We start from the raw sequence: 115,343 nt of genomic DNA, 5'->3' as shown, positions 1-115,343 counted from the left end.
TGTTATACCTGTACTTTTTTTCTCATAAAAAATAATAGGTACTTCAATATTTTCATTAAGATTCTTTACTTTGTAAGTAATAGGTTTAATACTAACTGCTACAGTTCCAATTAATCCATCAATTCCTTGACTTTCTTCGTGTGGTTTTGCTAAACGGTACGTAGTGTTTTTTTCAGAGGCTACAGTTTTTAGTATTGCTTCTTGAAACTTTAATCCTGTAAATGTTTTAACGATAACAAGCTCTTTTACCCATTCTGCAACCATTTCTTCGTCTATCTGAAAGATAACCTCTTTAAGGTTATTTACCATAGCTAATACTTTTTCGGTTGCATTTTCAAGTGCATTTGGGTGTTTTTTTAAATACCATTCTTCCCACTCTTCAAGCTTGTTTGCAGGACATTCTTGGATTAGATCACTCATTTGTCCTACTACTTTTGGTCTTGTGCCTTGAGCATTGGAGTTCGCAAGATTCATTATTTGTGTTGTATATTTTGGGAAATTATATTCTTTACCTGATAAAATTTCTTGTATTTCTGCGTTGCTTATTTTTAATTTAGCCATATTTTCTATAAAAATTACTATATGTTACGTTGTGTGATTATTGTTGTTGAAAAACAAACTTATGCTTACACAATGTACATAATTTAAATGTGTTTTTTATTGCTTTTATAAGTAAAAAACAAATTATTATATTAGCTTTTTAGCGTATAATTTTTTTTGTTTTTATATCTTTTTTGTGCAAGTGAATCTAATTAGGGAAGTTTTAGTCATTGAATTTCCTTGATTTCAAAGACGAGTAGAATAAAAAGGTTGTATGATATTAAAAATTTAAGGAGTAATATAAGGACTGTAATTTCTTTAATTGCCTTTCTTAATCTCAAAAGATCATAAATGCTTGCTCTACTTCGCAATTTAAAATCAGGAATTATTATCTAAGTTAATTTACCAATTATACTTATGTAGTTATTTCAAAGTAAGTTCAGTATTCTACCAAATAAAAAATATCCAAAGTAGCCCTTTTAATTCGCTGACAAATGGCCCAATAAATACAGTACTCACAAAACTGTGATCCTGTGCCCATTGATACCAAAAATACAAAGTCATTACCTGACTTATTATGAGGTATAAATACAAAAGAATTCCCCCAAAACCAACACGATTACGACTACTCATCTGCTTATGTTTATTTGTTAGACTATTTTACACACGCATTTAACACTAAGATAGTGTTGTTTTGCGGTAAAAGAAAAGAGATTTTAGTGAATGGCTTGCATTTTTGAGTAACACCTCCTGAAGCACTACCCCCTAAAACGAACGTTTTTTAATTTGCTTAATACAACGTAGCTTTGCTATAGTAATTTATCCCATCATTTATGAAGATTGAAGCCATACTAAAGAAAACCTTAAAAAGAGATATTGCCAAGGCAACAGTGATGCCTGTAAGGGAGTTAGAAGAAGAGGAAAAAGGTCACTTTATAGCCTTTGTGGATGATGCAGAACACAGCTATGATGTTAGTATTGTGGTACAAGAGGAGGAGGTGAAAGAAATGCAGTGCGACTGTGCTGAAACTACCGCTGTTTGTTTACACAAAATAGCAGTGTTGCTGGCGATGAATACGACCACTACTGGCGAAACAAAATCTACTAAAGCAAAGGGGGGAGGAAGAAAGAAAAAACTGACCGAAAGTGAGGAGTTAATGCTAACTATGGACAAAGAGGTTTTAATGAGCTGGTTGAGTGGGGTGTTTAAAAAGAATAAACCTTTAGAGCAACAGTTTACCTTGACGTTTAGTACTAAAGAAGTGGTTTATACCAAAGAGCAGGTGAAGGAAATTGCAGAACAAGCTATTTTTTCTGTGGCTGGAAAGCGCAAGACTTTAGAGGCGGCTAAGATTAAGAAAGTGCTCGACTTGCTGACTATCGCTTTAGAGCCAATTGATCAATTTGTGGTAATGAATATTAGTAAACCGGTGGCTTTTGATATATTCACAGGCTTTTTAGATACGATATATGCTTTTGATAAACGCATTACACATTACAGTAAACGCATTGGTACGTATGTAGATCAGTATATTGAAAAGTTTGCTCTGTCTATCAACAATATTCAAGATGAAAAAGTGTGGGAGCAGTTGGTTAAAGCGTATTTTGATACCCTGTTTAAAGGGGTAAAGAAGGGAAATAAGCGCTATAATTATATTTTAGCACAACAGCTCTACCTAACAGGTACAAAGCCTCAAAAACTCTTTTATGGGGATTTGCTAAACGGGATGCTTTCTGTTACGAAGTTTAATCGCTACGATTTTGAACCTGAGTTTACAGAATTCTTGTTGAAAGTAGCGTTAGAGGAGGACTTCTTTGAAGAGGTGCGCCCATTCTTTAAGCGATTTACTTTTGAGGGATATTAAAAATAAATAAGGAAATATAAAAAGGCTAACACGATACTTCGTTGTTAGCCTTTTATTTTTGGAAACTGTAAGGTGTTACCAATCTTTTAAAGCAAATACTTGTGGTCTTGAATTAACATTTAGCTTCAAGTAAATATTGCTGATGTGATATTTTGTTGTACTTAAGGATATGTTGAGCTCGCTGGCAATTTCTTTGTTGCTCATACCATCCCAAATGTGATAGAGTACGTGTAGTTCTCTTTCTGTAAGCTTGTAATTAGCTTTTAAGTATTCACATAGGTTTTCTTGATGGTCTTTTAAAGAAACTGTTTCTGCTTCTTTTATAGCTTTGGCTTTCTTTTCTTCAATCAGTAGTTCGTGGTAGTTCTTTAGCAAAGCCACGTACTGAGAAATAACAACCTGATTTTCGATATTCCTGTTTTGAAACTTTTTGATAAGCACATAATTATTGATAATGCTAAACAAGATGATTAGGATAGCTACTACTTTTAAGGCACTGATAGAGTTTGTAAACTCTTCTATACTTTCAAATAATTTTGTTTGCGTGAAACAGATGGTATAAAACTTAATCAGTAAAATGATTAAGATAGGGTATAGAAGGTATTTTCCAGTCTTGCTTAGCTTGTAGATACAATATTGCGTTAGTGCAAATATGATTACAATAGACACCGTTAGTAGGGGAGACATAGCAGGGTTAGCCAAGAAATTTGAAAAATAAAAGGCTATACCAATAAGGGAAATAGCGGTAAATATTTTAAGCTCGTATTTAAAGAATAGCTTTTTAGTCTTGAAAGGGAAGTAAGTAGATAGCAAAAGGGAGGTAAGCATTAAAATAGCAATAATAATTCCCGTTTGTATGTAATTGTCAAACAACTCCGGCTTTAGGGTTGTGTATGATTGAACATCGCCAATTATAAAATAACAAGTGATTAAAATTTGTATTATAAAGTAAAGGCGCCACTTGCGCTCTTTGAAGATTTTATAAATCACTAAAGTTGACATTAGACACAAGACAACCATTCCATAGAATAATCCTGATATAAAGTAATTCATTGCAACCATTGGTACTGCGACGAAGGGATTTAATTCTATAGATAAAAGTGTTGGTAACATAGCGTGGGATAAATAAATCTCCTTGATAGAGAGTATTGAGTTTAATCCCGTGAATACAAATGTTTTGATACTACACGTATTACCACATAATTCGTGGGTAATTGTAGTTATGAAATTGGTAGAAAACGAAAAGGCTTTACTACAGATTTGAAAGAGTGGGATAGCAGCAATTACTGCTATTATTGAGCATACCACTATAAGGGAATGGTATAATTTATTTTTCGACCCCATTAAACTTAAATTTTTAACTAAAACAATTCTTTATCAAGTAAACATAAAATTACAATTATACCTCTTAGCCTTTGGTATTACTGGTTTTATGCTACATTGAAGTTACGACAATTTGTGAGATAATGAAAGTAATCAAAGAAAGCAATTTAAACTACACGTGGTGATTGTAATAATTGTGAAACTACTCGCTATTTATATCTACTTATCTAATTGTCTTTTTTACAGGTTGCTGTCTAAAATACTTAATTATCATAGTTTTCTTTTACCTAAGTATCGAATTTATCTATGAAAAAAGCTTGACAGCCGGAGAGTGTTATTGTTTCCGTGTTGTTAAAACGGGAAGATTGTTTTGTTTAATGTGTTTGTTTTCAGTGTTTTGTGTGTTTTGTATCATGGTTTTTGATCATATATTTTGGTGACGCAATATATACCTTTTTCTACTAATAATGATTATTTTTTATGTAAATTTTTCCCCAATGTTTTGTTGATAAATTAGTTACTTATTTATTATTGGTTATAGTGAGGTTGTAATTCTGTAATTATTGTGTTTATTCATTAGAATTTAACATAAAAAATAAGGGTGATTAGCTTATATATAATAATGTGCTTTTTATAAATAGAGATTCTTTATTTCTACTTTATTAAGGAAGATGCTTTTCGATTTACGGGTGTGAATGCTTCCTTTTTTTACTGCAAATTTCTTACTAACGAACAATAATTTTAAAAGCCATAAGTCATTTATGGTAAGTGTAAATTATAATAATGACATTTTTAGTCGCCGGGTATATTGAGTAGGTAAGTTGTAATTTTTATCACAAAGCTTTGTTTCTGTTTCCTTTTTGTGAAGGTTTTTTACAGGGATGAGAATTGTGAAAAATGTTTCTGACCAAAAGACGGCCTTTTTATGATTTATTGAATTGCTGTGTTCCTCGCTTTATGAAGAGCAACAGTTTTAAAACTATTTATTATTCACCTAAAAGTTGGTATGGAGAAACTGAACAGAATTAAAACAGAAACTTAGACAGGGTAGTGTAGGCTTTGCTAAGAAAATGACAAATCTACACAGGACTCTTTTGATCAGACGAGTAGTAAGCCTGTTAATGGATAGCATAACAGGGATACTTTGGCCTAATAGACCACCACAATTCACAATTTCTATAGGCAAAACACCAGGCCAGGTAGTATTAAAATACTAATAGTGTACTGTGTTTTTTTAAGAGCGAAAGAGAGAGAATCTGTTTTTGCATTGTTATCACAAGCAATTGCAATTACAACACAACAAAAAACAAAACTCAAACACATTAACAAACAACAAATGAAAAACAAAACTACTTTTCTTCTTTGGAAGAGGTTAATAATATTTTTAGTACTGCTCGTACCACTGACGTATGGGTATGGACAGGAAAAGGTTTATGCTAAGAGTGCTATTTTTGGAACAAATAACAAAATAACTGTTTTGGGGATAGGTTCATATAAACCAACTACTGATAAAAATATAGCTAATGTTATAGATGTAGATAAGGCTGTTGATAAGAATCTAGATTCATTCGCAAGTCTATTCGCAACTAATATAGCAGTTGTCGTTGGAGCGAATGGTGAAGCATGGATTCAAACTAATTTCGAAACCGCAGTTCCTGCAAACACAGTAGCTTATGTAAAAGTATCAGCACCAATCAACAAGGGAGCAAATTTAGATTTAGGGAAGTTAGTAGGCGGATTATTAGGGGTGTTAGGTTCTAATTTAATTGTAGAAGCTTATGAGAATGATACTACTGCACTTAATAGTAAAGATGTAATTGTTGATTTCTCTGAAACAGCTAATGGAGATTTATATTTAGCTATTTCTGCGAGTAAGCCCTTTAAAGGGGTGAGAGTAAGTTTAAGAGCAGAGGGAAGTATTTTAAACTTATTAGGTGGAAATAAATTAGAAATGAACGTGTATGAAGCGTTCTATTATAAAGGGGATAATTCATGTGGTAAGCCCGTATCTACAGCCATAGAAGCTAAAGGGTTAAAGATTGATTTGCTTGGAGGGCTTTTTGAATTAATCGGAACTAAAGAGTTTTCTAAATCTATTGATAACGATGTAAATTCTTATTCAATTCTAAAATCAGGTAATTTCTTAAATGTTGGTGTAGGTGGTCATTTGTCACAATATTTTAATTTCCCAACTACTTCAGCAGCAGATGCTACATTCAATATAAAGATTGGAGCAAATGAAAGTTTCTTAGATTTGAATGTGATTAATGCCTTAGAAGTAAGAGCTTATAACAAGAATCAGTTGGTGTATAATCGCTCTTTGAGTGGTGGTTTATTAAATGGTACTGACTTACTAACATTGCTTAGCGGAAAAGAGTCTTCTATATTGACGTTTGCGCCAGGAAAAGCATTTGACAAAGTTGAGTTACGCATTAATACAGCTATTGGCGTGGGATTAGCTAATGGTGGTTTGTGTATTTATGACGTTGAAAGATATGATGGTAAAACATGTGTTAATCCGCAAGTAGTTGTACCTGCACCAACTGCTGTACCTTTTGAAACGGCAAGTTGTGCTACGTCAATTATAGATTTTGAAAATGTTGATTTTGCAACAAATGCCATAGATGGTAATAATGAAACGTATGCTTCACTAATTGCAAGTGCGGGCTCTTTACTTTCGTCTTTACCTGCACATGGTATGATTCAAATGGGGTATGATACTACTGTGCCTGCTTATACAACTTCTTATATCCGCATTGATTCGCAAGATGAGGTGTTAGGGAAATTGTTAGGTGGTACTTTAGGTAAGGCATTAGATGCTGTAGTAGGTACTTTAATTGGTAATTCTTATTTTGAAGTGGAGGCATATAACGGTAGTACATCAGTTGCTAAAACGACAAGTCAGAATGGTTTTGCTGGAACTACGGGAGGTAAAATGACGGTAGTACAAGATAAAATTGGTAGATACTACTTAGCTGTTACTCCTAGTTCATCTTATAATAGTATAAAGGTTACAAATAAAGTGTCGAGTATTCCAAATGGAGAAACGCGTACTTTAAAAGTATATAATATGTGTCGTGAGATAGGTACTGATGCGTGTTTTGCACCACAGTTTACTTCTTATGACCAAAAGGGGGTGACTCTAAGTTTAGGTAAGTTAGGTGAGGCTGGAGCAAAAAATCCATATAAAGCAATTAGCGATAACTCATCTGAGTATTCTGAGATTAGTACAGGGCTTATAACGCTTGGTGGTTCTGTAGGACAGATGGTTTATTTTAATACGCCTTCTCAAATTGGTGATGAACTTCAAGTGCGCTTACAATTAGATCCTACGTCTTTGGCAAGTATTAACTTAATTGGAAGTTATAAGGTTAAAACGTATTTAGGAGATAAAGAGCAAGAAACATTTGGACTGCAACAAGGATTAGTAAACAACCTTGATTTATTGAGTTTGTTTAAGTCAGGGGGAATTCAAACACTAAAATTTGACACAAGAAAAACATTTGATAGGGTAGAGATAAATGCCTTTGCTGGGGTTAATGTGTCTGTTACTCCTGCTATTAGATTATATGGGGTGAAAAGAGTGAATGATGCTTGTCCGGTTACTACGGGGGTATCGCCTTTTATTTCGCCAGTTTGTGCTACTACTTTAATAGGAGCTGAAAATGCAAATGACATCAATAACTTGTTTGATGGGAATTTTGATTCGTACACTACACTTCAATCTGGGGCTGGTATTTTATTGGGATTAGGAAAAATGGAAGGGTATGTAGAATTGGGATATGAAAATTCGGTAAAGGCTAATGTTACTTCGTATGTAAGAATTGATTTTGAAAGTGATAAGTTAAAAGCTTTACTGGGCGGTAGTTTAGGTAATGTTGTAGCAGGTTTATTGAATAATGTTTTATTAGGAGATCACTATTTTAAAGTAGAGGTAAAGGATTCTAAAGGAAGAACGGTTTTAGAAGAAGGAAGTCAGGCTGTAACATCTTCATTTAAAAATGGAAAAATTAGAGTTATAGTTGATGCTTTAGGGCGTACGTATTTAGCAATTACACCTTCTAAAGAATATAAGTCAATTAAAATTACGGATGTTTCTAAAGCATTGGTTGGTGCTACTGCTGCTCCAAATTCAATGAATGTGTACGGAATGTGTTATGAAACAGGAAGTGATACTTGTGCGCCTGCTTTTGCAACTTCTTATGAATATGATGGTCTTGGTTTATCAGTGAATGATTTAGGAAAGGCTGGTGTTACAAATCCGGAATGGGCTATTAATGAAAATACAACTAATTTCTCTCAAATCAGTTTGGGTACATTGGGTGTTGGTGCTTCAGTAAAACAGTTTATTTATTTCAATACACTTTCTGTGCCTAATGACGTAACTAAAATACGCTTAAAAGTAGGTCAGGGTGGGGTAACTGTTCCTTTGTTAGAAAGCTTAGAAATTATTGCTTACAACGGGGATGCGAAAGTAGCAACCTTGGATTGGAAAAATGGATTAGTAGAAGGAGTTGATGTGTTAAGCTTAATTAACGCTGGAAACGTTCTTGATATTCCATTTAAAGTAGCTGGTCGTTATGATCGTATTTCGGTTGGAATTAAAAACGTGTTAAACGTTGGTGTTTTCCCTCCTGTTGAATTGTACGGTGTAACGCGTAGCTGTTCTGTGTATGCATCTTCTGATGTAGTAAGCTGGAAGTCTTATAAAGTTGATGGTATTTCAAAAACGACTACTGTAAAAGGTGGAGAAATGGTTGAATATACAATCCACGTAAAAAATAATGGTACAGCTTCATTGCTTGGGTTTACGGTTAGTGATGAACTTCCAAAAGGACTGACTTTCATAAGTGGAGGAGATTTTTACAATGGAAAGGTTCACTTTACAAGTGATGTGGAACTGAAAGTAGGAAGTACGACTGCATTTACATTTAAAGCTAAAGTAAATGACAATTTAGAAGGAATTGATGTTATTAAAAATATTGCTGTGGTTAGAGTTAACCAGACAGGTGATGAGATTCCTTCATTTCCGCCAACAGATAATAATAAACCAACTACACCTGATACAACAAAGAAACCAGGTACTGAGATTGGGGTAACACCAAATTACGATGTTGCTATTACTAAGACAGGAAGTAGTAATGGAGTAAATAGCAACCAGGCTTTGGTTGGAGATGAATTGACATATTTAATTACGGTAAAAAATACAGGTAATAAAGACTTAAAGTCGTTTGTGATTCAAGATGTAATTAGCGAGGCTGTACCTGCTGTAATTGAGATTATTGACAATGGTGGTGGTATAGTAGATGGCAATAAAATTACATACAAAATAGGGGTACTTAAAGTAGGTGAGTCGATTGACTTTACGTTAAAGACGAAAGTTAACAATGCTCCTTCAGCGAATGAAGTAGTGAATAAGGCAGTAGTTACTTATAAGAATACTCAAGGAGTAGAAGAATCAAAAGAAGTTGAGTATAAGTTGTCTACGAATTGTAAGCCAATTGATAATAAATATATAGTAATAGAAGGAGGGGGTACTGGAAAAAATGCTGTATGCTACGGTACTGTAGTAGAGTTAAAAGCTAAGTTATATGGACTTGGGAAACCAAAATTAGATAACCCAATTTTCAAATGGTATAAGACGAAAGACAGAACAGATGTACCACAAATAGGATCATCTATTACTGTTACTGCTTTAGTTAATACAACTTACTATGTAACCGTAGAGGACTTTGGATATTGTTTCCAAGGGGATGCTGCTGAAGTGAAAGTAGAATTACTTCCAATGCCAGCAAAACCAACTGTAAACGGAAAAAGTGAGGTGATTTGTTCAGGCGACGAGAGAATTCTAACGGTAAATGAGAAAGCTGAATTTTATCAATGGTATTTGAATGGCGTTGCAATTGAGGGTAATGTAGATAAAAATGCAACTACAGAAGAACAAGAAAAAGAAGCAAAAAGAGGAAAAGAAAAGACTTTTATAGCTGATCAGCCTGGGGTTTATACAGTGCGTATTAAGAATAAAGAGGCTTGTTTTTCTGAACCATCTGATCCAATTGTGATAGAATATAATCCAGTGCCAGAATTAGAAATAGAAGGAGGAAATAGGAGAGGATTAAAGTTTGATCCTGGAAGCAATACATCAGTTTCTATCAAATTACCAGCAGTATATACAAATGGTTCAAATGTAGTGTGGCATGACCATACTGGTAAAAAGTTAAAAACAGGTGATATAGTTGAATTTACAGCTCCTGGTATTTACACCTTAACAGTATCAAGTGAGTCAAGTAATGGTTGTGCAACTTTTGAAAGTTTGGTTGTAAACGTATGGGATAGTTCAGTTTGTCCTCCATTAACAGAGCGTGTATATGCTACGGGTGTTGGGAACTGGAAAACAACGTGGTTTACTACTTTAGGTGGTTTTGTGGCAGGTAAAGAAAATGCAACAGACACAGATCCAACCACACACTCTACTATTTCTACGACTGTAGCTTTACTTGGATTAGGGACTACTTGGCAGAATATTTATTTTGATGGAGATCAACCTGTTCCAGCAGGTACGCCAGTTACCATTAAGTTAGGTAAGGAGTATAGCGGATTGGTATTGGCAGGAGGAATGTCGGTTGTAGGGCTTGATGCAAATGGTAAGAGAATTGGAGCTATTAAACCAGTTGCAGGAGGAGTACTTGATTTATTAGCTTCTGACAACGTATTTGAATACACATTTGTTCCTTCTGATAAGAATGGAGCTCAAGCGTATCACGGGGTTCAAATTTCCTTAGGTGCTTTAGTTGGGGTAGCTCAATTGGCAAAAGTATATGGAGTGTACTACGAGAAGCGAGTAGATGCTTTTAGCCCTGGATATTGTGCTCCTGTTACAACAGGTGTTCACGAATCTGTGTTAGACGTGCTTCACGGAGTACAAGATATCGGTTTAGGAGTAGCAAGTGCTACGGCTTCTGTTTCTCATGCGTGGAATGCTGTTGATGATGATTTAGAAACGTATGCAATGATTTCAAGAGGGGTAGCTGTAGCCAATATGGCAAGTTTAACCGTAGTGTTTAAACAACAAGCTGTACCTGGTGATAAGCTACATATCATTACAGAAGTACCAGGTAACCCTGTATTGAGTTTAGAGTTGATTAAAGGATATAAAATCCAACGTTACCTCGGAGATCAAAAGGTAGGTGAAGAAATTGATGGTACGGGAGGAGTAAAAGTAATTGACTTAAAACTATTAGGGATTGGTTACAAGAACAAATTTAAAATGATCATTGATGAGGTTGATGAGCCGTTTGATAGGGTTAAGATCTCATATGGTAGTATCGTTGGGGTTTTAGGAAACTTCACAAAAGTGTATGAGGTGAGTATCGCTCCAAAGATTGACTTGGGAAGTAATTTTGACATTGAAAAAGATACAAAGGACATCTGTAATAGTGGTGTGTTAGAAATTTTGCCAAGTGACGCTTGTAGTACTTACAAGATTTTTACCCAAGAAAAAGGCGGGGATGAGCTTACGGATTTAGGTAATAATAAATTTAAAATGCCAGGTAAGATTACGCCTATTGAAGAGGTAGATGATGATGGAAAACCTACTGGAGTATTGTATGAGGTAATATTTGTACAGACGTATAGAAATGGTTGCTTAGTAGGTAGAAGAATACCTATTAAGGTAAAAACAAAAAACTGTTCAGTTAAATCAAACTTGAACGTAACACACAAAATTAAAATATAAACAACAATAGTAATAACACAAACACTTTATTAGACATGAAAAAAATTACGTTAATCGCAGCATTGTTAGGATCAGTTTATTTCGCTAACGCACAGGTAGGTATCGGGACACCTGATCCTGCTGTTTCAGCTGAACTTGAGATTTTCTCTACCACTAAAGGTTTATTGATTCCGAGAGTTGAATTGACAGACATAAAAATTTATAAACCAATAGAAGGTAGTCAAGTAGAAAGTCTTTTGGTTTACAATATAAATGAAGTAAATGAAGTAAAAGATGCAACAGATAATAACATAATAACATTACCTAAAGGTTTCTACTACTGGGATGGTGCTAAATGGAATAGAATAGTTAGTAAATCAGAGTTAGATAAAGCAATTGAAAATTTAGGTGATAACATCACTAAAATTGGAGCTGACGTAACTAACCTTAAAAACTTGATTAACTATATCGTTCCTACTAACCCAGGAAATGTAGATAGCGATGGTAAACCAGTAGCTGGAGAAAGTCATACTACAATTGTATATGATCCTAAGACTGGAGAAATGTCTTATGTAACTTATGATGTAACAAGTAAAACATATAAGACTGAGAAAATCAATTTAACGAATATGATTCGCGGAATTGAGACAAATACTTTCTTTATTGAGCTTAAAGATAATAATGGTAAAGTAACAGGCTATGTATATTTTAATGAAGCTGCAATTACAAAAGCAATTGAAGAGGCATTAAAAATAGATCCTAAGGCTACTGAAGCTGATATTATCAAGGGATTAAATGCAAAAACACCAGGCGCTATTACAATTGACGTAAAAGAAGTTGTTGTAAATAACATCAAAGAGATTTTAGAGTCTAACCCTAATATTACTATACAAGTTGATGGTAAGGATAAAACGTTTACTACAGTAGAAGAGTATTTACAATACATCACTCAGTTCTCTGAAGGAAATGTTATCTATACACAAATTGAAGATCCTAATGATGCAAATAAGAAAATTTGGGCATTCCAATATTATGATGCAACTACAAAAGCGTATAAAACAATTAACTTAAATGAGTTAGTAGCAGCTGCTGAGACTAAAACTTCAATTGTTACTTACAACAATAAGCAGTATTATTTGTCTGAGTCTTACATTAATGGAGGAGGAGAAGTAGATGTAACTAAGTGGACTGCAGTGCCAGCTGGTGCAATTCATATTGATGTTGTAGGGGGAGTAATCAATAATATTGAAGAAATCTTAACTACTCCAGGAAATATTACTATACAAGTTGATGGTAAGGATAAAACGTTTACTACAGTAGAGGAGTATTTACAATACATCACTCAGTTCTCTGAAGGGAATGTTATCTATAAAGAAATTGAGGTTGATAAAGATCCAAGTGACCCAAATCAAGGAAAAGAAAAAGTTTGGGTATTCCAATATTATGATGCAGCTACAAATGAGTATAAAACGATTAACTTAAATGATTTAGTAAAAGGAGCTGAGACTAAAACAGCAATTACAAGAACTGAAGCTGAGGTTGATGGTAAGTTAAAAGATTATGCTAAAGTAAATGCGCCAGTAGATGTAAACGTTAAAAAAGGAGAGATCTTTTATAAATACGACAATGAAGCAGGGCAGCCTGATTATATCAATATGACAGGAGATATTCTATCGTCTATTGAGAATAATGAGGATATCAAAAATGCAATCACAAATGTATTAAACGCTGGTGGTAACGTGTATTATGGTGACCACGATGGTGATGATAAAAATTCAGCTGTAACTGATAAATCGCCACACGTTTTCTATCAAGTTGTTTATAATGATACAACTAAAAAATATGAAAATAAGGAGATTGACTTACCTCTTTCTATGTTAACTAAGGTGATTAACAAGTATAAAGATGTTGTTAAAAAAGCTTTAGGAGATAATATTACAAATGTAGGAGATATTGTTTTAACAGGAAATGTGTATAACGGTCGTTATGTGTATTTAGCTAAAGGAACAACTAAAGCAGGTAAAGAAGTTGCTGGTACTTGGGTTAATTCTGCAAGAACAACAGGGGTTGATTTACCTAAAGCAACTGATGATTTGGCTATTAAAGGAATACTTTCAATTAAATTAATGAAAGGAGATATTGTTGTTGCTAATAGCGCTACTGATATTAAATTATTAGGTACTAAAGTTGAATTTAACATCGGTATGGGATCACAATTCATAGTTGTTCCTACAGGAGACTATGACGTAGTAGTTGAATACACAGGTGATTTGGTAAAATAGCCTTAGTGACAACTTCAAACTCAAAACAACAAGATAATTAAAAAAAGGAAGTACAACTCACCACTTGTACTTCCTTACACTTAAACTCAAAATGACATTATGAAAAAAATATATTTAGGATTTGCATTTACTTTACTAACGACTTTAGGATTTGCACAAACTAAAATTGGAGTGGCGGGAGCTAATAATACTCCAGATGTTAATGCAAATGCAGTTTTAGAGTTAGATGCTACAAATAAAGGTCTTTTATTACCTCGTTTAGCATTAGAAAAAACAACAGACGCTACACCTTTAAACGAACACGTAGCAGGTATGACTGTTTATAATACCAGTAAAGTTAATGATGTAGTGCCTGGGTTTTATTATAACGATGGTACGAAGTGGCAACAAATGGTAACAACAGATAATAAGGCTGTGAAATTTTTCTATATGCCTTCTATTGTTTTTGATACGTCAACAGTAACGGCTGATAAACTAGAAGAGAAAGACTTATATGCTGAGTACACAAAGCAGTTTGGTTTAAAAGGGAATGCTGTAGGAAGTACAGGTGCTCCTATGGCAGATAAAGGTGGTATTCCTCATTTCCCAAACGCAACGGATTTGTACTATTATGTAACTGATTACGATAAGACAACATTTGATGAAATCGTAATTGATGAGAAGGGTTTAATGAAGTATAAAGTTATTGGTACGGGGAGTGCTTATTCAATTATGAACATCGTGTTTGTAGTAAAATAGTGAACTATAAAAGAGCGACATGATGAAAATTAATTATAACACACTCTTAGTAGTTCTATCTCTTACTCCGTTAGGTACGATGGCGCAAACAGTGAATAAAGGGCAGCTATATGTAAAGGCTGGCTCACTGCTTTCTACGCATTATGATTTTGAAAATAAGGCTAAAGCGGATTTTAAAAATAACGGAACTTTTATGGTGCATAAACACCTGACTAATGAAGGGAGTTTTGATTATAAGGGGATTACACCAGAAGGGAAAACTATTCTGATGGGTAAGACTACACAGGTAATAGTGGGTGATAGCCTGACTAAGTTTAACGATTTAGTGCTAGACAATGCTACAGAGAAGATGGCTTTTGATATTCAAAACAATATGATTGTGGCGGGTAAGGCTGATTTTTTAAATGGTATTGGAAAGGTTGATAAAAACAAAGGAGCCGTTACTTTTTTAGATAAAGCAGAAGCTGCTAATCCATCGGATAAGAGTCACCTGGAAGGAGCTGTTGAAAAGGAGGGTAAAAGCGATTTTACTTTTCCTATTGGCGACCAAGGAATGTATCGCCCAGCGGGAACGTCAATGGTTAAGTCAAATAAAGATATATTCTCTGCAGAGTATATTTACAAGGATAAGCCATTTTTTGATGAACGTACAAAAAAGGCAGGGGTTATTCAATTAGTGGATAATATGGAGTACTGGATTATAAAAAAGAGGGACAATAAGCAAGAGAATGCGATTGTTACTTTGAGTTATGACAAGCGTACTACACCGGCTGAATTGTTGTTAGAAGCAGATAAAAACCTACGCATTGTTCGCTGGAACGAAAAGGATAAGATGTGGGTAGATGAAGGAGGAATTGTGGATGAGGCTAATCAAACAGTTACAACACCTATTGCAGTAGAAGATGTGGGGTACTTTACCTTAGCTACTGTTAAGACGGATTGGATGTTGGATGGCGAGGTTGTGATATACAACTTTGTATCTGTAAATGGTACAGGACACAATGAGTTTTTCCGCATTGATAACTTGAACAAATATCCAGATAACCGCGTGGAAATATATAATCGTTGGGGAGTTAAAGTTTACGAAACAACGAATTATAACAGTAATGGAAATGTCTTTAAAGGCTATTCTGAGGGTAGGGTAACAATGAATAAAAATGAGAAGTTGCCATCGGGTACTTATTACTTTGTGGTAACGTATGAGTATCCGGATAAATCTACAGGGGCTTCTCGTAGAATTAAAAAAACAGGATACCTACACTTAGAATCTAATTAATGAAAAGACAGATGAATTACAATTCAATACTAAAAAAAGTGGGCTTGTGCTTGGTATGTTTAGCTACAGCCCAACAAACTTTTGGTCAACAAGATCCTCAATATACTCAGTATATGTACAATCCCTCTAACGTAAACCCTGCTTATGCGGGGTCTACAGGGGCGCTTTCTCTTTTTGGACATTATCGCGCACAATGGGTAGGACTGGATGGGGCTCCTAAAACAGCTCATCTATCTGCTCATAGTCCGATAGGCGATTCTAAATTGGGAATTGGAGGTACGTTTACCAATGATAAATTAGGGGTGATGACAGAGAATAATATCTCGTTAGACATGTCATACACTATAGACGTAAACCGCGATTTTAAATTGGCATTTGGTGTGAAAGCTACTGCTAATTTACTTGATGTGGAGTACGATAAACTACACGCTTATGATCCTTCTGCTGCGGAGTTGGCAAACAATATCAAGAATAAATTTAACCCGAATGTTGGGGCTGGTTTGTACTTGTATTCTGACAAAGCGTATGTGGGATTGTCTGTGCCTAATTTCTTGACAACTGATCGCTATGACGATAATGAGATTACCGTGATGAGTCAGAAAGCACACTTCTATGTAATGGGAGGGTATGTGTTTGAGTTAAATCCAAGCTTGAAGTTTAAGCCTGCTTTTTTAGCAAAGGCTGTATCGGGAGCGCCATTGCAAGTGGACTTAACAGCTAATTTCTTGTTTATAGACAAGTTTACTGTGGGAGCTGCTTACCGATGGGATGCTTCAGTGAGTGGTTTGGTCGGGTTTCAAGTTAATCCAAACTTAATGATTGGTTATTCTTACGATGCTGATACTACTAAGTTGGCTAATTACAATTCTGGTTCACACGAGTTTTTCTTGAAGTTTGATATTTTTAATCACAAGACAAAATTGAATACACCGAGATTCTTCTAATACTAAACGATGTGATATGAAAAAGAATGTGATTAGGTTTTTTTCAATTGCCTCTGTGTTTTTGGTTACCATGGGTGGTTTTGCTCAAGGTGTTAAAGAGAAGAAAGCAGATAAGAGTTTTGACCACTATGAATATGTCAATGCGATTGAAATCTACGAGAAAATTGTGGATAAGGGATATAAGAGTATCAATACCTTATCTAAGTTGGCAGAGGCCTATTACTTTAAGGGAGATTTAAAAACAGCTCATAAGTGGTATGAGGAGTTGTTTACCCTGGCAAAGCAAGAGGATGCTAAACTGCCTTCCGAATCGTATTATCGCTACGCTCAGACGTTGAGAGGAGTTGAGAATTACGAAAAGGCAGATGAGTATTTAGGCTTGTTTGCAAAGCTTGAAAAAAGCGATAGTAGAGGTATTTTGTTTGAAGAAAAGAAAGATACCTATCTGGATGAAATCAACGCTATGATTCAGCGTTACGACTTGGAGTCTTTGCCTATTAATAGTGAGTATTCAGATTATGGGGCTGCTATTTTAGGGGATAAATTGGTATTTACGTCTGCCCGTGAAACAGAACATGGTGGAAAGATTCACAAATGGACTAACGAGGCAGTTACAAGTTTGTATATGTCCACTATTGCTTCAGATGGTAGTTTTAGTGAACCCGAGTTGTTTGATAAGTCGGCAAAAACAAAGGTAAATGAGGCTTCTGCTATTTTTACAAAAGATGGCAAAACGATGTACTTCACGCGTAACAATTTTAAAAAGAATAAAAAGGTTTACAACAGTGATTACGCCATTTTATTGAAGTTGTACAAGGCTACTTTGAATGAAAGCGGACAGTGGAATGAAGCGGTTGAATTGCCTTTTAATTCAGATGATTTTAATACAGCTCACCCAGCTTTGTCTCCTGATGAAAAGTGGTTATACTTTGCTTCTGATCGAACAGGAACAATAGGGGAGTCTGATATTTATAGGGTAGCAATCTATGAAGATGCTTCTTTTGGAACACCAGAAAATGTGGGTAATCGCATTAACACGGAAGGCCGAGAGACGTTTCCTTTTATTTCTAAAGACAACTATTTGTATTTCTCATCAGATGGTCGCCCTGGTTTAGGTGGTTTAGATGTCTATATGGCAAAAATCAATGTGGATGGTACATTTGGAAAAGTAGTGAGCGTAGGTGCACCTATCAATAGTTCTTCAGATGATTTTGCCTTTTTTATCAATGATAAGAACCGCAAGGGATTTGTTAGTTCTAACCGAGAAGGGGGTGTAGGTAATGATGATATTTACTTTTTTCAAGTAGTTGATTGCATACAAAAGATAGAAGGAGTTGTTTTTGACAACAGTACTAAGTTGCCAATTGTTAACGCGACAGTTGTATTATTTGATGCAAATTACAAAGAATTGGGAGTAATTACTACGGATGAAGAAGGACATTTTGCGACAGAAGCAGTGGAGTGTAATCGCAAATTTAGATTAAAAGCAAGTGCTGATGACTTCCTTACCGCTGAGGTTTCGACTTTGTTAGGGAAAGAGTTTAATGTGTCTAAAGAAGTTAATATTGGATTAGACCCTGTGGAAGAGAAAATAGGGATGGATGACGACTTGTTTGCTAAGTTAAAATTAGATCCTATTTATTTTGATTTTGACAAGCATTCTATTAGACCAGATGCAGCTGTTGAGTTGGCAAAAGTAGTTGAGGTATTGAAGTTATATCCACAGATTACGATAGATGTTAGAGCGCATACAGACAGCAGAGGAAACGATGCTTACAACATGAAGTTGTCTGAACGCAGAGCACAATCTACAAGGGCTTGGATGATAAGTCAAGGTATTGAAGAAACAAGAATAAGTGCAAAGGGATATGGAGAAACGCAGTTGGTAAACCAATGTGCAAACAACGTTCCTTGTACGAAAGAAGAACACCAAGCGAATAGGCGAAGTGAGTTTATAATTGTTAAAATGGATCAGTCTTCTTTTTAACATATTGAGTGAAGCCGGTTTACTGATGTAAGCCGGCTTTTTTTGTATAAAAAAAATAGAATTGAGGCAAATATATGTAATGCGTAAAAAAATATCAGTTATTTTTTTTAAATAAAAATAAAGCATTAAGTGTTTGTTTTTGTGTTGTTTATACGTGCTTTTGAGGTTTTTGTATTACAATATTAGAGAATTTTAATATTGAGCATCATGTTTTGTCACGGTTTTTGTAAATAGGTAATAGAACATAAAAAATGTTTGATAAGTTTAATTTTTTTAAAAAAAGGTTAAAAATAGATTCGCAAAAAGTGAATTAATTTAAAGTAATAAATTATCTTTATTAAATGGGTTAAAAAACAATGTTGTTTTGTTTAAAAACAGATAAAATTATATTGTTAATGATATACAAGGCAAAGGTTATGAGAATAGGTAGATTTTTTTTAGTAACGTGTTTAGCTTTAATAGCTACCACTGGATATAGTCAAATAGGGGTTAATAAAAGGGGAGTTAGTGCAAATGCTACAGCTGAGTTTGATGTAAAAGATAAAGGGGTTTTATTACCGCGTGTGGATATAAAGAACAGGTATGAAAATAATCCAATTGTTGGTGAACAAAAGGATATGCCAGATGGACTTGTAGTTATTGATGTACATGATAAAGAAGAAAGTACGTTGTCTTTTTGGAATAATAAACTAAATGGAGAAAAAGGAGCTTGGGAGCAACTGGCAAACTTTGATAGATTGCCTAAAACAGCGATTATAGGGTTTGAATTAGTAGATAAAACAGCAAGCTCATTTGAAATACCTGTAACAGAAAATGGACAAATGTATCTACTGAATCAAAATGATTTTTTATTTAAAATATTGAATGATGGGCATATTAGTAGTTTATCTGTTTTAGATGCTGGGAAGTCTAATGAGATTCAATTAGGATTTTCTTCAGGAGTCTATTTGATTGAGTTTTTCGCTGTTTTTATAGCGCCAAAAGAAGCTAATAGGACTTATTATAATATGGCATATTTCACAAATTTTAATGAGAATTATGTTACTTCTCTTAATCAGAGAATAGCAGCAACTTATAGAGTAGAACGCTCTACTTTTTCTCCTGAAGGAGAAGAACATTTAGTAGTTTTTTCGAATATAATGGACTTAAAAAAAGATAAGGGAAAAGAGGTGTTACATAATTTTAGTTTAGGAGTAGGAAAAGCATCAAACAGTACTTATTATACAGCTAAGTATCGATTAGTAGCAAAAAATTCATACTTGAAAATAACAAAATTAAAATAGGAGGAATGAAAACAAATATTTTAAAATATAGTATAGCATCAGTGTTAATGTTGATTAGTATAAATACATTAATTGCTCAAACAGCCACTAATCATCATGGAGTAGTTTCGCCTGCTGTTATTTTGGATATGTCTACAATTGACGAAAGTATTGTGCAAGGTGATAAAGCAAAAGGATTTGTATTACCTGTAGTGGAAATAGAAGACGTATTAAACAAAGAAGAACCAATTAAGAATCCAGCAGAAGGAATGTTAGTTTACAATAATAGTAAAGTTATAATTCCTGGAGTTTATATGTTTAAAAATGGTATGTGGAGTGCTATTGTAAATAGAGGAAGTTCTATTGAAAATGCGGTAATTAAAGTACAGAATAGTACGTGGCAAAGACCAGAAGAAGAACCACGGTACGAAATAGAAATTCCTTTAAAAGAATTTGATTTTGATAATACTTATGGTGATGTACTTCTTTATGATAGAGCAGATGGTTTAAAAGATTTGATGTTGCGACCTGGAAATTATTTGATTGCTTTTTACTTAAGAGGAAAAATTGAAGATGAAGGTAATATGCTTAATATAGAGAATACGCTTGGAGATACAAACCAGTCTTATAGAGCGCATTTAATAAATTTTAGAAGTGAAGTTAGAGTTGACACAGCTGTTGTTTTAAATAATGCATTTGCAGATGCTTTAGTGCCTTTTGCAGTGAAGGAAAATGGGAGCTTCAGACCATTGTCAAGAGAGTTTTCTGCTTCTTTTTATTTTGGATTAACTATACCTGAAAAAGAAGGGGGAAATCAAATTAGTAATGTGAAATTAATTTTACAGGCAGTGGAAGGGACAACTTTTAAAAAAGGAAATATCATTATACTTGATACATATGTAAACATTGAAAAATCAATATTATGATGAAAAATATAGTAAGAGTAGGACTATTGATTAGTTGCTTTTCAGCTTGGAGTCAGGTTGGTATAGGGACACATAAGCCTCATAAATCAGCAGTGTTGGAGGTTAGTTCTGATACAAAAGGAATTTTATTGCCAAAGCATGTTTTTGAAGTGTTTGATGATAACCAAAACCCTATCGTTGATCCTCAAGTCGGTACTTTAGTGTACAACGTTATGGGAGGAAATCACGAGGATAATATTGCAAGGAAAGGTATTTATGTTTGGGATGGTAAAAAGTGGAATCAACTTTTAAATAATGAAGGGGTTGATAGAATGACTACCATTAGAATGATGGGGGGAACAGCTGAGGCAACACAAGAAGTACTTATTCCTTATACGAATTTAAGTGCCACTAATTACATAAGGTTTAAAAAAGAAAAAACGGATTATTCAACGACAGATATAGAGCGCGGAGTTACTTTACATTATGAGTATGATAATTATGGAGAGGTGTTTACAATGCCTAAAGGGTATTATAAAGTAGAGGTGTCCATTGATGGTTGGAATGATAGAGGAAATATGAGTGAAGATTCAAATCCGGATTTTCATAACCCTTTTATAAAAGACCCTAATGGTAATCGCCATGGTTATTTAGGATTATACTCTAAAAAATGTGGGATAACGGATGTGAATGGATCAGAATTGGTGCCTCCTCAAAGTGCTACGATTATATCAAAACATACACGTGGAGGAAGTATTCAAGGATATACCTATATGTTTTTTATAAGAATTACAGATCTGGAAAAAAAGGTAAAGTTTCGATTTACTGTGAGTAATGACTCAAGTTTTAAAGAAGGATTTAGGGTAAATCAAAATGGGGTTTCTATCAAATTTAGACGCTACTTTGATTAAAAAAATATAAAGATAATAGTTAGAAAATAATCGCCATGAAAAAAAGATTAATATATATAGGATTAGCTTTTACATTGACTACAGCAGGATATTCACAAGTGGGTATTGGTACGGCTTTGCCTAAAACTGCTGCTATGTTAGATGTAGATGCTACAAATAAAGGAATGTTAGTCCCTCGTGTTAGTTTAAAATCTCTTACAGATGACGAGACTATTGATGGAGATATGATCGAGTCATTATTGGTGTTTAACACTAATGAGAAGGCTCAGGATTTACAAAAAGGATTTTATTATTGGTATGAAGATAAATGGTATCATTTAGTAAGTGATAAAAATTTTGAAGACTTAAATACTCGTAACAGCCATTTTACTGTAGAAAATGATTCACTTTATTTACATGATACTGATAAGAAATCGGTAAGTATTTCTTTGAAAGAGTTGAAACAATTTGAAACTGTAACGAAGATTGATTATAAAGAAGGAGATACAAGTTTCATTTATTATAATGAGGATGCTATTGATGCTGCAGGAAACCCAATTTTAGAAAAAGGGGTTAAAGTTGATTTATTAGCTGGTCCAAAAGGAGATAAAGGAGATTCGTTCTTATATGAAGACTTTACTCAAGAACAATTAGATGGTTTAAAAGGACCAAAAGGAGATTCAGGGTATAATTCAGAATCACAACCAGGTCAGTCAGGAAAACCAGGGAAACCAGGTACTCCAGGAGGACCAGGTGCAGGCGTAACTATCGTTCACAATAACGATGGTGTTTGGATCTATGATGAAACGACTAATACTTGGACAAATATCAATGGTCCAAAAGGAGAGAAGGGAGACAAAGGAGATACTGGTTTCAAATCAGAATCACAAGCAGGTAAAGACGGAGAACCAGGAACACCAGGAACACCAGGAGGACCAGGAGAAGGAGTGACTATTGTTCACAATAATGATGGTGTTTGGATCTATGATGAAACGACCAATACTTGGACAAAAATCAATGGTCCAAAAGGAGATAAGGGAGACAAAGGAGATTCAGGGTATAATTCAGAATCACAACCAGGTCAGTCAGGAAAACCAGGAAAACCAGGTACTCCAGGAGGACCGGGTGCAGGCGTAACTATTGTTCATAACGATAGTGGTGTTTGGATCTATGATGAAACGACTAATACTTGGACAAATATCAATGGTCCAAAAGGAGACAAAGGAGATGATGGGTATTCATTTGTTTATGAGGACTTTACAGAAGAACAGTTAGACGGTTTAAAAGGACCAAAAGGAGACAAAGGAGATACTGGTTTCAAATCAGAATCACAACCAGGTAAAGACGGAGAACCAGGAAAACCAGGAACACCAGGAGGACCAGGTGCAGGAGTAACAGTTGTTCACAATAATGAAGGTGTTTGGATCTATGATGAAACGACCAATACTTGGACGAATATCAATGGAGACAATGGAGAAGCTGGTGCAAAAGGAGATAAAGGAGATAAAGGAGACAAAGGAGATACTGGCTTTAAAGGTCAGAATATGGAAGGAAAACCAGGTGAACCAGGAGCCGAAGGTATGCCAGGAAAACCAGGTACTCCAGGAGGACCAGGAGAAGGTGTAACTATTGTAACCAATAATGACGGAGTTTGGGTTGTTCAACCAGATGGTACATGGGTAAAAATCAATGGAGAAGATGGTGAAAAAGGAGAAGATGGTGAAAAAGGAGATAAAGGAGATACTGGCTTTAAAGGTCAGAATATGGAAGGAAAACCAGGTGAACCAGGAGCCGAAGGTATGCCAGGAAAACCAGGTACTCCAGGAGGACCAGGAGAAGGTGTAACTATTGTAACCAATAATGACGGAGTTTGGGTTGTTCAACCAGATGGTACATGGGTAAAAATCAATGGAGAAGATGGTGAAAAAGGAGATAAAGGAGATAAAGGAGACAAAGGAGATACTGGCTTTAAAGGTCAGAATATGGAAGGAAAACCAGGTGAACCAGGAGCCGAAGGTATGCCAGGAAAACCAGGTACTCCAGGAGGACCAGGAGAAGGTGTAACTATTGTAACCAATAATGACGGAGTTTGGGTTGTTCAACCAGATGGTACATGGGTAAAAATCAATGGAGAAGATGGTGAAAAAGGAGATAAAGGAGACAAAGGAGATACTGGTTTCAAATCAGAATCACAAGCAGGTAAAGATGGAGAACCAGGGGAACCTGGAACACCAGGAGGACCAGGTGCAGGAGTAACAGTTGTTCACAATGATAGTGGTGTTTGGATCTATGATGAGACGACTAATAGTTGGACAAAAATCAATGGAGACAATGGAGAAGCTGGTGCAAAAGGAGATCAAGGAATCCAAGGACCAGTTGGACCACAAGGACCAAAAGGAGAAACAGGAGACCAAGGAATCCAAGGAGATAAGGGATTATCTGTTACAGCTAAACCAGGCGAAGACGGAAGTGTAATCATTATTGATGGAGAAGGAACTGAACATATTGTTTCAAAAGGAGATCAAGGAATCCAAGGACCAGTTGGACCACAAGGACCAAAAGGAGAAACAGGAGACCAAGGAATCCAAGGAGATAAGGGATTATCTGTTACAGCTAAACCAGGCGAAGACGGAAGTGTAATCATTATTGATGGAGAAGGAACTGAACATATTGTTTCAAAAGGAGATCAAGGAATCCAAGGACCAGTTGGACCACAAGGAGCAAAAGGAGATACCGGAGCAACAGGACCTGCAGGAGCAAATGGAAAAGATGGTGAAAAAGGAGATACTGGAGCAAAAGGAGATACTGGAGTAACAGGAGCTCAAGGACCAGCAGGAGTAGGTGGAGTTACTACTGTTGTATTGCCATTGAAAATTAATGGTAAAAATGGTACTATGAATGATGTGGGAACAGCATCGAATCCTTATGTAATCTCTATTAATACTGCAGTTTTTGAAGCTCCGGGTGTGGTTAAGCCTGTAGATACAGATTTTAAATTGTTGACAGATGGTACTCTAAGTATTAAACCTGGGTTTAAAAATGGAGCTTGGAATAAACAAAAAGCACCAAATGATCGCCCAGAAACAACAGAAGATGATATCTATCAATATGGAAATGTAGCAATTGGAGCAGATAATGTACCTGCAAAATTAGGAAATATTGCTACAAACGCCAAGTTATACGTAGAAGGTGATACTTTCGTAAACGGAACTATCTACTCTCAAACATCAACTTATGCGGATTACGTATTCGAGAAATATTTCTTAGGAGAGTCGGCTATTAAATACGACTATGACTTCAAAGATTTAGAGTATGTGAAAAACTTTGTAAAAGAAAATCACCATTTACCTGGTGTTACGCCAATCGGTGACTTGAACAAAGCAGCAAACGGATACATTGTAGATTACTCTAAATTGGTTATTGAACAATTAGAGAAAATTGAGGAGTTGTACTTACACATTATCGAACAAGATGAAGTGAACAAAAAACAACAAGAGCATATCAATAATTTAGAATTGAGAATGCAGAAAATGGAAGAGTTACTTAATAATTTATAGTAATTGTTTTTTTGAAAATCAGTCCCTGAGGGTAACCTCAGGGATTTTTTTTGTCGTTAAAATCACGGAAAAAGACAATCTACCTTTCTAATTTATCTATATTGCAGCAATCAAAACTATAAATAATGAGAAAAATACTTATATCTGCATTTGTGCTTTGTGGTAGTTTACTGCAAGTAGTAGCACAAAATCCGGAAACATTTAAAAATGGAGTGATTGTATCTGCTCATCCTGAAGCCAGTAAAGTAGGAGTTGACATCTTGAAAAAAGGTGGGAATGCTGTTGACGCTGCGGTGGCAGTAGAGTTGGCTTTAGCTGTTGTTTATCCTAATGCTGGTAACATCGGTGGTGGTGGTTTTATCGTTTACAGAGGTAATGACGGAACAATTGACGCTTTAGATTACCGTGAGAAAGCTCCAATGCACGCCAGAGAAAATATGTATTGGTCTGGTGATGGAGAGGCAATTACTGATTTAAGTCAAAATGGTACGTTAGCAACAGGAATTCCAGGTACAGTGGATGGAATGGTTAAGGCTCACCAAAAATATGGTACACTATCTTGGGCAGAATTAGTTCAGCCTGCTATTGATTTAGCAGAGAAAGGGTTTGCTATTACTGCCAAACAAGCAAAGGAGTTGACGGACCATTATGCGATTTTTGAAAAATATAATACACAAAAGAATGCTTTAACAGCTAAAGAACATTGGAAAGCAGGTGATTTGTTGGTTCAATCGGATTTAGCAGAAACATTAAAGAGAGTTCAAAAAGACGGTAGAAAAGGATTTTATGAAGGTAAAACAGCTGAGTTAATTGTAGCTGAAATGAACCGTGGTAATGGAATGATTACGTTAGAGGATTTGAAGAGATATGAAGCTGTTTGGCGTACTCCTATTGTTGGAGAATACAAAGGGTTAAAGGTTATTTCAATGCCTCCTCCAAGTAGTGGTGGTATTGCGCTTATCGCTCTATTTCAGTCGATAGACCAATTTCCAATGAAGCAATGGGGATTCCAATCTGAAAAAGCCGTGCAGGTAATGACAGAAGCATCGCGCAGGGTATATGCTGATCGTGCAGAACATTTAGGAGATCCAGCTTTTCACAAAGTGCCTACAGAGAAGTTAGTTGATAAGGCATACAATGTAGAACGTCTGAAAACAATGTCTTTTGACAAGGCAACGAAGAGTTCGGATGTAAGTGCGGGTGAGTTAAGTGGTTATGAAAGTGATGAAACAACGCATTATTGTGTAGTTGATAAATGGGGGAACGCTGTATCGGCTACAACTACATTAAACGATTCGTATGGTTCTAAAGTTGTGGTAGGTGGAGCTGGTTTCTTATTAAACAATGAAATGGACGACTTCTCTATCAAACCAGGAGTTCCAAATATGTATGGGTTAGTTGGTGGTAAGGCAAATGCTATCGAACCTGAAAAGCGTATGTTGAGCTCAATGTCGCCTACAATTCTTGAAAAAGACGACAAACTTTATATGGTTGTGGGTACGCCAGGAGGATCTACTATTATTACTTCAGTTTTTCAGACTATCTTAAATGTAGTTGATTTTGGAATGAATATGCAAGAGGCAGTTGCTGCACCGCGTTTTCATCACCAGTGGTTGCCAGACCAAATTGATTATGAACCAAAGGCTTTGTCTACAGGAGTTCGCAAAGCTTTACAGAGCAAAGGATATATGCTGAAAGAACGCAAGCCTTATGGTCGTGTAGAGGGAATTTTAGTTAATGCAGATGGTACGTATCAAGCAGGGGCAGACCCAAGAGGAGATGATGTTGCTAAAGGATATTAGTAACTATTCTGATTTGTATAGAATGTAAAGAATAAAAACTTGGTTGAACAAAGAGGTTTGATTGAGTGAATTTAATAAAAGGTCATCATTTTTTGTGATGACCTTTTATTTTTATACCGAATTTTAAAAAATTAGTTATAGCGTTGTTTAAGCAAGTATGAGGCAAGGTGTTTTTGGAAGATATCTTTATGCTTCTTTTGATGGTTGGGTTATTGTGAAATAAGCGTATAATACTAAACCGGATTAGCAACTATAACTGTACAGCTATAGTAGGACAAGACAGGTTTTAATGCATTCATATTTTGGGTGGTACCATAGTGCTCCCATAGTGGTGTCATAGTGTTTCCATAAGAATAATGGGAAATTATGGGAGCATTATGTTTGCATTATGCTTGTATTATGTGAGCAAGCCGTGTATAAACAAGATAAGTTTCCTTCTTTTAATATGTAATTATTTGTTTACGAGTCAAATAATTCTGTTTGTTGTTTGTTTTTTATAAAAAAAATGATTTATATTTAAGATTACTAATCATTTCCTTATGAATACTACTCCTATCACCACAGTTATAGATTTCTCGCCTTTTTTAGGGAGTAATAATCTATATGGATATCGCGATCAAAACAACGTAGTTTTGATAGAACCTCAATATTTGGAAGCTGATAAATTTGTTGCTACTGGTTTTGCTGTCGTAAAAAGCAAGAACGGATTGTATGGGATTATTAGTCACACCAATAAAGTAGTTGCTCCCTTTCACTACTCAAGAATATTGCTAACAGTAGTTAATCATTTTACAATTGCACAAGTTGTTATTACATATCAAGTAAGAACAGAGTTTTGGAATTGGAAACTTGTTCCTAATCTTAAGTTGGGAATAGTCAAAGAAAAATGTAAGGCTTTTGTGATTGAAAACCGACAATTGATTACAACAAAAGTTTATACGGTTGATCCTGATATTAAAAGAGAACCTTTTTTACCGATTGAAACAATTGGTGAACGATTTGTGTGTATAGATCAGGATTTATATAAGGCCAAGAGAGCAAGATTAAAGCGTATTGTCAAGAATTACGTTGGTATGTTTGACAATGAGTCTAAGATTGTGAGGAAAGTAAATAATGAAAAAGTAAGAGTGTGTAATTCGCGTGGAAGAAAAGTACAGTCTTTTGAAACGATTCACAATGAGGTGTTTCCGATTACATATAAAGGAAAAGAGCATTTAGTTTACCTAAATAAAAAGGATTCTATGTTGAAAAAGGCTCCTGTAATTTATAGAGATACGAAGAGGAGTGGACGTTATTACGTGAATCACGAATTTGATATGCCTATTCCAGTTCATTTAAAAGTAATTGATTTAAAGCGCGAAAGACCCTTAGTAGATATATGGAAAAACGTCATAAGTGTTTGTCCTGTGCCTCATAAACATTTCTTTATTATTGAAGTTAGACCTATGGAGGAGGGACAGATAGAGAATGACTTTTATTTTATGAATAGATTAGGTACTTTACAGGATTACTTGGAAGATGAAACCGACTTTATCTTGGCAAATTACCTAAAATAGGAGATAGTTAAGGTTGTTATAATAAAAAATCCCACTGTGTTTGCAGTGGGATTTTTTATTATATACGTTCTTGTCGGCGCATTTTTTTAAGTAATTGCAACCTTGTGTTTCTTATACCATCTCTGGTTTGTTTTCTTAAATATTCGTGGTGAATAAACCATCCACCAATTCCTCCAATGATACTTCCAATAACGATGTCTAAAAAGCGGGCTGTAATTAAGGCATTTGGCGTACTGATTAGTGGGTTAGCTGCATCGGCTAAAAGTACGGTTAGAGCGGTAATAAATATCACAGCTACAGCGTAGTTTCGCGTAACAAACATTTCAATGATGAACTGTAATACCATGATGCATATACAGATGTATAAAGGCGAGTCTGAAATAGAAATCAAAAGCCAACACAGTCCCAACCCTATAAATGTCCCCGTAATACGTTGTAGTGCTCTTTGCCATACGTGATAAAGCGATATTCCTTGCATAATAGCAGCACAGGAAGCGGGTATCCAATATGGGTTGTTTAGTTTCAGTAAATGTCCTGTAAGTAGTGAAATAAACATAAAGGCTCCAACTATCAAAGAGTGAATTAAGTAATCGACTTGTTTCTTGATTGGTACTGGAACAATCAATGGGGCCGTAGTTTTACTGTTGTATTTTTTACCTACAATTAAACTGTAGATCATAGCCAATGTACAAGCAAACATAGTTCCCATAACAACATAGCCAAGTCGGGTTGGGATAGAAGCTAAGTTAAACGGCATATTACTTGACATAGAAGCCACCATAATAAAAAAGTAACTTCCGGGTGGTCGGGTATTAAAATACAGGTTTACCCATTGCACAGCGGTTACAAATATACCAAAGGCAATAGAGGAAATAACAAAGTTGAAACTAAAGGTAATACCAACAGCAAAGGATAACATGAACCCGAATGAACAAACAAGCATTGTAAGCATTCGCTGTGGTGTTGGAATATTAGAAGGAAGGTATAAAATTACTAATCCAGCCAAACAAGCTAATAATCCTGCTTGTAGGTTGTTAAAGTACCATCCGGTTAACAAAGGGATTCCAGTGGCTAACATTGCCATTAACGGAATGTGCCATAATCGTTCACTGTGTTTTAGTTTAAATAAGGTTTTACTTTCTTGTACAAATAAGTTTACAAAGAAATTGTCTTTCATTTTATATTGTTTATTATAACTATTAATAGGGTGTGATAGGAGTGACTTCCTATAACATTGTAGTTGTAATTATGCTGTTTTTAGTGTTTTGTATAAAGACATAAGAAAGGATACTTGTCTTTATGGTATCTAAGGACTTAGAGGATGCAAAGGTAAGCAAAAGATTAGGTTTATAAAAAAAGGGGAAGGGGATTGGATTAAGTTTAACGCTATATTCAGTGCTTATTTCTGAAAGGAGTGTATTGTATAAATTATTTGTGAATGTGCAGTTTATAGAAAAAATAGTATTGCATACTATTCTTTTTTATGTATTTTTAGTGAAAAGTAAAGTGAGTAAAGATGCAAGAAAATGAATACATTATAAATGGACTTAAAAAGGAAGATTCAAAACGAGTAAAAGAACATTTTACAAAACATATTTCCTTTTATAGGTTAAAGAATTGTTACCGTGGGGTAGATGGTTATTTTGCCACAGGGTATAGCCAACTTTATCTAAGTTATCTACGTGCTGGTAAGGCTGTTGAGTATAGGGTTATTCCTTTTAGATATATTATTTCTTATGCTGTAACAAGTATTGATAGTCAGACTGTAAAATTGAAAGTATGGCTTGTTTCAGGAGATGTTGTCGAATGTGTTTTTTCTGAAAACAACATAAAAGATATAGTGAAAATATTACCAAGTATGTAAATTAATAAATAATGACAAACCCTTTTATTCGAATTAAAGCTTCTGATGGCAGGCAATATCTAATTAATATTCATCATATTGTTTATGTAGAACGCGTAGAGGAGCAAAAGTATGCTATACACTTAGTAAATGATACTGTTTTTACAAATACAAATGTAGAAGAGTTGTTAGATAGCCTGTTAAGCTAAAAAAAGCCTAAAATGAATGACTCATTTTAGGCTTTTTTAGTTTTAAATAGTGTTTTTATTTAAGATAGATTGCTTTTGAAATTAGCAATTACTTCATCTACTTGTTGTTTTAATGTTTCATTTACAATTTCTCCGTCTTTGAAGTTGTCGTAAAAGCTTGGAAAGCTAAATGTGTTTTTAATATTAGCTCCAAAGTAAGGGAATACGCCTTTTGCACTTTCCATTACTGTTTGTCCTCCTCTTGCTCCTGGTGATGTAGATAACAATAACATTGGTTTTTCTTGGAAAAACTTCATTTCTGCTCTTGATCCCCAATCAAATATGTTTTTAAATGCTGTACTGAAACTTCCGTTGTGTTCAGCTAAACTAATAATTAAGGCATCACTTTCTTGAATGTGTTTGTTGAAGTCTAAAGCTAATTGAGGAATGCCAGCCTCATTTCTGTCTTGCGAATAAATTGGCATTTCAAAATCGTTTAGGTTTAAGATTTCTACTTCGTGTTCTCCAAATTGTTTAGAAACTGCTTTAATCAATTCTAAGTTGATTGATTTTGAACTATTACTTGCTGCGAATGCTACTATTTTCATTTTTATTTTTTTGTGATTCATATTGTATTGATAGGGCAAATGTAAGGAGGATGTTTTTATTTTAAACTTAATCTATGACAAGAAAAGTGGAGCTTGTTTTTATTTTTAATAACAAAAAGATTCGTAAATGTTAAACTTGACGTTCTGTTGCATTTAGTTGCGTTAAAAAGTGTTTTTTTATTAGATATAATGTTGTGTTTTTACTAAAAAATAATGAGCTTATCTTTATGAAATAGTGTTTTAGGTAATTATTTAATAAGTTTTATGTGTTTTAACTATTTGACTATTAGGTTTTTCGTAAAAATAATTGCAAGTATTTTGTTAGATGTTATAATTTGTATTTTTGTTTAAGAATAATCAATAATATTGTCTATAAATTAATATACTAACTAATATGAGAAGAAAAATACTGTTAATTTTATTTTTTGTGTGTAATTTCGCAATTTATGCACAAGTTGGTATTGGGACGAAAGAACCTCACATTTCGTCCATTTTAGAACTGAATTCCTCCAATAAGGGGTTGTTAATTCCACAGATTGAACTAAAAAGTTTATCTGATCGTGATGTGATTGAAGGGAGAAGTCCTAAAATAGGATTATTAGTTTTTAATACAACAAGTATTGGGAATGTCTTGACGCCTGGATATTACTATTGGGGAGAGTATGGAAACGATAGAAAGGAAGGGTGGATAAGATTAGGAGATGATACAATTGATTTTGATGTAAATAGAAATGAATCTTTGAGTGTTGACAAAGAAGGAATTCTACATTTACAAGATTCGAATGGTTCAATTGTTTCTATACCTTTAATTGAATTGCAGTTACCTTCTACTTTATTACCTCATAAAACAAAGAAAGGTGTTTTTGTTTATGAAAATGAAGTAAATCAGAAATATGAAATCCATTTAATACAGGAAATTATCAATCATATTGAGGATATATTTCATTCAGAAACTGTTATTAATTATTTAGTTGATCAATTAAAGGACAAATTCGGTAATGTTATTTATGAAAATAATAAGTTCTATTACCTAAATGATAATGGTGATAAAGTTGAGATTGATTGGAAAGATTTTAATACTAAGAATGTTTCTTTTAAGTTGATAAAAGATGAATTAGTAATTACTGACTCTGATGGTGAGACAGTGAAATTGGCAGTTGAAGAGATTGCTAAAAGTGACAAGTTTGTGACTGAATTAGTTAATAATCAATTTTTTATAACGGAGCTAACAGAAAATAGTTTTTTTATTGAAAAAATAACTACTAAAAAAGAATTCATAACGAAAATTATCAACCAATTAAAAGGAGAGTATGGTAATGTTTTTTATGAAAATAATAAGTTCTATTATTTAAATGAGAATGGTGATAAGGTTGAGATTAACTTAGGAGAATTTGTTAAAGACAATCAGAAGTACACATCTGTAACAGCCGTTTCTAAAACAGCTACTACAGGAAAAGGATTGAGTATTGACACTAAAGAAGCAGGTAAAGATGTAGTTACTTTCACAGAGACAGTAACCACTGCGAATCGTTTTGTCAAAAGAGCTATTGCCAATGTAACAGATGCAGATGCTAAGTTTACGTACTACAAGTATATAGACGAGTTGGGAACAGAGCGATTTATAACAGTATCACAAGATGTTAGTAATGACTTTGAGACAATCATCAATGATAACAAAACAATCTTAGAGGAGTTCATTACCAATACAACAGGTGATGTTAAGGTAATAGAGAAAGAGGGTGATATTATTTTTGTGGTGAAAGAAGGAGATAGTGTTAAAGAGATTAACATCACAGAGATAATCAAGGAAAATACGTTTGTAGCGAGTTTAACAAATGAAACAGTAAATGAATCAGGAGTTAAAGCAGGTTTTACCTTTAACAATGGAAAGGATACAGAGAATGTAAAATTTGCGGAGACGCTAACAGGTTTAAGTCAAGGTAGAGATGCTAAGAATTATATAGAGTATAGCTACACAGATGAGACAGGTAAGGCGGCGTCTACAAAAATTACTGTTACACAAGATGTAATCAATACGTTTCCTGAGATTATCAAAGATTCAGAAGTAATCCGCGAGATAGAAAAGATTATCACAGACAAGCGATCAGATATTTCTATTGTCAAAGAAGGAGATAACTATAAGATTACTTATGTTACAGAAAATGGAACAGAGACAATCGACTTAGGAGAGTTTGTTAAAGACAATCAGAAGTACACATCTGTAACAGCCGTTTCTAAAACAGCTACTACAGGAAAAGGATTGACTATTGACACTAAAGAAGCAGGTAAAGATGTAATTACTTTCACAGAGACAGTGACCACTGCGAATCGTTTTGTCAAAGGAGCTATTGCCAATGTAACAGATGTAGATGCTAAGTTTACGTACTACAAGTATATAGACGAGTTGGGAACAGAGCGATTTATAACAGTATCACAAGATGTTAGTAATGACTTTGAGACAATCATCAATGATAACAAAACAATCTTAGAGGAGTTCATTACCAATACAACAGGTGATGTTAAGGTAATAGAGAAAGAGGGTGATATTATTTTTGTGGTGAAAGAAGGAGATAGTGTTAAAGAGATCAATATCACAGAGATAATCAAGGAAAATACGTTTGTAGCGAGTTTAACAAATGAAACAGTAAATGAATCAGGAGTTAAAGCAGGTTTTACCTTTAACAATGGAAAGGATACAGAGAATGTAAAATTTGCGGAGACGTTAACAGGTTTAAGTCAAGGTAGAGATGCTAAGAATTATATAGAGTATAGCTACACAGATGAGACAGGCAAGGCGGCGTCTACAAAAATTACTGTTACACAAGATGTAATCAATACGTTTCCTGAGATTATCAAAGATTCAGAAGTAATCCGCGAGATAGAAAAGATTATCACAGACAAGCGATCAGATATTTCTATTGTCAAAGAAGGAGATAACTATAAGATTACTTATGTTACAGAAAATGGAACAGAGACAATCGACTTAGGAGAGTTTGTTAAAGACAATCAGAAGTACACATCTGTAACAGCCGTTTCTAAAACAGCTACTACAGGAAAAGGATTGAGTATTGACACTAAAGAAGCAGGTAAAGATGTAGTTACTTTCACAGAGACAGTAACCACTGCGAATCGTTTTGTCAAAGGAGCTATTGCCAATGTAACAGATGCAGATGCTAAGTTTACGTACTACAAGTATATAGACGAGTTGGGAACAGAGCGATTTATAACAGTATCACAAGATGTTAGTAATGACTTTGAGACAATCATCAATGATAACAAAACAATCTTAGAGGAGTTCATTACCAATACAACAGGAGATGTTAAGGTAATAGAGAAAGAGGGTGATATTATTTTTGTGGTGAAAGAAGGAGATAGTGTTAAAGAGATCAACATAACAGAGATAATCAAGGAAAATACGTTTGTAGCGAGTTTAACAAATGAAACAGTAAATGAATCAGGAGTTAAAGCAGGTTTTACCTTTAACAATGGAAAGGATACAGAGAATGTAAAATTTGCGGAGACGCTAACAGGTTTAAGTCAAGGTAGAGATGCTAAGAATTATATAGAGTATAGCTACACAGATGAGACAGGCAAGGTGGCGTCTACAAAAATTACTGTTACACAAGATGTAATCAATACATTTCCCGAGATTATCAAAGAAGAGAAAGTGATTACTGAAATTGAGAAAGTTGTGACAGATAAAGGCAAGAATCCTTGGTTAAATCAAGGAACGGAAGTTGTTGCAACAGAAGATGCTGCTGAAATAGCACATAGGGGAAGTGTTGCAATTGGAGGAAATACTTTGTTGACAAATTCAAAGGCAACAAATACTAAGCTTTCTGTTGATGGAGATGTGCTTGTTTCAGGTAAATTTTTCTCTGCAAACTCTGTGTTTGCAGATTACGTATTTGAAAAGTACTTTACAGGTTCAACTGATTTAAATTTAACATATGAATTTAAGTCTTTAGATTATGTGAAAGATTTCATTGAAAAGTATAATCACTTGCCAGGAGTAACTAAGATTTCTGATATTGAACGTACTGAAGATGGAAGGTATTTAATTGATTTTACCGAATTATCAATTCAACAATTAGAGAAGATTGAAGAATTATATTTACATACTATTGAACAACAAGGAGCATTAGATAAAATGCAAGACGAAGTGAATATTTTGAAAGCACGATTAGATGTGCTTGAAAGCTTATTAACTAAATAGAGTTTTTCTGTTTTTAGTAAGTATAAAAGGCTTAATCGTTGCCGATAATTACTGAGTAGTAAAAAAGGGCTAATCTGTTGAGATTAGCCCTTTTTGATTTTTTTATTTTGTAAATCCAGAATAGTGCAATAAAGCGTCTATGCTTGGGTTTTTACCTCTGAAGTCTTTGTATAACTTGTCTAACGGTTCAGAGTTTCCTCTTGAGAATACTTTGTCTCTTAAGACTTGTCCGTTTGCACGCGTCATTCCTCCATTTTGTTCTAACCACGCGTAAGCGTCAAAGTCTAACATTTCTGACCATTTGTAAGAGTAATATCCTGCAGCATATCCTCCTGCAAAAATGTGGTTGAAATAAGTAGAACGGTATCTTGGCGGAACTGTAGCAAGGTCTAATCCATATTTTTTCAAAGCTGCTTGTTCAAAAGCGATAGCATCAGTAATTTCAGCATCAACACTAATTGTATGCCATTCCATATCAAGTAATGAAGCTCCTAATAACTCAGTCATACTATAACCTTTATTAAAGGTAGCTGCATTTTTCATTTTATCTACTAATGCTTGTGGAATTACTTCTCCTGTTTTATAGTGCTTAGCGTAGTTCTTTAAAACGGAAGGTTCAAAAGCAAAGTGCTCGTGGAATTGTGAAGGGAACTCTACAAAGTCACGAGATACATTTGTACCTGATAATGTTGGGTACGTTTGGTTTGCAAAAAATCCGTGTATAGCGTGTCCAAATTCGTGGAACATTGTAATTACGTTATCTTGTGATAATAATGTAGGTTGTCCTGCTGCTGGCTTAGGGAAGTTACCTACGTTATAAATTACTGGCAAACGGTTAAGTAATTTTGATTGTCCTACGATATTGCTCATCCAAGCTCCTCCGCGTTTAGAGTCTCTTTGGTAGTAGTCTGTATAGAATAATCCTACTTGACTTCCGTCTTCATTGAATACTTCATATACTTTTACGTCTTCTTGCCAAACCGGAATGTCTTTGCGTTCTTTAAATGTTAGACCGTAAAGTTGTTTTGCCATAAAGAAAACACCGTCTTCTAATACAGCGTTCATTTCAAAGTATGGTTTTAACTCATTTTGGTTTAAAGCAAATTTATCTTCTCTGATTTTTTCAGCGTAGTAATTCCAATCTGCTGCTGTAAGCGTAAACGGATCAGCTTCTTTGTTGATTAAAGCTTGAATATCTTTTGCTTCTTCTTTAGCACTGCCAACAGCATATGGACTAAGGTCTTTTAGGATTTGAATAGCATTTGCAGGTGTGCTTGCCATTGTTCCTTGTAAACTCCATTCTGCATAATTAGCAAAGCCCATTAACTTAGCTTTTTCAGCTCTTTTCTTTGCTAAAGTAATGATTGTAGCTCTTGTATCGTTTGTATCTCCTTTTTCAGCACGTATCCACGCTTGTTCAAATAGTTTTTTTCTTGACTCTTTATTTGTTAGCTTGTCTAAATCGGGTTGCTGTGTTGTGTTGTTAAGTGGAATTAAATAACTTCCGTCTGCTTGTTTGATAGACTCTAATTCTTCGTCACTTAAACCTGCTAATTCTTCTTTTGTGAATTTAACACCACCTTCTTTTGTAGCTGCTAATAATTTATCGCCAAAGTCATTGTTTAATGTAGCAATGTCTTGGTTTAATTGTTTTAATTTTTCTTTGTCTTCAGCACTTAAATTAGCTCCTGCTTTTTCAAAGTTTTCATAGTAAACATCTAATAAACGAGCTTGTTCTTCATTTAAGTTTAATGCCGCTTGATTGTCGTGTAACTTTTTAATGCGTTGGAATAAGGCATCATTTAAGTAAATACCATCACTATGACTTGCAAACTTAGGTGCTAATTCAGCATTAACTGCTTTTAGTTCATCGTTTGTATGTGCTCCTGTTAATAAGAAGAATACTGAGCTAACGCGGTCAAATAAGTCGCTTGAACGCTCTAAAGCCTCTAAAGTATTGGCAAAAGTTGGTTCTTCTGTATTAGCGCATATTTTGTCAATTTCTTCCATTTGACGGCGCATTCCTTCTAATAAAGCAGGTTTGAAGTCTTTGTTCTTGATTTTGTCAAAGTCTGCTGTAAAATAAGGTAGTGTACTTTCTGCAAAGAAAGCATTGTTTTCATTCCAATCTACTGTTTCTGTAGCATCAGATTTAGTCTTGTTACAAGAAATCGAGAATAATGACGCTCCTGCAACAACACCAATAACTGCATTTTTAACTTTCATATTTGTTAAGGGTAATTGTTAGTTGTTTCAAATATAGAAAATATATAACCTTTTCGGATATGATTACTTGATTTTAGCAATCATATTGGTATTTTGTAGTACTTTTGTCTGCTAAATAGTTTTTAGATAAAAGATTATCTTTTTAAATCATCTATTACTATATTAGTTGTTTACTGTTTTTAAACACTTATAATTGTCAACTTTTTTAAATGAAAAGAATTCACTCTATCTTATTTTTATCGTTTTTTACCTTATCTGTTAGTGCACAAAATGCTACTGTTCGAAAAGAATTAGCTTTATCTTATGATACGGAGCAAGGGAAATTGCTTATTTCTAAATTTCAAAGTGAAGATAAAAGGGATAGAGAAAAAATTTCTGAATTTTTAAAGAGGAGTAAGCGAGAAGAGAAAGGTGTTTTTAGTGATGGACGTGTTTTTCAGATTAAAAGAATTTCTGAAGATGGTTTTCCCTTGTATTATACAACAAGCAACCTTGAATCAAGAAGAGTAAATCAAGTTGAGGCTATTAAAGAGGATTTAGGAATTACACTGGATGGTCAGAATATGATTGTTGGTGTGTGGGATGGACAAGTTGCTTTAGATATACATAGAGAGTTTATTGTTAATGGAGTAAGCGAGGTAAAGCTTGGTGATGCTATATCTTCTTTAGAAAATATGACTGAGAAGGAATTAAAGGCTAATCAAAAATCGCGAAATCACGCAACTCACGTTGTTGGAACAATTAAAGCAAAAGGTGTATTTAATAAAGCAAAAGGTATGGTACCAAATGCTATGGTTGTAAGTTTTGATTGGATTAATGATGCATCTGAAATGGTCGCAATGGCTAAAGAAGGCTTATTAGTTTCTAATCATTCTTATGGTTTAGCGGCAGTTGATGAGGATCTTATCCCCCTTGTTCCTGTTAATTATTTTGGGGTTTATAATAAAGAGGCATCTAAATTTGATAGAGTAGCTTATACTTATCCTTATTTTCAATCCGTAGTTTCTGCAGGTAATGATCGTTTGGAATTTGATTTAGTAAATGAGTCAAAGCATGGAGATGATTTATTGTTGGGTACAGCTAATGCTAAAAATGTAATTGTTGTTGCTGCGACTGGTGTAAATGAGGTAGGTACAAATGAAGTAGCGGATTTTAGTAGTTTCGGACCTTCTTGTGATTTTAGAATTAAGCCTGATATAGCTGCTAATGGTGTTCGTGTGATTTCTTCTGGATACGCTAATCCTGAGCCTTTGACTGCAGAACCAAGTATCATAAGGTATGCTAAAATGAGTGGAACTTCTATGGCTGCTCCTGTTGTTTCTGGAATTTTGACATTATGGCAACAATGGGCTATTGAAAATAGACAGTTTCCTTATAAAGCAGCTACAATGAAGGGAGTTATGGTGCATTCGGCAGATTATTTAAGACAAAAATCGCCTAATAATCAGATTGGATGGGGGGTGATTAATGCGAAAAAAGGAGTTGATTTAATGATTAATTCTCTTGGTGAAAATGCTATAATAGAGGAAAGACTATTATTGAATGAAGGGGAGTTTAAACAGAAGTTTATTTTGACAGAAAACACTAATAGTTTGATTGTTACGTTAGTGTGGACTGATGTTGAACAAGATTCTCCTCATTATGATTTTAGAACAAATCGACAAGCAAAAGCCTTAGTAAATGATTTGGATTTAAGAGTTTATAAGGATGGTGTTGCGTATTTTCCTTGGTTATTAAATAAAAATTATAACGACTTAAGAGCTGTGAAAGGGGATAATGATGTGGATAATGTTGAAAAAATAGAAATAGATAATGCTGAAGCTGGAGTATATGAGATTGTTGTTTCTCATAAAGGAGAGCTACAGACAGGTCGTCAAGATTTTTCTTTACTTGTGAGTAATGATGAAATGAAGGGGATAAGTGGGGAAGTTGTTGAATCACTTGTGTCTGAAAATGATTTTATTATATGGCCTAATCCTATAAAGGACGTGTTTAGTATCGAGATCGCTAAGGGTAAGATATTTAAGTTTTCACAAGTTGATATTTATGATTTGTCTAATAAGTTGGTAAAATCGGTTAATGTTAGAGCTACAAATCGCGCTGTAATTGATATTAGTGAATTGGCAACAGGTATTTATTTAATGAAGATTGATGCTGCAGGTGAGAAGGTGAGGTTTAAATTAGCTAAGAAATAAGCGATATTATATAATATAAAAACAAAAAAGCCACTTAACACTTGCGTTAAGTGGCTTTTTTGTTTGGCGTTAGTACAGGACCTCTTGCTTGGTTTTATGATGGTAAGTAGTACAAATAGCTAATAGTATGGTGATTATTAGTAGTGAAAAAGGTTTTTACGAAGTTCTAATAAGAGCTTTTTTACAAGATTTACACTCTGAATAGCTTGTAAATACTGGGTTTCAGACTGTTTTATAATAGTTTGGCGTGGTGCTTAGTCGTAGATAGCTCGTAGATAAGCCGTAGATGGTTCGCGAAAAAGGCCTTTAGGCGAGGTATCTACGACTCATCTCTGGTGTATCTCCGAACAATCTTCATTTAAGATAATGTATTGATTGTGAAAATCAGTATGTTATATTAAATATAGAAAAAAGTGGGACAGCGTTTATAGTGCATATGATGTCATTTGATAGCAAATGATGTCAAAGTAACCGCTTTACAACACGTATAGAAGTGATATAGATAACTTTGTACTATATATAGGGAGAGGATTAGAATACATATAATAGTATACCTATATATAGAGTGTTTACTTTACTAAAGAAGTCAGACCTATTTGAACCAATAAAAACAAAAAAGAAAAAAACTTTCAGAGGTAAGAAGCAACATAACAACACGTTATAAAAAACCTTTCAAAAAAGGTGTTTTGAAGTTTGGAAATAGCGAAAAAGATGCTACTTTTGCATCCGCATTACAGCAGACGATCATACACAAATAGTGAAGGAGTAAAGATAGAAAAGTAACGTTATTTCGCTTTAAAAAAAATAAGAAATTAAATTTGGATAAGTAAAAAATAAGGTTGTATCTTTGCAGTCCGCTTCAGTAAATACGGTGGTTTAGCGACAAAAACAAATTGAAATTTATTTTAAAAAAGTTTTGCTAAATCAAAAAAGTTATTTACTTTTGCACTCGCTTTGAAACACAAGTGAGATTAAAAACTAAGAAGACACGTTCATAGACATATTGGATTGACAGCAAAAATTAAGAGAGTAAGGCAAATGTTTACATTTGAATTAACTTGCTAATTAACGAAATTAAAAATATACGATGAAGAGTTTGATCCTGGCTCAGGATGAACGCTAGCGGCAGGCCTAACACATGCAAGTCGAGGGGTATATTGAGCTTGCTTAATAGAGACCGGCGCACGGGTGAGTAACGCGTATGCAACCTACCTTCTACAGGGGAATAGCCCGAAGAAATTCGGATTAATGCTCCATGGTTTAATTGGATGGCATCATTTGATTAATAAAGATTTATCGGTAGAAGATGGGCATGCGTATCATTAGCTAGTTGGTGTGGTAACGGCATACCAAGGCAACGATGATTAGGGGTCCTGAGAGGGAGATCCCCCACACTGGTACTGAGACACGGACCAGACTCCTACGGGAGGCAGCAGTGAGGAATATTGGTCAATGGAGGCAACTCTGAACCAGCCATGCCGCGTGCAGGATGACGGTCCTATGGATTGTAAACTGCTTTTGTACAGGAAGAAACCTCGCTACGTGTAGTGATTTGACGGTACTGTAAGAATAAGGATCGGCTAACTCCGTGCCAGCAGCCGCGGTAATACGGAGGATCCGAGCGTTATCCGGAATTATTGGGTTTAAAGGGTTCGTAGGCGGTTGGATAAGTCAGTGGTGAAATTTCTTAGCTTAACTAAGACCCGGCCATTGATACTGTTTGACTTGAATAGTATGGAAGTAACTAGAATATGTAGTGTAGCGGTGAAATGCTTAGATATTACATGGAATACCAATTGCGAAGGCAGGTTACTACGTACTTATTGACGCTGATGAACGAAAGCGTGGGGAGCGAACAGGATTAGATACCCTGGTAGTCCACGCCGTAAACGATGGATACTAGCTGTTCGGTTTTCGGACTGAGTGGCTAAGCGAAAGTGATAAGTATCCCACCTGGGGAGTACGTTCGCAAGAATGAAACTCAAAGGAATTGACGGGGGCCCGCACAAGCGGTGGAGCATGTGGTTTAATTCGATGATACGCGAGGAACCTTACCAGGGCTTAAATGTAGATTGACAGGTTTGGAAACAGACTTTTCTTCGGACAATTTACAAGGTGCTGCATGGTTGTCGTCAGCTCGTGCCGTGAGGTGTCAGGTTAAGTCCTATAACGAGCGCAACCCCTATTGTTAGTTACCAGCGAGTAATGTCGGGAACTCTAGCAAGACTGCCGGTGCAAACCGTGAGGAAGGTGGGGATGACGTCAAATCATCACGGCCCTTACGTCCTGGGCTACACACGTGCTACAATGGTCAGTACAGAAAGCAGCTACCTGGCGACAGGATGCGAATCTCAAAAGCTGATCACAGTTCGGATTGGAGTCTGCAACTCGACTCCATGAAGCTGGAATCGCTAGTAATCGGATATCAGCCATGATCCGGTGAATACGTTCCCGGGCCTTGTACACACCGCCCGTCAAGCCATGGAAGCTGGGGGTACCTGAAGTCGGTGACCGCAAGGAGCTGCCTAGGGTAAAACTGGTAACTAGGGCTAAGTCGTAACAAGGTAGCCGTACCGGAAGGTGCGGCTGGAACACCTCCTTTCTAGAGAAAAAATTAGTAATTAATACTTTACTCTCGCTGTTAGTTCAAAAAACAACACTTAAGTATACAGAGTCTCGTAGCTCAGCTGGTTAGAGTACTACACTGATAATGTAGGGGTCGGCAGTTCGAGTCTGCCCGGGACTACTAATACATTAAGGGTTTAAAAGGAAATTATAGAGGTTGCGTTATCCACAACCCAATGGAAGCAGATAACACAAATATCTATATCTATGGGGGATTAGCTCAGCTGGCTAGAGCGCCTGCCTTGCACGCAGGAGGTCATCGGTTCGACTCCGATATTCTCCACAACGGCATAAGTCAAAGCTGATATACTTATCAGTTATGATTGCCACAACGATCATTGACATATTGAGATACTTAACTAATACAGTTAGAAAAGAATCAAAAATAATAAAATTTATAGAAAGTACGATTCGAAAGAATTGTAAGCACATAAGCAAAATAAGGGCGTATGGGGAATGCCTAGGCTCTCAGAGGCGAAGAAGGACGTGATAAGCTGCGAAAAGCTACGGGGATCGGCACACACGACTTGATCCGTAGATATCCGAATGGGGCAACCCAGTATGTTGAAGACATATTATCCTAATAGGAGGCGAACCTGCTGAACTGAAACATCTAAGTAGGCAGAGGAGAAGAAAACAAAAGTGATTCCGCAAGTAGTGGCGAGCGAACGCGGAATAGCCCAAACCAATGTTGTTACGGCAATATTGGGGTTGTAGGACCACGATATTTCTTGCGGATTTAATTAGAATTACCTGGAAAGGTAAACCAAAGAGGGTGATAGTCCCGTACAAGTAAGAGAAGATAAGAATAGTGGTATCCTGAGTAGGTCGGGGCACGTGAAACCTTGATTGAATCCGGCGGGACCATCCGCCAAGGCTAAATACTCCTGAGAGACCGATAGTGAACCAGTACCGTGAGGGAAAGGTGAAAAGAACCGTGAATAACGGAGTGAAATAGATCCTGAAACCATACGCCTACAAGCGGTCGGAGCCCATTCGTTGGGTGACGGCGTGCCTTTTGCATAATGAGCCTACGAGTTACCGTTGCTGGCAAGGATAAGGACTTCAGGTCTGGATCCGTAGCGAAAGCGAGTCTTAATAGGGCGCTTTAGTCAGTAGTGGTAGACGCGAAACCGTGTGATCTACCCATGGGCAGGTTGAAGTTTAGGTAACACTAAATGGAGGACCGAACCGTTTAACGCTGAAAAGTTTTCGGATGACCTGTGGGTAGGGGTGAAAGGCCAATCAAACTCGGAAATAGCTCGTACTCCCCGAAATGCATTTAGGTGCAGCGATAATCGATAGTTACTTAGAGGTAGAGCTACTGATTGGATGCGGGGGCTTCACCGCCTACCAATTCCTGACAAACTCCGAATGCTAAGTAATGATAATTATCAGTGAGGGCATGGGTGCTAAGGTCCATGTCCGAGAGGGAAAGAACCCAGACCATCAGCTAAGGTCCCCAAATGTATGCTAAGTTGAAAAAACGCGGTTTGATTGCCCAGACAGCTAGGATGTTGGCTTGGAAGCAGCCATTCATTTAAAGAGTGCGTAACAGCTCACTAGTCGAGCGATCGAGCATGGATAATAATCGGGCATAAGTATACTACCGAAGCTATGGATTTACGCTTAATGCGTGAGTGGTAGGGGAGCATTCTAACGGGGTTGAAGGTGATTTGTGAGAATTGCTGGACCTTTTAGAAAAGAAAATGTAGGCATAAGTAACGATAATGCGGGCGAGAAACCCGCACGCCGTAAGACTAAGGTTTCCTCAGCTATGCTAATCAGCTGAGGGTTAGTCGGGACCTAAGGCACACCCGAAGGGGGACGTCGATGGCCAACGGGTTAATATTCCCGTACTACTTATAACAGTGATGGAGTGACACAGTGATGAAAGCACCGCGAACTGACGGAATAGTTCGTTGAAGCACGTACCTATAGGTCTGATAGTAAAATGCGTCGGACTTGGAGAAATGCGATAGTACTCGGAGTCTACGGACGAAGAGATAGTGTGCCTAAGGGCTGTCAAGAAAAGCTTCTAAACTTAGGTTATAAGTACCCGTACCGTAAACCGACACAGGTAGTCGAGGAGAGTATCCTAAGGCGCTCGAGAGATTCATGGCTAAGGAACTAGGCAAAATAGACCTGTAACTTCGGGAGAAAGGTCGCCAGCGCAAGCTGGCCGCAGTGAAAAGGTCCAGGCGACTGTTTATCAAAAACACAGGGCTCTGCAAAATCGTAAGATGAAGTATAGGGCCTGACACCTGCCCGGTGCTGGAAGGTTAAGAGGAGATGTTATCGGTGAGTAATTGTTGAGAAGCATTGAATTGAAGCCCCAGTAAACGGCGGCCGTAACTATAACGGTCCTAAGGTAGCGAAATTCCTTGTCGGGTAAGTTCCGACCTGCACGAATGGTGTAACGATCTGGACACTGTCTCAGCCATGAGCTCGGTGAAATTGTAGTATCGGTGAAGATGCCGATTACCCGCAGTGGGACGAAAAGACCCTGTGCACCTTTACTATAGCTTAGTATTGTTCTTGGATAAGTGATGTGTAGGATAGGTGGGAGACTTTGAAGTGGCGTCGCTAGGCGTTGTGGAGTCATTGTTGAAATACCACCCTTTGCTTATTTGAGATCTAACTTCCGTAAGGAAGGACATTGCTTGGTGGGTAGTTTGACTGGGGTGGTCGCCTCCAAAAGAGTAACGGAGGCTTCTAAAGGTTCCCTCAGCACGCTTGGTAACCGTGCGTAGAGTGCAATGGTATAAGGGAGCTTGACTGAGAGACAAACAAGTCGATCAGGTACGAAAGTAGAGCATAGTGATCCGGTGGTTCCGCATGGAAGGGCCATCGCTCAAAGGATAAAAGGTACGCCGGGGATAACAGGCTGATCTCCCCCAAGAGCTCATATCGACGGGGGGGTTTGGCACCTCGATGTCGGCTCGTCACATCCTGGGGCTGGAGAAGGTCCCAAGGGTTGGGCTGTTCGCCCATTAAAGTGGCACGCGAGCTGGGTTCAGAACGTCGTGAGACAGTTCGGTCTCTATCTACTGTGGGCGTTAGAAATTTGAGTGGATCTGATTCTAGTACGAGAGGACCGATTTGGACCAACCTCTAGTGCATCTGTTGTCTCGCCAGGGGCATCGCAGAGTAGCTACGTTGGGAAGGGATAAGCGCTGAAAGCATATAAGTGCGAAACCCACCACAAGATGAGATTTCTTTAAAGGGTCGTGGAAGATGACCACGTTGATAGGCTATAGATGTAAAGACAGTAATGTCAAAGTCGAGTAGTACTAATAACCCGTAAGCTTATGTGTATCTCTCCCTGATTAAATTCAGGGAGAGGGCAACTTTCTAAGCAATAAATTGGATAATAGATTCAAATCAAAAAGTACTGTATAGTATAAAGTTAAGTAACTTAATATAAAAATATTAGTTATCCGTAGGGTAACAACCGATTTAAGGTGGTTATTGCAGCGGGGCTCACCTCTTCCCATTTCGAACAGAGAAGTTAAGCCCGCTAGCGCAGATGGTACTGCTAACCAGTGGGAGAGTATGACACCGCCTTTCTTTTGAAATCCTTGCTGATTTCCAGCAAGGATTTTTTTATCTACTTACATATCGTAAAAATTATAACTTTATAAAAAAAGAGTAAATTTAATTTGCTTTATAAAAATAAAGGTTATACTTTTGCACTCGCTTTGAAACACAAGTGGGATTATAAATAAGAAGACACGTTCATAGACATATTGGATTGACAGCAAAAATTAAGAGAGTAAGGCAAATGTTTACATTTGAATTAACTTGCTAATTAACGAAATTAAAAATATACGATGAAGAGTTTGATCCTGGCTCAGGATGAACGCTAGCGGCAGGCCTAACACATGCAAGTCGAGGGGTATATTGAGCTTGCTTAATAGAGACCGGCGCACGGGTGAGTAACGCGTATGCAACCTACCTTCTACAGGGGAATAGCCCGAAGAAATTCGGATTAATGCTCCATGGTTTAATTGGATGGCATCATTTGATTAATAAAGATTTATCGGTAGAAGATGGGCATGCGTATCATTAGCTAGTTGGTGTGGTAACGGCATACCAAGGCAACGATGATTAGGGGTCCTGAGAGGGAGATCCCCCACACTGGTACTGAGACACGGACCAGACTCCTACGGGAGGCAGCAGTGAGGAATATTGGTCAATGGAGGCAACTCTGAACCAGCCATGCCGCGTGCAGGATGACGGTCCTATGGATTGTAAACTGCTTTTGTACAGGAAGAAACCTCGCTACGTGTAGTGATTTGACGGTACTGTAAGAATAAGGATCGGCTAACTCCGTGCCAGCAGCCGCGGTAATACGGAGGATCCGAGCGTTATCCGGAATTATTGGGTTTAAAGGGTTCGTAGGCGGTTGGATAAGTCAGTGGTGAAATTTCTTAGCTTAACTAAGACCCGGCCATTGATACTGTTTGACTTGAATAGTATGGAAGTAACTAGAATATGTAGTGTAGCGGTGAAATGCTTAGATATTACATGGAATACCAATTGCGAAGGCAGGTTACTACGTACTTATTGACGCTGATGAACGAAAGCGTGGGGAGCGAACAGGATTAGATACCCTGGTAGTCCACGCCGTAAACGATGGATACTAGCTGTTCGGTTTTCGGACTGAGTGGCTAAGCGAAAGTGATAAGTATCCCACCTGGGGAGTACGTTCGCAAGAATGAAACTCAAAGGAATTGACGGGGGCCCGCACAAGCGGTGGAGCATGTGGTTTAATTCGATGATACGCGAGGAACCTTACCAGGGCTTAAATGTAGATTGACAGGTTTGGAAACAGACTTTTCTTCGGACAATTTACAAGGTGCTGCATGGTTGTCGTCAGCTCGTGCCGTGAGGTGTCAGGTTAAGTCCTATAACGAGCGCAACCCCTATTGTTAGTTACCAGCGAGTAATGTCGGGAACTCTAGCAAGACTGCCGGTGCAAACCGTGAGGAAGGTGGGGATGACGTCAAATCATCACGGCCCTTACGTCCTGGGCTACACACGTGCTACAATGGTCAGTACAGAAAGCAGCTACCTGGCGACAGGATGCGAATCTCAAAAGCTGATCACAGTTCGGATTGGAGTCTGCAACTCGACTCCATGAAGCTGGAATCGCTAGTAATCGGATATCAGCCATGATCCGGTGAATACGTTCCCGGGCCTTGTACACACCGCCCGTCAAGCCATGGAAGCTGGGGGTACCTGAAGTCGGTGACCGCAAGGAGCTGCCTAGGGTAAAACTGGTAACTAGGGCTAAGTCGTAACAAGGTAGCCGTACCGGAAGGTGCGGCTGGAACACCTCCTTTCTAGAGAAAAAATTAGTAATTAATACTTTACTCTCGCTGTTAGTTCAAAAAACAACACTTAAGTATACAGAGTCTCGTAGCTCAGCTGGTTAGAGTACTACACTGATAATGTAGGGGTCGGCAGTTCGAGTCTGCCCGGGACTACTAATACATTAAGGGTTTAAAAGGAAATTATAGAGGTTGCGTTATCCACAACCCAATGGAAGCAGATAACACAAATATCTATATCTATGGGGGATTAGCTCAGCTGGCTAGAGCGCCTGCCTTGCACGCAGGAGGTCATCGGTTCGACTCCGATATTCTCCACAAGAACGCAAGTTCAAAACGATCATTGACATATTGAGATACTTAACTAATACAGTTAGAAAAGAATCAAAAATAATAAAATTTATAGAAAGTACGATTCGAAAGAATTGTAAGCACATAAGCAAAATAAGGGCGTATGGGGAATGCCTAGGCTCTCAGAGGCGAAGAAGGACGTGATAAGCTGCGAAAAGCTACGGGGATCGGCACACACGACTTGATCCGTAGATATCCGAATGGGGCAACCCAGTATGTTGAAGACATATTATCCTAATAGGAGGCGAACCTGCTGAACTGAAACATCTAAGTAGGCAGAGGAGAAGAAAACAAAAGTGATTCCGCAAGTAGTGGCGAGCGAACGCGGAATAGCCCAAACCAATGTTGTTACGGCAATATTGGGGTTGTAGGACCACGATATTTCTTGCGGATTTAATTAGAATTACCTGGAAAGGTAAACCAAAGAGGGTGATAGTCCCGTACAAGTAAGAGAAGATAAGAATAGTGGTATCCTGAGTAGGTCGGGGCACGTGAAACCTTGATTGAATCCGGCGGGACCATCCGCCAAGGCTAAATACTCCTGAGAGACCGATAGTGAACCAGTACCGTGAGGGAAAGGTGAAAAGAACCGTGAATAACGGAGTGAAATAGATCCTGAAACCATACGCCTACAAGCGGTCGGAGCCCATTCGTTGGGTGACGGCGTGCCTTTTGCATAATGAGCCTACGAGTTACCGTTGCTGGCAAGGATAAGGACTTCAGGTCTGGATCCGTAGCGAAAGCGAGTCTTAATAGGGCGCTTTAGTCAGTAGTGGTAGACGCGAAACCGTGTGATCTACCCATGGGCAGGTTGAAGTTTAGGTAACACTAAATGGAGGACCGAACCGTTTAACGCTGAAAAGTTTTCGGATGACCTGTGGGTAGGGGTGAAAGGCCAATCAAACTCGGAAATAGCTCGTACTCCCCGAAATGCATTTAGGTGCAGCGATAATCGATAGTTACTTAGAGGTAGAGCTACTGATTGGATGCGGGGGCTTCACCGCCTACCAATTCCTGACAAACTCCGAATGCTAAGTAATGATAATTATCAGTGAGGGCATGGGTGCTAAGGTCCATGTCCGAGAGGGAAAGAACCCAGACCATCAGCTAAGGTCCCCAAATGTATGCTAAGTTGAAAAAACGCGGTTTGATTGCCCAGACAGCTAGGATGTTGGCTTGGAAGCAGCCATTCATTTAAAGAGTGCGTAACAGCTCACTAGTCGAGCGATCGAGCATGGATAATAATCGGGCATAAGTATACTACCGAAGCTATGGATTTACGCTTAATGCGTGAGTGGTAGGGGAGCATTCTAACGGGGTTGAAGGTGATTTGTGAGAATTGCTGGACCTTTTAGAAAAGAAAATGTAGGCATAAGTAACGATAATGCGGGCGAGAAACCCGCACGCCGTAAGACTAAGGTTTCCTCAGCTATGCTAATCAGCTGAGGGTTAGTCGGGACCTAAGGCACACCCGAAGGGGGACGTCGATGGCCAACGGGTTAATATTCCCGTACTACTTATAACAGTGATGGAGTGACACAGTGATGAAAGCACCGCGAACTGACGGAATAGTTCGTTGAAGCACGTACCTATAGGTCTGATAGTAAAATGCGTCGGACTTGGAGAAATGCGATAGTACTCGGAGTCTACGGACGAAGAGATAGTGTGCCTAAGGGCTGTCAAGAAAAGCTTCTAAACTTAGGTTATAAGTACCCGTACCGTAAACCGACACAGGTAGTCGAGGAGAGTATCCTAAGGCGCTCGAGAGATTCATGGCTAAGGAACTAGGCAAAATAGACCTGTAACTTCGGGAGAAAGGTCGCCAGCGCAAGCTGGCCGCAGTGAAAAGGTCCAGGCGACTGTTTATCAAAAACACAGGGCTCTGCAAAATCGTAAGATGAAGTATAGGGCCTGACACCTGCCCGGTGCTGGAAGGTTAAGAGGAGATGTTATCGGTGAGTAATTGTTGAGAAGCATTGAATTGAAGCCCCAGTAAACGGCGGCCGTAACTATAACGGTCCTAAGGTAGCGAAATTCCTTGTCGGGTAAGTTCCGACCTGCACGAATGGTGTAACGATCTGGACACTGTCTCAGCCATGAGCTCGGTGAAATTGTAGTATCGGTGAAGATGCCGATTACCCGCAGTGGGACGAAAAGACCCTGTGCACCTTTACTATAGCTTAGTATTGTTCTTGGATAAGTGATGTGTAGGATAGGTGGGAGACTTTGAAGTGGCGTCGCTAGGCGTTGTGGAGTCATTGTTGAAATACCACCCTTTGCTTATTTGAGATCTAACTTCCGTAAGGAAGGACATTGCTTGGTGGGTAGTTTGACTGGGGTGGTCGCCTCCAAAAGAGTAACGGAGGCTTCTAAAGGTTCCCTCAGCACGCTTGGTAACCGTGCGTAGAGTGCAATGGTATAAGGGAGCTTGACTGAGAGACAAACAAGTCGATCAGGTACGAAAGTAGAGCATAGTGATCCGGTGGTTCCGCATGGAAGGGCCATCGCTCAAAGGATAAAAGGTACGCCGGGGATAACAGGCTGATCTCCCCCAAGAGCTCATATCGACGGGGGGGTTTGGCACCTCGATGTCGGCTCGTCACATCCTGGGGCTGGAGAAGGTCCCAAGGGTTGGGCTGTTCGCCCATTAAAGTGGCACGCGAGCTGGGTTCAGAACGTCGTGAGACAGTTCGGTCTCTATCTACTGTGGGCGTTAGAAATTTGAGTGGATCTGATTCTAGTACGAGAGGACCGATTTGGACCAACCTCTAGTGCATCTGTTGTCTCGCCAGGGGCATCGCAGAGTAGCTACGTTGGGAAGGGATAAGCGCTGAAAGCATATAAGTGCGAAACCCACCACAAGATGAGATTTCTTTAAAGGGTCGTGGAAGATGACCACGTTGATAGGCTATAGATGTAAAGACAGTAATGTCAAAGTCGAGTAGTACTAATAACCCGTAAGCTTATGTGTATCTCTCCCTGATTAAATTCAGGGAGAGGGCAACTTTCTAAGCAATAAATTGGATAATAGATTCAAATCAAAAAGTACTGTATAGTATAAAGTTAAGTAACTTAATATAAAAATATTAGTTATCCGTAGGGTAACAACCGATTTAAGGTGGTTATTGCAGCGGGGCTCACCTCTTCCCATTTCGAACAGAGAAGTTAAGCCCGCTAGCGCAGATGGTACTGCTAACCAGTGGGAGAGTATGACACCGCCTTTCTTTTGAAATCCCCAATCTCTATGAGGTTGGGGATTTTTTTTGCTCTAAATTGAAGGAGTTTAAATTATATTTTTTATTCTTTGAACATTATTTTAAAGAAGGGATTTTAACACTGTATTATTGGGTGAAAACACTGTTTTTTATAGTGAATTTAGAAACCAATCTAATTTTTAACTTTATATTTGTATGTTAAAGTTAACTACACTTTTTAAGGATTAAATTACTATGAAAAATGCTCTGAAGAGACAGTTGAAAAGGGATACGCCAAGAGGAATTATTTTTACTATTGATTTATTAATTGTAATATTTACTTATTTTGTATCAAGCCTTTTCTTAACTAATTTTTTTGGAAATTTCTCAATAGAAATTATGCTATTGAGAATTCCAGTTGTATTACTTTGTTATATAATTAGTTTTATATTTTTTAAACCTTTTAAAGGAGTAATTAGGCAGACAAGTATTAAGGATATTGAAACTATATTTCTTTCTTGTTTATTTGCTTCAATATTATTGACTATAACAAGTTCTTTACAACGCAATGGTTTGTTTGGAACTGAATTAGAAGATTTCTTAAGATATTCTTATTCTTTTATTTTACTTCATTTATCCTTGACTTCGGCAATGATGATCTTAGCGAGGTTGTTTTATAGTCAATTCTATAGAACGTATATTTTGGATGTAAGGAATCATAAACGCGTTATGATTTATGGGGCTGGTGATTCTGGAATTATTACAGTAGGAGCTCTGCAATCAGATACAAAAGTTAGAACTCAGATTGTAGGATTTATTGATGACAATAATGGTAAGGTTGGTAATAGAATTGGAGGGTATAAAGTTTATGCTCCAAATATTATTGATGAGGATTTTGTTACTTCACATAGAATAGATGAAATTATTATTTCTATTCAAAATATTAATCGTGAACGATTAAATGCTATTTCGGAGGTTTTAGAAAAGTTACCCGTAAAATTAAAAATTATTCCACCAGCAACGGATTGGTTAAATGGTGCTTATACGAATAAGCAAATTAAGGAATTAAAGATCGATGATTTATTAGGACGTAAGGCAATTCGACTTGATAATCCTGTTGTAGCTAATGAGATTACTGGAAAGGTAGTTGTAATTACAGGTGCTGCAGGTTCTATTGGTAGTGAGATTGCAAGACAGATTGCTCAATTGAACTTTGATAAGTTAATTCTTATTGATCATGCTGAATCTCCATTATATGATGTTCAACAAACAATGGAGTCTGATAAAAAAGATGATATTAATTATATTGTTGGAAATATAAGAGATGAGCAAAAGATGGATAGTATTTTTGAGTTATATAAACCTAATATGGTTTATCATGCTGCTGCTTATAAGCATGTTCCTTTGATGGAGGCTTTTCCATATGAGGCTATTCATACTAATATAAAAGGTACTAAAGTTATAGCAGATTTGTCTGTGAAATACGGAGTTTCTAAGTTTGTAATGGTTTCTACTGATAAGGCTGTTAATCCTACAAATGTTATGGGAGCTACAAAACGTGCTGCTGAATTGTATGTAACATGTTTAAGAGATAATGGTAAGACAAATTTTATTGTTACTCGTTTTGGTAATGTTTTAGGATCAAATGGATCTGTGATTCCATTGTTTAAAAGACAAATTGATGCTGGAGGACCATTGACTGTAACACATCCTGATATTACACGTTATTTTATGACTATTCCTGAAGCATGTCAATTGGTATTAGAGGCATCAGTAATGGGACAAGGAGGTGAGATTTTTGTCTTTGATATGGGACAGTCGATGAAGATATTCGATTTAGCAAAACGTATGATTCGTTTGAGTGGGTATAGTTATCCTGATGACATAGATATTAAGATAACTGGTTTACGCCCTGGAGAGAAGATTTTCGAGGAGTTGTTAGCAAATAACGAGAACACTGTTAAAACGCATCATGATAAGATTATGATTGCTAAAGTTAGTAATCAAGATTTAGTATTTGTTAAAGGTGCTTTAGAAACATTATGTACAAATGTAGGTCACGGTGAAGAGCATGTAAATGCATTAAGTTTGGTTAAACAATTGAAATCTATTGTTCCAGAGTTTAAGTCACAGAATTCAGAATTTGAAAGTTTAGATACTATTAAGTCTTAGTGTTGAATATTTAGACTATATAAAAAAGGAAAAGGGATGTAATACAATGTATTACATCCCTTTTCCTTTTTTATTATGACCTATTTTTGTAAAAGTTAGTGGTCGAATATAAGTCTATTTACGGGGAGCTATTTAAGCTGTAATTAGTGAAATAATCTATATAAAGTAGATAGACTGGATAGTTTCGTGATAAAAAAAGAGAGTTACTTTTAAGTAACTCTCTTTTGTATATTATAAATTGAATTTATTTTGAATATCTTCAACTCGGTCTAATTTTTCCCAAGTGAATAATTCAACTTCAATTTCCTTAGTTTCTCCACCAGGTCTTGTGAAAACTTTTTGTACTATTTGTGGTTTACGTCCCATATGTCCGTAAGCAGCAGTTTCACTATAGATAGGGTTTCTTAACTTTAAGTTCTTTTCAATAAAGTAAGGTCTTAAGTCAAATAGTTCACTTACTTTTTGAGCAATTTCACCATCCGTTAAGTTTACATTACTTGTACCATACGTATTAATGTATAATCCAGTTGGTTTAGCAACACCGATTGCGTAAGAAACTTGTACTAAAACTTCATCAGCTACACCAGCAGCAACTAAGTTTTTAGCAATGTGTCTTGTAGCATAAGCAGCACTACGGTCAACTTTACTTGGATCTTTTCCTGAGAATGCACCACCACCGTGAGCACCTTTACCACCATATGTATCTACAATGATTTTTCTACCTGTTAATCCTGTATCTCCGTGAGGACCACCAATAACGAATACTCCAGTTGGATTGATTAAGTGCTCAATTTCTTCAGCATTCTCAAACAAGTATTGGTATTGAGGGTATTTAGCTAAAATACGAGGGATTAAGATTTCTTTGATATCTTTTTCAATCTTAGCTTGCATTTCTTTTTCAGCTTGTAATTTAGCTTCTAAAGTATCGTTTTCAGGCTTGATGAAGTCATCATGTTGCGTTGAAAGTACAATTGTTACAATACGAACAGGATTGTTGTTATCATCATATTCAAGAGTAATCTGACTTTTAGCATCAGGTCTTAAATAAGTAACTTCTGTATTTTCTCTACGAATAGCCGCAAGCTCTTGTAATAATTTGTGAGACAAGTCTAACGCTAATGGCATATAGTCTTCTGTTTCTTTTGTAGCGTAACCAAACATCATTCCTTGGTCACCAGCTCCTTGGTCTTCTTTGTTTCCACGATCTACCCCTTGATTGATATCAGCAGATTGTTCGTGAATAGCAGATAAGATACCACAAGAATTAGCCTCGAACATATATTCACTTTTCGTGTAACCAATTCGTTTGATTACATCACGAGCGATTTGTTGTACGTCTAAATATGTTTTTGATTTTACTTCTCCAGCAAGAACTACTTGACCTGTAGTAACTAATGTTTCACAAGCTACTTTAGACTCTTCGTCAAAAGCTAAAAAGTTGTCAATTAATGCATCAGAAATTTGATCTGCAATTTTATCTGGATGTCCTTCACTTACAGACTCAGATGTGAAGTAATAAGCCATAATGTTTTATTTTTTTATGAATTTAAAAATAGAGGAAATGGCTAAAGGGAAAGTATAAGATTCTGCTTTAGCATTTTTTACCGAGGTTGCAATCAGTACAAATTCTTCCTCCTGTTATTTTGTGATGCAAATGTATTAACTATTTTATAATCAAAGCAAATATTTTTGATATTTATATTTATGTTAACGATTACTATATTATCACAATCGAAAAAATAACTGTGTTATATTTAGTTAACCTTGAAAGTAGGATTGTATTAAAGTTACTAAATAGGCTTTTTTTTTGTTTAATCGTTAAAAATACCAATAAAAATTATCAGTATCTTATTTAAGGGTGGATTTTTTGCTACATTTGCCCACGTATTTATATACCTTAAAAACAGAATACATGAGATTACATAACGTAGAAGACCAAAAGTCATTGACACCTGAATTAGCATTAGATTTTTTGAAAGAAGGAAATAAAAGGTTTGTGGCTAATCTCAAAGCACATAGTAACTTATTAGAACAAGTTAATGATACGAAGGGAAATCAGTTTCCTTTTGCTATAATTTTAAGTTGTATTGATAGTCGTACTTCTGCTGAGTTGATTTTTGATCAAGGACTTGGTGATATTTTCAGTACAAGAATTGCTGGAAACGTATTAAATGATGATATCATAGGATCGATGGAGTTTGCTTGTAAGTTAGCAGGTTCTAAATTGATTGTTGTTTTAGGACACTCTCATTGTGGAGCAATTACAGGAGCATGTAACGGGACTAAATTAGGACATTTAACAGATTTGTTAGCTAAAGTAGAGCCTTCAATTGCACATGTAAAGGAAACACATCCAGAGAAAGATATTAAATCTAAAGAAGCTGTTGATTTAGTGGCTTTTCATAATGTAGAGTACACAATTGACCATATTTTGAACAAAAGTTCAGTATTGAAAGATATGTATGATGGTGGAGAGATTGGTATTGTAGGCGCTTTTTATAAGGTTGAAACTGGAGAGGTTGATTTCGTAAAAGAAATGTTTATCAATAAGTAATTATATAATTTTGAAGCATAACGAGTTTTATAAAAAGATTCTTGATAATAATAAAGCTTGGGTAGAAGAGAAGCTCTCTTTAAATCCGAATTATTTCAAGAGACTTTGTGAACGTCAAACACCACCGTTATTATGGATTGGATGTTCTGATAGCAGGGTTCCCGCTAATGAAATAATAGGTGCAGAGCCAGGAGATGTATTTGTACATAGAAATATTGCAAATATGGTTATTCACTCAGACATGAATATGTTAAGTGTGCTCGATTATGCTGTCAATATTTTAAAGGTGAAGAATATCATTGTTTGTGGTCATTACGGATGTGGTGGAGTATTAGCAGCAATGAAAAACGAATCTTACGGATTGTTAGACAACTGGATTCGCCATATAAAAACGGTTTATCGCTTGCATAATGTCGAGTTAGATCAAATCGAAGATGAAACAGTTCGCTTTAATCGCTTTGTAGAACTAAATGTTCACGAGCAAGTTTACGATTTAGCAAAAACGTCTATTGTACAAGCTGCATGGGCGAGAAAACAAGAGTTAAGCATACACGGTTGGGTATATGGACTTAACTCAGGTTATGTTACTGATTTAGAAGTTAACGTAACTAATAATCAAGACTTAGATGAAGTATATCAACTTCGTTTTAAAAAAATCTAATTATCGTCTAAATTTTCATTGAAAGATGAAGGCAATAATGAAGGTATAAATTTTAATATTATCGGTAGGAGTATAGTACCTCCTGGTAATAAGAATATAGCAAGAGAAGGAATGGTTTTAATGATTTCAATCGTTTGTTTTTTAACCATTTTTTTCTCTTCTGTACTCAAATCTCTATGCGTAGAGTCCATCACAAGTTTTGTAAGCTGTGTATTCTTTTGGAACTCTTTTACTATTCTATCTTTATTTCTTATTAGTAAAGTTCTGATATAACTTGACGAGTTTTCTACTACATTGTCAAATAAGTTACTTGATCTTAAATAATAGTAGTCATTATTTCTTTTGGCTACAAATTCTAAAAAACAACTTTTACTTTCTTCTAATTCTTCCTCTTTATCAGTAAATGAGATATACAATTCTCTAATATAAGAAGGAATAATTAATTCTTTTGTGTCGTTATTCCACGAATTACAAATAACAAAGTCTGAGATAAAGTTTACTTCTAAAGGAGAAGGATATTTTTGTCTTTCCTCTATAGTTGCAGTATTCATTGTTTTTTGTAAGAAATCAATAAGCTTGTTATCTGCATCATTTCTCGTGTCTTTTTGTTCTTTAAAAAGAGTGATGATGGTCGTAAGGCTTTCCGCCATATAGCTACTATAAATATTAGGATTAGAATCTTTATTTACAAAAGCTTCAAAAGCTAAAATATCAATAGAAAGTAAAATCATATTCAATACAAAATCATTGTTTTTTGATTGTGAAAAGAAATGATCTTTCATTCTAAGGGTAAAAATACTTTCTAATTGAGAGTAAGGATTCTTATCACTAAAAAATGAAGTAAAAATATTGTCTTTATGAGGAATGAGAAGTTGATAAAAAGAAATCAACTTAGCGATGAAGTCATCATGATTACTTTCTGGATATTTAATGTAATACACTTTTTCTAAAAGCTGTAAATAACAAACCTTAGCAAGTTCTTCTTGTGTGTATTTAAAGTTTTGGAAAGCAGGAGGTAGCTCGTTTATATCTATAGCGCCAAAACTAAAGCCTATTGTTCTTATAGACTGACTTACTTGTTCGTAATCGTTACTTTGGAAGATATTAAAGCTGTCGTGTTTTTCAAAATATTTCTTAATCCAACCAGATGTAGATGGGTTCATATTATTTAGTTTTTAGTTTAAACAGAAAGTGGCAGCAATTGCCACCACTTACCATTTTACTTGTTTCTCTATCGCTTTAATCATTTCTGATGCAATATCTTTATTTGTAGCTCCTTCAATTCCTTCTAAACCAGGAGATGAGTTAACTTCTAATAAAAGAGGACCTTTTGCTGATCGGATAATATCTACACCAGCTACTTTTAAGTTCATCGCTTTAGCAGCCTTAATAGCTATTTTTTTCTCTTCAGGTGTTACTTTAATAATAGATGCAGTACCACCTAAGTGAATATTAGCTCTAAATTCACCAGGAACAGCTTCACGTTGAATTGCAGCTACAACTTTACCATCGATTACAAAACATCTGATATCCTTTCCGTTTGCTTCTTTGATAAACTCTTGAACAAGGATATTGGCATTTAAGCTTTTAAAGGCATTAATCACACTTTCTGCTGCTTTCTTAGTTTCTGCAAGTACTACTCCTTTACCTTGCGTACCCTCTAATAATTTAACGATAAGCGGACTACCACCAACCATTTTAATTAAGTCATTAGTATCTAACGGTGAGTTAGCAAATCCCGTAGTAGGAATGTCAATACCATTGTTTAATAATAATTGAAGCGAGAATAACTTATCACGTGATTGCGCAATGGCAGCAGCATTGTTTAAGCTATATACTTTTAACGATTCAAAATGTCTTGTAAGTGCACAACCATAGTAAGTCATACTTGGTCTAATACGCGGAATTACAGCATCAAAATCATTTAAAATACGCCCACCTCTATAGTGAATTTCAGGTTGGTTAGCATCTAACTTCATATAGCAATACTTTAGATTTAAGAAGTGCATTTCGTGTCCTCTTAATTCCCCAGCTTCAATAATTCGTTTGTTGCTATATAATTCTGGATTACTTGCTAATAAACCAATACGCAACCCTTTTTTCTCTGTTTTAGGTTTTGTATAATATTCTTCTAATTTTTCTGTAGTAGGTTGTCCTAATAAGAAGTGTTGTTCTGGATCTACAAGTACACGACCACCCATTGCTTCACGTCCTAATAGCATACGATATCCCATTGAATCTCTATTTGTAAGAGTCAATTCGATTTCCCAAGAGTTATCTGCAATAGAGATTTCTGTTTTAATTACAAAACGAGATTCTCTTGAACCACTTGAACTCTTGACAATTCTTTTGTCTATAACCTTAGCTTCACAGTGAATGATAGTTTTACCATTGTGTTGAAGAGGATTAACATCAAACTTAACCCACTTTTCTCCATCTTTCTCAAAAGGTGTAATATTTACAGCGTGTAAAGCTGACGTTTTAGCACCTGAATCCACTCTTGCTTTAATAGCGGGGATATTTAAGGTAGAAAAAGAACACCATTCTTCACTACCAACAATAACTTTGTCTAACATATATAATAATTCTAATGCGAATGTAGTATTTTAAATATAATGCTTTTATATGGGAATGAAAAAAAATAGCAAATAATTATTATTTGTTATTCTATATTGACATACAGCTGTTTGAGTATTTAGGTTTTTAAGGTAACAAGAAGATTGTTTTGCCCTTTATATTAGCTAATTAACGGAATTATAGTTGTTTACCTACTAAGGGAAGAGTTGCTCTACATACTTAATTAACTTACGGGTTTGTGATACTACAAGTGCATGTGAGGGGAGTAGTATATAAAAAAATCCCAACCTACTAACAGGTTGGGATTTTTTCTTATTATTTAGAAGTACTCTCTGAAGAGTTAACTTTTATTTCAAGTTGAGTTTTTTCCTCATTAAGAACCATTTCTATTGAATCACCAGTGGTAATTTTAGAATTAACGATGTCTTCTGCAAGAGGGTCTTCAATGTATTTTTGAATAGCTCTTTTTAAAGGTCGAGCACCATATTGTTTGTCAAAACCTTTTTCAGCAATAAAGTCTTTCGCTTCAGTACTTAAAGTGATCTTGTAACCTAAGTCTTCAATTCTTGCATACAACTTCACCAATTCAATATCAATGATTAAATCAATATCTTTTTTCTCAAGTGCGTTGAATACAATAATATCATCAATACGGTTTAAGAACTCAGGAGCAAATGCTTTTTTAAGTGCATTTTCAATGATTGATTTAGAATGAGCCTCAGATTGTTCTTTCTTAGCTGTAGTTCCAAAACCAATCCCTTGACCGAAGTCTTTTAATTGACGTGCTCCAATGTTTGAAGTCATAATGATGATTGTGTTTCTAAAATCAACCTTACGCCCTAAACTATCTGTTAAATGTCCGTCATCAAGAACTTGAAGCAACATATTAAATATATCTGGATGTGCTTTTTCAATTTCATCAAATAGAATAACACTATAAGGTTTTCTTCTGATTTTTTCAGTTAATTGACCACCTTCTTCGTAACCTACGTATCCTGGAGGCGCTCCAACTAATCTTGAAACCGCAAATTTCTCCATGTACTCACTCATATCGATACGGATTAGTGCATCTTCAGAGTCAAACATTTCTTTAGCAATAACTTTCGCTAATTGTGTTTTACCTACACCTGTTTGTCCTAAGAAAATGAACGAACCAATAGGTCTGTTAGGATCTTTTAAGCCAGCTCTATTGCGTTGAATAGCTTTAGCAATCTTTTCAACCGCCTCGTTTTGGCCAATTACTTTACCTTTAATTAACTGAGGTAAATTTGCTAATTTAGTTATTTCTTTTTCCGCAATTCTATTTACAGGAATACTTGTCATCATTGAAACCACATCAGCTACATCATCTTCAGTAACTACAATACGGTTGTTTTTAACATCGCTTTCCCAGTTTTCCTGAGCTATTTCAAGTTCCTTTTCATACTTTTTCTCATCATCTCTTAAACGCGCCGCTTCTTCGTATTTTTGCTTTTTCACCATCTCGTTCTTTTCCTCTTTCACTTGCTCAAGTTTTTGCTCAAGTTCAACAATGTTTTCAGGAACGTTTATGTTGGTAATATGCACACGAGAACCTACTTCGTCTAAAGCGTCAATAGCCTTGTCTGGTAAGAAGCGATCACTCATATATCTGTTAGTTAACTTCACACAAGCCTCAATAGCTTCAGGAGTATAAGTAACATTATGGTGGCTTTCATATTTATCTTTAATGTTGTTCAAAATGATAATTGTTTCATCAACAGAAGTTGGTTCAACAATCACTTTTTGGAAACGACGTTCAAGCGCACCATCTTTCTCTATATGTTGTCTAAATTCGTCTAACGTAGTTGCACCCACACATTGGATTTCTCCTCTTGCAAGAGCAGGTTTAAACATGTTAGAAGCGTCAAGAGAACCAGTAGCACCACCAGCCCCAACGATAGTGTGAATTTCATCAATGAACAGAATAATATCATCATTCTTTTCAAGCTCGTTCATCACAGCTTTCATACGCTCTTCAAACTGACCTCTGTATTTAGTACCAGCCACTAAGCTTGCTAAATCAAGCGTAACAACTCTTTTGTTAAACAGAATACGTGAAACTTTCTTTTGTACAATGCGCAAAGCAAGTCCTTCAGCAATAGCTGATTTACCCACTCCAGGTTCTCCGATTAAAAGAGGGTTGTTTTTCTTACGTCTACTCAAGATTTGAGAAACGCGTTCAATTTCTTTATCACGACCAACAACGGGGTCAAGTTTCCCATTTTCAGCCATTTCAGTTAAATCACGGCCGAAATTATCTAAAACAGGAGTTTTAGTTCTTTTTGCAGTTTTAGTATTTGAACTGTCATTTTTGTCAGAGTTTTTGCTGTCATTTTGTCCTGGTTCTTCAAAAGTTTCTGCTTTTGGAGAATCAAAGATGTCATCGGCATCCGTTTTATCTGTATCTTGAAAGTTTAAATACTCTTGTTTAATAGCCTCATAATCAACCTTCATTTTGTTTAAAACTTGCGTAGAAGGATCATCGCTGTTTTTAAGAATACAAAGAAGTAAATGAACAGTGTTAATCTCTTCATTTTTAAATAGTTTAACTTCTAAGTATGTTAATCTAAGAGCACGTTCAGCTTGCTTCGTAAGGTGCAGAGCAGCTTTGTTATTTAAGAGCTCTTTGCTTGGAGATGCTGGGTTTAAAGATTCTATTTTATGTCGTAGAAAATCTATATCTATATCTAAATTGTGTAAAATAGTAGATGCTTCACCATGCTCAACTCTTAATAGTCCAAGTAATAAGTGTTCAGTACCGATAAAGTCGTGGCCAAGTCTTAATGCCTCGTCTTTACTATAAGAAATCACATCTTTTACTTCTTGTGAAAAATTATCGTCCATTTTTAATATAAATTAGGTGAATAATCAATAATTGTCTTGATAGGTGCAAAAAGCGTACCCATACAATTAAACATGACAGTAGCTAATTGACAAAAAAAAATCTTAATAAAAAAACTTGTTAAGAGGTTTTTTAAAAAATATTTGATAGATGTAAGTTATTCTGTAAAAATGAATTTAAAACTTAAAAAATCAAATGAAATACTTAAGTAAAAACGTGTATTAAACCTATAAAAAACGTATATTAGCGCGTTTAATAATTGACAATTTTAATTTTATATACTTATGTCTGAAGGAGAAAAGTTAATTCCTATTAACATAGAGGAGCAAATGAAATCTGCCTATATCGATTACTCGATGTCAGTTATTGTTTCCAGAGCTCTTCCTGATGTTAGAGATGGCTTAAAACCTGTTCATCGAAGAGTATTATTTGGAATGTATGAATTAGGCGTAATGTCTAATCGAGCTCATAAGAAATCTGCGAGAATTGTAGGAGAAGTTTTAGGTAAATATCACCCACATGGAGATATCTCAGTATACGATGCTATGGTGCGTATGGCTCAGGATTGGAGTATGCGTTATTTACTTGTTGATGGGCAAGGTAACTTTGGATCTGTGGATGGCGATAGTCCAGCGGCAATGCGTTATACAGAGGCAAGAATGAAGAAGATGTCTGAAGAGATTCTTGCTGATATTGACAAAGAAACTGTTGACTTTCAATTAAACTTTGACGACACTTTAGAGGAACCAAGAGTAATGCCAACACGTATTCCAAACTTATTGGTTAACGGTGCTTCAGGTATTGCAGTAGGTATGGCTACTAATATGGCACCTCACAACTTATCTGAGGTTATTGATGGTACATTGGCTTATATCGATAATAACGATATAGAAATTGATGAGCTAATGAACTATATTAAAGCTCCAGATTTCCCAACAGGAGGTATTATTTATGGTTACGAAGGAGTTCGTGAAGCTTTCAAAACTGGTCGTGGACGTGTTGTAATGCGTGCTAAAGCAAGTTTTGAAGAAGTTGACGGAAGAGAAAGTATTGTGGTTACTGAGATCCCTTATCAAGTGAATAAAGCAGAAATGATTAAGAAAACTGCTGAAGCTATTAATGATAAGAAGATTGAAGGGATTGCTACTATCCGTGATGAGTCTGACCGTAACGGTATGCGTATTGTTTACGTTTTAAAGCGTGATGCAGTGCCTAACATTGTATTGAATACGCTTTACAAATACACTCAATTACAATCATCTTTCAGTGTAAATAACATTGCTTTGGTTAATGGACGACCACAAATGTTAGATCTAAAAGAATTAATCTATCATTTCGTTGAACATAGACACGATGTTGTTACTCGTCGTACGCAATTCGAGTTGAGAAAAGCGGAAGAAAGAGCACATATTTTAGAAGGTTTGATCATTGCTTCTGATAATATTGATGAAGTAATTGCATTAATTCGTTCTTCAAACAATGCTGATGAAGCAAGAGCTAAATTAATTGAGCGTTTTGCTTTATCTGAAATTCAAGCAAAAGCAATTGTTGAAATGCGTCTACGTCAATTAACAGGACTGGAGCAAGACAAATTGCGTGCTGAATATGATGAAATCATGAAGTTAATTAATCATTTAAGAGAGTTGTTAGCAAGTAAAGAGCTAAGAATGAACTTGATTAAAGAGGAGTTAATTGAAGTAAAAGAGAAGTTTGGTGATGAGCGTCGTTCTGTAATTGAATATGCAGGAGGTGATGTAAGTATCACTGACTTAATCGCTGATGAGCAAGTAGTAATTACTATTTCTCACGCTGGTTATGTTAAGAGAACGCCGTTATCAGAGTATAAAACACAAAATAGAGGGGGAGTAGGACAAAAATCTGCAGGTACAAGAGACCAAGATTTCTTAGAGCATATGTATGTTGCTACAAACCACCAATATATGTTGTTCTTTACACAAAAAGGTAAATGTTACTGGATGAGAGTTTATGAAATTCCAGAAGGTACAAAAACAAGTAAAGGACGTGCTATTCAGAACTTGATTAATATCGAGAACGATGATAAAGTAAAAGCATTTATCTGTACACAAGACTTAAAAGACGAAGAGTACATCAACAATCACTTTGTGATTATGGCTACTAAACAAGGTCAAGTTAAAAAGACTCCTTTAGAGCAATATTCTCGTCCACGTCAAAATGGTATTAATGCAATTACGATCAAAGAAGATGATGAACTATTAGAAGCTAAATTAACGGATGGTAAGAGTAAAGTATTACTTGCTTTAAAATCAGGTAAATTAGTTCGTTTTGACGAAGAGAAAACTCGTCCAATGGGTAGAACAGCATCTGGAGTTCGTGGTATTACATTAGCAGATGAGAAAGACGAGGTAATCGGAATGGTATCTGTAAGTGACTTGGATAGTGAAATTCTTGTAGTTTCTGAAAATGGTTATGGAAAACGTTCTGCATTGGATGAATATAGAGAAACAAACCGTGGTGGTAAAGGTGTGAAAACAATGAATATCACAGATAAAACAGGTTTGTTAGTATCTATTAATTCTGTTACAGATATGGACGACTTGATGATTATTAATAAATCAGGTTTAACTATCCGTATGAGAGTATCTGATCTTAGAGTTATGGGGCGTGCTACACAAGGAGTTAGATTGATTAATATCAAAGATAACGATTCAATTGCTGCTGTTTGTAAAGTAATGCGTGAAGATGACGAAGAGATTGAAAATGTAAACTTAGATGAAGATGGAAATATTATTTTAGATATTGATACTGAGAATACAACAGACGATACAACAGGTGAAACTTTAGAATAGAAAGTAGAAAAAACTATATAAATATGAATAAAGGTTATGTTTACTTATTGTCAGCTTTGATGGTATCAGGGTTAACAATGGCTCAAAAAAAAGAACTTAAAGACGCTGAAAAAGCTGTTAAGAAAGGTAATGTTGTTGAAGCAAAAGCTGCATTGAAAGCTGTTGAGGCAGTTTTAGGAAATGCTTCTGATGCTGAGAAAGCACAATACTATGGTCTTCAAGGGAATTTAGCATTTGCTCAGATTCAAAAAGATGTAGATGTAGATAACAATGTTGATGCAATCATTGAATCTTTCCGTAAACTAAACGAATTTGAATCTAATAAAGGAAGTAAAATCGTTAAGTTAGCTAATGAAGAGATTACTACAGTAGGAACTAAAGTTGTTGGTAAAGCAATTGAAGACAATGGTTCTAAAAATTATAAAGGTGCTACAAGACGTTTTACACAAGCTTATGAATTAAATCCTAAAGATACAGTATATTTATACTATGCTGCATCTACGGCTATTAACTCTAAAGATTACGAGACTGCAATTAAAAACTATAAAAAGTTAATTGATTTAGGATACGACGGAAGTGAATCATACTATACTGCGGTTGAGAAAACTTCAGGACAAGTACAAAGCTTTGGGAAAGATTCTAAAATGCGTGACTTAATGGTAAAACAAGGAACTCACACGGATCCTAAGTTTGTAAAAGAGGAGTCTAAAAGACCTGAAATCGTAAAAAATCTTGCTTTAATCTATTATCAAGAAGGTAAATATGATGAAGCTGAAAAAGCTGTTGCAGAAGCAAGAAGAAGTAATCCAAATGATATGAACTTATTATTAACGCATATGGACTTATACTTAAAGTCTAATAATATGGGGAAATATGAGGAATTAGCAAAAGAAGCTTTATCTAAAAATCCTAATGATGATGTATTGTTATACAATTTAGGAGTTACAAGTTTTCAAGCAGGTAAATACGAACAAGCACGTAAATATTACGAAGATGCTATTCGTGTAAATCCAAAGTCTGAGAATGCTTATTTAAACATGGCTTTCTTAAAATTGCAGCCAGATCAAGACATTACTAATCAAATGAATAGTTTAGGTCTTTCTGCTGCTGATAATAAGAAATATGATGCATTACAAAAGAAAAAACACGCTATTTATAAGGATGCAATGAATGACTTAGAAAAAGTTATTTCTATTAATCCAGAAAATGATTCAGCTGTAACTACTTTGAAAAATATTTATCGTGCATTAGAAATGAACGATAAATTAAAAGCATTAGAAGCTAAAACTAAATAGTCTTATAAGATTATCAATAGATAGAAAAGCCCAATGAATTTAATTCATTGGGCTTTTCTTATTTATAAAAGAGAGAAGTAATAAAAAAGGAACAAATAATTATTTGTTCCTTTTTTTACTATTCGTTATCCATTTCTCTGATTTGATTTAATTTATCTTCCCAGATCTTTAGATCATCTCTATGTTTTTCAATGTTTTTATTTACTTCTTTTACAAATGGATTGTCATTTGTTGGGTTTTGAATATATGCTAAGTTGTTCTCTAATTGTAAGATGTTAGAATTAACTTCATCTATCTTACGTTGAATAAATACAGCTTCATTTTGAAGTTTTCTTTTGTCATTAGATTCTAAAATAGACTCTAAACGATTATTAAATTTAACAGCTTCAGTTTCACGTTTACTCATACTTAGCTTGTCAAATAGAACATCAAGTATTTTATTAAACTTACCTTCAATAAAGCGTTTGTTTTGCGCAACACGGCCAAGGCTTTTCCAATTGTTGATATGATTTTTAATCTCTGCAAGATCTGTTTTATGATCTCCAGATAATTGAAAACCTTTCATCAAGTCTAAATATTCTTTCTTTCTATTGTAAACTTCTTGTTCTTCTTGCATTTCGCTATTCTTAATAGAGTGTAAGCGGTCAAAGTAAGAATTACAAGCCTCTTTAAACTCTTTCCATAATTGGTCTGAATGTTTACGAGGTACGTGTCCAATAAGCTTCCAATCGTCTTGAATCTTTTTCATGATAGGAGTAACTCTATCAAAATCTTCGCTATCTTTTAATTCATTAGCTTTTTCAATTAAGGCAACTTTTTTTGCGTAGTTGTTTTGTTGATCTCTTTTAAGTTCTTTATAGAAAGCGTTTTTACTACTATTAAAATTTCTTGTAGCTAACTTAAATAAATCCCAAACAGCTTCATTATTTTCAATTGGTACCTTACCGATAGAGAAGAAGCGTTGTCTTAATTCTTCAACACGTTTAATCTCTTTTTGCCAAATATTGTGGTTACTAATCTTTTGTTTAGACAATTGATCAATTTCACTAATGATAGCAACTTTTAAGTTCAAGTTCTCTTTTTCTACCACGCGTAATTTATCAAATAGCAGTTCTCTTTTGTCGTGTAGTTGTTTTGTAATGTCGCTAAACTGCTCCCAAATTTGTTCTCTAACTTCTCTGTCAACAGGGCCAATTTCTTCTTTCCAAATACGGTGCAATGTTTGTAATTCTCTAAAAGCTTTAATTACATCATTGGCAGATAGTAATTCTTGAGCTCTTGTAATTAACTTTTGCTTTTGTTCTAAGTTATATTTGAAGTCTAAATCTCTTGATTCTCTATCTAAGTGAAGTTGATCGTAAAATCTCTCAATTTGGAAGTGATAGTTGTTCCATACGTGGTTATATTTATCTTTAGGAATTGGTCCTGCAGATTTCCACGCATCTCTTAATTCTGCTAATTGTTTTAGCGCATCTGCTCCTTGTTCACTGTTTTCAACTAAATTCTTTAGTTTATCAATGATCTCAAGGCGTTTATCCAGATTTGTATTTAGATTGTTTTGTAATTGCTTGTAGTATGCATTTTTCAACGTTCTAAACTCGTCATATTCTTTATCAAACTCAACCTTAATAGGTAAGTGATAGTCGAAGTCAGCTTCAGAGGCATCAGGATTCTCTTCCAAGAAAGTCTCTTTTTTCTCTTCTAACAACTCATTATACTTGCGAAAGAATTCTTTTTTGATTTCTTCAGCAATGTCTTTGATAGCTGTTACCTTGTGATGTTTGACTAATTTGTGAAGTTCGTGCGTTAACTTTTCCATATCCAACTTTTCATAGTTTATGGTTGGAATATCTACTTGTTCGTGTAAAGCTAAATCCTCTCCTTCTTCAGCATTAGACGCGTTGATGGAATCGAGAGCTTTTTCTTTATCAGTTGGGACAACCTCACTTAAATTTGATTCCGGTTTTTGTCCATCTGCTTGCTCCTGCAGGTTATCATTCTTTTGTTCTAACATTTGTGAAAACTCTTTAGTTAAACAATAAATATAAAGTGCGATATATATGACACCTTCTCAAATTTAATAAAAAAAAATGAATAAACCCCTTTTTGTACTATAAGATTAATAACGTTTTTTATTTAACTCTTAATCCCTGGAAAATGGTCTGTTCCAAATTTTGTAGGCTTTCTCTGCTTGCAGTACCAACATTTCATAACCATTCTTGACTGTTGCTCCCTTTTCTTTAGCCAATTTCATTAGCATTGTTTCTTCTGGATTATAAATTAAGTCGTAAACAATATGTTTTTCTGTTACAAATTCCATTGGTACTTCAGGATATTGCTCAATATTTGGATATGTGCCAACGGGAGTCGTATTTATAAGAATTGTATGATCAGCTAAAATTTCTTTATTTAAATCTTTATAAGCTAAACTATCTTCACTGGCCGTTCTACTTACAAATTGAAATTTTATACCAAGTTTATTTAAAGCATATTCAATAGCTCTACTTGCGCCACCAGTACCAAGAATTAAAGCTTTTTTATGGCTGTTTTTCAACAAAGGCTTAATTGAGTGATAGAAACCATACCAATCAGTGTTATATCCTTTTAATTTACCTTTTTTAGTGATCTGAATTGTATTTACAGCTCCTATTTTTTTAGCTTTCTTACTCAAACTGTCTAAATAAGGAATGATTGATTGTTTATAAGGTATCGTTACATTTAAGCCAGTAATATTTTTATTAGCTTCGATTATGTCAGAAAACAGACTTATTTTCTCAATATCAAAATTCTCATAAGTACTATTACTGTCTTTTTTCTTATCAAATTTTTCTGCAAAGTAGGCTCTTGAAAAAGAATAATCAATATTTTTTCCAATTAATCCGTAGCGTTTAGTCATTTTAGTTAGTAGTTTTTAATCGAAGGATTACTGAAGTAAAACATCCTTTGAAATTTGAGTATGAATATAAGAAAAAAAGCTATTCAAAAGAATAGCTTTATTTAGTTTCAAATTTCTTAATTATATTTTGAACAAGAGGGTTTTCCCATTGAGTAGGGAAGAACGTCTGAATGATTGTTCTCTTGTCAAAGTCTTTGTTCAAGGCTGTAGTTAAGTACTCTGTTCCTCTGTCAATATCGTGAATTGTAAAGTAAACAACGGCTAATCTGTAGTCAATGTCTGCTTCTTCAGGGTGAAAGTCTGCTATTTGTAATAACTTTTGAATTGATGACTCATATTCCCCTAAAAGATATAATACATCTGCCCAACCTGTCCAATTCTCAACAATGTAATTTCCGAGTTCAGCTGCTATTTTATAACCGCGTTCAGCTTCAGAAAAATTCAATAAACTTTTGTTTAAAATAGCATAACGTATCCAATATCTCTCATTAAACTCGTCAATCTGAATTGCTTTTTGAACATAGAACAATGCCTTGTCATAGTTTTCTTCTAATATACACAAGTCAGTTAGTGCTATCCAACCTTTGTCAAGCATTGGATCTTCGTGTACTGATCTTTTGTAAAACTGATAAGCCTGCGTATAGTTATTCAGTTTTTCATAACAAGCTCCAATGCGCATTAGCACAAAAGAAGTAGCATCATCTAATTCTAAAGTCACTAAGTAATTTGTAATAGCATCTTCAAACTTGTTTAACTTCTCAAGTGTTTTTCCTTTTTCTAAGTATGCACCTACAAACTCCTCGTCAATTAACGTAGCATAGTCAAATGCCCATTCTGCTTTCTTGTAATTTTTGATTGTGAAATACTGTCTTCCCAATTGGTGCCAAGCGATTTCACTATATGGATTTCTATCAATAAAGCCAGTTAAAAAGGTAATAGCCTCTTCATTCTCACTTAAAAAGTCAAAACAGTATACAACATTGTATAAAGCAGATTGATCTTCTTCATCGTGTTCTAAACACAAGATAAAATTTTCCTTTGCCTTTTCAATATCGTCTACAAGTAGGTATTCCATTCCTAATAGAGAATAGACATCAGCCAAGTCCTCTGTTAGTTCTAATGCTTTTTTCAAAGACTCAATAGCCTCTAAATGATTGCCTTTTTTAGAATAAACTGTTGCACGTTGAATAAATACTTCTTCGTTTTGCGGATCAAGTATTTCAATCTCGTTTAACAATCTATCCGCTGCTTCAAGTTTATTCTGAAATATTAATAATTCTACTTCTACTAATTTTAAACCAGTAGAGTTAGGGTGTTGCTCTAATCCTAATTTAAGAGCCTTTTTTGCTAAATTCAATTTCCCGGAATCGAGATAATGCAAAATGATGTTCTCAAATTCTTCAGAGTCAAAAAATAAAACCTTGTTGGTTTTAAGCATTGACTCAAAACGAGAAAGAGATAATTTATTTTCTTCTTCGTCGTTATTTAAATGCATATAATAATATGTGTTTGTAAATTAGAAATTATAATCCTAATTCTTTTTGTACTTCATTCAGTGCTTCAATAATCATAGCACATCCTTCTTTTATTTCGTCTTCTGAAACTGTTAATGGTGGAGTAATACGAATTGCTTTTCCTTCAAATAACAACCAGAATAAGATTAATCCTTTTTCTTGACATTTCATAATTACGCGATTTGTAATATCTGCGCTCAATGTCATCGGTGCTAACATCAGTCCGCGACCTCTAATATCTGTAATTAATGGGTGAACCAACAACTCTCTAAACAGCTTTTCTTTTTCAAGTGTTTGCGCCATTAAGTCTGTTTCAACTAACTCTTTTAACGTTGCTAAAGACGCTGCTGCAATCACAGGGTGACCACCGAAAGTAGTGATATGTCCAAACTTCGGATTGTCATATAACATATCCATGTGTTTATCACTCGCAGTAAAAGCACCAACAGGCATTCCACCTCCCATACCTTTACCCATAACGATTACGTCAGGAACAACATCGTAATTTTGGAAACCGAATAATTTCCCCGTTCTACCAAAACCAGGTTGAATCTCATCAACAATCATCAAAGCACCAACTTCTTCACAACGCTTTTTAACCTTAGTTAAGAATCCGTCAAACGGTTCAACAAAACCTGCACCACCTTGAATTGTTTCAAGAATGATACCTGCCGTTTTAGTGGTTATCTTTTCTAAATCTTCCACACAGTTGAAGTGAATGAAATCAACATCTGGTAATAGGGGGCGGAAAGCGCGTTTGCGTTCTTCAAAACCCATTACACTCATTGATCCCATCGTGTTTCCGTGGTAAGCGTTAAAACAAGAGATAAGTTGGCTTCTACCAGTTACTCTTTTCGCAAGTTTTAAGGCTCCCTCAGTTGCCTCAGTACCTGAATTTACTAAGTATGTTTTATTAAGCGGAGCAGGGATGTTCTCTGCTAATATTTTACAAAACTCAACAGCAGGGTCTTGAATATACTCACCGTAAACCATTACGTGAGAGTATTTATCCAATTGGTCTTTAATTGCTTGATTAACCTTTGGGTTTTGATGTCCAAGGGTACAAGCAGATACGCCTGCTACAAAGTCTAAGTAAGCTTTATTATTATTGTCGTATATGTATGAACCTTTTGCGTATGATACTTGCATAGCTAAAGGATTCGGTGATGTCTGAGCTTGGTATTTAAAAAAATCTTCTTTCATTATTTTGATTCTTTTATTGTCTATTTTGTAATCTTTTGCACTTGTGCTTTTTTTGCGCTTTGTTGTAACTGTTTAGCAGGTGCAGTGTTATTTTGAATTTGAAGAGGAGTAGGTACCCTTTCTTCCTTTTTCTTTTCTACTTTCTTTTCTTTTGTATGAGAAGAGGAAGTAGACATTGTTTCTGGTTGCAGTTCTAACGGTTTGTCAAATCCTGCTTTTTTATCATCTCTTTCCTTTTCTGTTTTCTTTTCATTTAAGAGTTCTTCATCAGTAAATATATCGTCCAAAGAGTTGATTTTTTCATCTCCTCTCCAAAGGAAATCTCTTAGTAATCTTGCACTTTTAGGTAGTAGTGCGTCAGGATATAAATCACTTGACGGAGCTACGAACTTCGTAGCAGTGGCAATTTTACCATCGTCAAAAGTCACGTTTATATGACTACAAATACCTTTGTCAATTCCTACTAACTCATCTTTATCATTATACATATAGTAAATGATTTCGGCATTTTTAATCAAGTCAAGTTCTGAAAGTTTATTTTCTTTAAACTTACCATATAAGTTAACACCTTTCAGTTGATTATATCCGGTGCCTATGGAATCTTTTTGAATAGCAAAAGCATTGTCTATAACTTTAATTGAATCCATTTGCTCAGTTTGCATATTGCTCAGCATATGAATTAATCGACCTGTTAATTGCGTTTCTCCATTCCACAATACAGGTTTTCCAATCATTTGTGTCAGTCCAATTTTTTCATTCCAATGAATAGAATCAGCCTTACCACTCATACTATCTCTAAAAATTCGAGCATCTTTATAAGCACGAATTACTCTCTCTTTATCTTTTCCTGTCAATAAAATTCGAGGAGCGTGCATATACACAGAATCTCCTTCTTGCGATTTCATACTAACTAAAGCTTTCTTTGTAACATACATCGAATCTTGAGCTTTGTATAGTTCGGCATAATGCCCTGTAATCTTAGCTTTATTGATTGTATCCGTAATAACTACATTATTTGTAGCAGAAGCATAATCTTTTTGTTTCGCATAATAAATTGAATCACCAGCTATTTTTCGCTGATCGTACCATATATACGAGTTCTTTACCATTTTTCCGATGTCACTTTTAACATCGTAGAAACCATTTTCAGTATAAATGTAATCCCCTTTATTAGTTACCGTTGACGGACCATATACATAGGCGTGTTCAGGTACTTCATAAAAGTCTAAGTGATTTGATTTAACTACAGTTCCTTGTTCAGAAGTAATTGTAACAGCAGTGAAGAATTGAAACTTCTTTTCTTCCGTGAAATATTTTCCACGTTGGCTCTCTAAGACATTCCCTTTGTTGTTAATCACAGCGTGAGAATCGTAAAATACTAAATTCTGAAAACGGTCATACTTCAAAGTATCTGTTTCCATAGTAGAGTCAGGAGAAGTTAAAAGTACATCACCTTGTGCATAAGCAAATCCATTGACTCCATTATACTCAGCGTATTTACTATTCATCGTCAAGGTATCTCCTTGGACAATGTGTACATCACCAAAAAGTTTAAGGTAGTTTTCTTTTTCGAAGTAGTATGCTTTGTTACACGTCATATTTAAACCATCGTGTTCCGCAGAAATATTCCCCGTTAGAATTACCGCATCGGGTAAAACCTGTTGGTTAATGTCTGAATAATCAGCGTGATGTATGATGATTTTTTTTTTGTCTTGACTAAAACTAAGTAACGTGAAAAGTATAAAAATTACAGAATAATGTATTGCTCTCAAGTCGATATATTTTTGTCAAATTTAAGTAAAAAATGTGAACAAAGATTTTAGTTAAGAATAAATTATATTTAGGAAAGTAAAAAGATAAAAAAAACACTTCCGAAGAAGTGTTTTAGTGTATTATTTAACGATTGTTTGCGTTCTATCAGGACCAACAGATACAATTTTAATAGGCACATTAAGTTCTTTTTCAATGAACGTGATGTATTCTTTTAATTCTGAAGGTAATTCCTCGTAAGAAGTCATTCCAGTTAAGTCAGCTTTCCATCCTTTTACTTCAGTATAGATTGGCTCAACGTTTTCTGGTTCGATGTTGTAAGGTAAATGATCGATTTCTTCTCCTTTATATTTGTACGCAGTACAGATTTTTAAAGTTTCAAAACCAGAAAGCACGTCAGCTTTCATCATATACAATTCAGTAACACCATTAACTTCAACTGCATATTTTAAAGCAACTAAGTCTAACCAACCACAACGTCTTGCACGACCTGTAACTGATCCAAACTCACGACCTACATTAGCCATAGTAGCTCCGATTTCGTCGCTTAACTCAGTAGGGAATGGTCCGCTACCAACTCTTGTAGTGTATGCTTTGAAAATACCGAATACGTTTTTCACTTTGTTTGGAGGAACTCCTAAACCAGTACACGCACCAGCAGCAGTAGTAGTAGAAGAAGTAACAAATGGGTAAGTACCAAAGTCAACGTCAAGTAAAGACCCTTGAGCTCCTTCTGCTAATATTGATTTTCCATCTTTTAACGCAGTACTAACGTAGTTCTCGCTATCGATGAAAGTTAATTTTTTAAGTTGTTCAATAGAAGTGAAAAATTCCTCTTCTAATTCAGCAAGATTATACTGTAAATCCACATCGTGGAACTTAATCATTGCTTCGTGTTTGTCAGCTAAAGCGCGGTAACGCTCTTTAAAATCAGCTAATTCAATATCACCAACTCTTACACCGTTTCTACCAGTTTTGTCCATATAAGTAGGGCCAATTCCTTTTAATGTAGAACCGATTTTAGCTTTCCCCTTTGCAGCTTCAGATGCAGCATCAAGTAAACGGTGAGTAGGTAAAATAAGGTGAGCTTTTCTTGAAATTAATAATCTTGAGTAGATATCAATATTAAATTTTTCAAGTCCTTCAATTTCTTTTATAAATACCACTGGATCAATTACAACACCGTTTCCGATGATGTTCATAGAATTTTTATGGAAAATACCCGACGGGATAGTGCGTAGTACGTGTTTGATACCATCAAATTCTAAAGTGTGTCCAGCATTTGGTCCACCTTGAAAGCGAGCAATAATGTCGTATTTAGAAGTAAGTACATCAACGATTTTACCTTTTCCTTCATCGCCCCATTGCAGGCCTAGTAGTAAGTCTACTGTCATTATTTGTGTTGTTAAATTGTTTTATTTTTAGTTGTTTTCCTTTTTCTCAGCTTCAGCTTCCGGATTCTTTCTTGAACCATAGAAGTAAAGAGAGTGATTATGGATATCTATATTAAAGATCTCTTCGATCGTTTTTTTGATCGTCTGAATACGAGGATCGCAAAATTCAATTACTTCACCTGTATCAGTTAAAATAATATGATCGTGTTGTTTGTCAAAATATGATTTCTCATAATGTGCTTGGTTTTGACCAAATTGGTGTCTTCTAACCAATCCACATTCAAGCAATATTTCAATAGTATTGTAAAGGGTAGCTCTACTAACTCTATAGTTTTTATTTTTCATTTTGATGTAAAGAGATTCTATATCAAAATGATCTTCACTATCATAAATTTCTTGTAGAATAGCATACCTCTCAGGAGTCTTACGATGCCCTCTGTCTTCTAAGAACTTCGTAAAAACATTTTTAACGATTTCTTGATTTTTTTCACTTCCCATTTTCAAAATATCTTAGGTGCAAATATAGAGCTATTTTCTTTTCAGACGAAAAATAAAAATAAGCTTCATCTATATTCATATAACTTTTACTTATTCTTAAGAAGGATTAACTCTTGACACTTTGTCAATTCCTTCTATCTTTTTGATGTTCATCATCATTTTTTTCAACACGTCATTATTTGGAACAATAACAGTGATTGAACCTTTAAATAATCCCGCATTTTCACTTAATGAGATACTGCGAATATTAACCACTTTACTCTCCATAATAATCTTAGTGATATCAGTAGTTAAACCAGCAGAATCCAAACCAGTAATATTAATAGTAGCTTCAAAGTTCATTGCAGTTTGAGAATCAACCCATTTAGCAGGTATAATTCTATAAGCATAGTTTGAACGCATACTAATAGCATTCGGACAATCTGTTTTATGTACTTTGATTCCCTCATTAATGGTTACAAAGCCAAATACGTCATCTCCAGGAATAGGATTACAACACGTAGCCAATTTATAATTAAGCTTTTCTTCATCCTTACCAAACACTAATAAATCTGGCACTTTTCCGCTTGCTGTATCACTTGTAGGAATAGAAGGTGCTCTCTTAATAGTCTTTTTAAAGAAACTAAATAGGGAATTATTTCTATTCGCTGCAAATTCTTTCAGTTGCGTATTATCAATCATTCCAGAACCCACGCGATAAAATACCTCTTGGCTTGTTTTCACTCTAAAGTGCGCCACCATTTCATTCACTACACTCTCGTCTAATGTAATTTTAAGGTGTTTTAATTTGCGGACTAACTGTTCTTTTCCTTCGTCAGCAATTTTCTTTGTATCCTCGTTTAGTGCACTTTTAATCTTGTTTTTCGCACGAGAAGTAGTTACGTAATCTAACCAACTGACATTCGGTTTTTTACTTTCAGAAGTAATGATTTCTACCTGATCACCACTTGACAATACGTGGTTTAATGGAACTAAACGTCCATTCACACGAGTTCCTCTTGTGTGTAATCCCACCTCAGAGTGGATAGAGAAAGCAAAGTCTAACGCAGTAGCCCCTTTAGGAAGCGATTTAATTTCACCCTTAGGAGTAAAGATATAAATCTCCTTAGCATATAAACTAAGTTTAAAGTCCTCCACAAAATCCACTGCATCAGTTTCGGCATTTTCTAACGCCTCTTTCAGTTGATTTAACCAGATATCAAGGTTATTTTCTTCTGTAACCCCATTTTTATATTTGTAGTGAGCAGCATAGCCTTTCTCTGCAATTTCATCCATTCGCTCACTTCGGATTTGAATTTCAACCCATCTACCTTTTGGGCCCATTACAGTAATATGCAAGGCTTCATATCCAGTTGATTTAGGAGCAGAAATCCAATCTCTCAAGCGGTTCGGGCTTGGGCGATAATGGTCAGTTACGATAGAATAAATCTTCCAAGCAATGAATTTCTCATCGTGAGGATTAGACTTATAAATAATACGCAAAGCAAATTTGTCGTACACCTCGTCAAAAGTTACGTTCTGTGCTTTCATTTTGCGTCGGATAGAGTAGATAGACTTTGGACGTCCTTTCATTGAATAATCAATGTGTTCTTCATCCAAAGAAGCTTTTAGCGTATCACTCACCGATTTAATATACGCATCTTGTTCTTCCTTGCTCTCTTTCATTCTATTTACAATGTCTTTGTAAACGCGAGGCTCAGTATATTTAAGACCTAAGTCTTCTAATTTTGTTTTGATGTTAAACAAACCAAGTCTATGCGCCAAAGGAGCGTAGATATATAATGTTTCAGAAGCAATTTTGGCTTGTTTATAATCCACCATACTGTCCATTGTTTGCATATTGTGCAAGCGGTCAGCAATTTTAATAAGGATTACACGAACGTCATCATTCAACGTCAATAGCATTTTTCGGTAGTTCTCTGCCTGCATAGAAATATGCGGGTCAGGTTCAAACGTAGCCATTTTAGTCAACCCTTCAACAATCTTAGCAATTTTAGGGTTAAACCATTCTTCTATTTGTTCTACTGTAATGTCTGTGTCTTCTACAACGTCGTGTAGTAAAGCTGAAGCAATAGATGTAGGTCCCAAACCAATTTCGCTTGCTACAATTTTAGCAACAGCGATTGGGTGGAAGATATATGCCTCTCCAGATTTTCTGCGTTGAGGTCTGTGTGCCTCTACAGCTACGTCAAACGCTTTTCTGATTAACTTTTTATCGTCGTCAGTTAAAGTTTGATAACTTATTTGGAGAAGTTCTTTATACTCTCTTGCGATAGCTTTGTTTTCAATTTCAATTTCTGCCTCTGTCATAAATTACTCTTCTTAATATCGTAAATAACCTTGTATTAAATATATGAAAAAAAACAATGTATAAACCGCATAATGGTTTAAAAATATAAGGTACATCATTTATAAAACCTGATAAAATTTATAGAATATAAAATATCACGTTTTGTGATTTAACGTAAAGATTTACAAAACTTTACTAAAGTACAAACAATTTTATTATGTAGGAGTGTAAAATTATAAGAATTAAAAAGCCTTAAAAGTGACTTCTTTTGACAGTGTGTTAAAGCTACTTTTCTGCTTTTTTAGAGAAATTAAGGAGTAGAATTGTTTTGATTTATGTTTGAATGCTTCCCAAATAAAAGTATAATGTCTCATAATGTTATCATACGATTTTTACACAATACATATAAAGTATTATAAACATTGGGTTTTAAATTATTGTATCGCAAATAAAATACAAAAAAGTGTTTTAGATTGTACTACAACGTTTTTTTGTCTTAAAGACACACACTTTATTCCTAATAAAACCAAGGCTTACAAGTGTTTTGATTGTACCATGTTCGATACATGTTCGAGACAAGTACCACATTTACTCGGAAATAGGGTGGTATTTCCGAAGGAGTGTAGAACTAATGTGGTACTTGTGTCGAATGAGTGCTAAACAAAACTAAGCGTAAAGTAATTTGTTTACCCAAATATAACTTTTTCTATCAATTTTGAGTTACTACAAATAGGAAAGAAGGGATTAGTAAAATAGTCGGGAATGATGAGAACTTAGAAGTTTTGACAAGTGAAAAAGTCCTTAATTTTTTACTGATTTCTGTACTTTACGTAAGCTATATTTATTAACTAAAAGAACTTAGAAGAATTATTAGCACGAAAAACACCTATATTAAAAACAGGTTTGATATTTTGTTTGTAGGTTTGTAGTCAATCAAATCTCTCCCTAACAATAAGTATAGCTATGTAGTAATTTTTGGCTATAAAATAATAAGAATATGATGTTATGATAAGTTAGAACCACATTGTTTGATAACGATGGTTTTCTTGTAGTGTAAAGGGAGATTGACAACAGGGTTTATGTTGTAAGTAAATATTAAAAAGCTTTAGTTTGAAAAGGATAGAAATAAAAAATAAGATTCAAAAACAAGAGGACAAAAGCCTTTCGTTTCGTGTATATGATTTGACAAAAGATAACTTACAAGATTATCTTAAACCACATAAAAAAGACCACTTTTGTATTTTTATAGTAGAATCGGGGGAGATAGAGCTTCAGTTAGAAGCTAATATTATTTCGCTAAAATCAGGTAGAATTTCTATTGTATTTCCAGAACAGATAGCGGCTGTTTTGTCTGTATCGGAAGAAATATCTGGAAAAATATTGCTGTTTGAAGAAGTGTTGTTTTGTTCGGATATTTTGAAGAACGAATTGCTGTCGTATAACGTTAATTTATCAACTAACTTAAATTCAATTATTCTATCTCCGGCAGAGTTTGAACGTGCAAAAATGGTGGTTTCTAATATTGAAAATATTTATGAGAGCCCGAGTTTAATGCGTAAGGAGCAAGCGCGATTTTATATCAAAATCTTGTTGTTAGGGCTTATTGAATCTATTCACGGACAACAACCAATCTTTCAGTATGAGACAGATAAAACGGTTTATATTCGTTTTAAAAAGATGTTGAACGAACAGTATAAAAGCGAGAAAACAGTGAAGTTTTATGCGGATAGTTTGGCTATTTCTACTAAGAAATTAAATAGTATTACGAAAAGACATTGTGGCGAAACAGCCATTAATGCTATACATACGCGTATTTTACAAGAGATTAAAAGGTTGTTGTTGTTTTCTGATTGGACCCATAAACAGATATCTTTAGAACTTGGGTTTAGTTCGCCCTCTGCCTTAAATAAATTCGTTAAAAACAAATTAGATGAAACGCCAACAGAACTTCAAAATGAGTTGGCTCAAATTTATAACAAATAGGACTAAGAGTATAACATCTGAGGGGAGGATTGCCCATACTTTTGCTTCAGAAATTAAACAGAAAAATTAGTCTATAATGGGTAAGTTATTTATTGCTGGTGAGATGTTCCACGGTGCTGGAAGTCTTCAAGAATTAAAAAATATAAAAGGGAGCAAAGCGGTAATCGTTACAGGTGGAAGCTCAATGAAGAAAAGCGGAATGTTAGGTAAAGCAATTGCTTACTTAGAAGAAGCTGGATTAGAGATTAAAACGTATGAAGGAGTAGAAGAAGATCCATCATCTGATACTTGTTTCAAAGGAGCAGAGTTGATGAAAGAATTTCAACCTGACTGGGTTGTAGGTCTTGGAGGATGTTCTGCAATTGATGCTGCAAAAATGATGTGGGTATTCTACGAACACCCAGATGCTGATTTTGATGCAATGACAGTTCCTTTTAAAGTTCCTACTTTACGTAACAAAGCTAAGTTTATTGCAATCCCTTCTACAAGTGGTACAGGTACAGAAACTACTGGTTTAGCTGTAATTACTGACCGTGAAAAAGGTGTGAAATACCCTATTGTATCGTATGAATTAACACCAGATATTGCTATCGTAGATGGAGAGATTTGTGAATCTATGCCAGCTCACGTTACTTCTAATACTGGTTTAGATGCATTAACTCACTGTGTTGAGGCGTATGTTTCTAATATCGAAGATAATTATGCTGATGTATTGGCTAAAGGTGGTTTAGAGATTGTTTTCAACAACTTGAAAGAAGCAGTTAAAAATCCTAACAATATTGTAGCTCGTCAAAATATGCACGATGCTTCATTTATGGGAGGTCTTGCTTTTAACAATGCTTGGTTGGGAATTGTTCACTCTTTATCTCATCAAGTAGGTGCGTTATATGGCATTCCCCACGGTGCTTCTAACGCAATCTTCTTACCAAACGTAATTCGTTATAACGCAAAAGTTACTAATCGTTTTAAAGACCTTGCTAAGGTTCTTGAAAAGGAAACAGCAGAAGACTTAGCTCAAGCGGTTGAAACGTTAAGAGCTGAGGTTAATAACCAAGCGGCGATTAAAGACTTCGGAATTTCACGTGAGGATTGGGATAAAAACTTAGACTTCATTGCTAACAATGCTTTCTTAGACCCTTGTACTGGTTTCAACCCAAGAAAACCAACTGTTCAAGAGTTAAAAGATATCTACAATGCTTGTTATGATGGTCTTGTTTTTGTAGAAAACAACTAATCAAAGTATTTAAAAGTTTAGAGAACAATAGTTCTTAAATCACGAAAGCCTGTCGATTGACAGGCTTTTTTGTTATAGGATGATTTCGCTTATTTAAAATCGCGTTGTCTTTTTGCTTCAAAAAGTAGGATAGAGGCAGCAACGGATACGTTCATAGAATCAATAACACCACTCATTGGAATGATGATGTTTTTTGTACTGGCATCTCTCCATTGTTGCGTAAGTCCTGTCGCTTCTGTACCTACTACAAAAGCTGTCGCTTCTGTGTAATTTCTTGTGTGGTAAGAAGTAGAATCTTGTAAAGTAGCACAATAGATATTGATATTGCGCTCTTTTAAAAAGGCAATTGCTTCTTCTGTTGTAGCCATTGCAATTTGATTGGTAAATACACAACCAACACTTGAACGGATGATGTTCGGGTTGTATAAATCACTACGTGGGTTAGCAATGATAACAGCATCAATATTAGCAGCATCTGCTGTTCGTAGTATAGCTCCAATATTCCCTGGCTTTTCAGGTGCTTCCGCAATTAGTATAATCGGATTTTCAGAAAGCTTCAAGTCTGCTAAAGAAAGTGTTTTCGTTTGCGCTATTGCAATTACTCCCTCTGTTGTATCTCTATAGGCTAACTTCTGGTAGACGTCTTTTGATATTTCTATCAACTCAGTTTCTGCTGTAATAAAAGGTTTTAAACTTTGCTCACTAATGATGTCAGCATAGAAAAGTAACGTCTTCATTACATAGCCACCTTTAGTTGCTAATTCGATTTCTCTAACCCCCTCGATGATGAAAGAGTTGCTTTGTTTTCTATTTCTTGCTTTTTCTTGTAGTTGAACAATACTTTTAATAAAAGGATTTTGAGGACTGTCTATTTTTTTTATCATCATTCTATAAGGTACCTTTTGCTTTGATTTGCAGGTATTTATTTATGGTATTTATGGATAATTCTTCTGGTGCGGTTAGTATGGATTGTATTCCATATTTTGTCAATTCATTGACGATTAATCGCTTTTCAAAGTTAAATTTTTCTGCAATTACTTTGTCAAAAATATCATCAATGTTTTTCGCCTTCTTATTTGTCAGTTTTGTCAACTCTGTATTTTCAAAAAACACAACTAATAAGACGTGGTTTTTGGCAATAGCTCTTAGGTAAGGCAGTTGTCTTTTTAAACTATTCATCGACTCAAAGTTGGTGTATAATATAATCAGACTTCGATGAGTAATTTTGTGCTTTATTTGTGCGTATAACTTTCCGAAATCACTTTCAACAAAGTTTGTTGTTACGCGATACAGTTGCTCCATTATTTTGTGCAACTGCGTTTTTTTACTATCCGCAGGGAGTTGGTTTTTAATGTCTTCCGAAAAAGTCATTAAACCTACTTTATCGTTCTTTTTTAGAATTACGTTAGACAGGGCTAAAGTTGAATTAATAGCATAGTCTAAGAGCGATAGCCCGTTAAAAGGCATTTGCATAACGCGCCCTCTATCAATGATACAGTAAACTGTTTCTGTGTTTTCATCTTGGTATTGGTTTACCATCAACTCGTTTTTCTTAGCGGTTGCTTTCCAGTTGATAGTGCGTATATCGTCTCCTAAAACATATTCTTTAATTTGCTCGAACTCTGTAGTGTTGCCAATTTTCCTGATTTTCTTCATTCCAAAGGCGTATTTGTTTTTCGAAAACGCCATCAAGTCGTATTTTTTCATTTGGATAAATGAAGGGTAACTTGGCAATGTAGCTTGGTCGCAAAAAACATAGCGTTTAGCTACTAATCCCAAAGCAGAAGAAACATAGATATTTAGTTTTCCAAATAGGTACTCTCCGCGTTCTTTAGGTGAAAGAGTATAGGAAATAGTCTTGTGTTCTTTAGCCAGTAAGGTTCTCTTGATTTCAAAGTCCCTTTTTTGAAATTGAAAAGGTATCTCGTCTATTATTTCACAGTGAAAAGTAATAGGAGATTGATTTTCAATCGAAATATAAATAGGGTTATCATCTCCATTAGACAGTTTTTCTGGCAAAATACGCACAGCATTGACTTTGTTTTTCTTAGAAAACAATAAGGTTATATCTACTAATATCGCAGCAAAAAACAATAGGAATAGTCCCCAAACAACTAAGTATAGCACAGGAAAAATAAACGCAAGTGCAAATAAGACCATAATACTACCAAGGCCTATATACACGCGTTTCTGAAGATAAAGTTGTTTGAAAAATTTAAACATAATGTCTTACAATTATCTTGGGATATCTATTGATTCTACGATTTGATTTATAATGTCATTTGCCGTAACACCTTCCATTTCTCTTTCCGGAGAAACAATAATACGGTGTTGCAATACAGGGATAGCTGCTTCTTTGATGTCTTCAGGTGTAACAAAATCTCTGTTGTTGATAGCAGCAAAACCTTTAGCCGCATTTAAAATAGCAATTGAGGCACGAGGAGATGCTCCTAAGTATAACAAGGAGTTTGTTCTGGTATTAGCAACAATCTTAGCAATGTATTCTATGATGTTTTTCTCTACAATAATCTCTTTAATCAACTTTTGAAAAGCAATGATTTCAGTAGGAGTTAGTACTTTTTGTATTTGGTCTAACTTCTTCTTGTCTTGTAATTCGTGTTCTTTTTGAATAATAGCAATTTCCTCGTCTAAAGAAGGGTAGTCAATACTAATTTTAAACAAGAAACGGTCTAATTGTGCTTCTGGTAAGCGGTATGTTCCCTCTTGCTCAATTGGGTTTTGTGTTGCAATTACTAAAAACGGAGCATCCATTGTATATGTTTTGCTGTCGATAGTAATTTGGCGTTCCTCCATTACCTCAAACAAGGCAGCTTGTGTTTTAGCCGGAGCACGGTTAATCTCATCAATCAATACTAAGTTAGAAAAGATAGGTCCTTTTTTAAACTCAAATGCCGATTGTTGCATATTGAAAATAGACGTACCTAAAATATCTGAAGGCATTAAATCAGGCGTAAACTGAATACGGCTAAAGTCCATATCAATAGCTTGTGCCAGTAGTTTAGCAGAAAGTGTTTTTGCAACTCCAGGCACCCCTTCTAATAAGATGTGCCCATTAGCAAGGAGAGCCACTATGATTTGGTCTATCGTCTTTTCTTGTCCGATAATTACTTTGTGTATTTCACTTCTAATAGCCTTTACTTTTTCTTGTAATAAGCTCAAGTCTAAACGTGATTCAAAGTGTAAGTTTTCTGATGAAATTGGCGTGTTTTCCATAGTATATTTTTAATCAATGATTTTCTCTATTATTTTATTTAACGCAACTAATTGTGCTTCTGAAGCGCTGTTAGGAGTTGCTTTGAACTGTTCTACAAAAGAAACAAACTGTTTGATGTCTTGTTTGTCCTTACCTGTTTTAGCGTGTAAATCAAGGATAAACTGTTCGTTTAACTTAGTTGTATCAATCCAGTATTTACGTCTTATTTTTTCTAAAGTGTAAATAATTGACTTATTGATGAGGTCTTCATAATCTTTGTTTTGCAAGTATAGATTAGAAACTGTTTTTGTAAAGTCAACTGTTGTATTTGACAAAGGTTTGATAATCGGGATGACACGTTGTTTTCGCTTTGCTGTAAATAAGATAAAAACAACAAGTGAAATCAAGAAGAAATACCACATCCACTTCAAAGCAGGATTGTTTAGAATAAAACGCAACATTGAATTGGATATATACTTTTCGTCGCCAGCAATTTTAGTTACTGAGAAAAATAAATCTCCCCTTGGTATATACGATAAAACACCAGCGATGTAAATATGATTATTACTTTTTAGCATATTGTAATTCGTAAACATAGCAGGTTCAGTTCCTAAAATAAGAAACCCTTTGCCTATAGGTATGCGAATTAAGTTAGGAAATTTGTCTCCCTTTATTTTAGAATACCCAAGTACTTCAGCAGTTTCTTTTAGTTCTTCAGACAGGTCAAAGTACCTAAAAGTAGGGTTGTCAAGTATAAAAGAGTAAGAAGTAAGGTTCTTATTTGTCAGTGAAACCGAAAGGTTTATGTCTTCTGTTAAGGCATAGTTTTCATATCTTTTTTTCATAGACATTGTTTCGAGACCTCTTATTCCATCAATATACTTTTGAAAGATTAAGACTGTATTACCGTAAGCAACATAATCCTCTATATCACTCATCGAATGTTCGCTGATGTACTCATAGCCTTTAATAGATATGACAGCCGCTGAAGTTATTGAATCCGTTGCCTTTTCAGCAAAGAAGTTATACATATTATCAGTAATGCGGGTAACAGCTGTACGATTGTCTAAGAGCTTGTCTATTTCGTTGTCCAATACATATAGACCATAAGGAATCTTATCAACATTGCTGTAAGATTCAGTCCAATTGATAGGTGGTTTTCTGCTGGATTCTATGAAGTAAATAAAACCAAGAATCACGAAGAAAAAGAATATAAATCTATTTATAGAGTTTTTCACGATACATTGGTTTTTAAGGTTGTTTCATAAGAACGCTTGGCTTGGAAGAACTCAGCTTCTGTAATTTCGTGTTCTCCGTACCAGATATTATTATAGATATAAGAAAGGTATTGGAAATTCTCTCTTGTTTTTTCATCTTTTATTTCTGCAACATAATCAGAGTTTGTCTTTTCTATATGCCATTCAATTTGTTTACTCTCCTGTAATGACTGTAACAGCCATAGGTAGTAATAGCGAATTGCTAATCTGTATTGCGATTCGTTTATTGTTTTAGAAAGTAAGGTAGGGAAGTGTACCGTTGTTAAGTTCTTCTCTACATCATCTACAGGTATTGCAACTTTCTTAGAACGCTTTTTAAAGAGCCAATAAGCATCTTTTTGTACAAAGGCTCTAATGATGTAAAACACCAGTATACCCACAGTAAAAATGGAAAGGATTCTGTAGAAGATAGTAAGCCTACTTTGTGTTTCATAATCGACATCAAATGCACTAAAGAAATCAGAAATAAGATCTCTTAACCAATTTTTAAAGCGTTGCCATATTGAATCGTCAGCTTTGGTTTCCTCATAGTCGAAGTTTTGGTCTTTTTTATACTTCTCTTTAAAGTTTTTGTCAAACTGAAGTACAGCAATATCACTCTCCTTATCTTCTAAAAGGGGAGTAGTCTTTTTGTTTTTTTTGTGTGTGTGGCGTTCTACGACAGGCGGAAGCTGGGTTCGAATAGAATCAATAGCTTTCGGTTGAGCGTTAAGTGAGCCAACTACAAGTGTTAGGGATAATATTGTAAAAAGAGTTTTCTTCATTAGTTGTTACCTATCATATCAATATCAATGTGAGATTGCGTGTTTTCTTTGTGTTCACGAGCACTATAGTAAATCATACCTTGGTTGATAATCAATAGGCTGTTAGCAAAGAATGACAATATTGTAGATAAAATAACAACAGCAATCATCATAATCTTGTATCCAGATGTCATAGTAATATCTTCAATATTTCTATCTGATGTGAATATGCCTACGTAAAAAATTACTTGAGGAATAGCAGATAGAATTGACGCTACGATATTAATCACAAGATACACAATAGCCGTGTTACCAATGATAGGCCAGAAATTTGATTTAACGATATAAAAAGCCGTTTGGAATGCTGTGAAGAACCCTACTTTTTTAGTTACATACTCATAGTATGAAATGGTAATCCAAGAGGTAAACGTTGGTAATAAGATTAAAAGTAAAGGTAGTCCGATGATTAGGAATATTAATAATGCCGAGATGAAGAAAACAATCATCATCAAAGGAAAAATTAGAAACATAGTACCTAAAACAAAAACAAGAAGGCGACCGAAGTCTTTTTTAAATTCACTCTTAATAGGAGCAACTTCTTTGTATTGATTAGGAATTGTTGTGATGTTTTTTAAGTAATAAATTGGGAATGTATAAGCAAGAATTGAAATTGCTATTCCAACTAAAAAAGTAACAAAGGCGATTAGTATAGCCCATCCGAAATTAGTGTTTAGAAACTCATCAACAGAATCCATTGAGTCATTCATCACCATTTTAAAGAACATATCAAACAAGAAATAAACACAAACAAACAACACTAACAGCAGTGGTCCACAAAGCGTAAATAAGTTGGTGAAGAATGTTTTTCCTTCCATTTTAAAGAAAGAAATGGTATCGTTGATATAATCACTAAAGTTTCTTTTTTTGAATACTTGGAACATAGTGTATGCGTTTTTATAAGTTGATTAAATGTTTTTTGTAAACCTTCTTTGGATAGATAAAAAAGTAAAATAGTATCAAGTAGAAGGTTCCAAATATAATTATATAGTTCAGAATGTCTGGCATTTCTTTGGCATAACGGGTTATAAAACCTTCAATAAAAGCGGCTACTATAATGAAAGGGACCATTGCAATGAATATTTTAAAACCGTTGCTAAAGCCAAGTTTAAAAGAGTTCATACGTGAGTATGTTTTTGGGAAGAGAAGGCTTGCTCCAAAAACAAAACCAGCAAAGGCTTCAATGATAATTCCTGTTATTTCAATAGCTCCGTGTAACCATATTCCTCTAAAGCTGTCCATAAAAGCATTCTCTTTGACAAACAAATATTGGAATGATCCGACCATAATAGCATTATAAAATAGGAAAAGGAGGGTGCCTAAACCAGCAAATATTCCAAATACGAAAAACTTTAACCCAACAAATAAGTTGTTAAAGGCAATTCCGATAAAACTCCCCCAGTTACTTCCTGATTTATAAATACCCATTGCATCGTCTTTTTTGATGTTTTCTAAGGTTAAATTGACGTAGCTATCACCCAAAACAAGACGTATGAAATCTAAATCGTAATGTGCTGAAAGTGCGCCAATACCAGCAAGAAGAAAGAAGGTGAAAACAGTGAAGTATAAAAGATTTTTGTGTTCGTAGACAATAAGAGGTACTTCCGTTTTAAAAAAATGTACAACTCTATTTTCTTCGATGCGTTTAGTTTTATAAATTTTTTGATAAGTTTGCGCTGCTAAAGTGTTGAGATATTGTGTAACTTTACTCTTAGGATAATAAGTTTGCGCGAAGGATAAGTCATTCATTATCTGAATGTACATATCAGCAAGGTAATCGGGTTTGTGTGTAGTATTTGAATAGATTATATTTTCAAATTCTATCCATTGATTCTTATTGTTTTTTATAAAAGCGACTTCCCTCATTTAACACGGCAAAATAATGTTTATGGCTAAATTAACAATAAATACAACACAAAATATTAAAATAGAATTTAAAAGTGCGTCGCTTGGTGAGCGAATTATCGCATTTGTTCTTGATAATATATTCAAGTTGCTATACATTATTTTAGTTAGTTATATCATTAATAAGTTTAGGTTAGCAAAAGGTTTTGATGATAATTGGTCGGAGATGGCATTTTGGATTATATCATTTAGTCCGGTTTTTTTCTACACACTATTCTTTGAGTCGATTATGCAGGGTGCTACACCCGGGAAGAAAATAATGCGTATTCGCGTGATTAAAATAGATGGTTATGAAGCGTCAATTGTTGATTATGCTACCCGTTGGGTTATGGGGCTAATTGATTTTTGGATGATGTCTGGAGCGATTGGGGTAATTTCGATTGCAAGTTCTCCAAAGAGTCAGCGATTGGGAGATATTTTAGCCGGAACATCTGTTATTTCAATTAAAGAACGCGTACCCTTAAGTGCTACTATTTTTCAGGAAGTAGCCTCATCATATATCCCTTTATTTCCTCAGGTGCTTAACCTAAGTGATAAAGACGTTTATATTATTAAAGAAGCGTTGCTTAGCTATAAGCAAACGAAAGATCATTCGCTTTTACAAAAGCTGGTAAGCAAAGTGGAAAGTGTGATAGGAGTAGGGGGAAGAAGATCAACACTAACAGATTTAGAATTTATAGAGGCTGTATTGAAAGATTACAATCAGATGACAGCTAAGATTTAATAGAATTACTTTAAAAAATACATGTACAGCTTTTTCGAGATTTTAGATTTATTAGGAACATTAGCGTTTGCTATATCTGGTGCCTTAGCCGGTCGTGAGCGTAGGTTAGATTTGTTTGGAATGAGTATTTTAGCGTTTGCTACTGCAATTGGTGGAGGAACAGTGAGAGATGTGATGATTGGATATACTCCAGTAATGTGGCTAACAAACTTGAACTACTTTTTTATTACGCTATTTGGTGTGTTCTTAGCGATTATTTTTTATAAAAAATTCAACTTTTTGAGATATTCTCTTTTCTTATTTGATACAATTGGTATAGCTGTGTTTACACTAATTGGAATTGAGAAAGGAATGAACGTAGGTTTACACCCAATAATCTGCGTTACATTAGGAACGATTACTGCTTGTTTTGGAGGAGTAATACGTGATATTTTAGCGAATAAAATTCCTATTATTTTCAAGCAAGAGATCTACGCTACAGCTTGTATATTAGGAGGTTTAATGTACTATGTGTTGAATTATTTTGAATTGAGTAAAGACATTTTATATATTGGAACAGCTGGAATTATTATAGTAATTCGCTTATTAGCTGTTAAGTATAAATGGAGTCTTCCTTTTGCTACGGTTTAAAAGTTGTTTTTAATTATTTGACAAGCTTCTATTGTATTGTGAAATAGGTAAGTGAAAAGGAATACTAAAAGTACACCGATAGAGTTAAACCAAATGTAATGTATGTCTATAGTGAAGAATAAAATCATAATACTTATTTGTGCAGTTATTCCACTGTAGAGTACGGCTAATTTGTGAACATTAGGAGTGAGTACCGCTATTAGTAAAAGGCCTAAAATAGTTCCGAAAAATAGTGAAGAATAACACCAAAGCATTTGAATTAGGTTACTAAATACTGGGATTGTGTAACACAATGCAAGGGCTAATAGTAGACACACGGAAGCTATAATGGGCTGAATGACACTTGGTTTTATCTCAGTTTTAGTATTTGGACCAAAGTAGTGTAAAGATCTTTGTGAGAGGTATTTGACTTCGTTATGCACCATTGCTATCATACTGATTAAAAATAATGCAATTACAAAACCTGTTATTCCAGCAGGAATCTCATTGATTATAAAATCTAATAGAATAAAATCAGAATCGTTGATTTCGAGTTTACCATTAGCTTTTCTAATGGTTTGCTGAGCAGCTTTGTGTAGTTCATGTTCATTTTCGTTTAAACAGACTAATTGATATTGCAGTACTGGGTTGCTGTAATTTTGGTATATCTGTCCGGTGTACAATTGGCTAACTTCTTGTTTGTGGACTTGTAATATATTGTATTTCTGCTGTATACTGTCATATTCTTGAGCATACGGAGAGTTCATTACAATATATTCGTTATGAGGATTGTAATGAAGCTTAGGTGTATTGAATTGATAAAAAGTAAACAACATACAACCTGTAAATAAAATAAGAGCTTGTAAAGGAATATTGAATAAACCATTCATAATTAAGCTGTCTTTTGTTCTACTGCTATATTTTGTTTTATTGTAGATTGCTAAAACTCTTGTTTCGAGACTAAGTAAGGCAATGAATAACAGGGTACCATTTACCATTCCATTGATATACGTTAATCCTTTTTTAAGAGAAAGAGAAGGCACAATTATTTTTAGTTTATCAAAAGAATCTGCAAATTTCAAAACATCATTAAACCCCATACCATCTGGTAATTTGTAAAGAATATCAAGAATGATAGCAATCATTAATGTGATAAAACACAATAATTGCATCTTTTTAGGGAATATTTTTGTTTTGTGTTTATAGATGACTGTCAGTGTGATACAAATGAAAGTTACAATAAGAAGTAGTGATTTAAAGCTTACTCTAACCAATAGTGAAAGGATAATAGAAATGGCGTAAAGGCATACACTTAATAGTAATATCTTTTGAATAATAAATAGGGATATGGCGAGTCTACTAACTTTAGTTCCAAGTTTCTCTTCAATGAATTCAAAAGCATTAGTGGTTGTACTCGCTTTGAATTTAGGGAGTATATAGGCGCAAATAATATATATGGCAAGTGGAATACCAAGGAAGAATTGTAGGAAGGTCATCCCGTAATAATAAGCTATTCCAGGAAGGGATATAAATGTAAATGACAGGGTTTGTATTCCTAAAATTTTGAAGCCATAATACAAAGTTGATGGTTCGTAAATTGAGGTGGGGGTGGCACGTCTTCTTTGTCTAATTTGATTAAAAGTGATTAACAAGAATAGTACTATAATAAATATGCTCCAATCTAATAGGTTCATGGGAATGTGAATTGTATTTGTAGCCTATGTTTGGTAGAATAGTTTGGTAGAGTGTTAATAGCGTAGGAGAGAAGCTTAAAAAAAAGCCAGTTACACTAAATAGCGTAACTGGCTTTAGTACTACTACCATTTTTACTATTAAAACCGCAATAGTAAATACAATTTTTGTGCCATTGTATATATTTGAATACTGTTAAAAGTAATATTTAACTTATATACTTGGACTATCTTGATCTTTATGTTTATCAATAATGACAATTCCTTTTTGTAATAATAAACTGTTAGGATAAGATATTTTTTCTTTATCAACAGTTAATAAAATAGTGCAGAAAGCTTTGATATCGATTATTTCAGCTTCAATAGGGAAGTCTTTATCTTGAATTCTAATTGTATCTCCAATTCTAAAAGGGAATGAGAAAAACAATAAAATACCTGCTGTAATATTACTAAGCAATGACCACTGAGCAAACATCGCAACTCCAATTACAGTAAATACAGAGGTAATTGTCAGCATAAAGTTTTCTGGTTTCACTCCCCAAATAGTTAATATTAATATGAGGTAAAGAAACAAGATAAGCGTATTGAATAGTCTAATAACTAAGTTAACTCTACTATCTTTTCTATCCTCTTTGGAAGAGAAAGAACGAATAATATAAGCAGCTATTTTTTTAGTTGGAATATATAATACGATAACAATTGCTGTTGTTATTATTTCACGAAAATATTCTTGTAACATTGTTATTCTTTAATAAATTGAATTAACTCTTGTACTAATTCGGTTGTTGGTAAGCCTACAATATTAGTGTAAGAACCATCAATCTTTTCAATACCAACTAAACCAATCCACTCTTGAATTCCGTACGCACCAGCTTTATCAAATGGTTTATAATTGTCAATATAATAATAGATAACTTCATCTGACAATTCAGCAAAAGTAACTTTTGTGATACAGTTAAATATTCTTGTTTTACTCTTATTTCTAAGGCAAACAGAGCTAATAACTTCGTGTTCTTTTCCGCTGATGCTTTTAATCATTTCATAAGCTTCTTGTCTGTTTGCTGGCTTTCCTAAAGATTGGTTGTTGTTCCAAACAGTAGTATCACTTGTAATTAATATTTCATTATCGCTTTCAAGTGAAATGGCTTCTGATTTTGCTTTTGCTATAAAATCTGTTATTTCTCCAGCTTGTAATTCTTCAGGGTAGCTTTCATCTATATCAGATGCTCTGACTACAAAGGGAATGCCAAGTTCTTGTAAAAATTGCTTTCTACGAGGAGAATTAGAGCCTAAGACAATTGCATATTCTTTAAATAATATATCTAACATATAAGGAGAACATTAATCGTATTTAGCGTCAAAATGTTGAAACCACTTTTGTTGTGTTTTCATTACTTGTTCAATAACATCTCTTGCAGCACCTTTTCCTCCATTAACATGAGAGATATATTTAGCTACGCGTTTTATTTCTGGAACAGCATCTTGTGGACAAGTAGGTAATGCTACTTCATGCATAATATGATAGTCAGGAATATCGTCACCCATATAAAGAATATTCTCTGGGTTTAGATTGTATTTTGCAATGATTTCTTTGAATACAGTTACCTTGTTGGGAACAGCCATATAGATTTCTTTCACCCCTAAGTTTTGTAATCTAATGCGTACTCCATCATTACTACCTCCAGAAATAATACATACTTGGTAACCATTTTCAATAGCAGCTTTGATAGCGTATCCGTCACGGATACTCATATCTCTTAATAGGCTACCATCTTGAGCTACGTGTACATTTCCATCTGTAAGTACACCATCTACATCAAAAATAAATGTAGTGATGTCATTCATTATTTCTTTAAAGTGTTTAGACATTATTTGCTTTGTATTGATTTTGTTATTAATTGGTATATTTCTTTTTTAATTGGGTCGTTTAAGGCATTAAGGTGTCTGTCTATAATACTTTGATCACCTCTAATGGCTGGACCAGTTTGTGCGTCTTTAGGAGCTAAAACCTCAATTTTATGTGCTGTTTCTAAGATTAGCGGTTTTAGGATGTCAAAAGGCACATTATTTTCTTTACAGATTTCCTCACCTAACGTACATAAGTGATTTGTAAAATTGTTTACAAATACTGCTGCTAAGTGAATGGCTTGACGTTGTGTACTGCTAATTTTATAAACGCGTTCAGAGAATTTTATTGCTATTTTTTCTAAAAGAAGAAAGTCATCTATATTACTTGCCTCTAAACAAAAAGGGATTGCCGAAAAGTCAACTTCTTTGTCAAGAGAAAACGTTTGTAACATATAAAAGACACCTTTTCTATTTGTGTTTTGGATACTATCCATTGGTTTAGTACCCGAAGTATGAACAACAAAAGAATTAGGAAAAGGTATTGCATTTGAAACTTCTTCGATAGCATCATCGCTTACAGCAATGATAAATAAATCAGCAGGTTTTAATAAGTTAAGGTCTGTTATTATTTGATTGTGCGAAACTAAGTTACTAACTTTGTTAGGAGTTCGAGCATAAACTTGTTGTAGTGTAATGTTATCTTGTTCTAAGATATTTAGGATCAAGTGATGCGCTACTTTTCCCGAACCTAATATTGAAATAGTTATCATAGCAATGTGATTGAGGGTTTGTGGGGTATTTATTAATAGGTAAAAATAAGCATTTGTAATGAAAAAAGATATAGAAAGTATAGAAGATATTAAGGTTTTGGTAGATACCTTTTACGGACGAGTGCAAAAAAATGATTTAATAGGGCCAATATTTGAAAGTAAATTGGTTGGTCGTTGGCCAGAGCATTTAGAAAAAATGTACAAATTTTGGCAGACAATTCTATTAGAAGAGTACTCTTATAGTGGACGTCCTTTTCCACCACACGCACAACTACCTGTGAGCCAGGAGCACTTTGATATGTGGAAACATTTATTTAATACTACTGTAGATGAGTTATATGCAGGGAAATTAGCAGAAGAAGCTAAATGGAGGGCAGAACGTATGGCAGCAATGTTTTTAAGTAAAATAGAGTACTTTAGAGATATGGGAAGTAAACCTCTTACGTAGTTATAAGCAATAAAAAACGCCTCATTATATAATGAGGCGTTTTTTATTCTTTATTTCTTTAGTAAATCTTCAATGTTCTTGTCAAATATATTGACAAAAGGGTCTTTTAGCGAACCATCTTTTTCTAAAATCATACAACGTTGAATTTTAGTGATAATCCATTTATCTTTCATTTGGTTAAAATCACTTGATCTTAATTCTTTTATATTGTAATCTCGGTATCTTGGTAATAAACTTAGCCACTCTCCGTGATCTCCGTCAATGCAAATACCTAAAACATCAATATTAGGGTTTTCTTGCATTAAGCTATGTGCTCGTCTGTGAGCAGCATCAGCGTGAGATATACCATTTTTAGTCCAAAAGAAAACTAAAGTAGGTTTCTTAATTACTTTATTTATTTGAATATTGGTATTGCTTGCATCTACAAGAGGTACTTCAGGTAGTTTATTTTCGTATTTCAAATTTTGAATTGCTTGTTGAATCAAAATAATTTCATTGTGTTGATCCTCATCAGTTGAAAGTTCGAAATAACGTTCTAAAAACAAGTCGTTATTGTTGAGGTTTTGATCTTGTAACAAATAAATAAAAGCGATATTGTCAAATATAGCGTTTCTTACTTTTGTGTTTTGAATCAATGTATCTACAATATTTAATTTGTCGATATATTTATCATATCTGTTTTCAGAAATAAACTCTTCTTCAGATTCTTCTACAATCGAATTAAGCATAATAGCTAAATACTTAGTAAAAGAAGAGTATTTTAGAAGGCGCTCATCATTAAAATTTACTTTTTTTCTAAACCCAAGATAATCTGCAGGTAATTTATCTCTAACGTCATCGTTAGTACGTATGAAATGCAGGATAGGGTATAGTTCTTTTAAGGAATAGAAATGCAGGTCAAGTTTGGTTTTTGCATACAAATCAAAACCGTCAGACCAGTCAATAATTGCTTTATTTCTTAAATAATAAGTAGTTCTTGCAGCGTGAACAGAATCAATGCGTTTAATAAATTGTTCAGGCGGTGTGTCAAAAGTACTGAATCGCTCACTTTCATCTAATATGTTTTTAACTGTTAGATTCATTAAGAAGTTATTCTTCTCCGCTCCTCTACCTGAAAATATAATAGAATGGTCAAAATCCTTTGAATTTAAGCGTAATGTTAGACTGTCGTTTTTATCAAAGTATACATATTGAAATTCTGGATTGTGTTTGTAGATATACATTCCAGGGGGTAGAGAATCAAACTTTTTATAAAATTTATTTTCTTTATCTAAAAATAAAGTGTCAATTACTTCGTTATCCTTACAGAAAAGAACAAAATTAGAAGTAGGGTTAATTATTTCGCCTTGGAAATGAGCAACAAAGTCGTCTTTTGCAAATTTCTCTTTACAAGAAGAGAATAAAGCAACAATGGGAATGACGAGATAAAGAAGTTTGTAGTTTAAAAAATTTGTACGCATTAGCTTAGTTGGTATGTATTACCATATTTAACAGTCTTACAGCAAATGTAAGTTTTACCTGTCTTTTTATTTGTTAATAGATGGTTAAAGTGTATCTGTTCAGTGATAAGTTATAATAAAAGATGTTTCTAAATATAAATTTATTAATTTTGCGGACAATATAAATCAAAATACTACGATGTTAACAGTTTCAAATCTGTCAGTTCAATTCGGAAAGCGAATTTTATTTGATGAAGTTAATGTAACCTTTACGCAAGGGAACTGCTATGGAATTATTGGTGCTAATGGTGCTGGTAAATCTACTTTTTTAAAAATACTGTCAGGAGAGTTTGATCCTACTTCTGGACACGTATCTTTAGAACCAGGAAAGCGTATGTCTGTTCTAAACCAAAATCACAATATGTTCGATGAATATACAGTATTAGAAACTGTAATGATGGGGAACAAAGATTTGTATTCGGTTAAGAAAGAAATGGACGAGCTTTACTTAAACTATACAGATGAGAATGCTGATAGAATAGGTGAGTTACAAATTAAGTTTGATGAAATGGATGGTTGGAACGCAGAATCTGCTGCTGCAACGTTACTTTCGAACTTAGGAATTACTGAAGACTTCCACTATACGTTAATGGCAGAAATGGATGCTAAATTAAAAGTACGTGTGTTATTAGCTCAGGCTTTATTTGGTAATCCTGATGTGTTAATTATGGATGAGCCTACCAACGACTTGGATTTCGAAACAATTGGTTGGTTAGAGAATTTCTTAGCGCACTACGAAAACACTGTATTAGTGGTGTCTCACGACCGTCACTTCTTGGATGCTGTTTGTACGCATGTATCTGATATTGACTTTGGAAAGATTAACCATTATTCTGGTAACTATACTTTCTGGTATGAATCAAGTCAGTTAGCGGCTAAACAAAGAGCACAACAAAATAAGAAAGCTGAAGAGAAAAAAGCAGAATTAGAAGAGTTTATCCGTCGTTTTAGTGCGAACGTTGCTAAGTCAAAACAGGCAACTTCACGTAAGAAAATGATTGATAAATTGAATTTAGGAGATATTAAACCTTCTTCAAGAAGATACCCTGCGATTATTTTTGATCAAGATCGTGAAGCAGGAGATCAAATCTTGAACATTGAAGGACTTGCTGCATCTATTGATGGAGAAGTTCTTTTCAAAGATGTTGATTTGAATGTTGCAAAAGGTGATAAAATTGTTGTTATCTCTAAAGATTCTCGTGCTACTACAGCATTCTACGAAATCTTAAACGGAAAAAAACAAGCTGATGCAGGGAAGTTTGATTGGGGTGTTACAACAAGTCAATCTTATTTGCCAGTTGAAAACCACGAATATTTTGAAAATGATTTAACTCTTGTTGATTGGTTACGCCAATGGTCTAAAACAGAAGAAGAGAGAGATGAGGTTTTCGTACGTGGATTCTTAGGGAAAATGATTTTCTCTGGAGAAGAAGCATTAAAAACAGGTAGAGTATTATCAGGAGGAGAAAAAGTACGTTGTATGCTTTCTCGTATGATGATGGTAAGAGCAAATGTTTTAATGTTAGATGAGCCAACTAACCACTTAGACTTAGAGTCTATTACGGCTTTTAATAACTCATTGAAAAACTTTAAAGGAACTATTTTGTTGACTACACATGACCACGAGTTTGCTCAAACAGTTGGTACACGTATTTTAGAGTTGACTCCAAATGGTGCAATTGATAGATATATGACATTTGATGATTATTTAGATGATCCAAAAGTTAAAGAGCTTAGAGCTAAAATGTATTAAATTATAAGAATAAAAAGTGTTACTTCGGTAGCACTTTTTTTTTGCTTATCTGTGAGTGATGGTGTAGTGGAATTTATTGTTTAAATAAGAGGGAACGTTTAAAGATACAGAGTGTTTTAAAGGATACGAGTTTGTATCAGTCTGACAATTTTGACGGGTATTCTGAAGAATAACTTCTTTATAAGTATTATGTTTTTGGTAATGTGAAGGTGTTTGATTTTTTCGAATTATTAAAATGAGATTCTGTTTGATTAGGATAAATTGTGACTTTAGGAAGAATAAATCTGTTATTTTATGATTATTTTTAGATTATCTAAATAGATAAAGTCTATTTTTGTTTAGAACAATAATCAAAAAAAAGAGAAGAAATGAAAAAGATAGCTTTAATGTTAGCAGTAGTTGCTGGAATGACAGTTGTAAGTTGTAAAACAGCAGGAGAAGTAAATAAAACTGTAAAAGAACAAAAAGTAACTATGGACCAAGCAAAAGAATTAGGGGGAGAATGGACATTGATTTCTATGAAATCAGAAGGAAAAGAATTAAAAGATTTGTTTCCAGGTAAGACTCCGAAGTTAAACTTTGAGATTGCGACAAAACGTGTGAATGGAAATGATGGTTGTAATAACATCATGGGAGAATATAGTGTAAAAGCAGGAAATGAAATCGTGTTAGGAGAGAAAATGGCATCAACAATGATGTTTTGTTCAGGTGTAGCAGATAGAGAATATATGCAAACTTTACAGTCAGTAACTAACTATGAAATCGTAGACGGTAAGCTTCTTTTGAAGTCAGGAAAAGAGATTGTACTTACATTTTCGAAATAAAACAGATAAATTTCAGAAAAAAAAATAAAAAGCCGTACTTAATGTATGGCTTTTTTTGTGTCATTTTATTTGAATATGTTAATTTACTTGAGTATTATATGTAAATAGTGTGATTGTTTTAGCAAAGTAAAAATTTACTACTAATGTCGATAATTATTGGTGGTTGATTGGTTTTAGGTAGTAAAAAATTATAATTTTGTCAACGCATAGGGGAATTGTGGGGACTTAGTACCTTATGCGATTTTATATCCCTTTCTTGAAGTAAACATTTTCACTTTTGGCTAAGTATTTAGTGATGTTATTTATAATTAATAACGTTAATTGTTTATGAATGGGAAGGGATTTTTTATTTCTTCTTGAATAGAATAAGGCTTTAAAAGTGCATTGTGATATATTTTTTTCTTATTGATGTAATTTGTTGTGCCATTATTTAAAATATATTTTGTGTTACTCACATATTAATTACTTTAATTTTTATTTAAAATATATAGGTTCATCTTTTCATTCTTTACTTCAATTTGCTGTAGGTTTAAAAAACCTAATTTTTTCAAAAGTTTTATAGAATGATGATTAGTTGGGAGGGTAGTAGCTAATAGAGTATTGTATTTTTGCTGTATTTGTGCTTGTTTTACAATTATATTCGTCGCCTCGAATGCATAACCTAAATGCGTGTATTCTGGTAAAAAAGCAAAACCTAAATCGGGATAGTGTAAATATTCCCTTTTGATAATACTTATAAGTCCTATGCTTTTATTGGAGTTTTTTAGTTTTACAGTCCAGAATTTAAAATTACGATTATCTAATATACTTTGAATGTAGATTGCTGCTTCAAAGAGAGTATAAATATTTCTATTGCCAATATATTTTAACCACCCTTCAGTATTGACTAAATTAAGGATGAATGAAGCATCAGCATACGCCAATTCTTCAATATGAAGTCGGTGTGTGTGTAATTGTAGTGGAAACATTTCGATATTATGAATTACTAAGATATTAAAATTATGAGCTTGTAAAGAAGTAATCATTTCTGTTTGTACAGTATGGTATTTGGTGAAGTTTTGATATTTAAAGATATGAGTGTGTTTTATAATTTTCGTAAATTTTATTGTGTTAGACTTTTTTCTTTTCTGTAACTTGAATTAATTAAAATAAATAGGCGTAATAATGAAAATACTTGTGATTGAAGATGAACGTGAGCTACAAAATGTGATCGTTGAGTCTTTAGAGAAAGAAAGGTATGTGGTTGAAACAGCTTCAACTTACATAGAAGGTGAAGATAAGGTAGTTGGGTTTGATTATGATTGTGTGTTGTTAGATATTATGTTGCCAGATGGTAGTGGTATTGACTTGTTGCGTAGTATTAAAAATCAGGGAAAAGGAGATGCTGTTATTATTATATCAGCAAAGGATTCTATAGATGATAAAGTATTAGGCTTAGAGTTAGGGGCGGATGATTATTTGACAAAACCTTTTCACTTGTCTGAATTACACGCGCGTATTAAGTCTGTTTTAAGAAGGCGAAATCAAAATGGTCAGCAAAGTACAAAGTGGAATAATGTTGAAATATTTTATGATGATCGCTTAGTTTTAGTGGATGGGAAATCAGTTGTATTTAATAATAAAGAATTTGCTATGCTATATTATTTTGTGGTAAATGCTAATCGTTTGGTGACTAAAAGTTCATTAGCAGAACACGTTTGGGGAGATTATGTAGATGATGTGGATAGCCTTGATTTTGTTTATTCACAAGTGAAAAATCTTAGAAAAAAACTAAAAACAAGTAAAGCAGATTTGAACATACAATCTGTTTATGGTATGGGGTATAAATTGGTAAATGAATAAAATGAGATTACAAAACTATACATTAAAGTATTTGTCAATTGGGTTATTTGTAGTACTTACATTATGGGTATTTGTATTTTATGCATTTATGACAGATGAGGTGTACGACAACATTGATGATGGATTAAAAAATACCAAGATTGAAATAATTAAAAAAGCATATAATGATCCACAATTAAAAAGCGTTCAGTCTTTTGGAGCAAATGGCTTTAGAATTACTCCTTTGCCTGCAGGTGATTATTCGGTTAAGAATGTTTTTGAAACAAAGAATATTTATATGGAGTCAGATGATAATGAAGAACCTGTACGTATTTTGACCACAGTCTTTACGGATAAAAAGGGAGATAATTATAAATTAGAAATAAGTACTTCCACAATTGAAGCAGATGATTTACTTAGAGATTTTGGAATTTCTGTTTTAGCATTATATGTAATGTTGTTGGGGAGCATATTTATTATAAACTATTTTATTTTGCGTAAGGTATGGAAATCATTTTATCGCTTATTGAGCAATTTACAAGGGTATAGTTTTGGACAAAAAGTTGTAACCCAAGAAACAGCTACTCCGATTCGAGAATTTAATGATTTACAAGTTGAAATTAATAAATTGATTCAGCGTATTGAAAATACGTTTGATCAGCAAAAGATATTCGTGTCAAATGCTGCTCACGAAACACAAACACCTCTTGCTATTATTAGTAATAAGTTAGAGCTAATGATAGAAGAGGAGGGAGTAACAGAAAAGCAAATTGCGCAAATTGAATCAATTCACGATAGTGTGAGAAGGTTAGTTAAGTTAAATAAGTCCTTATTGATGTTGACTAAAATAGAAAATAATCAATATCAAGACATTCAGAAGGTTAATTTTAATGAATTAGTTTATGCTGTAGTTGGTGAATATGACGAATTATTAGAATACAAAGCAATTGCTGTAAAGATTATTGCCGATACAGAGCCTTTTGTTGTTTCAATGGATAGAGGCTTGGCTATTATGTTATTCCAAAACTTGTTGAAAAATGCTTTATTTCACAATGTAAAAGGTGGTGATATTGTAATCAAATTAGAGTCATCGAAAATGATTATTAGTAACAGTAGTATGTTAGAGGGGGCTTTAGATGAACAGTTGATTTACAATCGTTTTTTTAGAAGTTCTACAAATGAGCAATCAACTGGATTAGGTTTGGCATTAGTGGAAACAATTGTCAAAGTAACACCTGCTTTATCATTGCGTTATTACTACGATGGAAAACATCACTTCGAAATATTTTCTACAAATTAAATTATTCCCAATTCTTTCCAGATTGTGACTATACATTTGTCCTATAAAAAATAAGAAACAACAAGTATGAAAAAGTTTAAAAATTTATTGACAGTAGTGATGGTGGTAGTAGCAAGTTTATTTACTCAATCATCAATGGCGAGTGATACAATCATTTCAAAGCAACAATTACCTCAAAAAGCCCTTAGTTTTATTACTAATTACTTTAAAGGAAAGGAAATTAGTTACGTAAAACAAGATAAAGAATTGTTTTCTACATCGTATGAAGTACAATTTGTAGATCGAATGAAGGTTGAATTTGATGGAAAAGGAGAATGGGAAGAAGTAGACGGACGTAAGATGGCGATTCCAACTGGGTTTATCAATACGAATATTGTAAACTATGTGAAGAAGAATTTTGCAGGTGTTGATATTACAAAAGTTGAAAAAGGCTTTAGAAAAATTGAAGTTAAACTGAGTAACGGATTGGAATTAGAGTTTACAAAAGAAGGGAAATTTAGTAGAATTGACGATTAATAAGAAGTGATATGAAAAGAAATAATATTGTTTTAGCAGGTATATTAGCTTTGACGTTAAGTGTTACGGCATGTAAAAAAGAAAGTAGTGATAATGTAGCAGGAGTTGAAGTAAATGAAGGAGTAACGTTGCCAGATAGTATGTATAGTTTTATTATGTCCGTTTTTCCAAAAGTAGCAGTGAAAGAAACGAAAGAGTTGGGACAACCAAATTATTACGGATCTACGCATTCTGCAAACTTGGATAACAATATGAAGATTGACTTTGATAGGGAAGGAAATTGGACAGAAGTAGAAATGCTTGATAATTCAGCAATTCCTATGGAATTTTTACAAAAAGAAATACCAACCATATTAGCTTATGTACAATCTAATTATCCAAATGTTTCAATAATTGAAGTGGATAAAGATAGTAGAAGAGGATTTGAGGTGTCATTAAGTGATAATTTAGAATTAGTATTTAATCAGCAGCAAGAGTTTATAGGACTTGATCTTGATTTAGACCACGATGAACAAGTGGTAGAAGAAACAGAGATTCCGAAAGTAGCAAAAGAGTTTATAACTAAGAATTTTGGAGAAACGACAGTTGTATTAGTTAAGAAGGAATTAGATAGTAAAGAAGACAAATACAAAGTATATTTATCAAATGGTTATAAGATTGAGTTTGATAATATGGGAGAATGGAAAGAAATAAAAGGAAATCAAATGAATGATTTGCCAAATACGGTATTATTAGAGCGTATTGCTTCTTACATTAAGGCTAATTACAGTAGATATAAAACAGTGAGTATTGAGCGAGAAAAAGATCATTTTCAAGTAGAAGTTGAGAAAGGAGGAGAGAATTTAGAATTACTTTTTGACAACGCTGGAGTGTTTTTAGGTATTGATGACTAATACTTTTTGAAATATACAAATAAGGGCATACACGATGAGTATGCCCTTATTTGTATATTTAGACGTCTACTAAAGTCTCTTGTTGATTTAAAAGACTTTCTTTTAATAAAATAGTTTGACTTCTATTTTTGACATTAAGTTTAGCATATAAATTACTGACATGATGTTTTGTAGTGCTCAGTGAAATTGATAAGTTTTCTGCTATTTCTTGATTAGCTAATCCTTCCCAAATACCAACAAGTACATCTGTTTCTCTATCTGTTAAAGCAAACTCTTCTTTTAATTGCATAATTATTTTTTCAATATTGGTCAATAGATTGTCTGCTTGTAGTGGTGACTGTATAAAAAATGAAGGGTTGTTTTTATGAGATATTGCCGCTTCTAATTTTTGTTGCTTTAACTCAAAAATATAATTCTTTATCTGATTACGGTACATTTGATTTTGCCTATTTAATTTTTCAATTCTCATTAGAATAAGTATGTTAATAGCTACAATACTTATTGACATAGTAATTCTAAGTGCATTTAAATGAAAAAAACTAAAATTAAAAATATCGTATGTTATTGACCAAGAATAACCTAAAACTTGAAAAACAAGAATAACAAATATACCGGTTAATATTTTCATATATATGTCTTTTTTAATTGCAGACAAAGAAATTAGAAAACCTATGATTGGTATTATTAAACAAGCGTGTTTTAGTATATGTAGATATAAATATTGGTCAGTAATAGTATATGAAATAGCTAATAAAATAGAAGTTAATGCTAATGTGGTTAAAATAAGTTTGATGATTTTTCCACTTTCTTTTAAACTTAGAAAATTATAAGTAAAATAAGAAAGTAAAAAACTAATAATAGGAAAACTTAAAGTAATTATGTGTTTTAATGTATATTTTCCATCCGATAGAAAGTAAAACATTCCGTCTTCATGAAAAAATATTAATCCAATAGAGGCAAGTAGAAGACTAAAAATAATAAATGTTTGATCTTTTGAAATATAATAGAAACCCAAGTCAAGGAGTATTGATAAAATGATGAATCCGTAGTATACTCCAATTAAAATAAGCATACTGACTCCTGCACCTTTATAAGCACCTCTCTCTTTTAGTACAAATTGTTCTGCATTATTGAAATTGTGAGGAATCTTTAGGTATATATAAGGGGTGTGTGATTTAAAATGATGTTCAGGAAAACGCGTACTAATTCGGCTTCCATCAAGGTCATAGTTTGGTATTATTTTATTCCAATTCACTCCATCATTAACATAAAAATCGTAGTCTAAGATATGAGCACTTGGAAATTTAAAAATACAAGGTTTATTAATTTCGTTATTTTCTAATGTTATTCTTAACCATTTATAATTATTAATTTTTTTACTAATTTCAGTATTATTTTTTCCTGCTAAAGGACTGTATTGTAGGTTTTCAAAAAAAGTTATATCACTATTACTTTTTTGTGAATATGAAAATAAAGGAAATAACAAGAGTAACAAGATATAACTTGCTACTTTCTTTTGTAGTGGGGACTTCATAATTTATATTATACTGTTATTAATAAACAATTTATGCAAATAATGCGAGATTATTTCATATTTGCAAGAGGATTTCCGTAAAAGCTTATTTTTAATTAGTGAAAAAATAAAAAATAAGATATATAATTTGTTGTTTTTTCAAAAAAAAGGTGAGTTTCTTAAGTGTTAAAAAACATAGTACTTTAGTATTAGTTTTTTCTTAATGATTTGAATTTCATATATGTGCGTAATTGTTGTTCATTTTAGAAGTAACTTTTTTAGTACTTTGGTCTTAGTGGTTAACATCGCAAACTGTATATATTTGTGATAGTTAAAAATGACAAATTTTTATACTGAGAGTTAAAATAGTTTTATCAAATTCAATTTAACTTTCACAGTTCTTTTCAAAAAAGAAACAGAATCCCCACTCTGTTTTACACCACAAGATATACCTAATATCTTGTGGTGTTGTTTTTCTTACATTTCTTATAATTCTATTTCCCTAAGAAAAATAGCTATTTCACAGAATTACTACTGTTTATAATTTTTATTTGATGTATTTTTGTCTTCCCAAATAAAAAAGGAGTTAAGTATAATAAATATATATTAGATTGTAGAGGTTTTACACATTTTATGTATGTTTTTATCACTTTACAATAAGCCAGTTTGCAATACTATTTTTTATTGTTATAAAAACATATATTATATAAAATAGTATTTTAAGAGAAGTTTTCAAGTGATGTCGTGTAAATTGGTCAATTATTACAGTTTTATTGTTTTTTGTCTAAAAATAACAAACTGTTTTAGTTTTTAAAATAAAATAATATTTAGTATTGGTTGATTTTTTGTAATAGAATATCATAAAAGGTCAAACAAAAATAAAAGGAATATGAAAATAGGAATAACATTTAGTGCTTTTGATTTATTGCACGCAGGACATATAAAAATGTTAGAAGAGGCTAAACGTGAGTGTGATTATTTAATTGTGGGTTTACAAACTGATCCAACATTAGATAGACCTGAAAAAAATAAGCCAACACAAACTGTTGTAGAAAGATATATTCAATTAAAGGGGTGTAGATTTGTTGATGAGATTGTGCCTTACGCAACAGAGCAAGATTTAGAAGATATTTTAAGATCTTTTAAAATAGATGTGCGTATTTTAGGTGATGAGTATAAAGATAAAAACTTTACTGGTCGTGCTTATTGTGAAGAGACAGGTATTGAATTACATTATAATAGAAGAGATCACCGTTTTTCAAGTAGTTCGTTAAGAAAAGAAGTAGCGGAGAAAGAAAATAGTAAAATTAGAAAAATAGGATAATCGAAAATACGATTAGATTTAAGAATTAATTTGTTTTAAAAAGAGTTTTACATCTGTAAGGCTCTTTTTTTGTTTAGACAAACAAGCTTTAAAAGTATGCGTTGTGCATTTCCTTTTGTATTTTTGATAACTCTTGTTTGTTGGAATTATATTGTTATATAATTTTATTATAGTGAAATTGTATTTAAATAACGTTCATTCAAGTGTTTATAATTTAGATTATTTTATGAAAGAAATCAAAAAGATCTGTTGTATTGGAGCTGGATATGTAGGTGGACCTACAATGTCTGTTATAGCACAGAAAAATCCCCATATCCAAATTACTGTTGTTGACCTTAACGAAGCGCGTATTGCTGCTTGGAATGGGGAAGACTTGAGTAAATTACCTATTTATGAGCCAGGATTAGATGTAATTGTTGGTGAAGCAAGAGGTCGTAACTTATTTTTCTCTACTGAAGTTGATAAAGCAATTGACGAAGCAGATATGATTTTTATTTCTGTAAATACACCTACAAAAACTTACGGAAAAGGTAAGGGGATGGCAGCAGACTTAAAATACATTGAATTATGTGCGCGTCAAATTGCTCGTGTTGCAAAAACAGATAAGATTGTGGTTGAAAAATCTACGTTGCCTGTTAGAACAGCACAAGCTATTAAACGTATTTTAGATCAAACAGGAAACGGAGTAGAGTTTCAAATACTTTCAAATCCAGAGTTCTTAGCAGAAGGTACAGCAGTAACGGATTTATTAAATCCAGACCGTGTATTAATTGGAGGAGCAGAGACTATAGAAGGAAGAGAAGCAATGCAAGCTTTAGTTGATATTTACAGTGCTTGGGTTCCTACAGAAAGAATTTTAACTACAAACGTATGGTCTTCAGAGCTTTCTAAATTAACAGCTAATGCTTTCTTAGCACAACGAGTTTCTTCTATTAATGCAATTTCTGAGTTATGTGAAGTTTCTGGTGCAGATGTAAATGAAGTAGCAAGAGCAATAGGTACAGATAGCCGTATAGGAAGTAAATTCTTGAAAGCTTCAGTAGGATTTGGAGGTTCTTGTTTTCAAAAAGATATTTTAAACTTAGTATATATTGCCCAAACGTACGGTTTAACAGGGGTTGCAAATTATTGGGAACAGGTAATCATTATGAATGACCACCAAAAAAGACGTTTTGCAGAGCGTATTGTTTCTACGTTATTCAATACTGTAAACGGTAAAAAGATTGCTTTCTTAGGATGGGCATTTAAAAAAGATACCAATGATACCAGAGAATCAGCGGCTATTTATGTGGCTAATGATTTAATGGAAGAAGAAGCAAATATTCACGTTTACGATCCAAAAGTAACAGAACAACAAATGTTGGCTGACTTAGATTATCTAAATACACGCAGTGCAGAAGCAAACGAAAAACACTTAACTGTTCACGCAAACCCTTACGAAGCTTTAAACGGAGCACACGGAGTAGCTGTATTAACAGAGTGGGATGAGTTTAAGACTTATGATTGGCAAAAGATATATGACAATATGCAAAAGCCAGCCTTTGTATTTGATGGGCGTAGTCTTTTAGATCGTCAAGAATTAGAGAAAATAGGTTTTGAAGTTTATACTATCGGAAGAGGGTAGTTTAAAAGTATAAAAAAGAAATGAAAAAGAATTTAATTGTATTTGGTACAAGACCAGAAGCTATAAAAATGGCTCCATTGGTAAAAGAGTTTAAAAAGCATAGCGATAAATTTGATACACGAGTTTGTGTTACCGCACAACACCGCGAAATGCTTGATCAAGTTTTAGCGTTTTTTGATATCGTGCCAGAATATGATATGAATTTAATGAAACCTAATCAGAATTTATATTCTCTAACAGGGGATATAATTAACGGTTTGAAAGAAGTATTAGAAGATTTTAAACCAGATTATGTTTATGTACACGGAGATACCACTACTACAATGGCATCGAGTATTGCTGCTTTTTATAGTGGAGCAGAAGTGTGTCACGTAGAAGCTGGATTGCGTACGCATAATAAACGTGCTCCTTTTCCAGAGGAAATCAACAGACAGATTACGGGTAGAGTAACAGATTATCACTTTGCACCAACTGAGGCTTCTCGTGCTAATCTACTTCGTGAAAATATTGCCGAAAAAGATATTTTAATTACAGGAAATACTGTAATTGATGCACTATTAGAAAGTGTAGAGCGCGTTGAAGATTTACAAAATGAAGAAATCGACAATTTAAAAACAATTGTAGATCCCAATAAGAAGTTGATTTTAGTAACAGGACACAGAAGAGAGAATCATGGAGATGGTTTTATTCGCATTTGTGAGGCCTTAAAAGAAATAGCTTTAACACATAAAGATGCACAAATTATCTATCCTGTACATTTGAATCCAAATGTAAAAGGACCTGTATATGAGATTTTATCAGGAATTGATAATATTCAATTAATCTCACCTTTGGCTTACCCATCATTTGTATGGTTAATGAACCAAAGTTTTATGATTATTACCGATAGTGGAGGGGTACAAGAAGAAGCGCCAAGTTTAGGGAAACCTGTATTGGTTATGCGTGATACTACTGAACGTCCAGAAGCTGTAGAAGCTGGAACAGTTATTTTAGTAGGAACGGATAAAGCTAAGATTGTAAACGAAGTGAATAGCTTGTTAACAGATGAAAAGCGCTATCAAGCGATGTCAGCTTTACACAATCCTTATGGAGATGGAAAAGCGTGTGAACGCATTGTAGAATTTATAGCTAAATTATAACAGACGCAATTCATTGCGTTTTTGAAAAAAAATACAACAAACAAGATTTTATATACAAATGAAAAATACACAAGTAGTAACAATTGGTTTAGGGTACATCGGATTGCCAACTTCTGCTTTGATTGCACAAAATAAAATAGGAGTTCACGGAGTTGATATTTCACAACACGTTGTGGATACAATTAACGCAGGTAAAATTCACATTGTAGAACCAGATTTAGATAAGGCAGTGGCTGAGGCTGTAGCAGAAGGTTATTTAAAAGCAGCTACTACACCAATTGAAGCCAATACATATTTAGTCGTAGTTCCAACTCCTTTTAAAGGAAATCACGAGCCAGATATTTCTTATGTAAAAGCTGCTACTACAGCTATTATGCCTTTGTTAAAAGAAGGTGATTTGTATATTATAGAATCTACTTCTCCTGTTGGAACAACTGAAAAAATGATGGAATACATTTTTACAGAAAGACCAGAATTAGAAGGAAAAATATATTTAGCATATTGTCCTGAGCGTGTATTACCAGGAAATGTAATGCACGAATTAGTTCACAATGACCGTGTAATTGGTGGAGTGAACGAAGAATCAACTCAAAAAGCAATTGCTTTTTACAGTCAATTTGTACAAGGAACATTACACCCAACAAATGCACGTACAGCTGAGATGTGTAAATTAACAGAAAACTCTTCTCGTGATGTTCAGATTGCCTTTGCAAATGAGTTGTCATTAATTTGTGATAGAGCGGGTATTAATGTTTGGGAATTAATAGAATTAGCCAATAAACATCCACGTGTAAATATTTTACAACCAGGATGTGGGGTAGGAGGACATTGTATCGCAGTAGATCCATATTTTATTGTTTCTGAATTCCCTATGGAATCTCGTATTATCGCACAAGCAAGAGAGATTAATAATTATAAATCATTTTGGTGTGCTGAAAAAGTAAAAACAACTCGTTTAGAGTTTGAATTGACAAAAGGGCGTCAACCTGTGATTGCGATTATGGGATTAGCATTTAAACCAAATATCGATGATTTACGTGAGTCTCCTGCTATTCATATCGCTGAACGTGTATTGCAAGATTCAGGAGATGCGGATATGTATATTGTAGAGCCTAATGTACACGAACACAAAGTGTTTAAATTAACAGACTATAAAGTAGCTGTTGAGAAAGCGGATATCATTGTGTTTTTAGTTGCTCATAATGAGTTTAAAGAATTAAAATTAACTGATGATAAAGTAGTTTTAGATTTTTGTGGTATTAAGAAGTAACTAATGAAAAAGATTGTAATCACAGGAGGAGCTGGATTTATCGGTTCACACGTAGTAAGACAGTTCGTATTGAACTATCCTAATTACCAAATATATAATTTGGATGCCTTGACGTATGCAGGTAATTTAGAAAATCTGAGAGACATTGAAAATGCACCAAACTATACGTTTGTAAAAGGAGATATTACAGATGAGCAATTTATCAATGAATTGTTTCAACAAGAACAATTTGATGGGGTTATTCACCTGGCAGCAGAATCTCACGTAGATAGATCAATTACAGATCCGTTGGCATTTGTGAGAACAAATGTAATCGGTACGGTTAATTTATTACAGGCATTTAAAGGTCTTTGGCAAGGTAATTTTGAAGGAAAGCGTTTTTACCACGTTAGTACAGATGAAGTATATGGCTCGTTAGGAGAAACAGGTTTCTTTTATGAAACAACAGCTTATGATCCAAATTCGCCTTATTCAGCCTCTAAAGCAAGTTCAGATCACTTTGTACGTGCGTATGGAGAAACGTATGGTATGCCGTATGTAATTAGTAATTGCTCTAATAACTACGGACCAAACCACTTTCCAGAAAAGTTGATTCCCCTGTGTATTCACAATATCATCAATAAAAAACCATTGCCTATTTACGGAAATGGAAAATATACTCGTGATTGGTTGTATGTAATAGACCACGCAAGAGCGATAGACGATGTATTTCACAAAGGAGGAAATGCGGAAACATATAATATTGGTGGATTCAACGAATGGCAAAACATCGACTTAGTTCGTGAGTTATGTAAACAAATGGACACAGTATTAGGTCGTGAAGTAGGAGAAAGTGAGCAGTTGATTACGTATGTGAAAGACAGACCAGGGCACGACTTACGCTATGCCATTGACGCAACTAAAATCAATAAGGAATTAGGATGGAAACCATCTGTTACGTTCCCAGAAGGATTAGCAAAAACAATAGAGTGGTATATGAATAATCAACAGTGGTTAGAGAATGTAACCAGTGGTGCTTATGCAGATTACTATAAAGAACAGTATAAATAAAGGGTTACTGTTAACGGTTTACAGAAATGTAAAAGTTAATTGTTTTCGTTTGACACAATATAAAGATGCAATACTTTGCGTCTAAAAAAATAAAATCACGAATGAAAGGAATAATATTAGCAGGTGGAGCAGGAACGCGATTACACCCCTTAACATTGGCGGTGTCTAAGCAATTGTTGCCTATTTATGATAAGCCAATGATTTATTATCCATTGTCAGTATTGATGTTGGCAGGGATAAGGGAAATTTTAATTATATCTACACCAAGAGATTTACCAAACTTTAAAAACTTATTTGGAGATGGTAGTCAATTGGGAATTTCACTAAGTTATGCAGAGCAACCAAATCCTGACGGATTAGCACAAGCTTTTATAATTGGTAAGGAGTTTATAGGAAACGATGATGTCTGTTTGATATTAGGAGATAATATTTTTTATGGTGCAGGTTTACAAGTAATGTTAAAGGAATCAATTCGCATAGTTACAGAAGATCAGAAAGCTGTTGTTTTTGGTTATTATGTTGACGATCCAGAACGATATGGGGTAGTTGATTTTGATAAAGAAGGGAATGTGATATCAATTGAAGAAAAGCCCGCTTTACCTAAATCAAACTATGCAGTCGTTGGGTTATATTTCTATCCTAATTCTGTCGTTCAAAAAGCTAAAGATATAAAGCCTTCAAAAAGAGGTGAAATAGAAATAACTGACTTGAATCTTAAATATCTTAAGCAAGAGCAATTAAAGTTGATTCCGATGGGACGTGGTTTTGCTTGGTTAGATACTGGTACTCACGAATCATTGACAGAAGCCACGGAATTCGTTAAAACATTAGAAAAGCGAACAAGTTTAAAAATCGCTTGTTTAGAAGAAATTGCCTTGCTAAATAAGTGGGTTTTAAAAAGGCAAGTGGAAGATTCAATAAAAAATCTCAAAGGAGATTATTACGCATATATCCAAAAAGTACTCAATCGAATTGAGTAGAATAAAAAAAGCCTGAGTGGAAATTCAGGCTTTTCGCGTTAGTAAGGAATATATACTATTCTTGAAAATAGTTTTAGTTTAAACTAAATACTATTGTTATTATCAACATAAATATTTGGCTAAAATATTAATTGGTAGTTTGTTGATAAATATAATAATACTTGATTGTTTTCTTCAAAAACAGAAAGGAATACACACGTTGTTTCATTTTTTGAATTACGTAGTTGTGTTCGATTAGTTTCATATAAAGCTCATATGGTAAATATTCTACTTTTATGAAGTTTTCCCCTCTTTTTTTTGCATCAGCAAGCATCAGCAAGATTTCATCATAACGCTGGTTAACGTCTATCTGAGACGATTTTCTAAGACTTACAGTTTCCATTTTTAAAGAATTGGTGTTAATAAGGATTTGTTAGGTGTTTTGTGTTACTTACAAATATATGCTAAATAAATCTTCTTAAATCAAATGATTACTCAATAAAACATATAGTTCGCTGTTTTTAACAAAAAAGAAAATAGAAGTGTTTTAGTTGTGTATTAAGTGCTTTTTTAAAGTATAAATGTGTAAATATTGGTAATTGTTTACATAGTGTGTTATTTGATTTAATTATATCCTTTTTGTTAAGGATGTGAAAATTGAGTTATCACAGTCTTTTTTAAAGACTTTTAAAATATAATTCGCTTCTATTACAAAATTCTCGAATATCTTTTGCGGTTCTATGAGTAGAATTATATAGATGTATTGTTTTTTTCAAGCCAATGGTTAAACTTAAAAAAAGTGAATTATTGTAATTTTTTTGAAAATTTAAAAAGTTGTATAAATCAATAGTAAATGGAACTTTTTAAAGGTTTTTTGATCATTTAATTATGTACACTTTATTTGAGTAATTATTTGATTTTTATTTTTTTTTACATTTTAAATAAAGATTTCTTTTTATTTAGTCGGTTATAAAATGGGAATATTTAGATGTTGTACTTCTTTTTTTTGGTGTTTTTACACTTTTTTAAAAGGAGTTGGCTATAGTTGTATTTTATATTTTTTTTATTAAAAAACTGTTAAGAATAAAATATTTTGTTTTTTGGTATGATGATTGTTTTCAGGGGGAATAGTTCTGTTAATTGTAAAATTTACAATCTGGTTGTTAATTTATATTTTGTATATTTTAATTAAAATATAATATATTGTATATAATATTGGTTTGTTTGCTTTATTAATGTTAATTTTAATTAATCTGTATTAGTGGTAATTGTTGTGAGATTTCGCTTGTATAGTGTTAATATTTACCTTAGATCATGAATAAAATAAAAACAATAATTATAGTTTTTTTAGTGTCTTTATCAAATGTATGGGCACAAAATACGAATGTTAGTTTTCCTTTTTTCTTAACCCTTCAAGATGGTACTGATGTGCCTCAGGGGCTTTATTTACCACAAGGGGCAAATAATGCAACTTTTACAACTGAAGGATTGTTTTTAACCCCAAATAAATCAAGACAATTTGGTGCTATTTTAATGAAGGATATGTCTTTTACTTCAAGTAATGGTATAGAAATTAGTTTTGAATTTAATGTATATGGAGGTAGTGATCCTAATGGTACAGATGGTTTCATTGTTTTTTTATACGATGGTTCTATTCCGGATGAAGATATGTTTATGGGAGCAGGGGCTCGTTCTATGGGGTATGTATTTAATAGATCATCAGAGACTGCTCAAAAACAGTATAGACGAAAGGGTTTACCTGGAGCATATTTAGGTGTTGGATTAAATATGTCAGGGAATTATAAAAATCAAGTTTTTGGTAATGAGCTAAGAATAAATGGAATTAAGGGACATAAATGGAAATCACCCAAATCAGATATACCTGGTCCAAGTCATATTACTTTAAGAGGAGCTGAATATAAATTACCTGGCAGAGATGCTATGTTGGGGTATCGTGGATATCCGGTATTAAAAACAGTAAGTACTTTAAAAACTGATACCCAAACAGATGGTAGTGGAGAATTAAATGATGATGGTACTTATAATTTTGGTCCGAGTTTTTCAAAAGATACTTCTTTTAGCTTGCGAAATGGAGGTGTTGGGGATAATGAAAGTGATGATAAGTTTAGGAAAGCTTTTATTAGTTTAATTCCTCATAAAGAAGGAGGATTTAATATAAGTGTAAAAATTCAACACGGAAATCAGTTGTCAACTGTAATTGATAGCTATCACTATAAAACGAAGATTACTTATTATGAAAATGCAGAAGGAAAATATAGTGATTTTGAAACAGATGCAAAATTGCAGAATGTAGCCGGTCCAGATGTGAAGTTTGAATTAGATTCATCAGTGCCAGAGCGATTGAAAGTTGGTTTCGCAGGTATTACAGGAGGGAGAACGGATGTTCATATGATTCGTAACTTATTGATTTCTGTTCCTTATGCAGCAGTTGCTACAGATAAAGATTTTGACGTTTGTACAACAACTATGTCTCAGTTTTATCCTTTCGAAAGAGATTATGCTTATGGTGGACATATTTCAGATCCAAAAGCAGGAAGTGACCTTATAGATCCTAATTCATTTGTTTTTTATCCAATAGAAGGTGGTGAATCGAGTGATGGACATCATTATTCTGATGAAAATGGATTGTGGAGTTATAATCCGAGAACAATGCTTATTAGTTTTCAACCTAAAGATAATTTTAGTAAAAATGGAGCAAAAGTTAGATACTCTATGAAGGGGATAACCGGAGGGCAAGGTGAGCCGTACGGAGAGGAAATGTATAGGTCAAATCCTGCAATTATTACGTTAACTCCTACAGAATGTTCAGTTTATGTAAATCCAAATTTACGTACTAAAAATTATTAGTACATAAACACAAAACAAGTTGTATTGTTTTGTAATAATTATTCAAATCAAAATCAAAAATCTTTTTTCAAAAACATTACTTCAAAACGGTATTGGGAAATGAAAAAAACCTCTAAATAAAATATTATGAACAGAAAAATCACATTATTATCTGCATTACTTTTATCAGGCTATACATTTGGGCAGGTAGGTATCGGAATAGAAAGACCGGCTGCTTCTTCAATGTTAGATATTGCTGCAACTTCAGATGCAGATAGAGGTTTGTTAATCCCAAGGATTAATTTAACTGATCTAAAAAGTAGTGCCTCATTTGCTGGTGGAAAAGCAGCAGAAAGTTTGTTGGTCTATAACCTTGGTACGAAAGGTACTTTACCAGCAGGTTACTATTATTGGATGGGTGGTCAATGGGTACGTCTAATCAATTCAGAAGACGTGAAAAACCTGGAAGGCTTTGACACACACAACAAGGAAATGGCAGTCAATCTTGTTAAGAAAACATTATTTGTAAAAGATTCTAAGGATCAAACTGTTGAGGTTCCCTTAAAAGAT

At 34.4% G+C, this 115,343-nt stretch carries 74 protein-coding genes, 4 tRNA genes and 6 rRNA genes (2 of these 84 cut by a window edge); 51 read left to right on the top strand and 33 right to left on the bottom strand.

All coding sequences use genetic code 11. The annotated features are described in order from the left end of the window. On the bottom strand, positions 1–561 hold the 5' portion of the coding sequence (locus GQS07_RS13535; RefSeq protein ID WP_158211277.1) for an MjaI family restriction endonuclease. 18 nt of this gene lie to the left of the window's left edge; the window shows 561 of its 579 coding nt (coding positions 1–561); the start codon lies at positions 559–561; its stop codon lies off the left edge, out of view. A gap of 812 nt (positions 562–1,373) precedes the next feature. Here GQS07_RS13535 and GQS07_RS13530 point away from each other — a divergent pair. Next, positions 1,374–2,405 (top strand): hypothetical protein, encoded by a 1,032-nt coding sequence (locus GQS07_RS13530; RefSeq protein ID WP_158211276.1) that lies wholly within the window; start codon positions 1,374–1,376, stop codon positions 2,403–2,405. 75 nt (positions 2,406–2,480) lie between these two features. Here the strand turns inward: GQS07_RS13530 and GQS07_RS13805 are convergent, their stop codons facing one another. Next, positions 2,481–3,518, bottom strand: a complete 1,038-nt coding sequence (locus GQS07_RS13805; RefSeq protein WP_158211275.1) for a LuxR C-terminal-related transcriptional regulator — start codon at positions 3,516–3,518, stop codon at positions 2,481–2,483. Positions 3,519–5,064: 1,546 nt separating this feature from the next. Here GQS07_RS13805 and GQS07_RS13520 point away from each other — a divergent pair. The 12 genes from GQS07_RS13520 to GQS07_RS13465 all read left to right on the top strand — a co-directional run bounded on the left by GQS07_RS13520 (position 5,065) and on the right by GQS07_RS13465 (position 28,641). Then, entirely contained in the window at positions 5,065–11,463 is a 6,399-nt protein-coding gene (locus GQS07_RS13520) for a DUF11 domain-containing protein (RefSeq protein ID WP_158211274.1), read from the top strand. Between the two features lie 35 nt (positions 11,464–11,498). Continuing rightward, positions 11,499–13,724, top strand: coding sequence for a hypothetical protein (locus tag GQS07_RS13515; protein ID WP_158211273.1), 2,226 nt, complete (start codon positions 11,499–11,501; stop codon positions 13,722–13,724). A gap of 99 nt (positions 13,725–13,823) precedes the next feature. Further along, complete coding sequence (locus tag GQS07_RS13510) at positions 13,824–14,462, top strand: hypothetical protein (protein WP_158211272.1); 639 nt, start codon at positions 13,824–13,826, stop codon at positions 14,460–14,462. Positions 14,463–14,481: 19 nt separating this feature from the next. Beyond that, the gene (locus GQS07_RS13505) at positions 14,482–15,738 is read left to right on the top strand and encodes a gliding motility-associated C-terminal domain-containing protein (RefSeq protein WP_317165330.1); all 1,257 of its coding nucleotides are present in this window, start codon (positions 14,482–14,484) and stop codon (positions 15,736–15,738) included. An 11-nt stretch (positions 15,739–15,749) separates the two neighbouring features. Next, positions 15,750–16,682 (top strand): type IX secretion system membrane protein PorP/SprF, encoded by a 933-nt coding sequence (locus GQS07_RS13500; RefSeq protein ID WP_158211271.1) that lies wholly within the window; start codon positions 15,750–15,752, stop codon positions 16,680–16,682. Between the two features lie 16 nt (positions 16,683–16,698). Next, complete coding sequence (locus GQS07_RS13495) at positions 16,699–18,669, top strand: OmpA family protein (protein ID WP_158211270.1); 1,971 nt, start codon at positions 16,699–16,701, stop codon at positions 18,667–18,669. A gap of 416 nt (positions 18,670–19,085) precedes the next feature. Next, on the top strand, positions 19,086–19,952 hold the full coding sequence (locus GQS07_RS13490) for a hypothetical protein (RefSeq protein ID WP_233269285.1): 867 nt from the start codon (positions 19,086–19,088) through the stop codon (positions 19,950–19,952). A 5-nt stretch (positions 19,953–19,957) separates the two neighbouring features. Further along, on the top strand, positions 19,958–20,857 hold the full coding sequence (locus GQS07_RS13485; protein WP_158211268.1) for a hypothetical protein: 900 nt from the start codon (positions 19,958–19,960) through the stop codon (positions 20,855–20,857). Next, the gene (locus tag GQS07_RS13480; protein WP_158211267.1) at positions 20,854–21,747 is read left to right on the top strand and encodes a hypothetical protein; all 894 of its coding nucleotides are present in this window, start codon (positions 20,854–20,856) and stop codon (positions 21,745–21,747) included. Before GQS07_RS13485 ends, GQS07_RS13480 begins: the two co-directional genes overlap by 4 nt. Before the next feature lie 35 nt (positions 21,748–21,782). Then, on the top strand, positions 21,783–25,283 hold the full coding sequence (locus GQS07_RS13820) for a collagen-like protein (RefSeq protein ID WP_262885446.1): 3,501 nt from the start codon (positions 21,783–21,785) through the stop codon (positions 25,281–25,283). Between the two features lie 125 nt (positions 25,284–25,408). Beyond that, entirely contained in the window at positions 25,409–27,085 is a 1,677-nt protein-coding gene (ggt, locus tag GQS07_RS13470) for a gamma-glutamyltransferase (protein ID WP_158211266.1), read from the top strand. 539 nt (positions 27,086–27,624) lie between these two features. Beyond that, entirely contained in the window at positions 27,625–28,641 is a 1,017-nt protein-coding gene (locus GQS07_RS13465; RefSeq protein WP_158211265.1) for a WG repeat-containing protein, read from the top strand. A 58-nt stretch (positions 28,642–28,699) separates the two neighbouring features. On the opposite strand, the gene GQS07_RS13460 is transcribed toward GQS07_RS13465, so the two are convergent. After that, complete coding sequence (locus tag GQS07_RS13460) at positions 28,700–29,818, bottom strand: FUSC family protein (RefSeq protein WP_158211264.1); 1,119 nt, start codon at positions 29,816–29,818, stop codon at positions 28,700–28,702. Positions 29,819–30,157: 339 nt separating this feature from the next. Here GQS07_RS13460 and GQS07_RS13455 point away from each other — a divergent pair, with 339 nt between their 5' ends. Both GQS07_RS13455 and GQS07_RS13450 read left to right on the top strand, forming a co-directional pair. Then, positions 30,158–30,505, top strand: a complete 348-nt coding sequence (locus GQS07_RS13455; RefSeq protein ID WP_158211263.1) for a hypothetical protein — start codon at positions 30,158–30,160, stop codon at positions 30,503–30,505. An 11-nt stretch (positions 30,506–30,516) separates the two neighbouring features. Further along, on the top strand, positions 30,517–30,693 hold the full coding sequence (locus tag GQS07_RS13450; protein ID WP_158211262.1) for a hypothetical protein: 177 nt from the start codon (positions 30,517–30,519) through the stop codon (positions 30,691–30,693). Between the two features lie 59 nt (positions 30,694–30,752). Here the strand turns inward: GQS07_RS13450 and GQS07_RS13445 are convergent, their stop codons facing one another. Beyond that, a complete protein-coding gene (locus GQS07_RS13445) occupies positions 30,753–31,280 on the bottom strand; it encodes an NADPH-dependent FMN reductase (RefSeq protein WP_158211261.1) in 528 nt (175 codons plus the stop codon). A gap of 394 nt (positions 31,281–31,674) precedes the next feature. Here GQS07_RS13445 and GQS07_RS13440 point away from each other — a divergent pair, with 394 nt between their 5' ends. Then, a complete protein-coding gene (locus tag GQS07_RS13440; protein ID WP_158211260.1) occupies positions 31,675–35,496 on the top strand; it encodes a hypothetical protein in 3,822 nt (1,273 codons plus the stop codon). A gap of 102 nt (positions 35,497–35,598) precedes the next feature. Here the strand turns inward: GQS07_RS13440 and GQS07_RS13435 are convergent, their stop codons facing one another. Further along, a complete protein-coding gene (locus tag GQS07_RS13435) occupies positions 35,599–37,722 on the bottom strand; it encodes a M3 family metallopeptidase (RefSeq protein WP_158211259.1) in 2,124 nt (707 codons plus the stop codon). 209 nt (positions 37,723–37,931) lie between these two features. Between GQS07_RS13435 and GQS07_RS13430 the strand changes: the two genes are divergently transcribed. From GQS07_RS13430 to GQS07_RS13375, 12 genes are all read left to right on the top strand, one after another. Beyond that, positions 37,932–39,917 carry a S8 family serine peptidase gene (locus GQS07_RS13430; RefSeq protein ID WP_158211258.1) on the top strand — a complete coding sequence of 662 codons (1,986 nt, stop codon included), beginning with the start codon at positions 37,932–37,934 and terminating at the stop codon, positions 39,915–39,917. A 1,084-nt stretch (positions 39,918–41,001) separates the two neighbouring features. Further along, positions 41,002–42,519: ribosomal RNA gene (locus tag GQS07_RS13425) — 16S ribosomal RNA — on the top strand. A 70-nt stretch (positions 42,520–42,589) separates the two neighbouring features. After that, a tRNA-Ile gene (locus GQS07_RS13420) sits at positions 42,590–42,663 on the top strand. 88 nt (positions 42,664–42,751) lie between these two features. Further along, positions 42,752–42,825 (top strand) — tRNA-Ala (locus GQS07_RS13415). 145 nt (positions 42,826–42,970) lie between these two features. Next, positions 42,971–45,859 (top strand): 23S ribosomal RNA (locus GQS07_RS13410). A gap of 143 nt (positions 45,860–46,002) precedes the next feature. Further along, positions 46,003–46,112, top strand: a 5S ribosomal RNA gene (rrf, locus tag GQS07_RS13405). A gap of 260 nt (positions 46,113–46,372) precedes the next feature. Further along, a 16S ribosomal RNA gene (locus GQS07_RS13400) occupies positions 46,373–47,890 on the top strand. Positions 47,891–47,960: 70 nt separating this feature from the next. Continuing rightward, a tRNA-Ile gene (locus tag GQS07_RS13395) sits at positions 47,961–48,034 on the top strand. Between the two features lie 88 nt (positions 48,035–48,122). Then, positions 48,123–48,196: transfer RNA gene (locus GQS07_RS13390), tRNA-Ala, on the top strand. Between the two features lie 115 nt (positions 48,197–48,311). After that, a 23S ribosomal RNA gene (locus tag GQS07_RS13385) occupies positions 48,312–51,200 on the top strand. 143 nt (positions 51,201–51,343) lie between these two features. Then, positions 51,344–51,453: ribosomal RNA gene (gene rrf, locus GQS07_RS13380) — 5S ribosomal RNA — on the top strand. Together the 16S, 23S and 5S rRNA genes with 4 tRNA genes alongside form the textbook arrangement of a ribosomal RNA operon. A gap of 225 nt (positions 51,454–51,678) precedes the next feature. Further along, on the top strand, positions 51,679–53,595 hold the full coding sequence (locus GQS07_RS13375) for a polysaccharide biosynthesis protein (RefSeq protein ID WP_158211257.1): 1,917 nt from the start codon (positions 51,679–51,681) through the stop codon (positions 53,593–53,595). A gap of 231 nt (positions 53,596–53,826) precedes the next feature. Here the strand turns inward: GQS07_RS13375 and metK are convergent, their stop codons facing one another. Then, a complete protein-coding gene (gene metK, locus GQS07_RS13370; protein WP_158211256.1) occupies positions 53,827–55,119 on the bottom strand; it encodes a methionine adenosyltransferase in 1,293 nt (430 codons plus the stop codon). 388 nt (positions 55,120–55,507) lie between these two features. On the opposite strand from metK, the gene GQS07_RS13365 reads away from it, so the two are divergent. Together GQS07_RS13365 and can are read left to right on the top strand one after the other, a co-directional pair. Then, a complete protein-coding gene (locus tag GQS07_RS13365) occupies positions 55,508–56,149 on the top strand; it encodes a carbonic anhydrase family protein (RefSeq protein WP_158211255.1) in 642 nt (213 codons plus the stop codon). 10 nt (positions 56,150–56,159) lie between these two features. Continuing rightward, on the top strand, positions 56,160–56,810 hold the full coding sequence (gene can / locus GQS07_RS13360) for a carbonate dehydratase (protein ID WP_158211254.1): 651 nt from the start codon (positions 56,160–56,162) through the stop codon (positions 56,808–56,810). Here can and GQS07_RS13355 read toward each other — a convergent pair. The 3 genes from GQS07_RS13355 to GQS07_RS13345 all read right to left on the bottom strand — a co-directional run bounded on the left by GQS07_RS13355 (position 56,807) and on the right by GQS07_RS13345 (position 62,252). Then, positions 56,807–57,973, bottom strand: a complete 1,167-nt coding sequence (locus GQS07_RS13355; protein ID WP_158211253.1) for an LETM1-related biofilm-associated protein — start codon at positions 57,971–57,973, stop codon at positions 56,807–56,809. The genes can and GQS07_RS13355 overlap by 4 nt on opposite strands. A 48-nt stretch (positions 57,974–58,021) precedes the next feature. Beyond that, on the bottom strand, positions 58,022–59,386 hold the full coding sequence (gene rimK / locus GQS07_RS13350; protein ID WP_158211252.1) for a 30S ribosomal protein S6--L-glutamate ligase: 1,365 nt from the start codon (positions 59,384–59,386) through the stop codon (positions 58,022–58,024). A 316-nt stretch (positions 59,387–59,702) separates the two neighbouring features. Continuing rightward, positions 59,703–62,252 carry an ATP-dependent Clp protease ATP-binding subunit gene (locus GQS07_RS13345; RefSeq protein ID WP_158211251.1) on the bottom strand — a complete coding sequence of 850 codons (2,550 nt, stop codon included), beginning with the start codon at positions 62,250–62,252 and terminating at the stop codon, positions 59,703–59,705. 282 nt (positions 62,253–62,534) lie between these two features. Here GQS07_RS13345 and gyrA point away from each other — a divergent pair, with 282 nt between their 5' ends. Then, complete coding sequence (gene gyrA, locus GQS07_RS13340; protein ID WP_158211250.1) at positions 62,535–65,078, top strand: DNA gyrase subunit A; 2,544 nt, start codon at positions 62,535–62,537, stop codon at positions 65,076–65,078. 23 nt (positions 65,079–65,101) lie between these two features. Next, the gene (locus GQS07_RS13335) at positions 65,102–66,373 is read left to right on the top strand and encodes a tetratricopeptide repeat protein (protein WP_158211249.1); all 1,272 of its coding nucleotides are present in this window, start codon (positions 65,102–65,104) and stop codon (positions 66,371–66,373) included. Positions 66,374–66,491: 118 nt separating this feature from the next. Here GQS07_RS13335 and GQS07_RS13330 read toward each other — a convergent pair whose 3' ends face one another. From GQS07_RS13330 to GQS07_RS13295, 8 genes are all read right to left on the bottom strand, one after another. Then, the gene (locus GQS07_RS13330; protein WP_158211248.1) at positions 66,492–68,387 is read right to left on the bottom strand and encodes a DUF349 domain-containing protein; all 1,896 of its coding nucleotides are present in this window, start codon (positions 68,385–68,387) and stop codon (positions 66,492–66,494) included. Positions 68,388–68,516: 129 nt separating this feature from the next. Further along, a complete protein-coding gene (locus GQS07_RS13325) occupies positions 68,517–69,269 on the bottom strand; it encodes a shikimate dehydrogenase family protein (RefSeq protein WP_158211247.1) in 753 nt (250 codons plus the stop codon). Positions 69,270–69,366: 97 nt separating this feature from the next. Further along, the gene (locus GQS07_RS13320; RefSeq protein WP_158211246.1) at positions 69,367–70,764 is read right to left on the bottom strand and encodes a tetratricopeptide repeat protein; all 1,398 of its coding nucleotides are present in this window, start codon (positions 70,762–70,764) and stop codon (positions 69,367–69,369) included. Between the two features lie 28 nt (positions 70,765–70,792). Then, a complete protein-coding gene (locus tag GQS07_RS13315; RefSeq protein ID WP_158211245.1) occupies positions 70,793–71,986 on the bottom strand; it encodes an aspartate aminotransferase family protein in 1,194 nt (397 codons plus the stop codon). Positions 71,987–72,006: 20 nt separating this feature from the next. Beyond that, entirely contained in the window at positions 72,007–73,758 is a 1,752-nt protein-coding gene (locus GQS07_RS13310; protein WP_158211244.1) for an OstA-like protein, read from the bottom strand. A gap of 120 nt (positions 73,759–73,878) precedes the next feature. Further along, positions 73,879–75,150: an adenylosuccinate synthase gene (locus GQS07_RS13305; protein WP_158211243.1), complete on the bottom strand. Its 1,272-nt coding sequence runs from the start codon at positions 75,148–75,150 to the stop codon at positions 73,879–73,881. 27 nt (positions 75,151–75,177) lie between these two features. After that, a complete protein-coding gene (locus GQS07_RS13300; protein ID WP_090410024.1) occupies positions 75,178–75,648 on the bottom strand; it encodes a Fur family transcriptional regulator in 471 nt (156 codons plus the stop codon). A gap of 96 nt (positions 75,649–75,744) precedes the next feature. Further along, positions 75,745–77,958 (bottom strand): RelA/SpoT family protein, encoded by a 2,214-nt coding sequence (locus GQS07_RS13295; RefSeq protein ID WP_158211242.1) that lies wholly within the window; start codon positions 77,956–77,958, stop codon positions 75,745–75,747. A gap of 1,090 nt (positions 77,959–79,048) precedes the next feature. On the opposite strand from GQS07_RS13295, the gene GQS07_RS13290 reads away from it, so the two are divergent. Together GQS07_RS13290 and GQS07_RS13285 are read left to right on the top strand one after the other, a co-directional pair. Then, positions 79,049–79,921 (top strand): helix-turn-helix domain-containing protein, encoded by an 873-nt coding sequence (locus GQS07_RS13290; RefSeq protein ID WP_158211241.1) that lies wholly within the window; start codon positions 79,049–79,051, stop codon positions 79,919–79,921. Positions 79,922–79,997: 76 nt separating this feature from the next. Then, positions 79,998–81,155, top strand: a complete 1,158-nt coding sequence (locus tag GQS07_RS13285; protein WP_158211240.1) for an iron-containing alcohol dehydrogenase — start codon at positions 79,998–80,000, stop codon at positions 81,153–81,155. An 89-nt stretch (positions 81,156–81,244) separates the two neighbouring features. Here the strand turns inward: GQS07_RS13285 and GQS07_RS13280 are convergent, their stop codons facing one another. From GQS07_RS13280 to GQS07_RS13250, 7 genes are read right to left on the bottom strand one after another with little or no spacing between them, the layout of a single operon-like run. After that, positions 81,245–82,039: a TrmH family RNA methyltransferase gene (locus GQS07_RS13280; protein ID WP_158211384.1), complete on the bottom strand. Its 795-nt coding sequence runs from the start codon at positions 82,037–82,039 to the stop codon at positions 81,245–81,247. Positions 82,040–82,043: 4 nt separating this feature from the next. After that, positions 82,044–83,378, bottom strand: a complete 1,335-nt coding sequence (locus GQS07_RS13275; protein WP_158211239.1) for a DUF58 domain-containing protein — start codon at positions 83,376–83,378, stop codon at positions 82,044–82,046. A gap of 12 nt (positions 83,379–83,390) precedes the next feature. Beyond that, on the bottom strand, positions 83,391–84,389 hold the full coding sequence (locus GQS07_RS13270; RefSeq protein WP_158211238.1) for an AAA family ATPase: 999 nt from the start codon (positions 84,387–84,389) through the stop codon (positions 83,391–83,393). A 9-nt stretch (positions 84,390–84,398) separates the two neighbouring features. Beyond that, the gene (locus GQS07_RS13265; RefSeq protein WP_158211237.1) at positions 84,399–85,607 is read right to left on the bottom strand and encodes a hypothetical protein; all 1,209 of its coding nucleotides are present in this window, start codon (positions 85,605–85,607) and stop codon (positions 84,399–84,401) included. Then, positions 85,604–86,410 (bottom strand): DUF4129 domain-containing protein, encoded by an 807-nt coding sequence (locus GQS07_RS13260; protein ID WP_158211236.1) that lies wholly within the window; start codon positions 86,408–86,410, stop codon positions 85,604–85,606. The genes GQS07_RS13265 and GQS07_RS13260 overlap by 4 nt, the downstream gene beginning before the upstream one ends. Continuing rightward, complete coding sequence (locus GQS07_RS13255; RefSeq protein ID WP_158211235.1) at positions 86,410–87,330, bottom strand: hypothetical protein; 921 nt, start codon at positions 87,328–87,330, stop codon at positions 86,410–86,412. The genes GQS07_RS13260 and GQS07_RS13255 overlap by 1 nt, the downstream gene beginning before the upstream one ends. A gap of 13 nt (positions 87,331–87,343) precedes the next feature. Continuing rightward, positions 87,344–88,312, bottom strand: coding sequence for a stage II sporulation protein M (locus tag GQS07_RS13250; RefSeq protein WP_158211234.1), 969 nt, complete (start codon positions 88,310–88,312; stop codon positions 87,344–87,346). Positions 88,313–88,334: 22 nt separating this feature from the next. On the opposite strand from GQS07_RS13250, the gene GQS07_RS13245 reads away from it, so the two are divergent. Both GQS07_RS13245 and GQS07_RS13240 read left to right on the top strand, forming a co-directional pair. Then, positions 88,335–89,075 carry an RDD family protein gene (locus tag GQS07_RS13245; protein ID WP_158211233.1) on the top strand — a complete coding sequence of 247 codons (741 nt, stop codon included), beginning with the start codon at positions 88,335–88,337 and terminating at the stop codon, positions 89,073–89,075. A gap of 21 nt (positions 89,076–89,096) precedes the next feature. Next, positions 89,097–89,705 (top strand): trimeric intracellular cation channel family protein, encoded by a 609-nt coding sequence (locus tag GQS07_RS13240; RefSeq protein ID WP_158211232.1) that lies wholly within the window; start codon positions 89,097–89,099, stop codon positions 89,703–89,705. Here GQS07_RS13240 and GQS07_RS13235 read toward each other — a convergent pair. From GQS07_RS13235 to GQS07_RS13215, 5 genes are all read right to left on the bottom strand, one after another. Next, positions 89,702–90,856 carry a hypothetical protein gene (locus tag GQS07_RS13235; protein WP_158211231.1) on the bottom strand — a complete coding sequence of 385 codons (1,155 nt, stop codon included), beginning with the start codon at positions 90,854–90,856 and terminating at the stop codon, positions 89,702–89,704. The genes GQS07_RS13240 and GQS07_RS13235 overlap by 4 nt on opposite strands. Positions 90,857–91,589: 733 nt before the next feature. Continuing rightward, a complete protein-coding gene (locus GQS07_RS13230) occupies positions 91,590–92,114 on the bottom strand; it encodes a mechanosensitive ion channel domain-containing protein (protein ID WP_158211230.1) in 525 nt (174 codons plus the stop codon). A gap of 2 nt (positions 92,115–92,116) precedes the next feature. Further along, positions 92,117–92,704, bottom strand: a complete 588-nt coding sequence (locus GQS07_RS13225; protein WP_158211229.1) for a Maf family nucleotide pyrophosphatase — start codon at positions 92,702–92,704, stop codon at positions 92,117–92,119. A 12-nt stretch (positions 92,705–92,716) separates the two neighbouring features. Next, complete coding sequence (locus GQS07_RS13220) at positions 92,717–93,244, bottom strand: KdsC family phosphatase (RefSeq protein WP_158211228.1); 528 nt, start codon at positions 93,242–93,244, stop codon at positions 92,717–92,719. After that, the gene (locus tag GQS07_RS13215; RefSeq protein ID WP_158211227.1) at positions 93,244–93,993 is read right to left on the bottom strand and encodes a Rossmann-like and DUF2520 domain-containing protein; all 750 of its coding nucleotides are present in this window, start codon (positions 93,991–93,993) and stop codon (positions 93,244–93,246) included. The genes GQS07_RS13220 and GQS07_RS13215 overlap by 1 nt, the downstream gene beginning before the upstream one ends. Positions 93,994–94,051: 58 nt before the next feature. Between GQS07_RS13215 and GQS07_RS13210 the strand changes: the two genes are divergently transcribed. Then, a complete protein-coding gene (locus tag GQS07_RS13210) occupies positions 94,052–94,441 on the top strand; it encodes a group III truncated hemoglobin (RefSeq protein WP_158211226.1) in 390 nt (129 codons plus the stop codon). A 50-nt stretch (positions 94,442–94,491) separates the two neighbouring features. Here GQS07_RS13210 and GQS07_RS13205 read toward each other — a convergent pair whose 3' ends face one another. Beyond that, positions 94,492–95,901, bottom strand: a complete 1,410-nt coding sequence (locus GQS07_RS13205) for a hypothetical protein (protein WP_158211225.1) — start codon at positions 95,899–95,901, stop codon at positions 94,492–94,494. A gap of 178 nt (positions 95,902–96,079) precedes the next feature. On the opposite strand from GQS07_RS13205, the gene GQS07_RS13200 reads away from it, so the two are divergent. Beyond that, on the top strand, positions 96,080–97,693 hold the full coding sequence (locus GQS07_RS13200; RefSeq protein ID WP_158211224.1) for an ABC-F family ATP-binding cassette domain-containing protein: 1,614 nt from the start codon (positions 96,080–96,082) through the stop codon (positions 97,691–97,693). 368 nt (positions 97,694–98,061) lie between these two features. Continuing rightward, positions 98,062–98,517 carry an META domain-containing protein gene (locus tag GQS07_RS13195; protein ID WP_158211223.1) on the top strand — a complete coding sequence of 152 codons (456 nt, stop codon included), beginning with the start codon at positions 98,062–98,064 and terminating at the stop codon, positions 98,515–98,517. Positions 98,518–98,984: 467 nt separating this feature from the next. On the opposite strand, the gene GQS07_RS13190 is transcribed toward GQS07_RS13195, so the two are convergent. After that, positions 98,985–99,542 (bottom strand): GNAT family N-acetyltransferase, encoded by a 558-nt coding sequence (locus GQS07_RS13190; protein WP_233269284.1) that lies wholly within the window; start codon positions 99,540–99,542, stop codon positions 98,985–98,987. Positions 99,543–99,681: 139 nt separating this feature from the next. Between GQS07_RS13190 and GQS07_RS13185 the strand changes: the two genes are divergently transcribed. The 4 genes from GQS07_RS13185 (at position 99,682) to GQS07_RS13170 (ending at position 103,047) form a co-directional block, all read left to right on the top strand. Continuing rightward, entirely contained in the window at positions 99,682–100,359 is a 678-nt protein-coding gene (locus GQS07_RS13185; RefSeq protein ID WP_158211222.1) for a response regulator transcription factor, read from the top strand. Further along, positions 100,352–101,638, top strand: coding sequence for a sensor histidine kinase (locus tag GQS07_RS13180; RefSeq protein WP_233269283.1), 1,287 nt, complete (start codon positions 100,352–100,354; stop codon positions 101,636–101,638). Before GQS07_RS13185 ends, GQS07_RS13180 begins: the two co-directional genes overlap by 8 nt. A 66-nt stretch (positions 101,639–101,704) precedes the next feature. Beyond that, complete coding sequence (locus GQS07_RS13175) at positions 101,705–102,154, top strand: PepSY-like domain-containing protein (protein ID WP_158211221.1); 450 nt, start codon at positions 101,705–101,707, stop codon at positions 102,152–102,154. Positions 102,155–102,165: 11 nt separating this feature from the next. Continuing rightward, positions 102,166–103,047, top strand: a complete 882-nt coding sequence (locus GQS07_RS13170; RefSeq protein ID WP_158211220.1) for a PepSY-like domain-containing protein — start codon at positions 102,166–102,168, stop codon at positions 103,045–103,047. 58 nt (positions 103,048–103,105) lie between these two features. Here the strand turns inward: GQS07_RS13170 and GQS07_RS13165 are convergent, their stop codons facing one another. Further along, complete coding sequence (locus GQS07_RS13165; protein ID WP_158211219.1) at positions 103,106–104,581, bottom strand: LuxR C-terminal-related transcriptional regulator; 1,476 nt, start codon at positions 104,579–104,581, stop codon at positions 103,106–103,108. Positions 104,582–105,449: 868 nt separating this feature from the next. Here GQS07_RS13165 and GQS07_RS13160 point away from each other — a divergent pair. The 6 genes from GQS07_RS13160 (at position 105,450) to rfbA (ending at position 111,947) form a co-directional block, all read left to right on the top strand. Then, positions 105,450–105,884 carry an adenylyltransferase/cytidyltransferase family protein gene (locus tag GQS07_RS13160; RefSeq protein WP_158211218.1) on the top strand — a complete coding sequence of 145 codons (435 nt, stop codon included), beginning with the start codon at positions 105,450–105,452 and terminating at the stop codon, positions 105,882–105,884. A gap of 226 nt (positions 105,885–106,110) precedes the next feature. Continuing rightward, positions 106,111–107,508, top strand: a complete 1,398-nt coding sequence (locus tag GQS07_RS13155) for a UDP-glucose 6-dehydrogenase (protein WP_158211217.1) — start codon at positions 106,111–106,113, stop codon at positions 107,506–107,508. Between the two features lie 20 nt (positions 107,509–107,528). Then, on the top strand, positions 107,529–108,647 hold the full coding sequence (gene wecB / locus GQS07_RS13150) for a non-hydrolyzing UDP-N-acetylglucosamine 2-epimerase (protein WP_158211216.1): 1,119 nt from the start codon (positions 107,529–107,531) through the stop codon (positions 108,645–108,647). Positions 108,648–108,705: 58 nt separating this feature from the next. Further along, positions 108,706–109,917: a UDP-N-acetyl-D-mannosamine dehydrogenase gene (gene wecC / locus GQS07_RS13145; protein ID WP_158211215.1), complete on the top strand. Its 1,212-nt coding sequence runs from the start codon at positions 108,706–108,708 to the stop codon at positions 109,915–109,917. A gap of 3 nt (positions 109,918–109,920) precedes the next feature. Continuing rightward, on the top strand, positions 109,921–110,967 hold the full coding sequence (gene rfbB / locus GQS07_RS13140) for a dTDP-glucose 4,6-dehydratase (RefSeq protein ID WP_158211214.1): 1,047 nt from the start codon (positions 109,921–109,923) through the stop codon (positions 110,965–110,967). Between the two features lie 101 nt (positions 110,968–111,068). Further along, the gene (gene rfbA, locus GQS07_RS13135) at positions 111,069–111,947 is read left to right on the top strand and encodes a glucose-1-phosphate thymidylyltransferase RfbA (protein ID WP_158211213.1); all 879 of its coding nucleotides are present in this window, start codon (positions 111,069–111,071) and stop codon (positions 111,945–111,947) included. Between the two features lie 127 nt (positions 111,948–112,074). Here rfbA and GQS07_RS13130 read toward each other — a convergent pair whose 3' ends face one another. After that, a complete protein-coding gene (locus tag GQS07_RS13130; RefSeq protein WP_158211212.1) occupies positions 112,075–112,329 on the bottom strand; it encodes a hypothetical protein in 255 nt (84 codons plus the stop codon). Between the two features lie 911 nt (positions 112,330–113,240). On the opposite strand from GQS07_RS13130, the gene GQS07_RS13125 reads away from it, so the two are divergent. Beyond that, positions 113,241–114,794: a hypothetical protein gene (locus GQS07_RS13125; protein WP_158211211.1), complete on the top strand. Its 1,554-nt coding sequence runs from the start codon at positions 113,241–113,243 to the stop codon at positions 114,792–114,794. Positions 114,795–114,920: 126 nt separating this feature from the next. After that, on the top strand, positions 114,921–115,343 hold the start of the coding sequence (locus GQS07_RS13120; RefSeq protein ID WP_158211210.1) for a beta strand repeat-containing protein. It continues 7,941 nt past the right edge of the window; the window shows 423 of its 8,364 coding nt (coding positions 1–423); the start codon lies at positions 114,921–114,923; its stop codon lies off the right edge, out of view.

The sequence above is a fragment of the Myroides phaeus genome (genome assembly GCF_009799805.1).
Taxonomy (GTDB): domain Bacteria; phylum Bacteroidota; class Bacteroidia; order Flavobacteriales; family Flavobacteriaceae; genus Flavobacterium; species Flavobacterium phaeum_A.
Note: the sequence above shows the minus strand (reverse complement) of the source record. Positions and strands in the feature narration are given on the sequence as shown.

Excerpts from the sequence above, each read along its gene's own strand:
- GQS07_RS13530 (WP_158211276.1), top strand. The coding sequence starts at position 1,374 with ATGAAGATTGAAGCCATACTAAAGAAAACCTTAAAAAGAGATATTGCC.
- GQS07_RS13805 (WP_158211275.1), bottom strand. The coding sequence starts at position 3,518 with ATGTTACCAACACTTTTATCTATAGAATTAAATCCCTTCGTCGCAGTA.
- GQS07_RS13520 (WP_158211274.1), top strand. The coding sequence starts at position 5,065 with ATGAAAAACAAAACTACTTTTCTTCTTTGGAAGAGGTTAATAATATTT.
- GQS07_RS13515 (WP_158211273.1), top strand. The coding sequence starts at position 11,499 with ATGAAAAAAATTACGTTAATCGCAGCATTGTTAGGATCAGTTTATTTC.
- GQS07_RS13510 (WP_158211272.1), top strand. The coding sequence starts at position 13,824 with ATGAAAAAAATATATTTAGGATTTGCATTTACTTTACTAACGACTTTA.
- GQS07_RS13505 (WP_317165330.1), top strand. The coding sequence starts at position 14,482 with ATGATGAAAATTAATTATAACACACTCTTAGTAGTTCTATCTCTTACT.
- GQS07_RS13500 (WP_158211271.1), top strand. The coding sequence starts at position 15,750 with ATGAATTACAATTCAATACTAAAAAAAGTGGGCTTGTGCTTGGTATGT.
- GQS07_RS13495 (WP_158211270.1), top strand. The coding sequence starts at position 16,699 with ATGAAAAAGAATGTGATTAGGTTTTTTTCAATTGCCTCTGTGTTTTTG.
- GQS07_RS13490 (WP_233269285.1), top strand. The coding sequence starts at position 19,086 with ATGAGAATAGGTAGATTTTTTTTAGTAACGTGTTTAGCTTTAATAGCT.
- GQS07_RS13485 (WP_158211268.1), top strand. The coding sequence starts at position 19,958 with ATGAAAACAAATATTTTAAAATATAGTATAGCATCAGTGTTAATGTTG.
- GQS07_RS13480 (WP_158211267.1), top strand. The coding sequence starts at position 20,854 with ATGATGAAAAATATAGTAAGAGTAGGACTATTGATTAGTTGCTTTTCA.
- GQS07_RS13820 (WP_262885446.1), top strand. The coding sequence starts at position 21,783 with ATGAAAAAAAGATTAATATATATAGGATTAGCTTTTACATTGACTACA.
- ggt (WP_158211266.1), top strand. The coding sequence starts at position 25,409 with ATGAGAAAAATACTTATATCTGCATTTGTGCTTTGTGGTAGTTTACTG.
- GQS07_RS13465 (WP_158211265.1), top strand. The coding sequence starts at position 27,625 with ATGAATACTACTCCTATCACCACAGTTATAGATTTCTCGCCTTTTTTA.
- GQS07_RS13460 (WP_158211264.1), bottom strand. The coding sequence starts at position 29,818 with ATGAAAGACAATTTCTTTGTAAACTTATTTGTACAAGAAAGTAAAACC.
- GQS07_RS13455 (WP_158211263.1), top strand. The coding sequence starts at position 30,158 with ATGCAAGAAAATGAATACATTATAAATGGACTTAAAAAGGAAGATTCA.
- GQS07_RS13450 (WP_158211262.1), top strand. The coding sequence starts at position 30,517 with ATGACAAACCCTTTTATTCGAATTAAAGCTTCTGATGGCAGGCAATAT.
- GQS07_RS13445 (WP_158211261.1), bottom strand. The coding sequence starts at position 31,280 with ATGAAAATAGTAGCATTCGCAGCAAGTAATAGTTCAAAATCAATCAAC.
- GQS07_RS13440 (WP_158211260.1), top strand. The coding sequence starts at position 31,675 with ATGAGAAGAAAAATACTGTTAATTTTATTTTTTGTGTGTAATTTCGCA.
- GQS07_RS13435 (WP_158211259.1), bottom strand. The coding sequence starts at position 37,722 with ATGAAAGTTAAAAATGCAGTTATTGGTGTTGTTGCAGGAGCGTCATTA.
- GQS07_RS13430 (WP_158211258.1), top strand. The coding sequence starts at position 37,932 with ATGAAAAGAATTCACTCTATCTTATTTTTATCGTTTTTTACCTTATCT.
- GQS07_RS13375 (WP_158211257.1), top strand. The coding sequence starts at position 51,679 with ATGAAAAATGCTCTGAAGAGACAGTTGAAAAGGGATACGCCAAGAGGA.
- metK (WP_158211256.1), bottom strand. The coding sequence starts at position 55,119 with ATGGCTTATTACTTCACATCTGAGTCTGTAAGTGAAGGACATCCAGAT.
- GQS07_RS13365 (WP_158211255.1), top strand. The coding sequence starts at position 55,508 with ATGAGATTACATAACGTAGAAGACCAAAAGTCATTGACACCTGAATTA.
- GQS07_RS13355 (WP_158211253.1), bottom strand. The coding sequence starts at position 57,973 with ATGAACCCATCTACATCTGGTTGGATTAAGAAATATTTTGAAAAACAC.
- rimK (WP_158211252.1), bottom strand. The coding sequence starts at position 59,386 with ATGTTAGACAAAGTTATTGTTGGTAGTGAAGAATGGTGTTCTTTTTCT.
- GQS07_RS13345 (WP_158211251.1), bottom strand. The coding sequence starts at position 62,252 with ATGGACGATAATTTTTCACAAGAAGTAAAAGATGTGATTTCTTATAGT.
- gyrA (WP_158211250.1), top strand. The coding sequence starts at position 62,535 with ATGTCTGAAGGAGAAAAGTTAATTCCTATTAACATAGAGGAGCAAATG.
- GQS07_RS13335 (WP_158211249.1), top strand. The coding sequence starts at position 65,102 with ATGAATAAAGGTTATGTTTACTTATTGTCAGCTTTGATGGTATCAGGG.
- GQS07_RS13330 (WP_158211248.1), bottom strand. The coding sequence starts at position 68,387 with ATGTTAGAACAAAAGAATGATAACCTGCAGGAGCAAGCAGATGGACAA.
- GQS07_RS13325 (WP_158211247.1), bottom strand. The coding sequence starts at position 69,269 with ATGACTAAACGCTACGGATTAATTGGAAAAAATATTGATTATTCTTTT.
- GQS07_RS13320 (WP_158211246.1), bottom strand. The coding sequence starts at position 70,764 with ATGCATTTAAATAACGACGAAGAAGAAAATAAATTATCTCTTTCTCGT.
- GQS07_RS13315 (WP_158211245.1), bottom strand. The coding sequence starts at position 71,986 with ATGAAAGAAGATTTTTTTAAATACCAAGCTCAGACATCACCGAATCCT.
- GQS07_RS13305 (WP_158211243.1), bottom strand. The coding sequence starts at position 75,150 with ATGACAGTAGACTTACTACTAGGCCTGCAATGGGGCGATGAAGGAAAA.
- GQS07_RS13300 (WP_090410024.1), bottom strand. The coding sequence starts at position 75,648 with ATGGGAAGTGAAAAAAATCAAGAAATCGTTAAAAATGTTTTTACGAAG.
- GQS07_RS13295 (WP_158211242.1), bottom strand. The coding sequence starts at position 77,958 with ATGACAGAGGCAGAAATTGAAATTGAAAACAAAGCTATCGCAAGAGAG.
- GQS07_RS13285 (WP_158211240.1), top strand. The coding sequence starts at position 79,998 with ATGGGTAAGTTATTTATTGCTGGTGAGATGTTCCACGGTGCTGGAAGT.
- GQS07_RS13280 (WP_158211384.1), bottom strand. The coding sequence starts at position 82,039 with ATGATAAAAAAAATAGACAGTCCTCAAAATCCTTTTATTAAAAGTATT.
- GQS07_RS13275 (WP_158211239.1), bottom strand. The coding sequence starts at position 83,378 with ATGTTTAAATTTTTCAAACAACTTTATCTTCAGAAACGCGTGTATATA.
- GQS07_RS13270 (WP_158211238.1), bottom strand. The coding sequence starts at position 84,389 with ATGGAAAACACGCCAATTTCATCAGAAAACTTACACTTTGAATCACGT.
- GQS07_RS13260 (WP_158211236.1), bottom strand. The coding sequence starts at position 86,410 with ATGAAGAAAACTCTTTTTACAATATTATCCCTAACACTTGTAGTTGGC.
- GQS07_RS13255 (WP_158211235.1), bottom strand. The coding sequence starts at position 87,330 with ATGTTCCAAGTATTCAAAAAAAGAAACTTTAGTGATTATATCAACGAT.
- GQS07_RS13250 (WP_158211234.1), bottom strand. The coding sequence starts at position 88,312 with ATGAGGGAAGTCGCTTTTATAAAAAACAATAAGAATCAATGGATAGAA.
- GQS07_RS13245 (WP_158211233.1), top strand. The coding sequence starts at position 88,335 with ATGGCTAAATTAACAATAAATACAACACAAAATATTAAAATAGAATTT.
- GQS07_RS13240 (WP_158211232.1), top strand. The coding sequence starts at position 89,097 with ATGTACAGCTTTTTCGAGATTTTAGATTTATTAGGAACATTAGCGTTT.
- GQS07_RS13235 (WP_158211231.1), bottom strand. The coding sequence starts at position 90,856 with ATGCAATTATTGTGTTTTATCACATTAATGATTGCTATCATTCTTGAT.
- GQS07_RS13230 (WP_158211230.1), bottom strand. The coding sequence starts at position 92,114 with ATGTTACAAGAATATTTTCGTGAAATAATAACAACAGCAATTGTTATC.
- GQS07_RS13225 (WP_158211229.1), bottom strand. The coding sequence starts at position 92,704 with ATGTTAGATATATTATTTAAAGAATATGCAATTGTCTTAGGCTCTAAT.
- GQS07_RS13220 (WP_158211228.1), bottom strand. The coding sequence starts at position 93,244 with ATGTCTAAACACTTTAAAGAAATAATGAATGACATCACTACATTTATT.
- GQS07_RS13215 (WP_158211227.1), bottom strand. The coding sequence starts at position 93,993 with ATGATAACTATTTCAATATTAGGTTCGGGAAAAGTAGCGCATCACTTG.
- GQS07_RS13210 (WP_158211226.1), top strand. The coding sequence starts at position 94,052 with ATGAAAAAAGATATAGAAAGTATAGAAGATATTAAGGTTTTGGTAGAT.
- GQS07_RS13205 (WP_158211225.1), bottom strand. The coding sequence starts at position 95,901 with ATGCGTACAAATTTTTTAAACTACAAACTTCTTTATCTCGTCATTCCC.
- GQS07_RS13200 (WP_158211224.1), top strand. The coding sequence starts at position 96,080 with ATGTTAACAGTTTCAAATCTGTCAGTTCAATTCGGAAAGCGAATTTTA.
- GQS07_RS13195 (WP_158211223.1), top strand. The coding sequence starts at position 98,062 with ATGAAAAAGATAGCTTTAATGTTAGCAGTAGTTGCTGGAATGACAGTT.
- GQS07_RS13190 (WP_233269284.1), bottom strand. The coding sequence starts at position 99,542 with ATGATTACTTCTTTACAAGCTCATAATTTTAATATCTTAGTAATTCAT.
- GQS07_RS13185 (WP_158211222.1), top strand. The coding sequence starts at position 99,682 with ATGAAAATACTTGTGATTGAAGATGAACGTGAGCTACAAAATGTGATC.
- GQS07_RS13180 (WP_233269283.1), top strand. The coding sequence starts at position 100,352 with ATGAATAAAATGAGATTACAAAACTATACATTAAAGTATTTGTCAATT.
- GQS07_RS13175 (WP_158211221.1), top strand. The coding sequence starts at position 101,705 with ATGAAAAAGTTTAAAAATTTATTGACAGTAGTGATGGTGGTAGTAGCA.
- GQS07_RS13170 (WP_158211220.1), top strand. The coding sequence starts at position 102,166 with ATGAAAAGAAATAATATTGTTTTAGCAGGTATATTAGCTTTGACGTTA.
- GQS07_RS13165 (WP_158211219.1), bottom strand. The coding sequence starts at position 104,581 with ATGAAGTCCCCACTACAAAAGAAAGTAGCAAGTTATATCTTGTTACTC.
- GQS07_RS13160 (WP_158211218.1), top strand. The coding sequence starts at position 105,450 with ATGAAAATAGGAATAACATTTAGTGCTTTTGATTTATTGCACGCAGGA.
- GQS07_RS13155 (WP_158211217.1), top strand. The coding sequence starts at position 106,111 with ATGAAAGAAATCAAAAAGATCTGTTGTATTGGAGCTGGATATGTAGGT.
- wecB (WP_158211216.1), top strand. The coding sequence starts at position 107,529 with ATGAAAAAGAATTTAATTGTATTTGGTACAAGACCAGAAGCTATAAAA.
- wecC (WP_158211215.1), top strand. The coding sequence starts at position 108,706 with ATGAAAAATACACAAGTAGTAACAATTGGTTTAGGGTACATCGGATTG.
- rfbB (WP_158211214.1), top strand. The coding sequence starts at position 109,921 with ATGAAAAAGATTGTAATCACAGGAGGAGCTGGATTTATCGGTTCACAC.
- rfbA (WP_158211213.1), top strand. The coding sequence starts at position 111,069 with ATGAAAGGAATAATATTAGCAGGTGGAGCAGGAACGCGATTACACCCC.
- GQS07_RS13130 (WP_158211212.1), bottom strand. The coding sequence starts at position 112,329 with ATGGAAACTGTAAGTCTTAGAAAATCGTCTCAGATAGACGTTAACCAG.
- GQS07_RS13125 (WP_158211211.1), top strand. The coding sequence starts at position 113,241 with ATGAATAAAATAAAAACAATAATTATAGTTTTTTTAGTGTCTTTATCA.